The following is a 115096-nucleotide window of genomic DNA, read 5'->3' as shown; positions in this document are numbered from 1 at the left end:
GGCTCGATCGCGGCCTTGGTCACCATCGCGGCGCCGCCGGCCGTGAGGAAGTGGCCGTCGGCCTTGAGGCGGCCGCTCTGCAGCGCCTCGATCACCTCGGGGAGGATCACGTGCGCCTTGGTGATGGCGATGGTCGGGCGGATGTCGTAGCCTGCCGCGAGCTCGTTCTTGAAGGCATCGGCCACCAGCGCGCCCCAGGGGTCGAGCGAGACGATGCGCCCGGGCTCGCCCCACTGCGGATAGGGGCCGATGATGTCGGTGGGCGCGGTGTTCGTGAGGTCGGCCTTGTGCTCGCGCTTGAGCGCGCCCGCGGCCACCGCGAGGGCGCGGTAAACGCTGTACGAACCGCTGTGCGTGCCGATGACGTTGCGGTGCGCGCGCTTGGTGGTGGTGCCGACGATCGGCCCGCGCTCGGTGGCGGTGGCCGCACCCCAGCGGATCGGCAGCGCGCCGAAACCGCCGCTGTGCGAGGTCAGCCGGATGTGGCCGCTGGGCGTGGGGACGACGGTCTGGACCGGGAGCGCGGCGGCCGAGGGAACCGGTGGCACCGGCGCGGCGGGAGGAACGGGGGAGGCGGAGGACGAAGGGATCGCAGTGCTGTCGACGGACATGAATGGCCCTCAAAAAATGCAATGTACCGATCGACCGCATGGCTTGCAAGCCGGGGAACGACGGACAACGCCGCGTGCGCGGCGCGGCGGAGGGCGCGAGAAGAAACGCGGGAAGAAGCTCAGGCCGGCGAGGAGCGCAGCCCGTAGACCTTGCCGTCGACGAACAGGTACTCGGCGCGAAGCACCGCATCGCCTTTCTCGCCGGTGAAGGTGAAGCCCAGCACGCCGAGCTGCGTGCCGGTCTTGATCTCTTCCACGCCCCAGGCCGACAGCCGTGTGAGTGGCGCGAGTTCGACCAGCCACTTGCGGTCGCGCCGCGTCGGCAGTTGGGCCTTGGCGAGCAGCGCGGGGCCGTCGACCGAGGCGCTCTGCTTCGGCAGCGCGCGCTGCTTCAGGTCGGCCGGCAGCGCGGGTTGCTCGGGCAGCTCGAGTTCGAGCTCGCCATGCGGGTTGCGCCACATCACGCGGGTGGCGCGGCCCTCGAGGTAGAGCGGGCGCTCCTGGTCGAAGCTGCTCCAGCCATGGTGCGCGCGTGCCGGCAGCGCGAGGCCCAGGCCGAGGCCCAGCGAACTGGCAACGAAGGCGCGTCTTGGCAGCGGCATGGCGGTCTCCTCGGAGGAAGGGTGAGAGCGGGCCGAGGCCCGCTCAGGCATAGGCGATCCAGCGCCCGCAGATGATGACAGCGAGCCAGAAGGCCAGCGACAACAGGCACTGCAGCCGTCCGGTCTTTGCGGCGGGTCCGTCGAGCAGCGCGGAGCCCCCGCGCGCATGGAACAGCGCCGCGTTCGCGCCGGCCAGCGCGATCAGCAGCAGCTTGAGGCGGAAGGCCGGGTTGGCCAGCAGCTCGCCGGGCTGGCCCGCGAACATGGCCAGGCCGGTGGCGGCGCACAGGCCGAAGCCCGCCAGCGCGGGCGTCAGCGTGAGGCGCGCGAGCCTGGCCGCGGGCAGGTCGCGGCCCAGGCCCAGCGCGCGCAGCTCGAACACCAGCAGGCCACCGAACAGCATCGCGATGCCGACGATGTGCACCGCCTCCAGCGCCGGGTAGGCCCAGGGATGCGAGACGAGTCCTTTGAACACCGGGGCGATGCCGGACGACATGAGCGCTCCTTGCAGGGGTGCGGCGCAGCTTAGTCCAGCGAGCGGCGCGGCAGTGCCAAGGCCCGCGGCCGCGCGGGCTCTTGCGGCGGCGCGGCACAATCCGTCGGAACTTTTTCGACGAGGCTGTAACCAGCCGGTCCGATGGCACGAAACAACGAAGGCAGCAGGATGCAAACGAGCGACGCCGAGGCGACGCTGCGCGGCCTCTTCCTTCGCGGCCTCGACGGCGACGCGAAGGCGTACCGCGACTTCCTGCAGCGACTCAGCGCGCACCTGCGCGCTTTCCTGGGCCGGCGGCTGTTCGGCTGGCCCGATGATGTGGAAGACCTCGTCCAGGAATGCCTGCTCGCCATGCACAACCAGCGCCATACCTACCAGAGCGACCAGCCGTTGACGGCCTGGGTGCATGCGATCGCGCGCTACAAGATGATCGACCTGCTGCGCGCCAAGTCCTCGCGCGAGGCGCTGCAGGATCCGCTCGACGATGAACAGGGCCTGTTCGCGGCCTCCGACATCGAGGCCAGCGATGCGCGCCGCGACCTCGGCGGCCTGCTCGAGACCCTGCCCGAGCGCCAGCGCCTGCCGATCGTGCACGTGAAGATCGAGGGCCTGTCGGTGGCCGAGACCGCGAGCCTCACGGGCATGTCCGAATCGGCGGTCAAGGTGGGCATCCACCGCGGGCTCAAGGCGCTGGCCGCGCGCTTCGGGAGCGCCGCATGAAGACCGACGACCTGGTCGCCATGCTCGCCGCCGGCCCCGTGGCCGTGCCGCGCCAAGCGGCGAGCCGGCGGCTGGGGCTGGCGCTGGCCATCGGTGCGCCGCTGTCGCTCGCGATCCTGCTCGTCGAATACGGGCCGCGGCGCGACCTGCTGCAGGCCCTGTTCTGGCCGATGTTCTGGGTCAAGCTGCTATTTCCGCTGGCGATCGCGGGCGCGGCCTTCGTGATGGCGCAGCGGCTCGCACGGCCGGGCGTGCCGGTGCGCCGGGCCTGGATCGGTGCCGTGCTGCCGGTGCTGGCGGTCTGGGCGCTGGCCGTGGTGGCCTGGTTCGATACGCCGATGGAAGGGCGCATGCCCTCGCTGATGGGCCAGTCGTGGCGCGTCTGCGCCATGAGCATCGCGGTGATGGCGCTGCCGGTGTTCGTCGGCGCGATGGCCGCGCTGCGCAGCCTCGCGCCGACGCGGCCCGCGCTGGCCGGCGCGGCGGCCGGCGCGCTGGCCGGCGGGGTGGGCGCGGCCGTCTATGCGCTGCACTGCATGGAGCTCACGGCGCCGTTCCTCGCGGTCTGGTACGTGAGCGGGATCGCGGTGCCGGTGCTGGTGGGCGCCTTGCTGGGGCCGCGGCTGCTGCGCTGGTAGGGGCCGGCGCGGGCAGCGCCTGCGAGCGCTCGTACGTCTCACTGGGACAAACCCTGTCCGGTGGCGAAATGTCGTTCGCTGAACAGTTCGAAAAGAGCGAAAGGATTGCAATCGCGTCGCGTTTCTCTCACAACAACAGGAGACATCGATGCGAGACATCCTCAGAACGGGACTGCGGGTCCTGGGCCTGTGCGCGGTCGTCACCCTCGCGAGCTGCGGCGGCAGCGGTGGCGGCGGCGTGGCACTGCCGATTCTTCCGCCCTCCGGCTCGCAGCCGGAATCGCCACCACCGGCGGCGACGGGCGAGCTCAAGATCAGGACGCTGTCGAACCGCGCCGACATGATCAGCGACGGCGATGCCTATGTCGAGATCGTGCTGCCCGAGGGCAAGAGCGCGCTCGACCTCGCGGTGGACCTCGACGGCAAGGACATCTCCTCCGCCTTCGCGCTGCGCGCCAACGGCCGCGTGCTCGGCACCGTGACCGGGCTGCGCGTGGGCAGCAACACGCTCACGGCCACGCTCAAGTCGACGAAGACGGGCGCGAAGCTCGCGATCGAGAACTTCGCCCGTGGCGGCAACATCTTCGCGGGCACGCCGGTGCAGCCGTGGATCTGCGCCACGAAGGCCGGCTCGGTCACGACGGTGACGGTGCCCGGCACCGGCCTGTCGGCCAGCGCGACCACGCAGGTGAGCGGCCTGGACGCCGACCCGCTCGACGTCGACTGCAACGCGCCCACCATCTACACCTACTACTACCAGCCCAAGGCCAAGGAGGGCACCGACTGCGGCCAGCAGCCCTTCGGCCCCTACGCCTGCTTCCTGCAGTACGACCCGGCCAAGCGCCCGAAGGACGCCGAGATCGCGAACTTCACGACCGACCGCGGCGACACCGTGAAGGCGCTGCTGCGCGTGGAGCTGGGCACGATGGGCCGCAGCGAATACCAGGTGGCGGTGTACTTCGATCCCGCCAAGCCGTGGACGCCGTGGGAGCCGCAGAAGGGCTGGAACGGCAAGGTGCTCTGGAAGATGGGCGCCTCGGCCTCGGGCAACCGCTTCCAGCAGAACCCGGGCACGGCGCTGTTCGACGACAACGCGCTGCGCGCCGGCTTCATGACGGTCAATTCGCAGCTCACCAACCACAACGACAACAACAACGAGTTCCTCGCGACCGAGAACATCATGATGGTCAAGGAACACATCGTCGACACCTATGGCGAGATCCGCTACACCATGTCCGACGGTGGCTCGGGCGGCTCGATGATGCAGACCGTGCCGGCCTCGGTGATGCCCGGCCTGCTCGACGGCCTGCAGACCGGCTACAGCTATCCCGACGCGGTGACGACCTGGATCGAGACGCGCGACTGCGGCAACCTCTGGCGCTACTACGGCACCGGCCCGGGTGCCGGCCTGTCGCCGGCGGCGCGCGCGGCCATCGAAGGCCATCCGACGGCCGCGTATTGCACGCAATGGGTCTATTCGTTCCTCGCGCCGCAGAACCCGGTGCAGGCCACCAACTGCGGGCCGGGGTTTCCGGCGGCGCTGGTGTACGACCCGGCGCTGCGGCCCAACGGCGTGCGCTGCACGATCCACGACGTGATGACGGCGATCCTCGGCACCACCGAGCTCAACGGCAACACCGTGCCGAACCTGCCCTACGACAACGCGGGCGTGCAATACGGGCTCAAGGCCCTGCGCTCCGGCGCCATCACGCCCGAGGAGTTCGTCGCGCTCAACGAAGGCATCGGCAGCTGGGACGCGGACATGATCTGGTCGGGCGACAAGGCCGTCATTCCCGCGGCGCGCGCCCGGATGCAGACCAGCGCGATGACCGCGCTCTACCGCAGCGGGCTCGTCAGCTACGCGAAGAACCTCGCGAAGGTGCCGGTCATCGACCTGCGGCCCGAGCTCGGCGCCGACATCCACATGGCCTGGCGCACTTACCAGCAACGCGCGCGCCTGGACGCGGGCAACGGCGGGCACGACAACCACGTGGTGCTGGCGAGCGCGGCCGGCACCGGCGTCGCGCTGACCCGGCAGGCCTTCCTGATGATGGACCGCTGGCTCAGCGCCATGGAGGCCGACAGGTCCGCCGACACGAAAGAGAAGAAGGTCGTGAAGAACAAGCCCTCGGACGCGGTCGACCAGTGCATCGCGACCGCGGGCATGACCACCGCCGAGCTGGTCGACATCGGCTTCGGCAGCGCCGCCTGCCCGGTCAAGCCCTACGAGTCGGTGCGCATCGTGTCGGGTGGTCCGCTCGCGGAAGACGTGTTCAAGTGCCAGCTGAAGCCGATCGACTTCGCATCGGCCGACTACGCCGGCGCGGTCTTCACGGGCGGCCAGCAGGTGCGGCTGCAAGCGACCTTCCCCGATGGCGTGTGCGACTGGAGCAAGCCGGGCGTGGGGCAGGTGCCGTGGACGCCGACCACCTTCCGCGGCGGCCCGGGCGGGCAGGACCTGCCGGCCGCGCCGGTGTCGACGCCGCTCTGAACGGTCGATGCGCCGCGACGCCCGCCATGCGCGGGCGTTTCAGCCCGGCTGGTTGGTCGGATAGCGCGACAGGCGCTGCCGGTCGAGCACGTTGATGTAGCCGTAGCCGGTCTTGATGAGCTGCGCGGCCTCGAGCTCGTGCAGCGCCACGTTCACGCGCTGGCGCGACACGCCGACCATCCAGCCGATCTCCTCCTGGCTGATCTGCAGGGTGGCGTCGGTGTTGGGATAGAGCACCGGATGGAACAGGCTCGCGATGCCGCGCGCGACGCGGCCGGTGGGTTCTAGCAGGCGGTCGAACTTGACCGTGGCGATGAACTGGCTGAGTCGCTCGTTCAGGTGCGACAGCATGAAGTGGTTGAACGGCACGCTCCTGTCGAGCAGCCAGGTGAAGGTGTCGCGCGGCAGGTGCAAGGTGACGGTGGGGCGGGTGGCGGCGATCTCGTACTTGCGCTGCTCGACCTTCAGCAGCGAGCCTTCGCCGATCCAGCCGCCCGCGGCCACGCCCGTGAACATCACGGGCTTGCCGTCAGCCGAGGTGTCCTGCACGCGCAGGAAGCCCTCGATCACGCCGATCCAGCTGTCGGCGATCTCGTTGCGCTGGCAGACGAATTCGCCCTGGCCGTGTTCGCGCGTGTAGAGCGCCTTGTAGGCGGTCTCGCGTTCGCACTGGGTGAGCACGCGCGGCCAGATGCAGCGCTCCCAGAACGCCGCGATGTCCCTGGCCGGTGTCTTGCCCGAGGACATGGGGGGGCCGTCGCCGCCGCGGCTCAGCGCTTCTTCGAACCGAAGATGCCGCCGAGCACGCCGCGCAGGATCTCCTTGCCGACCGAGGTGCCCATGGTGCGCACCGCCGACTTGGCCATGGTCTGCACCAGACCATCGTGCTTGGCGCCGCGCGGGCCGGTGTGGCCGAACAGCAGGTCGTTGAGCATGCCGCCGGCGCCTGAGCCTTCCTCGGCCGGCTTGCCGGGCGCCGCCTTGCCCGCGGCAGGGGCACCGGGCGCGGTCTCGGCGCGGCCCTTGAGCTTCTCGTAGGCCGACTCGCGGTCGACCGCCTTCTCGTAGACGCCCGCCACCAGCGAGTTGGCCAGCAGCGCCTGGCGCTGCGCGGCGGTGATCGGGCCGATCTGGCTGCCGGGCGGCAGCACGTAGACGCGCTCGGTCACGCTCGGGCGGCCCTTCTCGTCGAGGAAGCTCACGAGCGCCTCGCCGACCGCGAGCTCGGTGATGGCCTTCTCGATGTCGAGGCCGGGCTTCTGCCGCATCGTGGTGGCCGTGGCCTTCACCGCCTTCTGGTCGCGCGGCGTGAAGGCGCGCAGCGCATGCTGCACGCGGTTGCCGAGCTGGGCCAGCACCGAATCGGGAATGTCGAGCGGGTTCTGGGTCACGAAATACACGCCCACGCCCTTGGAGCGCACCAGCCGCACCACCAGCTCGATGCGCTCGACCAGCGCCTTGGGCGCCTCGTTGAACAGCAGGTGGGCCTCGTCGAAGAAGAAGGCCAGCTTGGGCTGCTCGGGGTCGCCGATCTCGGGCAACTGCTCGAACAGCTCCGACAGCATCCACAGCAGGAAGGTGGCATAGAGGCGCGGCGAGTTCATGAGCTTGTCGGCCGCGAGGATGTTGACCACGCCGCGGCCGCCCTCGGTCTGCATGAAGTCGGCGATGTTGAGCATGGGCTCGCCGAAGAACTTGTCGCCGCCCTGGGTCTCGATCTGCAGCAGGCCGCGCTGGATCGCGCCCACGCTGGCGGCGCTGATGTTTCCGTACTCGGTGGTGAACTGGCTCGCGTTTTCGCCCACGTACTGCAGCATCGCGCGCAGGTCCTTGAGGTCGAGCAGCAGCAGGCCGTTGTCGTCGGCGATCTTGAACACCAGGTTCAGCACGCCGGCCTGGGTTTCGTTCACGTCGAGCATGCGGCCCAGCAGCAGCGGGCCCATGTCGGAGATGGTGGCGCGCACCGGGTGGCCCTGCTCGCCGAACACGTCCCACAGCGTGACGGGGCAGCCCAGCGGCTCGGGCAGGTCGATGCCGCGCTCCTTGAGCGTGGCGGCCATCTTCTCGCCGATGGCGCCTTTCTGGCTGATCCCGGTCAGGTCGCCCTTGACGTCGGCCATGAACACCGGCACGCCGATCGCCGACAGCTTTTCGGCCATGGTCTGCAGCGTGACCGTCTTGCCGGTGCCGGTGGCGCCGGTGATGAGGCCGTGGCGGTTGGCGAGGGCCGGGAGGAGGGCGCATTCCACGCTCTCGTGGCGGGCGATCAGAAGAGGGTCGGCCATGGACGGTTCCGGGTCGTGTCGAGGCGGCCAGTCTAATCAAGCTGCCCTCCTATAATCCACGGCCCACGCGCCCTTGCGGCAAAAGTTTCTGGAGGTTTTTCTTGTCTTCGACTGCTCAGCCCCCCATTCCCGCCGATGGCGATGCCGAACAGTCGCCGATCGAGCAGGAATTGGCCGTGCTGCTGGTGAACGCCCTCAACCTCGAGGTGGCGCCAGCCGACATCGTCCCGACCGAGCCGCTGTACGGCGATGGCCTCGGCCTCGACTCGATCGACATCCTCGAGGTCGCGCTCGAAGTCTCGCGCCGCTACGGCTTCCAGCTGCGTTCGGACGACGAACGCAACCAGCAGATCTTCCAGTCGTTGCGTACGCTCGCGGCCCACGTCGCCCAGAACCGCGCGGCCTGAACCCCATGTCACGATGGCGCCTGGCGCTCCTGCTGCTGGTGGGGGTGGCCTATGCCGGTGCTTCCCACTGGATGATGCTGTTCCACGCCACCGAGCCGTGGGCGGTGGTCGTGCTGCTCGGGCCGCTGTGGCTGGCCGCCATGGGCTTCGCCGCCAGCCGCTTCGGCCGCTGGGGCTTCGCCGCGGTGGTCGCGCTGGGCCTGGCCGGCTTCGCGCTGGTGCTCAGCGGCGAAGCGGGCGACACCAACCGGCTCTACGTGTTCCAGCACGTGGCCATCAATGCCTTGCTCTGCGGCTGGTTCGGCTCCACGCTGCGCGGCGACAGCGTGCCGCTGATCACCCAGTTCGCGCAGCGCGTGCATCCGCTGCGCGGCGCGATGCGCGCCTACACCACGCAGCTCACGCGCATCTGGACCGGCTATTTCGCGCTGGTGGTGCTGTCGTCGATCGTGGTCTACCTCACGCTGTCGTTCTCGGCCTGGTCGCTGCTGGCCAACGTGCTGACGCCCGCCAGCGTGGCGCTGCTGTTCGTCGGCGAACATCTGCTGCGCTACCGGCTGCACCCCGAGTTCGAGCGCACCCGCATGGTCGATGCGGTGCGCGCCTTCTACGGCAGTTCGTCGGCCGACAGCAGCGCCGGCGGCGGCCCGCGCTGAGCCTCGCCGGCCCGGCGGACCGACACGAGAGAGGAAAAGGCACCGCGTGACACCGAATCCTGGCCTGCTGCCGCTGCTCGCCGAGCGCGATCCCGATGCGCCGCTCGCCTGGCGCGCCGGCGTGCCGCTGAGCACGCGCCAATTCCTGGCCGACGTGGCCCGCCTCGCGCCGCAGCTGCCCGCGCAGGGCGCCGCGGTCAATCTCTGTTCCGACCGCTACGACTTCATCGTCGGCATGGCCGCGGCCCTGGTGCGCGGCCACGCCAGCCTGCTGCCGCCCGACGCGCGCGCCGACACGCTGTCGCGGCTGCGCGAATCGCATGGCGACGGGCTGTTCGCGCTGGTCGACGACCCGGCGCTGCAGACGCCCGGCATGGCGCGCCTGGTGATCGAGAAGGCGGCTGGCCCAGCGCCGGGCGATGCCGGCGGTGCTGCCGACACGGCCGCCGTGCCCATGATCGACGCCGAACGCCACGCGGCCAGCCTGCTGACCTCGGGCTCCACCGGCGCGCCCCAGCCGCATGCCAAGACCTGGCGCACGCTCACGGGCGACGTGGCGGTGGCGGTGGAGCGCCTGTGCCGCGTGCTCGATCTTCCTTCGCTCGCGGGCCTGACGCTGGTCGCCACGGTGCCGGTGCAGCACAGCTACGGGCTCGAATCCTCGGTGCTGCTGGCGATGCTCGGCGGCGCCGCCTTCGACAGCGGCCGGCCCTTCTTCCCGGCCGACGTGGCGCAGGCCCTGGCCTCGGTGCCGCGGCCGCGCGCGCTGGTGACCACGCCGTTCCACCTCAAAACGCTGCTGCTGTCGGGCATCGCGCTGCCCGAGGTCGACCTGATCCTCTCGGCCACCGCGCCGCTGTCGCCGCAGCTCGCCGCCCAGGCCGAGCAGGCGCTGCACGGCGTGCTGCTCGAGATCTACGGCAGCACCGAGTCGGGCCAGGTCGCGATGCGCCGCACCACCGAGACCGAGGTCTGGGAGACCTTCGGCGAGATCCGCGTGCATGCCGAGCCGGGTGGCGAGGACGGCAACGACCGCTTCATCTTCAGCGGCGACTTCCTGCCCGAGCCGACGCCGATGGCCGACGTGCTCGAACTGCTCGACGAACGCCGCTTCCGGCTGTTCGGACGCGCCAACGACCTGATCCACGTGGCCGGCCGGCGCAGCTCGCTGGCCCATCTCAACTACCACCTCAACAGCATTCCCGGCGTGGACGACGGCGCCTTCTGGCTGCCCGACGAGGTGGCCGACGGCGTGGTGCGGCCGATCGCCTTCGTGGTCGCGCCCGAGCTCACGGCGGCGGTCATCGTTGCTGCGCTGCGGCAACGGCTCGAGCCGGTCTTCGTGCCGCGGCGCGTGGTGCACGTGAAGAGTTTTCCGCGCGAGGGCACGGGCAAGCTCACGGTGCGCGCGCTGCGCGAGTTCGCGCTGGCGCAACTGGCCGAGGACGGCACGCCGGTGCGGCTTGTGCACACGGTGCCGGTCGACCATCCGGCGTTCGCCGGCCACTTTCCCGGCCAGCCGCTGCTGCCGGGCGCGCTGGTGCTGGCCGAGGTGCAGGAGGCGATCCGCCGCGTGCCGGCGCTGCTGGCCCGGCTCGGCGCCAATCCCACGCTGGCCGCGGCCAAGTTCCTGGCGCCGGTGCGCCCGGGCGCCGTGCTGGCGATCGAGCTGAACCCCGAGGCCAGCGGCGGCGGTGTGCGCTTCGACGTGCGCTGCGACGGCGTGGTGGCTGTCACCGGCCGCTGGACCCCCGTGGCAGAGTCGCCGCGATGAAGCACACGGAGGCCGAGACCCGCGCGGTGAACGCCGCGGCCCGGACGGAGGCCGAGGCGGCCGACTGGACCCGTGCCCCCGAGCGCAGCAACATGCTCGCGCTGCGCTTCATCTGCTTCATGGCGATCTTCTTCGGCCGCCGCATCACGCGGCTGCTGCTGCCGCCGATCGCGCTGTACTTCCTCTTGTTCGCGCCCACGCCGCGGCGCCACATCAAGCGCTACCTGTTCCGTGCCATCGGCCCGCAGGCCGGCTGGGTCGACGGCTTCAAGCTGCTGCATGCCTTCGCCTCGACGGTGCTCGACCGGGTGTATTTCCTGCGCGGGCGCATGGACCTTTTCGACTTCCGCATGGACGGCCAGGTCGAGCTCGAAAACGCGGCGGGCGAGGGGCGCGGTGCCTTCCTGCTCGGCGCGCACGTGGGCAGCTTCGAGGCCATGGGCGCCTGCAAGCGCCAGCAGCCCGACCAGGCGCGCATGCGCCTCGCGATGCTGATGTACCCCGACAACGCGCAGCGCATCACCGCCATCCTCAATGCGATCAGCCTGCCCGAAGCGCGGCCGCACGTGATCGCGCTGGGCCGGCCGCACTCGATGCTCGCGCTGCGCGACTGGCTCGACGGCGGCGGCATGGGCGGCATGCTGGCCGACCGCACGCTGCCCGGCAGCGAGGACCAGCCGGCGCAGCAGCGCGGCAACAACATCGTGCTGCCGTTCCTGGGCCGGCCCGCCAGCTTCAACGACGGGCCGTTCCGGCTCGCGGCGCTGCTGCGGCGGCCGGTGTTCTTCATGGCCGGGGTCTACCACGGCGGTGCGCGCTACGATGTCCGCTTCGAACGCCTGGCCGACTTCGGCCAGCGCCCGGCCGATGCCGCCGAGCGCGAACGGCTGATCCGCGCCGCGGTCGAAGCCTATGTGGCGCGCCTGGAGGCGCTGTGCCGCGCCTACCCCTACAACTGGTTCAATTTCCATGATTTCTGGCTCGAAGATGCAGATGCGCCCGCGGCGGCTTGAACGGTTCTTCCAGGCCCTGCTGCTCGTGCTGGCCTTCGGCGTCGCGCCGGCCTGGGCCTTCGACCTCAACGAACTGATGGGCCTGCTGGCCAAGCAGAAGAGCGGCGAGGCCCGCTTCACCGAGCAGCGCTTCGTGCACGGCCTCGAAGGCCCGCTCGATGCGCGCGGCACCTTGAGCTTCGATGCGCCCGACAAGCTGGTGCGCCGCACGCTGTCGCCGCGCGTCGAGACCATGGCGGTCGAGGGCAACACGCTGACCCTGTCGCGCGGCGGCCGCAACCGCACGCTCGCGCTCGACAGCATGCCCGAGCTGCTGGGCCTGGTCGAAGCCATGCGCGGCACGCTCAGCGGCGACGGCACCACGCTGCAGCGCTACTTCCGCAGCACCGTGACCGGTTCGGCCAACCAGTGGGCGCTCGACCTCACGCCGATCGACAGCCGGCTCGCGGCCCAGGTGCGCAGCATGCGCATCAGCGGGCGCGCGAGCGACGTGCTCGGGCTCGAGATGGAGTTCGTCGGCGGCGACCGCTCGGTGATGAACATCGTGCCCGACCGTCCCGCGGCTGCCCCCGCACCGGCGGCGGCGCCGGCCGGGCGCGGCACGCCGTGAGCGCGACCGCGCCGCAGGGGCCGCCGAGCTGGCAGCGCCGCGCGGTGGTGCTGCTGGTCTGGGTGGCGCTGCTGCTGGCCGGCGTGTTCGAGATCTCGCGCACCCATTTCAACGCCGACCTGTCGGCCTTCCTGCCCAAGAGCCCGGATGCGCGCCAGCGCGTGCTGATCGAGCAGCTGCAAAGCGGCGTGGCCTCGCGCACCCTGATGCTGGGCCTCGAGGGCGGCACGCCCGAGGCACGCGCGCAGGTGTCGCGCGCGATGGCGAAGAGCATGCGCGAGAGCCAGCTGTTCGACCTGATCCAGAACGGCGACACCGGCGACTGGACCGAGGCCGGCACCTGGGTGTTCCAGCACCGCTACCAGCTCTCGCCGGGCGTGGCGCCCGAGCGCTTCACGGTCGAGGGCTTGCGCGACGCGATCAACGAGACGCTGTCGATGCTCGGCACGCCGGCCGGCAACGTGATCAAGCCCTTCCTCGACCGCGATCCCACGGGCGAGACCACGCGCATCGCCGAGGAGCTGGTGCCGGCCAGCGCGCCGCGCAGCGAAGGCGGCGTGTGGATGTCGCGCACCGCGCCGCGCGCGCTGATGATCCTGACCACGCGTGCCGCCGGCAGCGACCTCGACGCGCAGGCGGTGGCGATCGCGCGCGTGCACGCGGCCCACGAGGCGGCCACGCGCGATCTGGGCGAAGCCAGGCCGCAACTGCTGCTGACCGGCCCGCCGGTGTTCTCGGTGCTCAGCCGCGACAAGATCAAGACCGAGGCGATCCATCTCGCGATCGTCGGCGGCATCGTCATGGGCGGGCTGCTGCTGCTGGCCTTCGCCTCGCCGCGCGCGCTGGTGATCGCCTTCCTGCCGGTGGCCACCGGCGTGGTGATCGGTACCGCGGCGGTCAGCTGGGTCTTCGGCTCGGTGCATGGCCTCACGCTGGGCTTCGGCAGCACGCTGATCGGCGAGACCGTCGACTACGCCATCTACTACCTGATCCAGGCGCGCGGCGCCGCCGTGCCCGGCACCGGCTGGCAGCGCTGGCGCACGGTGCACTGGCCCACGGTGCGCATCGGTCTGCTGACCTCGGTCTGCGGCTTCGCGGCGCTGGTGTTCTCGGGCTTCCCGGGCCTGGCCCAGCTCGGCGTGTTCTCGATCGCCGGCTTGGTCGCGGCCGCGGTCGCCACGCGCTACGCGCTGCCGATGCTCGCGCCCGACGGCGCCACCGGCATGGGCATGCGGCGCCAGATGGCGAGCTTCGCGGGCCTGCTGGTGCGCAACCTGCCGCGCCTGCGCTGGCCGCTGGCGGCGCTGGGCGTGGCCGCGGTGGCGCTGGTGCTGTGGCAGGGCGGCCACCTGTGGCGCGCCGACCTCAGCGCGATGAGCCCGGTGCCGCGCGCGCAGCAGCAGCTCGACGAGATGCTGCGCAACGACATCGGCACCAGCGACGGCGGCATCATCGTGATGGCCAACGGCGCCGATGCCCAGGCGGCGCTGCGCAACAACGAGGCCGCGAGCGCGAAGCTCGGCGCGCTGGTCGACCGCGGCGAGCTCGGCGGCTTCGAGACCGTGACGCGTGTGCTGCCGAGCATCGCGGCCCAGCAGGCGCGCCTGGCGAGCCTGCCCGATGCCGACACGCTGCGCACCCGCCTGGCCGAGGCCACGCAGGGCCTGCCGCTGCCGGCCAGCCGGCTCGCGCCCTTCATCGCCGACGTCGAGGCCGCGCGCCAGCTCAAGCCGGTGCAGCTCGACGAACTCCGCGAAGGCCCGCTGCGCGCGGTGGTCAGCTCGCTGATGTACGAGCGCCCGGGCGGCGGCTGGTCGACGCTGATCGCGCTGCATCCGGGACCGAAGTTCGAGCAGGCGAAGCTCGAGGCCGCGCTCGCCGGCGTGCCCGAGGTGCAGGTGGTCGACGTGGGCCGCGAGCTCGCCAGCCTCTACCAGCGCTACCTGCACGAGGCCTTCGTGCAGGTGCTGCTGGGCGCGCTGGCGGTGGTCGTGCTGCTGGGCATCTACCTGCGCTCGGGCCGGCGTCTGCTGGCGGTGTGTCAGCCGCTGCTGTTCGCCGTGATGCTCACGCTCGGCGGCATGGCCGTGATGCAGGCCGCGCTCGGCATCCTGCACCTGGTGGGGCTGCTGCTGATCGTGGCGGTGGGTTCGAACTACGCGCTGTTCTTCGACCAACTGCGCACGACGGGCCGGGCCGACGAGGACACGCTGGCCTCGCTGATGCTCGCCAACCTGACGACCGTGGTCTCCTTCGGCCTGATCGCGATCTCCGACATTCCCGCGCTGTCCTCGATCGGCCGCGTGGTGGCGCCGGGCGCGCTGCTGGCGCTGCTGCTGTCGGCCGCCTTCGCGCGCCGCGTGACTCCACCCGCGGCACCACCCGCGGGCGAGGCGGGGTCTTCGGACGGCGGCACGCGCGGCTGACGCACAATCCCGCGCCATGTCGACCGCACCCGCCGTCCCCGAATCCTGGCCCTGGCCGCCGGCCATCCGCGCCAGCGCTGCCTGGCACGCGGCCGCCGTCGGCGCGGGCGTGCTGGTGCCGGGCGCCTGGCCCTGGGCCCTCGGCGCGATCGTGCTCAACCATGCGTTGATCACCGCGGCCGGACTCACGCCGCGCAGCCGCCTGTTGGGCCCCAATGTCACGCGGCTGCCCGCGGCGGCCATCGCGCGCCGCGAGGTGGCGATCACCATCGACGACGGCCCCGAACCCGCGGTGACGCCGCGTGTGCTCGACCTGCTCGACGCCCATGGCCAGCACGCCACCTTCTTCTGCATCGCCGAGCGCGTGCAGGCCCAGCCGGCGTTGGCGCGCGAGATCGTGGCGCGCGGCCACAGCATCCAGAACCACACGGCGCGGCATCGCCACAACTTTTCCTTCCTCGGCCCGCGTGGCTTCGCCAGCGAGATCGCACGGGCGCAGCAGATCCTGAGCGAGGTCACGGGCCAGCGCCCGAGCTGCTTTCGCGCGCCGGCCGGGCTGCGCAATCCCTTCCTGGAGCCGGTGCTGCACCGGTTCGGCCTGTCGCTCGTGAGCTGGACCCGCCGCGGCTTCGACACCCGCGAGGGCGATGCGCAACGCGTGCTGTCGCGCCTCACGCGGGGCCTGGCGGCCGGCGACATCCTGCTGCTGCACGACGGCAATGCCGCGCGCACCGCCCGTGGAGAACCCGTATTGCTGGAGGTACTGCCCTTGCTGCTCGACCGCCTGCGCGCCGATGGACTGCGCGCTGTGACCCTGCCCGAGGGGCTTCGGGAATGAGCGCCGTGCTCTCGGCCGACAACGCCTGGCGCGAGCTGCACGAGGCCGCCACCGATCCCTACAGGAAGGGCGGCAGCTTCGCCTGGCACTTCGCGCGCGGCAAGCTCGGGCGCGATCCGGTGTTCCGCGGCCTGCTCGAACGCGGGCTGATCGATGCGCAGCATCGCCGCGTGGTCGACATCGGCTGTGGCCAGGGCTTGTTCGCGAGCCTGCTGGCCTCGATGAGCCGCATGCAGCAGCAGGGGCGCTGGCCCGCTGGCTGGGGCGCCACGCCGAGCGCCGCCGAATACACCGGCATCGAGCTGATGCCCAAGGACGTGGCGCGCGCCGAGGCCTCGATCGGCCACCTCGAGCCCGCGCCGCGGCTGCTCTGCGCCGACATGTGCGCAGCCGACCTGCCCGATTGCGACCTGGTCGTGATCCTCGACGTGCTGCACTACGTGGACCATGCCGCGCAGGAAGGCGTGCTGCGCCGCGTGCGCGATGCGTTGCGGCGCGGCGGCAGCCCCAAAGCGCGGCTGCTGCTGCGCGTGGGCGATGCCTCGAGCCGCCGCGGCTTCGCGATCAGTCAATGGGTCGACCGCACCGTGACGCGCGTGCGCGGCCACAAGGTGTCGCCGACCTGGGGGCGTCCGCTGGTCGAATGGAAGGCGCTGCTCGAGCGGCTGGGCTTCGGCGTGCAAAGCATTCCGATGAGCGAAGGCACGCCGTTCGCCAATGTGCTGCTGGTGGCCGACCTCGCACCGGAGGGCGCGCGATGACGATGAGCTTCCTGCCGCAGACGCTCGAGCGCGACGGCATCGCGCAGCGCATTCCGCACCGCGGCAGCATGTGCCTGCTCGAACGGCTCGAGGGCTGGGATGCCGAGACGATCCGCTGCAGCACCACCACCCACCGCCAGGCCGACAACCCGTTGCGCACGGCCAGCGGGCTGCTGGCGCCGAATGCCGTCGAGTACGCCGCGCAGGCGATGGCGCTGCATGGCGGGCTGCTGGCGAGCGCAGGCGACAGGCCCTCGGCCGGCTTCCTCGCGAGCACGCGCAGCGTGCGCACGACGGTGGCGCGGCTCGACGAGGTCGAGGGGCGCCTGCAGGTCGAGGTGCGGCGGCTGTCGGGCGACGCCCAGCAGGTGATGTACGAGTTCTGGCTCAGGGACGGCGAAGGCCGTGCGCTGGCCGACGGCCGCGCGGTGGTGGTGCTGAACACGCCGCTGGCCCTGGACACCCCGAAGGAATCATGAGCCTCCAAGGAAAACGCGCCCTGATCACGGGCGCCAGCGGCGCGCTCGGCGCCGCCATGGCCGAGCGCTTCGCGCGCGACGGCGCGACCGTGCTGCTGCATGCGAACTCGCGCCCCGAGGCGGTCGAGCAGCTGGCCGCGAAGATCGCCGCGGCCGGCGGCAAGGCCGAATGCCATGTCTTCGACCTGCGCAGTGACGAGGCCTGCGCCACCGCCTGCGCGCGCATGCTCGAAGCGGGGCCGGTGCAGGTGATCGTCAACAACGCGGGCGTGCACGACGACGCAGTGCTGCCCGGCATGCGCGCCGAGCAGTGGCACAAGGTGATCGACATCTCGCTCAACGGCTTCTTCCGCGTGACCCAGCCGCTCTTGCTGCCGATGCTGCGCACCCGCTGGGGGCGCGTGCTCAACATCTCGTCGGTAGCGGCGCTGGTGGGCAACAAGGGCCAGGTGAACTACGCGGCGGCCAAGGGCGCGCTCAACAGCGCGACCAAGGCGCTGTCGCTCGAGGTGGCCTCGCGCGGCGTGACGGTGAATGCGATCGCGCCCGGGATCATCGCCTCGCCGATGGCCGACGCGGCGTTCGACCCGGCGCTGATCCAGCAGATGGTGCCCGCCAAGCGTGCCGGCAAGCCCGAGGAGGTGGCGGCGCTGGCCGCCTTCCTCGCGAGCGACGAGGCGGCCTACATCACCGGGCAGGTGATTTCCGTCAACGGCGGAATGATCTAGCTGGCGCTCAGAGCGGCAGCGTGTCGAAGGCCGCGTAGGCGGTCGCGAGCCACGACTTCACGCGCTGGCGTTCGAGCAGCCCGAGCGCGTGCGGGCCTTCGCGGTCGTTCACGGCTTTCCAGAAGCTGGTGCTCTGCGCATCAATCTTGCGCATGCTGGCCTCGTGCAGGCGCGGCAGCGCGATCACGCGCGCGCCGTTCGCGGTGGCCTTGGACATCGACTGCGAACCGAGCAGGGTGCCGAAGTCGCTGCCGCGGCCGTAGTTCTGCACCACGATGTAGTTGGGCCGCTTGCCGAAGGTGTCGACCAGCGTGCCGAGCAGGTCGGAGGAGTCCTTGCCGTCGTCGAGCACGTGCCAGAAATTGACGGTGACGCCGATCTCGGCGAAGACGTCGAACAGGTCGGATTCCTTGATCCAGCGCGCCAGCGGCGCCAGCGTCTGCGCCGCGAGGTCGACGATCACGCTCTGCTGCGGATGGGTCTCGAAGCCGTTGACCACGGTGTCGAGCCCTTCGAAGCTGTCGACCACCACGGGCGAGGCGAAGCCTTCGTAGAAGCGAGTGAACGAGCTGTGCGAGCGGTCGGTGTCGAAGCCCGTGAAGGAGCGGCTGTGGTCGATGAAGTACTGGGCCAGGACCCGTGCCGTGACCGACTTGCCGACCCCGCCTTTTTCGCCGCCGATGAAATTGATGGAACTCATGGTGTCGCTGGTAGATGTGGAAGATTCAGGGAGCCGGCGACAGTTTGCCTCAGCTTCTGGTGGCGGACTCCCGACGCGAGGACGAATCGCCTGAATGGCCGTTGTCGACGTGGTCGTCGGGCTGGCCGTGCGGAGAGGGCGCCGCAAGGCTGCCGTCGCCGCCGATGTAGCGACGCCTCGCGGCCGAGAAGGCGGCGCTGCCGGCACCGAGCAGGCCCAGGGCGGCACAGGCCGCGCCCGCGTCGATCAACAACTCCAGAACCACGATACCGACTCGCATGCGCCAATTCCCGTCATGTTGCGTTGAACTATGTCACCTGGGCGGAAGCATCATCGCGGAAAGTTGTGCGCGTGTGTATCTCGTGCCTCGCGGCGATGCCGGCTCCGCCAGACCCGGGACCTATTGGCCGCGCCGGGCCATTCCCTGCAGCAAGGGGTGGGATTGCAGGCGCTGCTGCAGCCGTACCTTCCAGGGCGCGGGCAGGGGGGAGTCGTCGATCATCGCGGGCCACTGCTCGCGCGCGCGGCGCGCGGTGTCGCTGACCACGCGCCGCACCTGCGGCTCGTGCAGGCCGGCCGAGAAGCAGAAGGCGCGCACGTTGGCGGGGCTGAACAGGCCGCTGCGCCGTGGCGCGGCATGGCCCGTAGCGGGGAGCAGCGGGAGCGCATGACCCTCGACGCCTTGCAGCGCCGCATAGGCCACGATGTCGTAGGCCGGCGCGAAGCGCGGCGAGGCACCGTCGGGATAGAGCACGCCGAAGTTCTTCAGGTGCGCATCGGGGTTGCCGAGCAACTCGTTGACCGCGAGCCGGCGCACCAGCTCGAGCACCGCCTCCTCGCCGAGCGAGGGAAAGGCCCGCATCGCGAGCGCCATGTCGAGGTAGCTCCCGCCGTACTTGTGCAGCGGGTCGAAGCCCAGCACCTGCGCGAAGTCCTCGAAGTGGATGCGGCGCGCGCCTTCGCGGTCGAAGCGCGTGACCGCGAGGAATTCGGGCTCGTCGGGCAGGGCGTAGCTGTGCTCGGCCGAAATTGCGGACAGCGGCGCGAGCTCGGCATGGCAGACCTCGACACCCGCGGCGGCAGCCATCTGCAGCGAGAGCATCTCCAGCTGCGGCATGTGCGGCCGCCCGGCCACGGGCAGCTTGGCGATCACGCGCGTGCTGGCGCCGGCGCGGGTGCGCGCCACGTAGCGTCCGCCCTGGCGGCGCAGGCCCAGCTTGGGCTGCACGCCCGACACCGAAATGCCCTGCGGCATCGGCAGCTCGACCACCGACATCTCGAGCGCGTCCTGGTCCTGCGTGATGAGCCGCTGCAAGGTGGCGCGGTCCACCGACACCGGGCGCGCGCTCACCGCACCCGGCAGGTCGCCGCCGCAGGCCGCGAGCAGCTCGAAATGGTCGTTCTCGCGGCAACCGCGCAACTGCGCGATGTGGCTGCGCAGCACGCCTTCGGGCAGCAGGTTCTGGAAGAAGCGCGGCAACTGGCCGCCCTGCGCGTTGAACAGTGGATTCTTGATGTCGCTCCAGAGGGCCGCCTGCGAGGCGGCATCGTTCGCCACCATCGACAACGACAGCACCTCGGCCGGCGGCGTCGCGACGATCTCGGGCTCGGCCACGAAGCGACACAGGTCGGCGTACTGGAACAGCTTGCCGAAGCGGCGCGTGCCGAGCGCGATCTCGAGGATCTTGACGTTCATGGCGAGCGCTTGCGCGAGCCGCGGCGGGCCGGAGTTTCGCGTAGGTAGGGCGGCGGCTCGGGCGGCAGCGCCAAGGCGGCCACCGCGGTACCCACGCGCGTGGGTACGGGGCGATAGCCGGCATCGGTGTCGAGCGCGGCGCTGGCGCCGAAGCCCTTGGGCACCAGTTGCAGCTCGAGCCCCAGCGCATCGACCAGTGCGAGCAGCGAGGACATCTGCGGATTGCCCTGCGGGCCGAGCGCGTTGCGCACCGAACGCTCGGTCAGGCCCGAGCGCTGAGCGATCTCGGCCCCGGAGAGGCCGGAGGCCTCGCGGCGGGCGATCAGCGCGGCGATCAGTTCCTGCTTGGTCATGGAAAGATATTACCGCAAATGGCAAATTCGGAAATATGTTTCCCAAGTCCTCCTTGGGCCGCGGCGACGGCGGCGTGCCGCCCGCCCGGATTCAGCGCGGCACCAGTGTGAAGAAGGGCATCACCACGCCCATCACCCAGTTCTGCCCGAAATCGAGCGCCGCGCGGCGGTACTTCTCGTCGGCCTGGGCCGCCAGCAGGTCGAGCCGCGCGACCACCTTCGACAGCTCGCGGTCGGCCACGAGGTTGCGGCCGCGTTCGCTGATCTCGGTGGCCAGCAGCAGCGGCTGACCGTCGGGGCCGGTCTTGGAGGCGATCAGCCACAGCGAGATCTCGAAGTTGCGCGCGGCCCGGTAGCTGTTCTCGGCATTGATGCCGTCGATCATGCTTTGCTCCCAGGTGTCGCCATTGGCTTGCTTGAGCATCGAGGCCCAGCCCACCACCAGCGCCGCCACGCGGTCGCCCTGGTAGCCCTGCGGCCCGGTGTCGAAGGCCAGGCGGATCGCCTCGATGCCGGTGGCGCCGTGCAGCTCGGGCAGGTCGGGGCCCTGCGTCACGGCGGCCCAGGCGCGCTGGCTGGCGGCGTCCATGCTGGCGCCCGATTTGCGCCATTCGCGCGGATTGCGCCGGTAGAGCGTGGTCTGCACGCGCCGTATCGATTCGAGGTTGTCGCGCAGCGAGAGGTTGGCGATGCGGTTGGCGCTCGACTGCAGCCATTCCTGGTTGGCGTAGGGCTCGGCGCGCTGGGTGTTCTGGAACGCGCCGCAGCCGCCGAGCCCGAGCAGGGCACCGGCGCCCGCGAGCAGCCAGGCGCGGCGGTCTTTCAGGGGAGAAACCGAGGATTCGCTCATGCCCTGACGTTATCATCCACGGCTGGGGCGGCGGCCTGCTTCAAGCGGCGGGCCCGTGCAATTTTCCTTACAAATCAATACCTTGGCGTTAATTGTTGAGCCGCCTTCCAAGGCGGGGACGCACTGACCCAGGACAGGCCGACAAGTCGTGCGTCTCAATTCCATCAAGCTCTCGGGCTTCAAGTCGTTCGCCGAACCCACCAACTTCCTGCTGCCGGGCCAACTGGTCGGGGTGGTCGGGCCCAACGGTTGCGGCAAGTCGAACATCATGGATGCGGTGCGTTGGGTGCTGGGCGAGTCGCGCGCCTCGGAACTGCGCGGCGAGTCGATGCAGGACGTGATCTTCAACGGCACGACCACGCGCAAGCAGGCCAGCCGCTCGAGCGTGGAACTGGTGTTCGACAACGCCGACCACCGTGCCGGCGGCCAGTGGAACCAGTTCGGCGAAATCGCGGTGCGGCGCGTGCTCACGCGCGACGGCACCAGCAGCTACTTCATCAACAACCAGCCCGTGCGCCGGCGCGACGTGCAGGACGTGTTCCTCGGCACCGGCCTCGGCCCGCGCGCCTACGCCATCATCGGCCAGGGCACGATCAGCCGGATCATCGAATCGAAGCCCGAGGAACTGCGCCTGTTCCTCGAGGAAGCCGCGGGCGTCTCGAAGTACAAGGAACGCCGCCGCGAGACCGAGAACCGCCTGGGCGACACGCGCGAGAACCTGACCCGCGTCGAGGACATCCTGCGCGAGCTCAACGCCAACCTCGAGAAGCTCGAGAAACAGGCCGAGGTGGCCGCGCGCTACAACGCGCTGCAGGGCGACGCCACGAAGAAGCAGCACCAGCTGTGGTTCCTCAAGCGCGCCGAGAGCGAGAGCGACAAGGCGCGCATCAAGGCCGAATCCGAGAAGGCGATCAACGACCTCGAGTCGCGCACCGCCGACCTGCGCCACATCGAGAACGAACTCGAAACCGTGCGCCAGGCCCACTACGGCGCCGGCGACCTGGTCAATCAGGCCCAGGGCAAGCTCTACGAAGCCAGCGCCGAGGTCGGCCGGCTAGAGGGCGAGATCCGCTTCGTGGTCGAGGGCCGCCAGCGCGTGGAGCAGCGGCTGGTGCAGCTGCGCGAGCAGATCGCGCAATGGGACAACCGCCGCGTCGAGGCCGAGGCCGAGATCGAGACGCTGGCCGGCCAGGGCATCGACGCCGAGGAGCAGGCCGTGCTGCTGGCGGCCCAGCTCGAGGAGCACGACGCGCGCATGCCCGAGCTCGAGGAAGCGCAGCAGCGGGCGCAGGACCAGGCCAACGCGCAGCGCACGGCCGTCGTGCAGGTGCAGCAGCAGATCCAGGTGCTGGCCGCCGACCAGCGCAATATCGAGGAGCAGTCGCGCCAGCTCAACCAGCGCAGCGAGCGGCTGCGTTCCGACCAGAAGGCGCTGGCCGCGCCCGACGAGGCGAAGCTGGTGGCGATGCAGGAGCAGCTCGAGGCCGCGCAGGAAGCGGCCAGCGAGGCCGATGCGCGGCTGCAGGACCTGCAGGAAGCGGTGCCGCGGCTCGACGACGACCGCCGCGCGCGCCAGCAGGCGGTGAACAGCGAGGGCGCGCGCCATGCCGAGCTGTCGGCGCGGCTCGAGGCGCTGCGCGCGCTGCAGGAGAAGGTCAAGACCGACGGCAAGCTCGCGCCCTGGCTGGCCAAGCACGGGCTCGACGGCTTGCAGGGCCTGTGGAGCCGCATCCACATCGAACAGGGCTGGGAGAACGCGCTCGAGTCCGCGCTGCGCGAGCGCCTGGGCGCGCTCGAGGTCAGCCGCCTCGACATGGTCCGCGCCTTCGCCAACGACGCGCCGCCGGCCAAGCTGGCCTTCTACAACCCGCCGGTCGCCGGCGTGCCCGAAGGCGCCGCCAATCTGCCGCGGTTGTCGAGCCTGCTGCGTCTCAACGACGCGGGCCAGCAGGCGCTGCTGGCCGACTGGCTGCATGGCTGCTACACCGCCGCGAGCTTCGAGGAGGCGCTGGCCCAGCGCGGCACGCTGCAGCCCGGCGAGACGATCTACGTGCAGAGCGGCCATGCCGTGAGTTCGCACGGCGTCAACTTCTACGCCCCCGATTCCGAGCAGGCCGGCCTGCTGGCGCGCCAGCAGGAAATGGAGAACCTCGACCGCCAGCTGCGCGCCCAGGCGCTGATCAGCGAAGACGCGCGTGCCGCGCTGGTGCGTGCCGAAGCCGCCTACGCCGACGCCGCGCAGCGGCTGGTGTCGGCACGCCGCGAAGCCGCCGACACGCAGTCGCGCGCGCACGAGCTGCAGGTCGAAACCCTGCGCCTCACGCAGCTGGCCGAGCAGACCCGTGCGCGCAGCGAGCAGCTCGCGGCCGACCTCGGCGAGGTCGACGCCCAGCTCGAGGAGCTGCAGGAGCGCCGCATCGCCGCCGAGGGCCGCTTCGAGGAGCTCGACATGCAGCTGGCCGACAGCCAGGAGCGCCATGCCGAGCTCGACGAACGCGTGATCGAGGCCGGCCGCGCGCTGACCGCCAGCCGCGAGCAGCACCGCAGCCTGGAGCGCCAGGCGCAGGAAGCCACCTTCGCGCAGCGCACGCTCGACGCGCGCCGCGGTGAGCTCAACCGCTCGATCGAGACCGCGTCGCAGCAGACCGTGGCGCTGACCGACGAGGACGAGCGCGCCCGCGGCGAACTGAGCCGGCTGTCGGACGCCGCCGCCCAGGCCGGGTTGCAGGATGCGCTCGCGCTCAAGCTCGAACGCGAGACCGCGCTGGGCGCCGCGCGCAGCCAGTACGACGACCTCACGCTCAAGCTGCGCGCGAGCGACGAGCGCCGGCTGCAGCTTGAGCGTGAACTCGATCCGCTGCGCCAGCGCATCACCGAATTCCAGCTCAAGGAGCAGGCCTCGCGCCTGGGCTTCGAGCAGTACGAACAGCTGCTGGCCGATGCCGGCGCCGACCTCGAGGCCATCGCGCTCTCGATCGAGACCGACAAGGTGCGGCTGACCGGCCTGCAGGGCGAGATCGACCGCCTGAACCGCGAGGTGGTGGCGCTCGGCGCGGTCAACCTCGCGGCGCTCGACGAGCTCGCGGTGGCGAGCGAGCGCAAGGTCTTCCTCGACGCCCAGTCGGCCGACCTCAACGAGGCGATCACCACGCTCGAGGACGCCATCCGCAAGATCGACGCCGAAACGCGCGACCTGCTCGGCGGCACCTTCAAGACCGTGAACGAGCACTTCAGCCGCATGTTCCCCGAGCTGTTCGGCGGCGGCAACGCCAAGCTGATGATGACCGGCGACGAGATCCTCGACTCCGGCGTGCAGGTGATGGCGCAGCCGCCGGGCAAGAAGAACCAGACCATCCACCTGCTGTCGGGCGGCGAGAAGGCGCTGACCGCGATCGCGCTGGTGTTCGCGATCTTCCAGCTCAATCCCGCGCCTTTCTGCCTGCTGGACGAAGTGGATGCGCCGCTGGACGACGCCAACACCGAGCGCTACGCCAAACTCGTGACCGCCATGAGCCGCGAAACCCAGTTCCTCTTCATCAGCCACAACAAGATCGCCATGGAAATGGCCGAGCAACTGATCGGCGTGACGATGCAGGAGCAGGGCGTGTCGCGCATCGTCGCGGTCGACATGGAAGCGGCGGCCTCGATGGTCGAGGCAGCCTGAGGCGCGCGCACCCATGAGCAATCTCACGCTTGCCCTGGCCATCCTCGGTGGCCTCGTCCTCGCGGCCGTGATCGGCTACGACGCCCTGCGCTCGCGCCGCAACGCACCGCGCCAGCCCGATGCGGCCGACGGCGAACCGGCCGATGCGCAGCGCGCACCGTCCGAAGACGGCTACGAGCCGGTGATGCACATCGATCCGCGCCAGGTGCCGACGCACGACCGGCACGAACCGCTGTTCGATCCCGACCTGCCGGCGCCCGGCACGCTGCCGGTGCCCACGGGCGAACGGCGCGGCGGGCTCGATCCGCTGATCGACGTGATCGCGCCGATCTCGCTCGACGGCCTAGCCTCGGGCGATGCCGCGATCGCCGCCATGCCGCCGACGCGCCGCGCGGGCAGCAAGCCGGTCGCCATCGAGGGCCTGAACGAGCACTCGCGGCAATGGGAGCCGCCCGTGCCGGGACAGCGCTACGGCGCGTTCCAGGTCGGCGTGCAGCTGGCCAACCGCACCGGTGCGCTCAACGAGATCGAGTATTCCGAGTTCGTGGTGAAGGCCCAGGCCTTCGCCGACACGGTGAACGGCGCGCCCGAATTTCCCGAGATGCTCGACGAGGTGGCGCGCGCCCGTGAGCTCGACCAGTTCGCCAGCGCGCACGATGCGCAGCTGGGCTTCGTGCTGCGCGCGCTGCATGCGGCCTGGAGCCCCGGCTACGTGCAGCAGAACGCCGCGCGGCTGGGCTTCGTGGCCGGCATCATCCCGGGCCGCATGGTGCTGCCGACCAGCGAGCTGGGCCTGCCGCCGATCCTCGGGCTGGCTTTCGACACCCAGGCCGCGCTGGCCGACGACCCGGCGCAGTCGGCGATCCGCGAACTGAGCCTGAGCCTCGACGTGCCCCAGGTCGACCGCGGCGAGCAGCCCTTCACGCGTATGCGCGAGATCGCCGCTACGCTGGCGCGCGAAATGGACGGCGTGGTGACCGACAGCGACGGCCAGCTGCTGCGCGACGAGACCATGGACGCCATCGGCGCCGACCTCGAGCAGCTCTACGACACGCTCGACGCGCGCGACCTCGCGGCGGGCTCGCCGCTGGCGCGCCGGCTGTTCAGCTAAGCCGTTCCCGCCATGCACAAGGCCGCCCAGCCCGCCACGAAGCGGTCCGGCGGCCGCATCGTTTTTTCGGAAGACACCCCATGACCACGCGCGACGAAGCGGCCCGCGAAGCCGCCGACCTGAGCGAGAAGCTCCATCACAACGCCTACCTCTACTACGTGCTCGATGCGCCCGCGCTGCCCGATGCCGAGTACGACCGGATGTTCCAGCGGCTGCAGGCGATCGAGGCCGAGTTCCCCGAGCTGCGCACGCCCGACTCGCCGACGCAGCGCGTGGGCGGCAAGGTGCTCGACGGCTTCGTCAAGGTGCGCCACAAGGTGCCGATGCTGTCGATCCGGACCGAGACCGACATCACGCCCGGTGGTGCCAGCAGCTTCGACGCGCGCGTGCGGCGCGAGCTCGGCCTGGCCGAGGACGGTCCGCAGATCGCCTACGTCTGCGAGCTCAAGTTCGACGGGCTCGCGATGAACCTGCGCTACGAGCACGGCGTGCTGGTGCAGGCCGCCACGCGCGGCGACGGCGAAGTCGGCGAGGAGGTCACGCAGAACATCCGCACCGTGCGCGAGATCCCGCTGCGGCTCAAGGGCAACGCCCCGCCGGTGGTCGAGGTGCGCGGCGAGGTCTACATGAAGCGCGCCGACTTCGAGGCGCTCAACGAACGCCAGCGGCAGAGGATCGCGGCCGGCCAGAAGAACGAGAAGGTGTTCGTGAACCCGCGCAACGCGGCCGCGGGCGCGGTGCGGCAGCTCGACCCGGCGATTGCCGCCGAGCGACCGCTGAGCTTCTTCGCCTACGGCCTCGGCGAGGTCACGCCGCCGGCCGAGGGCGGGCCCGACTGCCCGACCCAGTTCGACTGGCTCCAGCAGTTCCATGCCTGGGGCTTTCCGGTGGCGATACAGACCGCGCGCGCGACCGGCGCGATCGAGCTGATCGCGTTTCACGAGAACATCGGGCGCCAGCGCGACAGCCTGCCCTACGACATCGACGGCGTGGTCTACAAGGTCGACAGCGTCGAGCTGCAGCGCCAGCTCGGCTTCGTCTCGCGCGAGCCGCGCTGGGCGGTGGCGCACAAGTACCCCGCGCAGGAGCAGATCACCGAGGTGCTCGGCATCGAGGTGCAGGTCGGGCGCACCGGCAAGCTGACGCCGGTGGCCAAGCTGGCGCCGGTGTTCGTCGGCGGCGTGACCGTGACCAATGCCACGCTGCACAACGAGGACGAGGCGCGCCGCAAGGACGTGCGCGTGGGCGACTGCGTGATCGTGCGGCGCGCGGGCGACGTGATCCCCGAAGTCGTGGGCGTCACGCCAGAGAGCCTGGCGCGGCCCGAGGGCGAGCGCGGCGCCATCTTCACCATGCCTCACAAGTGCCCGGTCTGCGGCTCGGATGCCGTGCGCGAGGAGGGCGAGGCCGACTACCGCTGCACCGGCGGGCTGTTCTGCGGTGCCCAGCGCAAGGAGGCGATCCTGCATTTCGCGGCGCGCCGCGCGGTCTACGTCGACGGGCTCGGCGACAAGCTGGTCGAGCAGATGGTCGATGCCAACCTGATCCGCACCTTGCCCGATCTCTACAAGCTGGGCTTCACCACGCTGGCGGGGCTGGAGCGCATGGCCGACAAGTCGGCGCAGAACCTGGTCGACGCGCTCGAGGCCTCGAAGAAGACCACGCTGCCGCGCTTCCTGTTCGGCCTGGGCATCCGCCATGTGGGCGAGAGCACCGCGAAGGACCTGGCCAAGCACTTCGGCAAGCTCGACGCGATCATGGATGCGAGCGAGGAGCTGCTGCTCGAGGTCAACGACGTCGGCCCGGTGGTGGCGCAGAGCCTGCGCACCTTCTTCGATCAGCCGCACAACCGCGAGGTGGTCGAGCAACTGCGCGCCTGCGGCCTGAGCTGGGAGGAGGGCGAGCCCGCGGCGCGCGTGCCCAAGCCGCTGGCGGGACTGACCTTCGTCATCACCGGTACCCTTCCTACGCTAAGCCGCGACGATGCGAAGGACAAACTGGAATCGGCCGGTGCCAAGGTGGCCGGCTCGGTCAGCAAGAAGACCCACTACCTGGTGGCCGGCGAGGAAGCCGGCAGCAAGCTCGACAAGGCGCGCGAGATCGGCGTCGAGGTGATCGACGAGGCGCGTATGCTGGACATACTCGCCAACGGCGTGCCTCCGGCTGCGGAGTGAGGGGACGGCCTCTCGACTTACCGGCCGTTACGCGACTTCACACCAGCGCAGTCAACAGGGCCTACAAGCTGGTACGTTGAATGAACGCAGAAGGCTGACAAGGAGACCCTCATGCAGAAAACTCGTGTTCTCGGTTTATGCCTCGCGGCCGGCGGCCTCGCGCTGCTCACGGGCTGCGTCGCGGTGCCCGGCGACCCGTACTACAACGGGGGCTACAGCGGGGGGTATTCGGATCCCTACTATTCCGATCCCGTCGTGGTGCAGCCCGCGCCCGTGTACATCAACGGCGGCGGCACCTACTACGACCGCCGTCCCTATTACCGCGACCGGCCGTACTACGGACGTCCCGCCTATCCGTACCCGTCCCGTCCGGGCTGGAACGGCAATGGCGGCGGACGTCCCGGCTGGGGCGGACGCCCGCCCGCGGTCGTGCCGCCGGTGGCGCTGCCGCGCCCGCAGCCGCAGCGCACCGTGCCGGTCACGCCCGGCACCGGCCGTGGCGTTCCGGGGGCCTTGCCGGGCATGCCCGGCTATGTGCCGCAGAACATCGCGCCGTCTCTCCCGGGCCATTAAGCCGACAGCGCCGGGTGGGCGCGACGCGCCCGCCTGCGCGGCCCGCGGGCCCTCGCGATAATCCGCGCCATGGCCATCCACGAAATCCTCAAGATGGGCGACCCGCGCCTGCTGCGCATCGCACAGCCGGTCACCGCCTTCGACACCGATGAACTGCACCTGCTGGTGCGCGACATGTTCGAGACCATGCATGCCGTCAACGGTGCCGGCCTCGCGGCACCGCAGATTGGTGTGGACCTGCAGCTGGTGATCTTCGGCACCGATGTCGTGAACCCACGCTACCCCGACGCCCCGCCAGTGCCGCGCACCGTGCTGTTGAACCCGGTCATCACGCCGATCGGCGAGGCCGAGGAAGAGGGCTGGGAAGGCTGCCTGTCGGTGCCCGGACTGCGCGGCGTGGTGCCGCGCTTCTCGAACATCCGCTACACGGGCTTCGATCCCTATGGCGATCCGATCGACCGCACGGCCAGCGGCTTCCATGCGCGCGTGGTGCAGCACGAGGTCGACCATCTGCTGGGCAAGCTCTATCCGATGCGGGTGCGCGACTTCTCGCGCTTCGGCTACACCGAGGTGCTGTTCCCGGGCCTCGACGCGGCCGACGACGATTGAGCGGCGGACCGGGCCCGCGGCCCGGTTGCGTGGCCCGAACTACTTGCTGTTGAGCCCGAAGCGGCCGCCGCCCGTGAACGCGAGCGCGATGGCCGAGAACAGGAACATGCCCTGCAGTTCGAGCGCCCAGCCGCCCTGGCCGTTGAGGGCGCCGAGGTCCTTGCGGTGCACCAGCCAGATCGCCACCAGCATGTTGATTGCCACGATCGCCGCCGCGGGCCGCGTGTAGAGGCCGATGATCAGCAGCACCGGCGCGACGATCTCGCCCACGTAGACCAGGTAGGCCAGCACGCCCGGCAGGCCATGCGAGGCCAGCATGCCGCCGATGCCGTCGACACCCTTGGTCACCTTGGCGATGCCGTGCAGAAGGATGAAGATGCCCAGGGCGACGCGAAGAATGAGCTTGCCGGTGTCGTCGGACTTGAACATGGTCGGGGTTCCTCGGTGATGGTTCGAAATGTTGCGAGGGCCGTATGGTAGTGAAGAAACGGCATGCATCCGTGCATGCGCCCACGACGCATGCACGGGCTTCGCATATGCATCCAACCGGCTGTTCTTTGGCGGCCCGGCGCGCCGCCTCGTACACTGCCTTTTTGCCTTTGCGCAGACACCCCCACCGCAGACCGCGACCCTTGAGGAGAACCCACCCATGACGCCCCGATTCCGATCCGCCTTCGCCCTGGCCGCGGCCGCCGCCACGCTGATCGCCGCCGCGCCCGCCTTCGCCGGCAAGACCCTCGATGCGGTCAAGCAGCGCGGCAGCGTTAAGTGCGGCGTGACCAATGGCGTGGCCGGCTTCTCGGCGCCCGACACGCAGGGCAACTGGTCGGGCCTCGACGTCGACACCTGCCGCGCGATCGCCGCGGCCGTGCTCGGCGATGCGAAGAAGGTCGAGTTCGTGCCGCTCAATTCGCAGCAGCGCTTCTCGGCGCTGCAGGCCGGCGAGATCGACATCCTCGCGCGCAACACCACCTGGACCCTGACGCGCGATGCCTCGCTGGGCTTCAACTTCACGACCATCACCTACTACGATGGCCAGGGCTTCCTGGTGCCGAAGAAGCTCAAGGTCACGAGCGCCAAGCAACTGAAGAACGCGACCATCTGCACCCAGTCGGGCACCACCAACGAGAAGAACGTCTCCGACTACTTCCGGGCTCAGAACATCCCCGTCAAGACCGTGGTGTTCGAGAGCTTCGAGGCCTCGTTCAAGGCCTTCTTCTCGGGCCGCTGCCAGGCCTTCACCACCGATGCCTCGGCGCTCGCCGGCCTGCGCAATAAGGAGGCGCAGAACCCCGACGACTACCTGATCCTGCCCGAGCTGATCTCCAAGGAGCCGCTGGCGCCGCTGGTGCGCCGCGGCGACGACGAATGGTTCGCGATCGCCAAGTGGGTGCCCAATGCGCTGATCGAGGCGGAAGAGGCCGGCATCACCGAGGCCAACGCCGAACAGCTCAAGGCCTCGAGCAAGGACCCCGCGCAGCAGCGCCTGCTGGGCGCCGGTGAAGACCTCGGCAAGCTGCTGGGCCTCGACAAGGACTGGTCCTATCGCGCGATCAAGGCCGTGGGCAACTACGGCGAGATCTTCGAGCGCAACGTCGGGCCGAAGTCGGTGCTGAAGCTGCCGCGCGGCTCCAACAACCTCTGGAGCAAGGGCGGCCTGATCTACGCACCGCCGGTGCGATGAGCCTGCGGGCCGCGGGCGGCGCGCGCCGCTCGGCCTGGCTGGCCTGGGCCGTGCAGGTGCTGCTGGTGCTGGCCGTGGTGGCCGGCGCCTTCTGGGTCGTGCATCACGCGCTCGAGGTGCTGCGCGCGCGCGGCGTGCGCTCGGGCTTCGACTTCCTCACCGAGCCCGCGGGCTTCGCGATCAGCGAGGGCTGGCTCGACTTCGAGGCCAGCCAGCCGTCGTGGCGAGCCTTCCTCGCCGGCCTCGTCAACACCGTGCGCGCCGCGGTGCCGGCGGTCGTCTTCTCGGTGCTGCTCGGCACCCTGATTGGCATCGGTCGGCTCGCGCCGCACGTGCTGGTGCGCGGCATCTGCACCGCCTATGTCGAGCTGCTGCGCAACGTGCCGCTGCTGGTGCAGCTGCTGATGCTGGCCTTCGTGATGGCGAACCTGCTGCCCGACCCGACCGAGCCGGTGCGGCTGCTGCCGGGCGTGTGGCTCAGCAAGGGCGGCCTCAGCGTGCCGTGGCCGGTGGCGGGCGAGGGCGGATGGTGGCCCACGCACCTCGAATGGCCAGAGCGCGGCGACTTCGGCGTGAACGGCGGCGCGGCGCTGAGCCCCGAATACGTGACCATCGTCGCGGGCCTGTCGCTCTACTCGGCCGCCTTCGTGGCCGAGATCGTGCGCGCGGGCATCCTGTCGGTGTCGCAGGGGCAGGTGCTCGCGGGGCAGGCGATGGGCTTCTCGCCGGTGCAGCAACTGCGCATCGTGATCCTGCCGCAGGCGCTGCGCGTGATCGTGCCGGCGCTCACCAACCAGGTGCTGAGCCTGGTCAAGAACTCCTCGCTCGCGGTGGCGGTCGGCTATCCCGAGCTGGTCTCGGTGGCCAACACCACCATCGGCGCGAACGGCCGCGCCTTCGAGTGCATCGCGATCATCATGGCGGTCTACCTGCTGCTGTCGCTCGTGATCTCGCTGGGCATGAACCGCTACAACGCGCGCGTCGCGCTGCGGGGCTGGCGATGAGGGCCGTGCGAGGCCCGATCGCCTGGCGGCACGAACTCTGGGGTTCGCCGCTGCGCACGCTCGCCACGCTGCTGCTCGCGGCGCTGCTGGCCTGGGCCGGCTGGCACCTGGTCGAGTGGGCCGTGGTGCACGCGGTGTTCCGCCCGGATGCCGAGGCCTGCCGGGCGGTGCAGCACGGCGCCTGCTGGGGCGTGGTGGCCGAGAAATGGCGGCCGATGCTGTTCGGCCGCTTCCCTTACGAAGACCAGTGGCGCCCCGCGATCGCGGTCGCGCTGCTGTCGGCGGTCACGGTGCTCAGCGCCTGGCCGCGCAGCTGGCGCTGGTGGCTGCCGGCGTTGTGGCTGCTGGCGCTCGCGGCCTTCGTGCTGCTGATGCGCGGCGGCGTGTTCGGCTGGAGCCACGTGCCGACCAACCGCTGGGGTGGCCTGCCGCTGACCATCGGGCTCGCCGTGGTCGGACTGGCGCTGGCCTTTCCGCTCGCGCTGCTGCTGGCGCTCGGGCGCCGCTCGGGCTGGCCGGTGGTGCGCACGCTCTGCGCGAGCTACATCGAGCTGGTGCGCGGCGTGCCGCTGATCTCGGTGCTGTTCATGGCCTCGTTCCTGCTGCCGCTGCTGTGGCCCGCGGGCTGGCAGCCCGACGTGCTGGTGCGCGTGCTGGCCGGGCTGTCGCTGTTCGTGGCCGCCTACCTGGCGGAGATCATCCGTGGCGGCCTGCAGGCCGTGCCGCGCGGCCAGACCGAGGTCGCGATGGCGCTGGGCTTCGGCCGCTGGCCGGTGCAGCGCAACATCGTGCTGCCGCAGGCGCTGCGGCTGGTCGTGCCGGCGCTGACCAACAACGTGGTCGGCACGCTCAAGGACACCTCGCTGGTCACGGTGGTGGGCCTGTTCGAGCTCACGGGCGCGCTCGGCCTGTCGCTCGGCGGCGATCCGACCTGGCGGCCGTTCTACCTCGAGGGCTACCTGTTCATCGCGGCGATCTACTGGCTGCTGTGCTTCGGGCTCTCGCGCTACAGCGTGTGGCTCGAGGGGCGCCTGTCGGCCGTGCCGCGCGTGGTCCAGGCCGAGCCGGCCTGAGGCGTCCTGTACACTCCGGCCCCATGTCGTGTTTCCACCCCGCCTTCGCATCGAGCGCCGCCCGCATGGGCCGCATGATGCCGTCCGCTTTCGCGCGGACCGGATGGGCAATGGATGCACGAATGATTACCACCATTACCACCGCGGCCACCTGAGCACGCGCAGGTGGCCGTTCCGGCAGCCACCTGGTGATCGCTCTTCCCCCGAACGAATGAAACCCAGCTCTGGCAGCTGGGTTTTTGTTTTTGTCGTTTGGAGAAGCCCATGTACCGCGATCCCGTCCAGTCCCTCGAAACCGTCGTGCCCAGCCAGGCCATGCGCCCGCTGCGCGTGGGCATGATCGGCATCGGCACCGTCGGCTCGGGCACCTTCCGCGTGCTGGCGCGCAACCACGACCAGATCGCCGCGCGCGCCGGCCGCGGCATCGAGCTCGTCATCGTGGCCGCGCGCAACCTCGCGGGCGCCGCGGGCATCGTGGGCGAGGGCGTGGCGCTCACCGACGACGCGATGCGCGTCGCGACCCATCCCGAACTCGACGTGGTGGTCGAGGTGGCTGGCGGCACCGGCGCGGCGCGCGACTGGGTGCTGGCGGCGATCGCCCACGGCAAGCACGTGGTGACGGCCAACAAGGCGCTGCTGGCCGAGCATGGCGGCGAGATCTTCGAGGCCGCGCGCCGCCACGGCGTGGCGGTGGCCTACGAGGGCGCGGTGGCGGTCAGCATCCCGATCGTGAAGGCGCTGCGCGAAGGCCTCGTGGCCAACCGCATCGAATGGGTGGCGGGCATCGTCAACGGCACCACCAACTTCATCCTCAGCAAGATGCGCGACGAGGGACTGGACTTCGGCGCGGCGCTCGCGCAGGCCCAGGCGCTCGGCTATGCCGAGGCCGATCCGACCTTCGACATCGAGGGCATCGACGCGGCCCACAAGCTCACGCTGCTCGCGGCCAATGCCTTCGGCATGCCGCTGCGCTTCGCCGACGTGCAGGCCGAGGGCATCACGGCGCTGCAGGGGCTGGACGTGGCCTGTGCTGAGCAGCTGGGCTTTCGCGTCAAGCTGCTGGGCGTGGCGCGCCGTCGCGAAGCCGGTGTCGAACTGCGCGTGCAGCCCGCGCTGGTGCCCGCGGAGCACCTGATGGCGCATGTGAACGGTTCGATGAACGCGGTGATGGTCAAGGGCGATGCCTCGGGCGTGACGATGTACTACGGCGCCGGTGCCGGCTCGGAACAGACCGCCTCGGCCGTGATCGCCGACCTGGTGGACGTGGCGCGGCTGGCCGGCACCCCGGCCGCGCAGCGCGTGCCGCACCTGGGCTTCCATGCGCATGCGATGAATGCGCTCGAGGTGCTGCCGCGCGCGGCGGTGCGCAGCGCGCACTACCTGCGCGTGCCGGTGCACGCGGCCGGCGGCATCGAGGCCGTGACGGCCTGGCTCGCGGGCCAGCAGGTGCCGGTGCGGCAGGTGACGCTGGCCGCGCCCTGTGCGGCCGGTGCACAGGTGCTGGTGCTGACCGAGCCGATGGCACAGGGCGCGCTCGATCTCGCGGTGCATGCGCTGCAGTCGCACCCGGCCGTGGCCGGCGCGGTCGCGACGCTGCGCGTGGAAACGCTGGAAGGCTGAAGCTCGCTCAGGCGGCGCGCGCGGGCAGGCCACCGGGTGCGGCCCGCGGTGTCTCGTCGTCGAGCTGCCCCAGTGCCAGCGCGGCGGCGCGCGGCCGCTGCGTGACCAGGCTCACGGCCACCACCACCGCCGCGTTGATCGCCATCGCGATCAGCCCGGCCTCCCATTGCGGCAGCGCGGCCGCCCAGAACTTGGCGGCCGGCGGCGCGAGCAGGGCCGCGAAGCCCGCGAGCAGCCCGGCCAGCACGCCGAGCGCGCTGGTGCGCTTCCAGAGGAAGCCGAGGAACACGCCGGGCGCCAGCATGCCGATGGCCGAATAGGCGTCGAGCAGGATCTTCACCAGCGAGCCCTTCTGGCTGATCGACAGCCACACGGCGATCGCCGCGAAGCACACCAGCGAGCCGCGCGACAGCGCGAGCGCCGCGCCCTCGCCGAGCGCGGGCCTGAAGGGCCGCACCACGTTGCGCGTGAAGATCGAGCCGGCCGTCAGCAGCAGCAGCGAGCCCGGCGCCAGCGCCAGCAGGAAGCCGGTGCCCGCGAGCAGGCCCACGGTCCAGGCCGGATAGCGGTCGGACACGAACTGCAGCAGCGCCGCGTTGAGGTTGCCGCCCGGCGGCTGCGTGCCCGCGATCAGCGCCGCGAAGCCCAGCAGGATGATGAAGAAATAGGCCAGCGAGTAGATCGGCTGCCAGATCGCGTTGCGCCGGATCGCGGTGGCGCTGTGCGCCGTGTACGACATCTGGAACAGGTGCGGGAACACCCAGTTGCCCAGCGCGATGTTGATGGCCGAGGTCATGAGCCAGATCGCGGTGGTCGGCGAGCTCGCATCGAGGCCCGGGAAGCTGCCGATGCCCGGATGCTTGGCCTCGGCCAGCGCGAACAGGTCGAGCAGCGAGGCCGCGCCCACCTTGCTCGCCACCGTCACGCTCAGCAGCACCACGACCAGCACTATCAGCACGTCCTTCACGCCGGCCGCGAAGGCCGCCGAGCGCACGCCGGCCACGAACACGAAGGCGATCATCAACAGGCCCGCGCCGATGGTCGCGGCCTCGCTCGACACCGCGCCGTCGAGCGTGAGCTGCACGATCAGGCCCAGGCTCACGAGCTGGATCTGCACGTAGACCACCAGCGAGGCGATGCCGACCACGCCGGTGAGCACGCCGAGCCAGGGCGCCTCGTAGCGCGCGGCGAAGAAGTCGGACTGCGTGAGCAGGCGCCCGATGCGCCCCGCGCGCCAGATCTTCGGCATCAGCCAGTAGCCGACCGCATAGCTCATCGACACCGAGCAGAAGGCCAGGTAGGCCGGCGCGCCCAGCGCCCAGGCATAGCCCGAGATGCCAAGCACCGCGAAGGTGGTGTAGACCTCGCCCGCGTTCATGAACCAGAACAGCAGGGTGCCGAGGCTGCGGCCGCCCACGGCCCATTCGGCCAAGGTGGCGGCGCGCCGGGTGCGGCGGCCATAGGCGATGGCGCCCGCGACCGTGGCGAGCAGGATGGCCAGGACGATCGCGAGCTTCATCGCGCGCTCCCGTGGCCGTCGGTGCCGGCGTCCTGGTGCCGCGCGAGGAAGTCGGCTTCATCGTCCTCCACGCCATGGCGCGCGTCGAGCCGGAACACCAGCGCGATCGCCACGCTCGTGAGCACGATGCCCGCCATCTGCCAGGCCATCGGGAACGGCAGGCCGAAGGGCCGCAGCGCGATGTCGTTGACCACGGGCGCGAGACCGGCCTGCCAGACGAAGGGGAAGGCCAGCAGCCATCGGTAGGCGCGGCGGCGGGGAGGCGATGCGATGGAGCAGGGAGACGGGCCGGCCATTCGAAACTCCTGTGAAGTGCTGCTGCACGAGATGGGAGCGGAGTGTGCAGCGAAAGTGCACGAAGCACAAGCGGGTCGAGTTCGGGTTTTCCTTGTGAATAACGCGTCAATTCTGGGCGTCCAGCCATCTTGACGTGCACCGTCATGGCACATAGCATTGCCTCATTCGTGCTGTCAGACTGCACAAAAGGAAATCCCCACCCATGATCGGCGAACGGCTCAAGGAACTGCGCACCGCACGCGGCCTCTCGTTGCGCGAGCTCGCGGCCCAGGCCGGCGTGTCGGCCACCTTGCTGAGCCAGATCGAGCGCGCGGTCACCGACCCCAGCCTCGAAACCCTGCGCCGACTGGCCGGCGTGTTCGGCGAATCGGTGTCCTCGCTGTTCTCCGACCCCGCGCCGCCCACCGTCTGGGTCAGCCGGCCGGGACGGCGCGCGATGCTCACGGCGCCGCAGGGCCAGGTCGCGTACGAGCGGCTGACCGCCGGCGTGGGCCAGCTCGAGGTGCTGCGCGCGGTGCTGCAGCCGGGCCAGATGTCGGCTGACGAGCCGCGCGGCCATGCCTCGGCCGAGTGCGTCTACGTGGTGGCCGGCGCGCTGGTGGCGCAGGTCGCGGGCGTCGACTACCCGGTGCAGGCCGGCGAGAGCATCTCCTTCGACGCGCGGCTGCCGCACCGCTACATGAACGCCTCGCAGGCGCCGACCGAAATCATCCTGTCGGTGACGCCGCCCAATCCCTGAGCAGGAGCCTCCCATGAGCACACCGACCGATTCCGCCGCCGAGCGCAGCTTCACGCTGCACGACCTGCGCGTCGAGGTGGTCGCGCCCGAGGGCGCGCGCATCTACTGCGGCCAGCCCGGCGACCACTTCGAGTTGCGCGGCGAAATGCTGCACCTGCCGCCGGGGCAGGGCTTCTCGATCTATTCGCTGGGCGCGGTGCTGCCGCTGCTGGCCGCCAAGCAGCGCGCCACCGACGGCAACGACTGGATGAGCACCGACGCGGAGATCGCCTGTCCAGACCCGAACTGCCCCTCGCGCCTGCGCATCACGCGCATCGGCACGCGCGTCTTCCGCCACGCCGACACCACGGCCGTGGTCCACCCTTCCGACCTTCGACCATGAGCACCGTCCCCCGCACCGAACTCGCCCCCGGCTATTCCATCTCGCGCATGCTCAAGGGCGGCTGGCAGCTCGCCGGCGGCCATGGCGGCATCGACCGCACCGCGGCCATCGCCGACATGTCGGCCTACTACCAGGCCGGCATCACCACCTTCGACTGCGCCGACATCTACACCGGCGTCGAGGAACTGATCGGCGAGTTCCGCCGCGAGCACCGCGCGCGCCACGGCGCCGACAGCCTCGCGCAGCTGCGCGTGCACACCAAGTTCGTGCCCGACCTCGCGCTGCTGCCGAGCATCGACAAGCAGCAGGTCGAACAGACCATCGATCGCTCGCTGCGCCGCCTCGGCGTGGAACGGCTCGACCTGGTGCAGTTCCACTGGTGGGACTACCGCGTGCCGCGCTACGTCGAGGTCGCGCACTGGCTGGCCGAGCTGCAGCACGCCGGCAAGATCGAACTGCTGGGCGGCACCAACTTCGACACGCAGCGCGCGCGCGAACTGGGCGACGCGGGCCTGCCGCTGCGCAGCATGCAGGTGCAGTACTCGCTGCTCGACCAGCGGCCGCGCACGCGGCTCGCGGCCTGGTGCGCGCAGGCCGGCGTGAAGCTGTTGTGCTATGGCAGCGTGGCCGGCGGCTTTCTCTCGGAGCGCTGGCTCGGCGTGAGCGAACCGGCCGAGCCGCTGGAGAACCGCTCGCTGGTCAAGTACAAGCTGATCATCGACGACTTCGGCGGCTGGGATCTGTTCCAGGCACTGCTGCAAGCCTTGCAGAAGATCGCGCAGCGGCACGGTACCTCGCTGTCGGCGGTCGCGATGCGCTGGGTGCTCGCGCAGCCCGAGGTGGCGGCCGTGATCGTCGGCGTGCGCCGCGGCGACCATCTGCCCGACCACCTGCGCATGCTCGCGTTGCAGCTCGACGCGGCCGACCTCGCGGCGCTCGACGCGGTGCTCGCGCAGCGCCGCCCGGACAGCGGCGACGTCTACGAGGTCGAGCGCGACATCGAGGGGCGGCATGGCCGCGTCATGAAGTACGACCTCAACGACAAGCCGCACTGAGGCCCTGTCCGGCTCAGTCGCGCTCCAGCGCTTTCCCGTACATCCTCAGTTCGGCATAGCCCGTGGCCTCGTCGTGCTCGCGCGAGAAGCGCCATTCGGGCAGCAGCGCCAGCAACACTTCAGCGGTGGTGCGCACCACGCAGCCCGGCGCCGCATGGCCGCCCCAGACGCGGCCCTGCGCGTCCGCCACGCTGATGTGCAGGTGCGAGCCCGTGGGCGAGAGCGAGCCCGCGAGCGTGAGGATCTCCAGATCGCCCTCGAGTGCCGTGGGCTCGGGCGCGCCCGCGAAGCGGATCCGCGCACCGCGCAGGCTGCCGATGCCCGAGAGCACGAAGGCCGCGTCCACCGCCTGCTGCGCGAGCACGCGGTCGAGCGTCGCGCGCAAATCGTCGCCGGGCGAGAGGCGCAGGGGCAGCGTGCGCATCGCGCGACCGGTGTCAGGGCGCCGCGAGCGCGCCGTCCACCACCTGCTGCGCTTCCTCGAGGATGCGCGCGAGGTGCTCCTGGCCCTGGAAGCTCTCGCCGTAGATCTTGTAGATGTTCTCGGTGCCCGAGGGACGCGCCGCGAACCAGCCGTTCTCGGTGACCACCTTCACGCCGCCGATGGCCGCGCCGTTGCCGGGCGCATGACTCAGCACCTCGACGATCTTCTCGCCCGCGAGTTCGGTCGAGCGGATCTGCGCGGGCGACAGGCTCGACAGCCGCTTCTTCTGCTCGACCGTGGCCGCCGCGTCGACGCGGTCGGACACCGGCCGGCCCAGCGCCTGCGTGAGCTCGGCATAGCGCTCGCCCGGATCGCGCCCGGTGCGCGCGGCGATCTCGGCCGACAGCAGCGCCGGCACGATGCCGTCCTTGTCGGTGGTCCAGGCCGTGCCGTCGCGGCGCAGGAAGGTCGCGCCCGCGCTCTCCTCGCCGCCGAAGGCCAGCGAGCCGTCGACCAGCCCGTCGACGAACCACTTGAAGCCCACCGGCACCTCGTAGAGACGGCGGCCCAGGCGCTGGGCCACGCGGTCGATCATGCGGCTGCTCACCACGGTCTTGCCGACGGCCGCGGCGGCGGGCCAGTCGGGGCGGTGCGTGTAGAGGTAGTCGATCATCACCGCGAGGTAGCTGTTGGGCTGCATCAGGCCGCTGCTGCCTGCTACCACGCCGTGGCGGTCGTGGTCGGTGTCGCAGGCGAAGGCGATGCCGAAGCGGTCCTTGAGTGCGATCAACTGGTGCATCGCATCGGGCGAGGACGGGTCCATGCGGATGCGGCCGTCCCAGTCGAGCGACATGAAGCGGAAGGTCGGGTCGACCTCCTGGCTCAGCACCGTCAGGCGCGAGAGCTTGTAGCGCTCGGCGATCGCGGGCCAGTAGTGCACGCCCGCGCCGCCCAGCGGATCGACGCCCAGTTCGATCCGAACGTCGCGGATCGCGTCCATGTCGAGCACCTGCGCCAGGTCCTCCACATAGGTGTTCAGGTAGTCGTGCCGGTGCGTGGTCGAGGCCTTGAGCGCCTGCGCCAGCGGCAGCCGCTTCACGCCCTGCAGGCCGTTGGCGAGGAAGCCGTTGGCGGCGGCCTCGACCGCCGAGGTGATGTCGGTGCCGGCCGGTCCGCCGTTGGGCGGGTTGTACTTGAAGCCGCCGCTCTCGGGCGGGTTGTGCGAGGGCGTGATCACGATGCCGTCGGCCAACCCGGTGGTGCGGCCGCGGTTGTAGACCAGGATCGCGTGCGACACCGCGGGCGTGGGCGTGTATTCGTCGTCCTGCGAGAGCATCAGCTCGACGCCGTTGGCCGCCAGCACCTCGACCGCGCTGTTGAAGGCCGGCGTGGAAAGCGCATGGGTGTCGATGCCGAGGAACAGCGGCCCGTCGATGCCTTTCTGGCGCCGGTAGTCGCAGATCGCCTGGCTGATCGCGAGCACATGCCATTCGTTGAAGCCGTTGTCGAAGGACGAGCCGCGGTGGCCCGAGGTGCCGAAGGCCACGCGCTGCGCGGCCACCGAGGGATCGGGCCGGCCGCTGTAGTAGGCCGAGATCAGCCGCGGCACGTTCACCAGCAGGTCGTGCGGCGCGGGCTGGCCGGGGAGGGCGGCGGGGGCCGAGGTCTTGGAGGCAGGGCTCATCGGTGTGTGTCCAGGGTTCTGAAGGCGGCGCCGGGCCGGGTGTTCCGAGGATACGGTGGCTGGCGCCGATGGCACAGTCGGAGATCGGCGCATCATCTTCACTGGACCGGTCGCCGGATCGCATGCCAAGATTGCGCAAACGTTTCCCCTCCCGAATCCAGTAGGGAGATCGTGAATTTTGTCGATACTTTTGTTCTCGTTTCGCCCAGATCGCCCAAATTCGCGTCCGCGCCCGACTAAGCTACGCCCCGTTCAAGGAACCCCGAATGCGCATCCACGGCCGACACTGGCTTTCTCTCACGGCGCCGCTCCTGCTGGCCGCCGGCTGCCAGGCGCCGCCCAAGGACCGTCCCCTCACCTCCGAGGTGCCGGAGCCGCCGGCCTTCGCGCCGCCGCCCGAAAGCTGTCTGGCCGAGGGCGTGCGCTTCGCGCTGGGCCTGCGCGTCACCGCGCCGCTGCTCGAGGAAATGCGCCAGCGCAGCGGCGCGAAGTTCGCGCGCACCCTGCTGGTCACCGACCCGTCCGACCCCGTGCTCGATCCGACCCGGCTCAACGTGAGGGTCGAACCCTCGGGCCGCATCGTGGGAGCGAGCTGCCAATAGAAGAGAGCCCGACCCGCCACTTCGATCCCGCTTCCCCGTTCCAGGCGCCGCATCCGCGAACGCTTGGGTGCCACGGTGTTGCGCGAAGACCGCGAACCTCACAATTCGCCCCGCACGGATCGCTCCACGGTCAGTTTTGAGAGAACAATAGATTGCGATTTTCCGGACTCAGCCCTTTGTCGACCAAGCAACCTCCCGCCATGGCCCTGCCGGATTCCGGACTCAACCGCCTTCCGCCCGATGAGGTGCTGCGCCCGCTGCTGGCCGACTGGGCCCGCGAGGGCAAGCGGCTGGCCATCGTCTGCTTCATCGACCTCGATCGTTTCGCCGACGTGAACCAGCGCCTGGGCATGGCCGGCGGCAACGCCGCGCTCGAGGAAGCGCGCCGCCGCCTCAAGGCCCAACTGCCGCGCGAGGGCCTGCTGGCCCATGTCGGTGGCGACGAGTTCGCGGCCGTGTTCGCGGGCATTGGCAATTCGCAATGCCACCAGGTGCTCGAACGCATGCTGGCCGCGCTGTCCGAACCCTGGGAATGGCGCGGCCATGCCGTCAGCCTCGAGGCCAGCCTCGGTGCGCGGCTGCTCGACGCCAGCGGCCCGCCGCCCGAGCTCGCGCTGCGCCAGGCCAGCCATGCGGCCTTCTTCGCCAAGCGCGCGGGCGACGGCCGGGTGCATTACTTCGACGCGCCGCAGGCCCATGCCGACGAGCAGATGGTGCGCGCGCGCCAGCGCATCCAGGAAGGCCTGGAGCGCGACGAATTCTTCCTCTGCTACCAGCCCAAGGTCGACATGCAGCGCGGCGTGATGGTGGGCGTCGAGGCGCTGATCCGCTGGCAGCATCCCGAGCGCGGCCTGCTGCAGCCCGGGCAGTTCGTGCCGCTCACCGAGGGCGACGAGCTCGCCGAGCGCATGGGCGACTGGGTGATCGGCGCGGCGCTGCGCCAGGCGCACGAATGGCGTTCGGCCGGCCTGCGCACCGCGATCAGCGTCAACGTGAGTCCGCGCCACATGATGCGCTGGGACTTCGTCGACCGGCTCGCGCAGCACCTGGCGCAGTTCCCCAAGCTGGGCGCCGGCACGCTCGAGCTCGAGATCCTCGAGACCACCGCCATCAGCAAGTTCTCCACCGTGGCCCGTTTCGTCGAGGCCTGCAAGGGCCTGGGCGTGCCGGTCGCCATCGACGACTTCGGCACCGGCTATTCCTCGCTGACCTACCTGCGCCAGCTGCCCGTGTCCTCGGTCAAGATCGACCAGTCCTTCATCCGCGGCATGCTCGAGAGCGAGCAGGACCGCGCGATCGTGCAGGGCATCCTCGCGCTGCTCAAGGCGCTGGGCCGCACGCCCGTGGCCGAGGGCGTCGAGACGCTCGAGCTCGGCGAGGCGCTGCTCGAGATGGGCTGCACGCTGGCCCAGGGCTACGGCATCTCGATGCCGCTGTCGGCCTGCGACATCCCGCAATGGGTGCAGGACTTCGAGCGCGTCCCGCTGTGGGGTCCGCAGCAACACCGCGCGCAGGCGGTGCCCGTCGCGGGGCCGTCGGTCTCGGGCGGCTGAGCCCTCTCCAAAGACGAAAGCCGCGCGAGCCCCTCGGGGCCGCGCGGCTTTTTCATGGGCCGTCGCCGTTCAGAGCAGCGGCGTGTACGGCGACACCAGCGGCCGCAGCGTCGTGCCCGTGGGCACGCCCAGCGTGCTCGAGCCGTCGAACACGTAGCGCAGGTAGAGGCTGCCGGTGAACTGCCGGTAGTCCTGCGCGTTGTTCAGGCCGACCGAGCCGCCCAGGTACATCTTCGGCGCGAGCTGGTATTCGAGCACCGCGGCGAGGTTGTAGGCCAGGCCGGTCTTCGAGGTCTTCGGATAGCGGCCGTTGTAGATCGTGCTGGTGAGGCCGAGCGACGCCGCGCCGGCGGCCGCGCGGCCGGCATCGCCGTTGCGGTTGCTGTCGGTCGGGAAGTAGGGCGTTTCCTTCTGGTTGAAGGCCTGCACGCCCAGCGAGGCATTGACGCGCCACGACAGCCGGTTGTTGCGACCGCTCCAGTCCACCGGCAGCGCGAGGCTCACGAAGCTCTGCGGGCTGAAGTAGCCGCCATGGCCGAAGGTGTAGTAGCTGAGGTTCTTGTCATAGCCCATGATGCCGAGGTTGAGCCCCAGCGTGAGCTTGTTGCCGGGTTCGCTCAGCAGGTGGATGTAGCTGCCGCCGCCGATCTCGAAGCGCGAGTTGCTCGCCACGTTCTTGCCCGTGAGGCCGTGCAGCGCGCCGTAGCCGTAGAAGCCGTAGGTGCCGTCGTCGTAGCCGATGTCGCCGCGCGCGCCGGTCGCGACCACGCCGCCCCAGCGCTCGCCGGTGCGCTCGTCCTTCGCGCCCGCGAAGGACAGCAGGCTGTCGGTGACCGGCCGGCGCGACAGGTCGGCCTTGTACGACCAGGCATCGCCGAAGGCGCCCTTGAAGGTGGCATTGCCGATCAGGTTGACCTGCTGGAAGCCCAGCGGCGTGGTGCCGATGCTGGCGCCGAAGTTCTTGCCTTCGTAGCCCACGCTCAGGCCCAGGCCCGAGGCGTTCTGCTGGCCCGCCGTGGTGCCGTTCAGCAGGCCCGTGAAGGCCGAGCCCGGCCCGCCGCCGAAGCGGCTGGCGGTGGCCCAGTCGCCCGCGGGCGAGCCGGCATCGAGGAAGGTGGGCGTGACACCCACGACGATCTTGCCGTCGCCGACCGGGAAGCGGGCCTCGAACGGAATCTCGAAGTCGGTCAGCCGGCTCAGGCCGGCCTCGCCCGCGCGGTTGCGGAACACGGTGCCCGCGGTGATGGAGACCGAGCGCGCGGCCTCGAGCTCGCGCAGTTCCGCCGCGGCCGAATCGGCCGGCGGCTGGGCGCGCGGCGCCGCGTTCCAGCCGAGGTCGGCCGGCGCCGAACCCGGGCGCGGCAGCGGCAGCAGGCCGCCGCCCTGCACGTAGGCCGGCGGATAGCCGGCCTGCGGCGCCTGCGCGTAGACCGGCGCCACCGGCTGCGCGCCGGCCACCGGGTACTGCTGCAGCGGCGGCGCGATGTAGGCCGTGGCCTGGGGCGTGTTGGCCGTGCGCGCGGCGGTGCGCGTGTTCGCGGCGGGTGCGGCGGTGCTCGTCGTGCGGCGGCCCTTGGCATTGGCCGCGGGCTGCGAGCCCGCGGGCCACGGCGTTGCGCCCGGATAGCCCGCGTTCGCGGGCGCGGCGGGATAGGCCGGGTACTGCACGGGATAGGCGGCCGGGTACGCGCCCGCGGGGGCCGCCGCCGCATAGGCCACCGGTTGCATCCGCGCCTGGGCGAAGGGATTGCCGCCGGCGCCCGCGGGCACGGGCAGGGCCGTGCTCGCGGCGCCGCCGGTCATGCCGGCGAAGGGGTTCGCGGGCGGCAGGCCGCCCGGCACACCGGGCGCGCCGGGCGAACCGCCGGCCGCGAGCCGGCTGTCGGCCTCGACCGCGGCGCGCAGGTACTGCTCGGCCTTGCGGCTGTCGCCGGCATTGCGGTAGACGCGGCCGGCCGCGGTCAGCACGCGCGACTCGTCGGGCGCCTGCTTGAGCGCGGCCATCACGTAGCTCTCGGCGTCGCTGTGGTTGCGCTGCGCGCTCGCGCTCGCGGCGGCGGCCAGCAGGGTGTCGAGGTCGGTCGGGCTGCGCTGCAGCACGCGCTGGTAAAGCGCCAACGCCTGGCTCTCGTCGCGCGCGGCCGAGTACAGCCGCGCGAGCGCGGCCAACGCCTTGGGATCGTCGGGCTGCTCGGCCAGCACCGGCGCCATCGCGTTGTAGGCGGCCTCGAGGTTGCCGGCCTCGCGCAGCGCATCGGTCTGGCGCAGCGCGTAGGCGATGCGCAGCGCGTCGAAGTCGGCGCGCTGGGACGAGGTCATGCTGGTGCTCGCGAGCTGGCGCAGCACGGCCGACAGCTCGATGTCCTGGCGCGTCTTGAGCAGCACTGAGGCATAGAGCAGGCGGTTGGCCACGGTCGGCGTCGGCGTGCGCGCGAGCAGCTGGCGGCTCATCGCGAGCGCGCGCGGCGCGTCGCCGATGTCGGCATAGGCGCCCGCGAGCTGGCCGAAGATTTCGCTCGGCATGTCGCTGCTCAGCGAGGCCTCGGCCTGGCCCAGCAGCTGGCGCGCGGCGTCGACCTGGCCCTGGCGTGCCAGCGCCTGCGCACGCTGCGCCTGCGACTGCGCCCAGAGCCGGCGCTGCAGCGCGGCCATCTCGCGGGTGCGCGAGCCGGCCGGGATGCGTTCGAGGTACTGGATGCCGGCGGCGGCGTCGCCGGTCTCGGAAGCCAGCAGGGCGCTCGCGAACAGCGCGTCGGGCATGTCGGGCTGCGACATCAGCAGGCCCTCCATCACGCCGCGCGCCTCGGCCACCAGGCCCTGGCGGCGGTAGATGTTGGCGAGATCCAGCCGCACCCACGGGCTGTCGGGCGCGGCGAGCATCGCGTCCTCGAGCGTGCGCTGCGCGCCGGCGGCGTCGCCGGCATCGGCCTGCTGCTTGGCCTTGGCGCGCGCCTGCTCGACCTGGATGTCGCGCAGGCCGCCGAGCTGGGCGGCCTGCTCGGGCGTGAGGCGGCGCGAGAGTTCGAGCGCCTCGTCGGCGCGGCCCTGGCGGCCCAGCACCGCGATCAGGCCGCGCAGCGCCTGGCCGTCCGAGGGCTTGCTCTCGAGCACGCGGCGGTAGCCCTGCTCGGCCTGCGGCAGTTCGCCGGCGGCGGCGCGCAGGTCGGCCAGCGCGACCTGGCCCACGGGTTCGCGCCCGTCGATGCGCACCGCGCGCTCGAGCAGCGCCTGCGCATTGCGCAGGTCGTTGCGGCCCTGCGCGGCGCGGGCCTGGTTCACGAGGTTCCAGTAGGTGGCGCTCTGCAGCGCCGAATTCCACTTGGTGTTGCCGCCGCGCGCGGCCTGCTCGAGGTACTGCTGCGCCTCGGCGAAACGCTCCTGGCGCAGCCGCACCAGGCCCAGGCCGCCGAGCGCCTCGCTGTCGTCGGCCTTGGCGCGCAGCGCCTGCTGGAAGCGCTGCTCGGCGGTCGCCGGATCGCCGCGCTCGAGCGCGCGGTAGCCCTCGCCGAGCGGCACGCCCGGGCCCGAGGCCGTGGTGGTGCGGCCGCTCTCGAGCGCTTCGAGGCGCGCGGCCACGGCGGTGTCGTTCTGGTTGTTGGCGAGGAACTCGCGGTACAGCGGGATGTCGGGCGCGCGTGCGTCGAGCCAGATGAGCGCCTGGCGCCAGCTCGCGCGCGCGGCCGCGCCCACGGTGGGCTGCTTCGAGAGCTCGACCAGCGCGCGGATGCCTTCGCGCCGCGTGCTCTCGCTGTAGGTGCGCAACTGCGCGAGCGCGAGCTTGTAGCTGGCGTTCTCGGGGTATTCGCGCGCCAGCTGCTCGATGCCGCGGCGGCCTTCGTCGGCGCCCTGCGGCGTGCTGCTCAGCGTCTGGTAGTACTCGAGCGCCAGCGCCTCGGGCGGCGGCCGGTTGTCGAACTGGTCGCGGTACAGCTGCACGGCCTCGGCCGCGCGGCCGGCGCGCGCCGCCGCGCGGGCGCGCTGCAGCAGGCTGCCCTGGCCGGGGTTCTGCGCCTGCTGCTGCAGGCGTGAGAGGCGCGGGTCGTTGGGCGCGGCCGCGCGCAGCCGCGCGATCCAGCTGCGCGCCGGCTCGGCATTGCCGCGCGAGAGCTCGACCTGCGCCATGCCGTACATCGCGTCGGCCGATTGCGGGTTGACGCTCAGCAGCTTGCGCCAGCTCTCCTCGGCGAGGTCGACGCGGCCCTGCGACTGCCAGTAGTTGCCCTGTTCGATCAGGGCCGTGGCGGCGTCGGCCTGGGCGTGCGCCGGGTTGGCGGCGCCGAGGGTGGCGAACAGGCCCAGGCAGGCCAGCCAGCGCGCGGAGGGCAGGCCTCCCGGAGCGCGGCGCAACCGGGTCGGGCGCGGCGATGTCATGCCGTGCGGGTGGGTCGACATAGCAGTCTCCATGAGGTTTGCAGCTGGCCGTTCCGAAGGAACTGATAGCGCCCGTCGAGCCAGGCCTGGCCGAAGAGCAGCAGCATCTGTTCGTAGTAGGGAAGCAGCGCGGTCGACGGCTGGCCGTCGGCGCGCGAATTGGGCAGGCGCGCCAGCTCGGTGGCCAGCGCCTCGGGCATGTCCTGCGCCTTCAGGTAGGGCAGCAGCGCGCCGGCGAAACCCAGCGGGCCCATGCCGCGCACGGTGCCGGTGGCGGTGTCGACCAGCTCGGGGATCGGCTGGCGGTCGGCCAGCAGGCGCTTCGGGCCGGCCAGCGCCTGCAGCAGCGGCCGGCGGTCGGGCGAGGACTCGGCCAGCATGCCGGCCCAGAGGTAGACGCGGATCGCATCGTAGCTGCCGACCGTGCCCTTCTCGGGATCGGCGACGAAGGCGCGCGCGTCCTCCGACCAGGCGCACCAGTCGGGCGAGAAGCCGCGCGGTGCCGTGGCCGCGAGCAGGCGCACCGTGTTGTCGGCCACCGCGGCCCAGGGGCCCTGCGGATCGGTCTGCTGGAAATAGCGCAGCAGCTGCAGCGGCATGTAGCTCGGGTTGAGCCGCCACACCGAGCCGGTGGCCACCGACTTGGGCCAGGGCAGCAGCATGCGGCCGAAGCCCGGCAGCAGCACCACTTCCTCGCGCGCCACCATGGCCAGCAGGCTGCGCCCCATGCTCGCGTAGCGCGGCTCGTTCCAGAGCCGGCCGGCCTCCATCAGCGCATAGGCGATCCAGAGGTCGGCGTCGGAGGCGGGATTCGGATCGAGCACGCCCCAGCCGCCGCCGGGCTTGCGGCCCCACTGCCAGGCCGGCAGGTTCTTCGCGATGCTGCCGTTGGCGAGGTTGGTCTCGGCCCAGCCCAGCACGCGCGCGAACAGCTCGCGGTCGTTGTGCACCAGCGCCAGGAACATGCAGTAGGACTGGCCCTCGGAGGTCGAGTGCTGCTGCGGCGTGTTGAAGTCGATCACGCGGCCATCGCGCTGGATGTGGCGCGCGACGAAGGCGTTCCAGTCGGCGGCGGGATGGCAGGTGGCGGGCATCGGCGCGGCGGGCGGGGTGGAAGCGGCGGGCGGCGTGGCCTGCGCGGCCGCGCGCGTGCCGGTCCAGGCCAGCGCGGAGGCGGCCGCCGCCGCGAACAGCGAGCGGCGCCGCCGGTCGGGAACGGAAGAGGGAAGCGTGGGCTTCGAACCTGGCATCGTGGGGTCGGTCTCCGGGGCGAGGGTCGTCACTTGAGGCGGCGGCGCGCGCGAATCTGCAGGCTGGCATAGGCCACCGCGGCGCCGATCACGGCCAGCAGCACCACCAGTGCCGCCAGCAGCAGCGGGCTGCGCGAGAGGTTCCATTGCAGCCAGGCGATCGGCGGCAGGCGGCCGACGTAGTAGGTCTCGCTGCCGAGCACGCTGTGCACCTGCGCGTCGCGCACGATGGCCATGCTGCCCTGCACGCGCTTGAGCAGGTCGGGTGTCATCAGCGCGTTGAGCAGCGCGTCCTTCGAGGTGCTGTTGGAGATCGCGGCGACCACGCTGCGGCCGCTGCGCAGCGGCGACTCGAAGCCCGCGAGCACCGCGTCGCGGCCGTCGTCGCTGACCGCGATCTGCATCGAACCCGGCAAGTCCTCGCGGGTGCGGGCGCCGATCACGAAGTCGATCGCGGTGTCGATCCAGCTCGAGAGCTTGAACTGCGGCGAGCCGTCGCCGCTGCCGTTGGCGGCCGCGGCGCGCTTGAGCGGCATGCGTTCGGCCCACTGCGTGAACAGCGGCTGGTTCTGCAGGTTGCCGATCACCAGCAGGTCCTTGTCGGCCCACTGCGAGACCTCGGCCGAGCGGCCCACCTTCACGCGCAGCACCGGGTAGCCGGTGGCGCGGCCGATCTGGCCCATCAGGCCGAGGTAGGTCTCGGTGTCGGAGGTGTCGGCCTGGTCGGGCAGGATCACCGCGGTGTCCGACAGGTCGGCCATGCGCGAGAACGGGAAGCCGCCGTTGGCGTAGGCCGCCAGCTCGGGCATGGCGATGAAGTGCGGGAAGCCCGAGACGTCGATCTTCGAGGTCGGGTCGATCGAGCCGCGCACGTTGTCGAGCTGCGGGATGCAGCGGCCGGCCACCGGCTCGAAGTAGTAGTGCAGGCGCAGCTGGCTGCGCGGGCCCAGCGCCAGCGGCGGCAGGATCACTTCCTTGCGCTCGGCCAGCGTGCCGTCGGGCATCAGCTTGACGGCCAGCGGGTTGTACCAGCGGTCGCCGGCCGGGTTGGCCGAGCGCAGCGGGATCGCGCCGATGAAGTTCTCGTTGACGTTGACGTTGAGCGTCGACTGGTCGGGCCGCACGCGCGGCGTGTAGCGGTAGAGCAGGTCGAGCGGGATGCCGCGGCTGCGCCAGGTGAACAGGTCGGGCGGCAGCTGCAGGTTGACCCGCACCACGTCGGGGTTGTAGCCGGTCACCGAGAGGTCGGCCGCGGTCGTGAGCTCGCCGAACTGCAGCGCGCGGTCGCTGGGCACCCAGCGCGGCGCGTCGTAGGGCTTGCGCGCGGGCGGCTCCTGGAACGCGGCGATCGCGCTGGTCGCGCCCGACAGCGCGCGGCTGTTGAGCGCCAGCGAGGCGGCGGCGGTGCGCAGCTCGTTGGCGTCGCGGCCCATCACCAGCAGCAGCTTGGCGGTCGGGTCCTGCGGATGGTCGACCACGGCCAGTGCCGGCCCCTGGATCGCGGGCAGCACCAGGCCCGGCAGGCTGGTCTCGGGCGTGGCGAACACCACCGAATGGCCGCTGGGCAGCTGGCCGCGCGAGACCGGGAACACGGCGCCGCGGTAGTCGGCGAGCGCGCCGAACCACGACGAGACCACGCCCGCCGCCTCGAGCAGCGGGCCCGATTCGGCGCTGCCGAAGACGAAGGGAATGCGCGCGCGGCGCACGTCGCGGCGGTCGAAGAAGGGCTGCGGCAGCGTCGCGAGGTCGTTGCTCAGCTTGAGCGGCGACACGTTCAGGCGCAAGGTGCTCGAGGCATCGATGCGCGCCCACAGGCTGGTGTGGGCCGGGTCCTCGCAGTCGCGCGTGTAGTGGCCGATCAGCTCGACGTTGATGCGGTTGAATTCGGTGATCAGGCGCCGGTCGATCGGGATGTCGGCGGTCTGCGGCTTGCCGCCGTCGGCGCGGTTCACCGGCAGCGTGGCGACCAGCACGTCGTTGACCGTCACCTTCAGGTGCGACAGCTCGGGGATCAGCGAGGGCGAGTAGGCGTAGTTGAGGCGGAACGAGGCCGAGGTCACCAGCTCGTCGGCGCGGATGTTGAACGGGATGCCGATGGTGCCGCTGATGCCGCGCAGCTGGATCGCGTAGTCGATGCCCAGCTGCGTGAGGTTGAGTTCGCGCACCGTGCCGCCGGCGGCAGCCGTGCTGGCGACGGGCACCGGCACGCCGGCCGCGCCGGGCAGTTGCTGGGGCGGCAGCGCGAGCGTGGGCACGGCGGCCGGCGCGATCGAGGGCACGGTCGCCGGCGTGAAGGCCGGCGCGGCGGCGGCGGGTGCGCCCGGGCGCTGCTGCTGCGTCGAGGCCGTGCCGGCCGCGGTCAGCGCCAGCAGGGCCAGCATGGCGCGGGCGGCCGGACGGAAGGAGGGGGCGGCGCCGCGGCGCGGCGCTTTCGGAGTGATCGTCACGCGGTTTCCTTCTTCGTTCCGACGGAGCGCTTGGGCAGCCGCAGCCGCGAGAGGCCGGCCCGGTAGTAATGGGAGAACATGTCCTTGAAGCCGACCAGGCTGATGCTCGTCAGGTGGGCCAGCACGCGGTGCACGCCCACGCGCGGATGGTTGCCCCAGCGCGCGGCCCAGATGTCGGCGCGCGCGGTCGTGCACTGCACCAGCGCGCGCTCCTGCGCGAAGCTCATCGGCGCGAAGCGGATGCCCAGGCGCTTGCCGTTGCTGAAGCGCACGGTGGCGGGGAAGCGCGACTCCGCGTCGCCGCGGAACAGCGCCACCTCGATCGGTTCGTCGGGCGCCAGCTTGACCTCGGTCGGCAGCTCCAGGCCCAGGCCGCCGGTCGAGAAGTCGAAGGTGTTGCAGCGCATCGAGTGGCCGTTGGCGAAGTACAGCGCCGCCGGCACGTCGAGCGTCACGCGGTGCGCGGCGCGCACCTGGCGCGACTCGTTGGCCGCCGCCACGCAGGCGCCGAGGATCATCAGGTTGTAGATGGTCCAGGCCAGGTTCAGCCACACGGTGGCGATGTTCTGCGGATCGACCCAGGTCAGGCGCCAGATGCCCAGCGCCACGCCGATGAAGTTCAGCGCCAGCAGCACCAGGCTGGCCTTGGCGATCGAGGTGTCGAAGTACTGCTCCTGGATCAGGCCGCCCTTGGCCGTCACGTTGAAGCTGCCGAGCTTGGGATTGATCAGCGCCACCAGCGTGGGCCGGAAGATGTACCAGGCCAGCACCGCCTCGTAGACCTCGTTCCACAGCAGGTAGCGAAAGCGCCCCTGGATCCGGCTGTTGGTCAGGTTGGCGTGCAGGATGTGCGGCAGCGCGAACGCGAAGATCATCGAGGCCGAGGCATGGATCACGCTCGCGCCGAAGTACAGGTAGGCCAGCGGCGCCGTCAGGTAGATCAGGCGCGGCAAGCCGTACAAGAAGTGCAGCATCGCGTTCAGGTAGCACAGCCGCTGCGCCCAGTGCAGCCCGCGGCCGAACAGCGGGTTGTCGACGCGGAAGATCTGCGCCATGCCGCGCGCCCAGCGGATGCGCTGGCCCACGTGGCCCGAGAGGCTTTCGGTCGCGAGACCCGCGGCCTGCGGCAGCGCGAGGTAGGCGGTGTTCCAGCCGCGGCGGTGCATCTTCAGCGCGGTGTGGGCGTCCTCGGTCACGGTCTCGACCGCGATGCCGCCGACCTCCTCGACCGCCGTGCGGCGCAGCACCGCGCAGGAGCCGCAAAAGAAGCTCGCGTTCCACAGGTCGTTGCCGTCCTGGATCAGGCCGTAGAACAGCTCGCCCTCGTTGGGCACCGTGCCGAAGGTGTCGAGGTTGCGCTCGAACGGGTCGGCCGAGAAGAAATAGTGGGGCAGCTGGACCATGGCCAGCTTCGCGTCGCGGTTGAACCAGCCCATCGCGATCTGCATGAACGAGCGCGTGGGGATGTGGTCGCAGTCGAAGATCGCGACGAACTCGGCGCTGGTGTTCTTGAGCGCGGCATTGATGTTGCCGGCCTTGGCATGGCGGTTGTTGTCGCGCGTGACGTGGGTCACGCCCACGGCATCGCAGAACTCGCGGAACTCGGGGCGCCGGCCGTCGTCGAGCACGTAGATCTTGATCTTGTCGCGCGGCCAGTCGATGGCCTGGGCGGCCAGCACCGTCGGGCGCACCACCGACATCGGCTCGTTGTAGGTCGGGATGAACAGGTCGATGCTCGGCCACTCGGCCGGGTCGGCGGGCAGCGGCGAGGGCTTGCGGCCCAGCGGCCAGGCGGTCTGGATGTAGCCCAGCAGCAGCACGACGAAGGCGTAGAGCTCGGCCATGAGCAGGCCCACGCCCAGCACCAGGTCGACGATGTTGTCCATGTACATCGTCTCGGTGATGCGCCAGTAGGTGTAGCGCGAGGAGACGATCACCGACAGCAGCATCAGCACCAGGCCCGCGAAGTGGCCGCGGAAGCGGTTCACGAACAGGGCCGCGAGGAAGATGCCGATCGACAGCACCAGCTGCTGCTCGAAGGTCATGGGCGCGATGATCAGCGCCGGTGCCGTCGTGAGCAGGATCAGCCAGCCCAGCAGCCGCACCGGCCACAGGCGCAGGAAGGCCGGCGCGGGCCGCGGCGGGCGGTCGGCGCCCAGCGGGGTATCGGGCGAGGGAGGCGGCGCGGAGCCCGCCTCGGATGCCGGCTGCGCCTTGCTGCTGCTCATCGGGACTCCATCTGCCAGGCCGGATCGGCCGCGGGCTGTGCGTGGGCGGCGCGGTTCGCTGCGACCGCGGCGATGCGCGCCAGCAGCCGGTCGGCGCACACCGAGAGGTCCTGCGCCGCCTGGCTCAGGGGCGCGTAGCGGTGCACCGGCAGCGCCGAGGCCAGCGCCTCGGACACCGATTCGTCCTGGTGCAGCACGCCCAGCAGTTCCGACTGCAGGCGCGCGCGCAGCATCTCGAACACGTCGTGGTTGAGCCGGCGGCTCGGCGCCACCTGGTTCACCACGTAGGCGCTGCCGCCGTAGTCGGCGCGCGGGCGGCAGTACTTGTCGACCATGCGCTCGATGATCGGCAGGGTGGCGAAGGAGCCGGCATCGGCCAGCACCGTGACCACGCAGAAGTTCGCCGTGCGCAGCGCCTGCTGCATGTAGACCGTGGGGCCGGGCGGCGTGTCGAGCACCACCAGCGTGTCGTCGGGCAGCGCGAAGCGCGCGAGCGTGTCGCCGAGCCAGCCCGGGTAGCGCGCGAGCTGCTGCTCGAGCTCGATCTGCTGTTCGTCGTCGACCGTGCCGAAGGGCAGCACCACGGTGCCGCCATGGCCGGGGCGCATCGCCTGGGTCCAGGTCAACTGGCCGGCCGCGACCTCGGCCAGGCCTTCGACGCACTGGTGCGGATCGTTGGCGAGGTGGAAGCGCAGCGCGTTCTGCGGATCGAGGTCGATCGCCAGCACGTGGTGGCCGCGCTCGGCGAGCACGGTGCTCAGGTTGGCGGCGACGGTGGTCTTGCCAACACCGCCCTTGGATGAAATGACGGGGATGACGACCATGGTCACGTCGGCCGGCGCCAGCGTGACATGGGGCCCGGCGGGGGCTCGGGGCGCTGCGGTCCCGCCAGGCGCGCGAACAGCGCGTCCAGCTCGGTCGGGCTCCGTGCGTCCGAGGCGGGAGGTGTCGGCGTGGCGGTGGAGGGAAGGGCCGGGGCGGGCCCCGGGGCGAAAGCGGGAGCGGGCCGGGCGGCCGCCCAGGCGGGCACGGGCTGGGCCGGCGGCGGCACGGTCGGCGCCGGGCCGAATGGGCTCGCGAGCGGGGCGGCCGGCCGGGCGGGCGCGATGGCCGGCGCGGGGCGCACCGCCACGGGCGGTGGGGCCATGACCGGAGCCGGCGGCGGCACGGGCGCGGCCTGCACCACCGGCTTCACGGGTACAACGGGCGGCGGCGGTACCGGGGCTGGCGGCGGTTCGGGCGCGCGCTCGATCGGCGCGCCCGACAGCAGCGGCCAGCCGGCGCGGCCTTCGCCGTCGGTGGGCTCGGGCGGTGCGAATTCCTTGTAGACATGCGAGTCGCCGCCGAACTTGCGGAACAGTCCGGCCACGTCCTCGGCGGATGGATCGTCGTTGTTCATGGGGAAGACCTCGCCAATCGGAGTTCGATCACCGCGCCGGGCTGCGGATGGGACGGCAGCGCCTGCACCCGCAGCGCGGCGGGCAGGCGCTGGCTGCCGAACCAGGTCTGATAGACGCCTTCGAAGAAGCCGCTGCTCCAGCCAGTCGATTCGGGCCCGAAAGCCATGGCCAGCGGGCTGCAGGCATGGCGGATGCGCAGGCCGTCGGCTTCCTCGCGCAGGGTGCTGTAGCCCCAGTCGATGCCGTCCCAGCGGGCGTTGAATTCGGCTTCCAGTTCGGCCAGGCTCGCGCAGGGAGGCACCGGAAAGGTGCGCGCCACGTTCTCGCCGATGCGGAAGAAAAGCTGATGCAGATCCTCGGGCGGGAGCCCGGCGGCAAGCTCGGCTGCCATGCCGCGATTGAATGCGAGCCACTGCGCGCTGCAGGCTCGGCGTTCAAAGTGATCGAGGTCCCCGTTTGTTTCTTCCATGCTGGGGCATTCTCTGGGAATGGTTAACGATTGACAACAATCGTTTACTGAGTTGGTATTAGTTCACGGCTGATTGTCGGGAATTCGTGACGAACCAGTCGCATTCCGGCCTGTTCCGTTCAGTGCGATCCGTGGCCCCGACTTTCGCGTGGGGCCCGTGGCATCGAACTGGTAACTTAGGTGTTACGTATTCGTCAGCCAAATGGATTCACTGGATCCGGGGTTTCCCCAGGAAGTGTGAACTAGTGGGATTTTGGTGGGCCTTGTGGCTCCGGCCAGCGATGGCTGATTGGCGATGAAGTCCGAGGGATGTCGATAGTCGGCCGCTCAGCCCGGCACGCGCTCGGCCGGCGCCGAGCCCGCCCGGACCACGCCGCGGCCCGCGGTCTTGGCCGCATAGCAGGCCTCGTCGGCCGCGTGCAGCCAGGCGTCGACGCTCAGCGTCTGCGGCGTGAGGCTGGCCACGCCGATGCTCGCGCCGATGCGCAGGTCCTCGGGCAGCGAGGGCATGGCGATCTCGGCGATCGAGGTCACGATGGCCTCGGCCACGCGCACCGCGTCGGCATGGCGGCAGCGTTCGAGCAGCAGCACGAATTCGTCGCCGCCCAGCCGCGCCGCGAGGTCGCCCGCGCGCACCCGCGAGGCGATGGCGCCGGCGGCCGCGCGCAGCATGGCGTCGCCGGTCAGGTGGCCGCCGGTGTCGTTCACGCGCTTGAAGTTGTCGAGGTCGATGAAGACCATCGCCGCCGGCATGGTGCCCGGCAGGCCCGCGATCAGCCGTTGCGCATGGGCCTCGAAGCGCTGGCGGTTGGCCAGCCCGGTCAGGCTGTCGTGCGCGGCCGACCACTCGAGCGCCGCGCGGGTGCGGCGCTGCTGGTCGATGTCGGTCAGGATCCAGATCGTGCCGAGCTCCATGCGCGCCGCGTCCACCGGCTTGCTGCGCAGCCGGGCCCAGAAGCGGCTGCCGTCGGCGCGCTGCACCTGGCATTCGCCCACGTAGGCCTGGTCGGCGCCGAAGGCCAGCGCCTCGAGCGCGGCCAGCGGGGTTTCGCCGGGCTCGGGCGGCACCAGCACCTTGCTGGTCAGCCGGCCGAGCAGGTCTTCGCGCGCGCAGTCCAGCAGCCGGCAGAGCTCATCGCTCGCGAGGTCGAAGCGGCCATCGCGCACCAGCGCGATGCCGACCGGCGCCGCGCGCATCACCGAGCCGAGCTTGGCGATGCTTTCGCCGTTGAGCCGCTCGAGCTCGGCGCGCTGGATGCCCACGCGCCGCAGCACGTTGCCGAGCTGGCCGATCTCGCCGCCCGCGCGCGGCCAGCCGTCGGCCGCGCCCAGGCTGCCGTCGAACAGGTGCTGGGCGCGCCGCTCCAGCAGGCGCAGCGGTCGCAGCCCCCACCACAGCAGCGCGAACAGCGCGAGCGCCAGCGGCGCGACGATCAGGCCGGCCCAGCGCAGCGACTGGGCGCGCGCGGTGGCGAAGGGCGCGGTCAGTTCGGACTGGGGCCGGGTGCGCCACACCATCCAGTCGGGCCCGGCCACGCCGGCGGCGCTGGCGATCTCGCCGGGCTGCGGCAGCGCCACGCCCGCGGGCTCCGCCGGGCTGTGCTCGGCGGTCCAGGCCTTGAAGGCCTGCCCCAGGCGCGGTTCGTCGGCGAGCGAGCTCATGATGCGGCGGCGGTCGGGATGCGCGAGCACGCGGCCGTCGAGCGTGGTGACGACCAGCAGCGCGTTGTCGTCGCCGGCCTGCGGGTCGACCAGGCCGTCGAGCAGGTCGCGGCTGGACAGCCGCAGCACGCCGCCGAACACCGCGTAGATGCCCGAGGCATTGCGTGCCGGCTGCGTGAACACCACGATCGGCTCGCCCGACAGCGGGCCGTTCAGCGGCTCCGAGACGATCGCCCGGCCCTCGGCCAGGGTGCGGCGGAAATAGCTGCGCTGGGTCAGCGGCAGCGCGGGCCGCGAGACGCCGTTCTCGGCATCGACCAGGATGCGCACCTCGCCGTCGGGTCGCGCGATGTACAGCACGGTGAAGAGCCCGCGCAGGATCGGCTTGCTGTCCATGAAGCGCGCGAGCGCCACGGGGTCGTCGAGCGTGGCCTCGTCGAGCGATTCGGCGACCGACAGCAGCGCGCGCTGCAACTGGACCACGCTGCGCGAGAGCAGGGCGGCGGTGCGGGCCGATTCGCCGAGTTCGCGCTGCTGCTGCGCGGCGAGCAGGTCGCGCTCGGCGATGCTCAGCAGCACGCTGGTGCTGAGCGCGATGCCCAGGGCCAGCGCCACGATGCCGCCCAGCGTGAGGCGGACCTTGAGCGATCCGAACACGCGCTCGAGGCGCCCGCGTGGCCGGCCGATCATCAGATCATCCGTGCGGTCGGCCGCTGCGCCCGCGCTTTTCGAGGTACATCGCGGCATCGGCCAGGCGCAGTGCTTCCTCGGCCGTGGTGAAGCGCGGATCGACCGCCACCGTGCCCACGCTGGCGCCGCCGTAGCCGATCTCGACCGTGCCGAGGTGGAAGGCGCCGACCGTGGCCGCCGCCACGCGCTGGCCGAGCGCCTCGGCCGCGGCCGGCGATTCGCCGCCCGCGAGCGCGGGGCCCGGGCCGACCACCACGAATTCGTCGCCGCCGAGGCGGGCCAGCAGGTCGCCGGCGCGCAGCGTGTCGTGCAGCCGGCGCGCGATCTCCACCAGGAAGTCGTCGCCGGTCTCGTGGCCGTGCAGGTCGTTGATCTTCTTGAAGCCGTCGAGGTCGACGAAGGCCACCAGCACGCCGGTGCCGTCGCGCTGGCCCTGGGCCAGCATGCGGCGCAGGCCCTCGAGGAAGGCGCGCCGGTTCGGCAGGCCGGTCAGCGCGTCGGTCGCGGCATGGGTGGCGAGCTCGGCATTGGCGGCCGAGAGGCGCTGGAACAGCTGCTCGCGCTCGACCTGGTGGCCGATCAGCCGCGCGAACAGGCCCAGCACGTTGGTGGCGTTGGCCGGCAGCGGCTGGCGCTCGGCGCTGGCCGCGCACAGCGTGCCGTAGAGGCCGCCGCTGTCGGTGCGCACCGGGGTGCTCACATAGGTCTGGATGCCGAGCTCGCGCGCGGCATCGGAATCACCCCAGCATTCGGCGACGTTGTCGGTGTAGACACGGCCTTCGTCGAGGGCGCGCTTGCACAGGGTGTCGCCCCAGGGCACGGCGAGGCCCTCGGGAATCTGCAGCCGCCGCACGTTGCGCGCATACAGGATGTGCTGGAGCCCCTGCTCCAGGTCGATGCGCGTGAGGTAGGTCGACTCCAGGCCGGTCACGGCCTCGAGCATCTCGAGCATGGGACGGGTCAGGTCCTCGAGGGTCCTGGCCGACGATACGGAACTCGAAAGCTGGGTCAGCAATGTGTCCATGGGGTCCATTCTGCCGTTCAGACAGAAAAAAGAAACATTTGGTATTCAATTCACAAGAATCTGTGAACTTTTGTCGCGAAACTGGCCCGGCGGAGCGGGCCGCCGGGCGGGCCATTCAGGCCTCCAGGGCTTCCATCAGCTCGGTTTCGATCGCGGCCTGGGTGCGCTGGCCTTGCAATTCGGGACCGCTGATGAGGAAGCTGTCTTCCACGCGCTCGCCCAGGGTCGTGACCTTGGCGAGCTGCAGGTTCAGGTGATGCCGTGCCAGCACGCGCGCCACCGAATAGAGCAGGCCGGCGCGGTCGCTGGCCGAGATGCTGAGCACCCAGCGCTGTGCCTTTTCGTCGGGCACCAGGCTGATGCGCGGCTTGATCGGGAAGCTGCGCACCCGGCGCGACACCCGGCCCATGCTCGGCAGCGGCAGGGCGCCGGCCTCGGTCAGGGTCTGCGCGAGCCCGGTCTCGACCATGTTGATCAGGTCGCGGTAGTGGTCGGGCAGGAAGGTGGTCACCACCTGGAAGGTGTCGAGCGCGTAGCCGTTGCTCGTGGTGTGGACCTTGGCGTCGAGGATGCTGAACGAGGCCTGGTCGAAGTAGCCGCAGATGCGCGCGAACAGGTCGGGCTGGTCGGGCGTGTAGACCACCACCTGCAGCCCTTCGCCCACCGGCGACAGGTGCGCGCGCACCACCGGCGGCGCGGCCGGGTCGATCGGCACGTTCTTCGGCGGCACGAAGCGCGACAGCTGCATCGCGTGCCAGGCGATCTCGCTGGCGTCGTGGCGCATGAAGTAGCCCACGTCGAGCGTGTCCCACAGCGCCTTGTGCGCCTCGAAGCGCTGGGCATGCAGCGCGAGCTGCACCAGCGCCTCGCGCTTGCGCGACTCGACCTCGGTGTCGGGATCGGGCATGCGCCCGCCGAGCGCGCGCAGGGTGTAGCGGTACAGGTCCTCGAGCAGCTTGCCCTTCCAGGCATTCCACACGCGCGGCGAGGTGCCGCGGATGTCGGCCACCGTCAGCAGGTAGAGCGCCGTGAGGTAGCGCTCGTTGCCCACGCGGCGCGCGAAGGCGCCGATCACCTCGGGGTCGCTCAGGTCCTGCTTCTGTGCCACCTGGCTCATCACCAGGTGCTCGGAGACCAGGAACTCGATCAGCTTCGAGTCTTCGCGCGAGATGCCGTGCTGCTTGCAGAAGCGCGCCACGTCGCGCGCGCCCAGCGTGGAGTGGTCGCCGCCGCGGCCCTTGGCGATGTCGTGGAACAGCGCGGCCACGTACAGCAGCCAGGGCTTGTCCCAGCCGGCCGCGAGTTGCGAGCAGAACGGGTACTCGTGGGCATGTTCAGCGATGAAGAAGCGCCGCACGTTGCGCAGCACCATCAGGATGTGCTGGTCGACCGTGTAGACGTGGAACAGGTCGTGCTGCATCTGCCCCACGATGCTGCGGAACACGCGCAGGTAGCGCCCCAGCACCGAGGTCTGGTTCATCAGCCGGAAGGCATGCGTGATGCCGTAGGGCTGCTGCAGCATCCGCATGAAGGTCTCGTGGTTCGCCGGATCGTTGCGAAACTTGCTGTCCATCACGTGGCGCGCGTTGTAGAGCGCGCGCAGCGTGCGCGCCGACAGGCCCTTCACGCCGATGGTCTTCTGGTAGAGCAGGAAGGTCTCGAGGATCGCGTGCGGCTCGCTCTCGTAGAGGTCGTCGCGCGCGATCTCGATCAGGCCGGCGCGCTCGAAGAAGCGCTCGTTGATCGGCGTCGGCAGCTCGTCGATCGGCTGCAGCCGCTCGGAGATGTTGAGCAGCAGGATCTGGTTGAGCTGCGAGACCGCCTTGGCGGCCCAGTAGTAGCGCCGCATCAGCGCCTCGCTCGACTTGCGCTGCGATTCGCTCACGTAGCCGAAGCTCGCGGCCACGGCGGTCTGCAGGTCGAACACCAGCCGGTCCTCGCGCCGGTTGGCGATCACGTGCAGCCGCGCGCGGATCAGCGACAGCAGCGCCTCGTTGCGCTTGATCTGCTGCGCCTCGAAGGGCGTGGCCAGGCCGTTGCGCGCCAGGTCGTCCCAGCGGCTGCCGAAGCCCGCGGCCTTGGCGACCCAGAGGATGGTCTGCAGGTCGCGCAGGCCGCCCGGCGATTCCTTGCAGTTGGGCTCGAGCGCGTAGGGCGTGTTGTCGAACTTCTGGTGCCGGTGCCGCATCTCCTGCGACTTGGCGATGAAGAAGGCCTGCGGATCGATCACCGTGCCGAAGCGCTTGCGGAAGGTGGCGAACAGCTTCTTGTCGCCCACGATCAGCCGCGCCTCGAGCAGCGAGGTCTGGACCGTGACGTCTTTCTCGGCCTCGGCCAGGCATTCCTCGATGGTGCGCACGCTCGAGCCGATCTCCAGGCCGGCATCCCAGCACTGGCCGATGAAGGCCTCGAGACGCGCCGGCTCGACCGCCTGCTCGCCGCCCTCGGGCGGCAACAGCAGCAGCACGTCGACGTCGGAATAGGGGAACAGCTCGCCGCGCCCGTAGCCGCCGACCGCCACCAGCGCCAGGCCGTCGCCGAACTCGGCGTCCTGCCACAGCGTCTGCAGGCTCTCGTCGGCCAGCGCCGCGAGCTGGCGCAGCACCGTGTGCACGCTGCGCGTGGGCGCGCGCGCGAAGCGCAGGGTTTCGAAAAGGGCGAGCTTCTTCGCGCGGTAGGCTTCGCGCAGCGTCGCGACGTCGTGTCGGGCGGCTTCGATCATGGCGGTGGGGTGGCGCGGCCGGCCGCGCGGCTCATGTCTTGATGGCGCTCACGAAGGAAGGCAGCGGCGGGCTGCCCTCGGACAGGGTCAGCACCTCGTAGCCCGTTTCGGTGACCAGCACCGTGTGTTCCCACTGGGCCGAGAGCGAATGGTCGCGCGTGACGATGGTCCAGCCGTCGTACTGGCCGCCCTTGAAGTCTTCCTTCACCTCGCGCTTGCCGGCGTTGATCATCGGCTCGATGGTGAAGATCATGCCGGGCTTGAGCTCTTCCATGGTGCCCGGGCGGCCGTAGTGCAGCACCTGCGGTTCTTCATGGAAACGCTGGCCCACGCCGTGGCCGCAGAACTCGCGCACCACCGAGAAGCCCTGGCCCTCGGCGAACTTCTGGATCGCGTGGCCCACGTCGCCCAGGTGGGCGCCGGGACGCACCTGCAGGATGCCGTGCCACATGGCCTCGAAGGTGATGTGGCACAGGCGCTTGGCCGCGATCGAGGCATCGCCCACGACGTACATGCGGGAGTTGTCGCCGAACCAGCCGTCCTTGATGACGGTGACGTCGACATTCATGATGTCGCCCTTCTTCAGGGGCTTGTCGTTCGGGATGCCGTGGCACACCACGTGGTTGACCGAGGTGCACAGCGACTTGGGGAAGGGGACGCTGCTGGCGCCCATGTAGCCCACCGTGGCCGAGGTGGTGCCCTGCTTGACCATGTACTCGGCGGCCAGGCGGTCGACATCGTTGGTCGTGATGCCGGGCTTGATGAAGGGCGTGAGGTAGTCCAGCACCTCGGACGCGAGGCGGCAGGCGACGCGCATGGCGGCGATGCCCGCGGCGTCTTTGTAGGTAATGCTCATGCATGGAATTATCCCATCCGGGCGAAGAAATCAGCGCCCGAACGGGCTCTGGCCGGCCGCCCGGGCGAGGCTTTCGCCATGACCTAAAATTCGCGTCCTGCGCGGACGGCCCCAGTCAGCGGCCGCCCGCCCACGGATTTCCAGACCTCTCCAAAGCCCAACGCGGCCCCAAGGCCCCACCCATCGTGACGCAGTCCGCTTCCGTTTCCACAGCCCTTCCCGTCGTAACCATCTTCGAGGGCGGCAGCGCACTCAGCGAATTCCGCGCGCGGCAGCTCCTGCCGAAGCTCCAGGCCGTCGATCCGCGCATCGAGGGCATCGCCGCGCGCTTCGTGCACCTGGTGGTGACCGACGGCGCGCTCGACGCCGCGGGCCGCGAGCGCTTCGAGGCGCTGCTGAGCTACGGCGAGCCCTTCGAGGCGCCGGCGGCCAAGGCCTCGGCGGCGGTGGTCGTCACGCCGCGCCTGGGCACCGTGTCGCCCTGGGCCTCCAAGGCCACCGACATCGCCCACAACTGCGGCCTGGCGCTGCGCCGGGTCGAGCGCGTCACCCAATACCACCTGAAGCTCAAGGCGCCGCTGCTGGGCAAGGCGCCGGTGCTCGAGGGCGAGGCGCTGGCCGCCGCGGCCGGCCCGCTGCACGACCGCATGACCGAATCGGTGCTCGCCACGGTCGACCAGGCCGCCAGCCTGTTCAGCGAACTGCCGGCCCAGCCGATGGCCACGGTCGACGTGCTGGCCCAGGGCCGCGCGGCGCTGGAAGCCGCCAACACCGGCTTCGGCCTGGCGCTGGCCGAGGACGAGATCGACTACCTGGTCGATGCCTTCACCAAGCTGGGCCGCAACCCCAGCGACGTCGAGCTGATGATGTTCGCCCAGGCCAACAGCGAGCACTGCCGCCACAAGATCTTCAACGCCGACTTCACCATCGACGGCGCGGCGCAGCCGCAGAGCCTGTTCTCGATGATCCGCCACACCGAGCGCCAGAACCCCCAGCACACGGTGATCGCCTATGCCGACAACGCCTCGGTGATGGAAGGCGGCGAGGTCGAGCGCTTCATCCCGCGCGGCGCCGATGCCGCGGGCACACCGGCCTACACCAAGGACACGGCGCTGACCCACGTGCTGATGAAGGTGGAGACCCACAACCACCCGACGGCGATCTCGCCGTTCCCGGGCGCCTCGACCGGCGCCGGCGGCGAGATCCGCGACGAGGGCGCGACCGGCCGCGGCTCCAAGCCCAAGGCCGGCCTGACCGGCTTCACGGTCTCGAAGCTCTGGCCCGAGGACGGCCACTACGGCAAGCCCGAGCACATCGCGAGCCCGCTGCAGATCATGACCGAGGGCCCGCTGGGCGGCGCCGCCTTCAACAACGAGTTCGGCCGGCCCAACCTGCTGGGCTACTTCCGCGAGTACGAGCAGGCCCTGGCGAGCGACCTCGACACGGTGCAGCGCGGCTACCACAAGCCGATCATGATCGCCGGCGGCCTCGGCAGCATCGACGCCACGCAGACCAAGAAGATCCGCTTCCCGGCCGGCTCGCTGCTGATCCAGCTCGGCGGCCCCGGCATGCGGATCGGCATGGGCGGCAGCGCCGCCAGCTCGATGGCCACCGGCGCCAACGCGGCCGAGCTCGACTTCGACTCGGTGCAGCGCGGCAACCCCGAGATCGAGCGCCGCGCGCAGGAGGTCATCAACCACTGCTGGCAGCAGGGCGCGGCCAACCCGATCCTCGCGATCCACGACGTGGGCGCGGGCGGCTTGAGCAATGCCTTCCCCGAACTGACCAACGACGCCGGCCGCGGCGCGCGCTTCGACCTGCGCGCGGTGCCGCTCGAGGAATCGGGCATGGCGCCGAAGGAGATCTGGTGCAACGAGAGCCAGGAGCGCTACGTGCTGGCGATCGCGCCCGAGTCGCTCGAACAGTTCAAGGCCTTCTGCGAACGCGAGCGCTGCCCCTTCGCGGTGGTCGGCGTGGCGACCGAGGAGCGCCAGCTGCTGGTGGCCGACGAGGGCGCCGCGCTGCAGCCGGTCGACATGCCGATGGACGTGCTGCTCGGCAAGCCGCCCAAGATGCACCGCGACGTGCAGTCGGTGGCGCGCAGCTTCCGGCCGCTCGACCTCACGGGCGTCGACCTGCAGAAGGCCGCGATCGACGTGCTGTCGCACCCGACCGTCGCCTCCAAACGCTTCCTGATCACCATCGGCGACCGTACCGTGGGCGGCCTGAGCCACCGCGACCAGATGGTCGGCCCGTGGCAGGTGCCGGTGGCCGACTGCGCCGTGACGCTGGCCGACTACCGGGGCTTCGCGGGCGAGGCGATGAGCATGGGCGAGCGCACGCCGCTGGCCGCCTACGACGCGCCCGCTTCGGGCCGCATGGCGGTGGCCGAGGCCATCACCAACCTGCTGTCGGCGCCGATCGAGCTGTCGCGCGTCAAGCTGTCGGCCAACTGGATGGCCGCCTGCGGCGAGCCCGGCGAGGATGCCGCGCTCTACGCCACGGTCAAGGCCGTCGGCCTCGAGCTCTGCCCGGCGCTGGGCATCTCGATTCCGGTTGGCAAGGATTCGCTGTCGATGCGCACGCAGTGGAAGGAGGGCGACGAGACGAAGAAGGTGACCTCGCCCGTCAGCCTGATCGTGAGCGCCTTCGCCTCGCTCGACGACGTGCGCGGCACGCTCACGCCGCAGCTCGACGCCAATGAGGAGGACAGCACGCTGGTGCTGGTCGACCTCGGCCGCGGCCAGCACCGCATGGCCGGCAGCATCCTGGCGCAGACGCTGGGCCAGAGCGGCGACATCGTGCCCGATCTCGACGATCCGGCGCAGCTGGTGGCGCTGGTGAATGCCGTCAACGCGCTGCGCGCCGATGGCAAGCTGCTCGCCATGCACGACCGCAGCGACGGCGGCCTGTTCGCCGCGGCCTGCGAGATGGCCTTCGCGGGCCATGTGGGCGTGGCGCTCAACGTCGACATGCTGGTCACCGAAGGCGACGGCATCTCCGACAGCCGCATGGAGACCGGCGACGCCAAGAACTGGGCGCAGCAGGTCAGCGCGCGGCGCGAGGAGCTCACGCTCAAGGCGCTGTTCAATGAGGAGCTCGGCATGCTGCTGCAGGTGCGCACCGCCGAGCGCAACGAGGTCATGCAGGTGCTGCGCGCCCATGGCCTGAGCACCCACAGCCATTTCGTTGGCAAGACCCGGCCCGCGAGCTCGGCCATCGAGGCCGGCAAGGGCAAGCTCGAGGTGTGGCGCGATGCCAAGTCGGTGTTCAGCGCCAGCCTGCACGACCTGCACCAGGTCTGGGACTCGGTGAGCTGGAAGATCGCGCGCGAGCGCGACAACCCGGCCTGTGCCGATGCCGAGCACGCGGCGGCCGGCGAGCCTGCCGACCCGGGCCTGCACTGGCATCTGCCGGCCGGCGCCGAGCCCGCCGCACCCGCGGTGCTGGCTTCGCGGCCCAAGGTCGCGATCCTGCGCGAGCAGGGCGTGAACTCGCACGTCGAGATGGCCTATGCCTTCAACGAGGCCGGCTTCGAGGCCTTCGATGTCCACATGACCGACCTGCAGTCGGGCCGCGCGCGGCTCGCCGACTTCAAGGGCGTGGTGGCCTGCGGCGGCTTCAGCTACGGCGACACGCTGGGCGCCGGCATCGGCTGGGCCCGCAGCATCACCTTCAACCCGCGCCTGGCCGACGAGTTCAAGCGCTTCTTCGGCCGCGCCGACACCTTCGGCCTCGGCGTGTGCAACGGCTGCCAGATGTTCGCCGAGTTGGCCGACATCATCCCGGGCGCCGAGGCCTGGCCGCGCTTCACCACCAACCAGAGCGAGCGCTTCGAGGCCCGTCTGTCGATGGTCGAGGTGCTCGATTCGCCGAGCCTGTTCTTCGCGGGCATGGCCGGCACGCGGCTGCCGATCGCGGTCGCGCACGGCGAGGGCTATGCCAACTTCAAGCACCGTGGCGATGCCTCGAAGGCCATCGCGGCCATGCGCTTCGTCGACAACCACGGCCAGCCCACCGAGCAGTACCCGTTCAACCCGAACGGCAGCGCGGGCGGCCTGACCTCGGTGACCACGGCCGACGGTCGCTTCACCGCCGTGATGCCGCACCCCGAGCGCGTGTTCCGCAACATCCAGATGAGCTGGACCGGCGGCGACGCGAACGCGCACAGCCCCTGGATGCGCATCTGGCGCAACGCCCGCCGCTGGGTGGGCTGATCGCCGACGGCAAGGGGCCCAATCCGGCAAGACCGGTGGGGCCTTTGATGGCCGCCGGCGCGACGGGACCGGTAGACTCGGCCGCATGCTGCGCACTTCCGCTTCCACGCTGACCGCACCGGCCCTGCCGGGCGTGCTCGCGCGTGGCCGGCGCCGCGCGGCGCGGATGACGGCGCTCAAGCGCCGATCGCCCTGGCATTCCTGAGCCCGGCGATCCTTCCTCCTCCCTTTCTTCTTTCGCGCACCTCCTGATCGCCGGGCCTCCTCCAAGCCCGCGCGCCGGCGCGTCCGTTCTGTCCCGCTCCCTCGATGGAGCCCGCGACACGCCTTCACTTCATCAGGAGCCATCCATGCAAGCCACCGCCTCGTTCACGCGACTCGAACGAACCCTCACCCAGCTCGACCACGCACGCCTGCACAAGCTCGCCGCGCATGCGCTGCAGACGCGCGGCGCGACCGATCCGATCGCGCAGGCCCTCGAGGAGATGCTCGACTGCAGCGAGATCGTGGCGCCGCAGGACGTGTCGCCGGACCTAGTCACGATGAACTCGCGCGTCGAGCTCGAGGACCCCGCGAACGGCGAGCGCTACACGATCACGCTGTGCTATCCGCGCGATGCCAAACCTTCCGAGGGCGAGGTCTCGGTGATGTCGCCGGTGGGCGCGAGCCTGCTGGGCGCGCGCGTGGGGCAGCTGGTGGAATGGACCACGCCGGCCGGCGTGCACGGTTCGGCGCGCGTGGCCGCGCTGCAGTTCCAGCCCGAAGCGGCGGGCGAATACCTGCGCTGAAGCGCTCGCTGCGGCGTCAGCCGGCGGCCGCGTTCAGCAGGCTGCCGGGCGTGGTGCCGTAGGCGCTCTTGAAGGCGCGCGAGAAATGCGAGAGGTCGCTGAAGCCGCACTGGTAGGCGGCCTGCGTGACCTGCTGCACGCGGCCCTCGGACAGGATGTGGAAGCTCTGCTCGAGCCGGCGCTTCCACAGGTGGTGCATCACGGTCGTGCCATGGGCCGCGAACACGCGCGTGAGCGTGCGCGGCGAGACATGCGCGGCCTCGGCCACGCCGGCCATCGACAGGCCGGTGTCGTCCAGGTGGGCGTCGATGTAGCGCACGGCCTTCTCGTAGATCGAGCCGTGGCGCGTGGCCGCGGCGGCGCCCTCGGCCACGTCCTGCAGTTCCATCGCGGCGCTCAGCGTGTCGAGGAAGGCGGCGGCGAAGCGCGCCTGCGCGGCCAGCGCCGAGTCGCGCGCCTCGAAGCGCAGCGCCTCCTCGGCCATGCCGTGCAGCAGCCCGGCCAGCGAGCTGCCGTCGGCGATCTTGAGCGCCATCATGTGCTCGGCCTTCGGGAAGCGCGACAGCAGCTGCTGGCGCGGAAAGCGCACCAGCAGCAGCGATTCGGGCGCGAGCTCGTGCACGAAGGGCCGTGCCGCGTCGTACAGCACGATGTCGCCGGCCGACGCACGCAGCGTGCGGCCCTGCTGCGCCATGTTGGCCTGGCCGCGCTGGAAGAAGGCGGCCACGATGTCGTCGTCGGGCGCGACGCGCGCGAGCTGGTCGGTGCGGATGAAGGTGTGCGGCTTCGACTGCATGCGGCACACCGTGAGGCTGCCGAGCTGCTGGCCCGAGAGGCAGCCGTCGAAGTCGCGTGCGAATTCGCCGCGCGCCGGTATCAGGCGCCGGCACACCGATTCGCGCCAGAACTCGGTCTTGTGCCGCGGCGCGAGCGCCTCGGTCGAGTGGTAGAAGCCCATGGTCGACACCCTCCGCGCCGATGGCGCGCCGCGAATTCTTGCAAGAAACAAGCCCAAAGAAAAACGGCCCGAAGGCCGTTTTGCATGGGTGAGGGCGGGCAGGGCGCGCCGCTTACTCGATCTTCGCCTTGGCGCGCAGGTCTTCCTGGTACTTCTGCAGGCGCTGCTGCTGCAGCTGCTGCGTGATCTGCGGCTTGATGTCCTCGATCTTCGGCAGTTGGGCCTGGCGGATGTCGTCGACGCGGATGATGTGCCAGCCGAACTGGGTCTTGATCGGCGCCGGCGTGGTCTCGCCCTTCTTGAGCTTGATCATCGCTTCCGAGAACTCGGGCACGAAGTTGGCGGGGTTGGCCCAGTCGAGGTCGCCGCCGTTGGCGCCCGATCCGGGGTCCTTGCTCTGCTTCTTGGCGATGTCCTCGAATTTGCCGCCCTTCTTCAGGTCGGCCATGATCTTCTTGGCCTGGTCCTCGGTCTCGACGAGGATGTGGCGCGCCTTGTATTCCTTGCCGCCGTTGGCCGCGACGAACTTGTCGTACTCGGCCTTCACGTCGGCGTCCGAGACCGGGTTGGTCTTGCGGTAGTTCTCGAACAGGGCGCGGATCAGGATCGCCTGGCGTGCGAGCTCGAGCTGGTTCTTGTAGTCCTCGGTGGCGTCGAGGCCGTGCTTCTGCGCTTCCTGCATGAACACTTCGCGCGCCACGATTTCCTCGCGCAGCTGGCCTTGCATCTCGGGCGTGACCGGGCGGCCGGCCGCGGCCAGCTGCTGGGCCAGCGCGTCCATGCGTGCCTTGGGCACCGCCTTGCCGTTGACGATGGCTGCGTTCTGCGCCAGGGCAGCCATGGGAACGGCACCAAGCAGCGCTGCGGCCGCGACGGCCTGCAAGATTTGTTTTTTCATGGATTGAATGTCAGGCTGAGAAATGCGCGTTGGATGAAAGTGCGCGTGGAGGAAACCGGAGCAAAGACACAGGGGAGGGAGCGCCGCCGCGGAGAACCGGGCCCGGCAGCCGGAGGCTGGCGGTGGATGGACGACTCAGAGCACCTCGATGGCGATGGCGTGCAGACCCTGTGCGATGAAAAGTTGGAGGGCATCATACACAAGCCGATGACGCGCCACGCGTGGCTTTCCCTCGAACAGCGGGGAGGCGATGCGCACGCGGAAATGGGTGCCGAATCCCTCGGCATTGGCCCCCGCGTGGCCTGCGTGCGCGGCGCTCTCGTCGATGACTTCGAGCGCCGTCGGCTGCAGTGCGGCGCGCAGCGCGGCCTCGAGGGCGGCCACGGTCGGCAGCGGATGCGAAGCGGTGGTGCTGCTCATGCTCAGGCGGCCGGCTTGTCGTCGCCGCTCTTGAGGTGCGGCGAGATGTACAGGCCCTGCGCCACCAGGAACACGATCGGGAACACGTAGCCCCAGAGCTTGAAGTTGACCCAAGCCTCGGTCGTGAAATAGGCCGCGACGTAGCCGTTGATGGCGGCCATGAACAGGCAGTACCCGATCCACGCGATGTTCAGCCGCATCCAGATGCGGTCGGGCAGCTCGAGCTGCGAGCCCAGCAGCATCTTCAGGAAGTTCTTGCGGAAGGCCCACAGCGCCACGGCCAGCGCCACCGCCATCGCGCCGTAGAGCACGGTCGGCTTCCACTTGATGAAGCGGTCGTCGTGCAGCACCAGCGTGAGTGTGCCGAACAGCAGGATCAGCACCAGCGTGGCCTTCTGCATCGCCTGCAGCTTGCGTTCCATCGCATAGATGATCGCCATCTGCACCACCGTGGCGGCCATCAGCACGCCGGTGGCGGTGTAGATGTCGGCGAGCTTGTAGGCCCCGAAGAACAGCAGGATCGGGAAGAAGTCGAGGATCAGTTTCATGCAGTCGGATGGTGGCGGGGCCGGAAGAAAAAGGAGAAGGCGCCGCTCAGGGCTTCTTCTGGAAGTCGAGCGAGGCCGAGTTCATGCAGTAGCGCAGGCCGGTCTCGGTCGGTCCGTCGGGGAAGACGTGGCCCAGGTGCGCGCCGCAATTGGCGCAGACATTCTCGGTGCGCACCATGCCATGCGAGCGGTCGACGATGTTGCGGATCGCGCCCGGCACGGCTTCCTCCGAGAAGCTGGGCCAGCCGCAGCCGGCGTCGAACTTGGTGGCGGACTCGAACAGCTTGGCGCCGCAGCAGACGCAGTGGTAGGTGCCGTCGTCCCAGTGGGCTTCGTACTTGCCGGTGAAGGGGCGCTCGGTCGCCGCATGGCGGGTCACCTCGAAGGCGGCCGGCTCGGCGCCCTTTTCGGCGAGCAGCGCTTTCCATTCGGCATCGGTTTTCTGGACGGGTGTGTTCATGATGAGCAGCTGATTTCGATCGTGGAAGCCCAGTCGGGCGGGAACCCGGCATACGCCTGCGCGCCGGGATGTTCTTCAAATGGGGATTCCAGCAGGGCCAGCAAGGTCGCCACGCCCGAGAAGTCCTTGCGGCCAGCCGCTTCGATGGCCTGCTGGCCCAGGTGGTTCCGCAGCACGTATTCCGGATTGCTGCGCAGCATCAGCTCGGCCGCCTGCTCGCGCGGGGTGTGGGTATGGCGCTCCAGAAACAATAGCAGCCAGGCGTCGAAACCGGCGCGGTCGATGAACAGTTCGCGCACCGGCTCGATGTTGCCGTCGGCCCGGTAGCGGGCCAGGCGGCGCCAGAAGATCGTGTAGTCGGTCTTCTCGGCCGCCAGCAGCTTGAGCACGCCCTCGATCAGCGCGCGGTCGCCGTCGGCCGCGTCGGCGAGGCCGAGCTTGGCGCGCATGCGGTTCTCGAAGGCGTTCGGGAACGCGGCCTTGTACGACTCGAGCGCGGCCAGCGCGAGCTCCTGGTCCTCGATCAGCGGCAGCAGCGCCTGGCCAAGGCAGAACAGGTTCCAGTAGGCCACGTTGGGCTGCTGGTTGAAGGCATAGCGTCCGCCGGTGTCGCTGTGGTTGCAGATGTGGCGCGGATCGAAGCCGTCGAGGAACTGGAACGGGCCGTAGTCGATGGTGAGCCCGAGGATGCTCATGTTGTCGGTGTTCATCACGCCGTGGCAGAAGCCCACGGCCTGCCAGTGCGCCAGCAGGGTGGCGGTGCGTTCGCTCACGGCCTCGAGCAGCGCCGCATAGGGGTTGCCGCCGAAGCGCTCGTTGTGGCGGCAGGCCGGGTAGTAGCGGTCGATCACGTAGTCGGCCAGCGCGCGCAGTTCCTCGTGCTGCTGGTTCGCCGCGAAATGCTCGAAATGGCCGAAGCGGATGAAGCTCGGTGCCACCCGCGTCACCACCGCGGCGGTCTCGATCTCCTCGCGGCGCACGCGCGCGTCCGAGCCGGTCACGCACAGCGCGCGCGTGGTCGGGATGCCCAGGCCGTGCATGGCTTCGCTGCAGAGGAACTCGCGAATGCTCGAGCGCAGCACGGCGCGGCCGTCGCCCATGCGCGAATAGGGCGTGCGGCCCGCGCCCTTGAGCTGGATCTCGAGGCCGTCCGCGGTCTCTCCGAGCAGGATCGCGCGCCCGTCGCCGAGCTGGCCGGCCCAGACGCCGAACTGGTGGCCGCTGTAGACGCTGGCCAGCGGCCGCGCGCCCTCGAGCGGGATGTTGCCGCTCAGCGCCTCGAGCAACGCGTCGCTGCGCCAGCCTTCGGGCAGGCCCAGCTCGCGCGCGACCCGTTCGCTGTGGCCGACCCAGTAGGGCGGCGTGGGCGAACTCAGCGGGGTGGGGCGCAGCTCGGTGTAGAAGCGCGGTCCGAGCGTGGAGAAGCCGGTGGTGGCCCAGCCCAGGCCCAGATCGGCGCTCCCGGGCCGGGTTTCGGTCGACGTGGGGCGGTTCTCTTCGGCAAGCAGGCTCGTGGGCGTCATGCCCCCGATTGTCCGGCAGAGCGCTAGACCCCTGGCCAAGGGGGGCCTCGGAGGCCAGAAACTAGGCGGCGGCGCGCAGCATCGAGCCGGCCGTGTCGCCGTGCCACAGCCGCGTGCGGTACTGCGCCGGCGGCAGGCCGAACCAGCGCTTGCAGGCGCGGAAGAAGTTGCTGCTGTCGACGAAGCCCAGCAGGTCGGCCACATCGGTCAGCGTGTGGCGCTCCTGCGCCAGGTACTGCTGCGCCAGCTCGCGCCGGGTGCGGTCGAGCAGCGCCTGGAACGACACCGACTCCTCCTGCAGCCGGCGCTGCAGCGTGCGCTCGGCCAGGCCCAGGCCCGAGGCCACGTCCTGGCGGCGCGGCTCGCCGTGCGGCAGGCGGCGCGCGATCTCGGCGCAGACCAGGGTGCTGGTGGTGGTCTGGCCCAGCTGGTCGAGCTGGTCGTCGAGCAGGTGTTCCTGCATCTCGCCGAGCTCGGGGTGGCTGGTGGGCAGCGTCATCGCCAGGTTGGCGGCCGACAGCAGCATGCGGTTGGCCGGCGCGCCGAACCGCACCTCGCAGCCGAAGGCCTCGCGGTGCGGCCGGTCGTCGTCGGGGGGCGGATAGGCGAACTCGATCGCCAGCGGCTCCATCTCGCGCCGGATCAGCCAGCGGCACTGCATCAGCATGGTGAGCAGGGCGTATTCGACGCGCTGGCGCGGGATCGGCAGGCTGCCGCCCGTGTGCTGCATCACCATCCAGCTGCCGCGCGCCTCGGGCTGCACCGAGAAGGCGGTGGCATCGGAGATCACGGGCATGTAGCGCGCGAGCCGGTCCATCGCCTCGCCGAGATCGACGCAGCAGGCCATGACGTGGGCGACGGTGCCCAACTTGCTGTGGGTGGCGGCCAGGCCGCGGTGCAGGCCCAGCGTGGGCCGGCCCGCGCGCGCCACGGCCAGTTGCCACAGCACGGTGATCTCGTCGACCGGGATGCGCGCGTTCTGCCGCAGCAGCGACTCGGGGTCGAAGCCGGCGTCGCGCAGCAGCGAGGGCACGTCCAGGCCCTCGGCCTCGAACATCCTCAGCACCCCCTCGAGCCATGCCGACGAGCTGGTGCGCAACTCGGGCTGCGGCATGCAGCCCGGACGGCGCGCAGGCCGGCGCGCGTGGCGCGGGTTGGAGGCTCCTGAAGTCATTCGATTGGCTCGCTTGCGATAGCGGTGGAAACGGCACCCGTTCCTAGAATTTTTTTCGGGTTCGGCGGGCCGGAGTATGGCCGCGGGGCACCGATGCAGGAATTCCGATTAACCCGGTGTGGAGACAAACACATGCAAGAAATGGCAACGGCACGAAAAAGCCAGGGTGCGGCAGGACAGAAGACAAGGGTGGCTTCGGCCATCGCCATGGCCGCGATCGCGGCCGCCAGTATGGCCCTCGTGGCCTGCGGCGGCGGCGGCTCGGGGTCGAGCGGATTCTTCCCGGTGGCACCGCCACCCCCGCCGCCGCCCGCGCCGCCACCGGCCGCGGACGGCCCGATGGTGCGCCAGACCACCGCCGGCAAGATCGAGGGCGTGGACGACAGCGCCGGCACCGGCACCTTGTCGTGGAAGGGCGTTCCGTTCGCCCAGGCCCCCGTCGGCGCGCTGCGCTGGGCGCCGCCGGCCGATCCCAAGGCCTGGGAGGGCGTGCGCTCCGCCGCCAAGTTCGGCCGCAGCTGTGCCCAAGGCGGGCGCTACTTCAGCCCGGCACCGGACGACGCACCCTTCGGCCTGGGCAATCGCGAAGGTTTCGACAAGCCGGTGGGTGTCGAGGACTGCCTCACGCTCAACATCTGGCGCCCGAGCGGCGACGCCGCCAAGCTGCCCGTGATCGTGTACATCTACGGCGGCAGCAATATTTCGGGTTACACGGCCGATCCCGGCTACGACGGCGCCCAGCTCGCCAAGCGCGGCAATGCCGTCGTCGTGACGATCAACTACCGGCTGGGCGTGCTGGGTTGGCTCGACCTGCCGCAACTCAAGACCGGCGAGGCGAAGAACGACTCGGGCAACTTCGCGCTGCTCGACCAGATGCAGGCGCTGAAGTTCATCCAGGCCAACATCGGCGCCTTCGGCGGCGATGCGGGCAACGTGACGGTGATGGGGCAGTCGGCGGGCGCGGTCAACACCTGGGGCCTGGTGGTCTCGCCGGCGTCGACCGGCCTGCTGCACAAGGCGGTGCCGTTGAGCGGCGGGATCGCGTTCTCGCCGCGCGCCACCGCGCAGACCTATTCGAAGAAGCTGCTCAACGCGATCGCGATCGCCGACGGAAAGGCCGCCGACCCCGTTGCGGCCGATGCCTGGATCGCCTCGCAGACCAATGCGCAGATCGCGACCTACCTGCGCGGCCTGTCGGCCGACAAGCTGCTGACCATCGTGCTCGCGAACCCGCTGTTGGGCAACGCGCCCGCGCCGATCGAGGACGGCACCATCCTGCCCGTGAACTCGGCCGCCGAGGTGGCCGCCGGCCGCTTCAACAAGGTGCCGATGCTGATCGGCAACACGCGCGACGAGGGCACGCTGTTCGGTAACACCTTTGGTACCTTCACGGGACTGGGGCGGGGCTTCAAGCCCACCGACTACGAACGCTTCGGGCTGCAGTACAACTTCAACCCCGACGTACCGACCACGCTCACCGAGGCCGACCTGATCAACGCACCCTACCTGCCGGTAGGTAAGCCGCTGACCGGCTGGAAGGCCGCCTCGGATTTCGCGACCAACGTGGTCTTCCTCAGCGCCTTGCCGCCGCAGATCGACTCGGTCGCCAAGTACCTGCCGACTAAGACCTGGTACTACCGCTTCGACTGGAGCCAGCAGGTGGCGCCGTTCAATACCGTCTACGGCGCGACGCACGGCCTCGACACGGTGTTCATGTTCCACAACTTCGGCACCAACATCTTCTCCTTTGCCTATGGCGAGGCGAACCGGCCGGGCCGCGAGGCGCTGTCGGACGCGATGGTCGGCAGCCTGTCCGCGTTCGCGCGCACCGGCGATCCGAACCATGCGGGCCTGGGCGTGACCTGGCCCAACTGGCCACGCAAGATCGTGCTCGACGCCAGCAAGACCCAGCTGCAGAACAGCGCGCCTTGAGCACTGCGCGCACCGGCAAGGCACGCCACCGCGACGGCCATGGCCGTCGCGGTGGTGGCGAAGGTCGCGCGAGGGGCGAGGCGTCTGCATGCTCCGGCGGACGCCAGCTGTCATCCGGACGACAGATCGGTCCTCGCAGACTGCGGGTTTCTGTCATTGTGCGAACGCACATAAATTGCGTGAATCGCCGTAATCTTTGAAACCGCTGAATTTTGTTGAAAGAAGGAGCCTGTAGATGCTGGGTTTGATGCAAGACCGACCGCTTTTGATCTCGTCGCTGATCGAGTTCGTCGAGCGCCACAACGGTGACGGCGAGATCGTCTCGCGGCGGGTCGAGGGCGACATCCACCGCTGTACCTGGAGCGACATCGCATCGCGTTCCCGGCAGGTGGCCAATGCGCTGGACGGCGAGCAACTGCTGTTCAGCGACCGCATCGCGACCCTGGCCTGGAACGGCTACCGCCACCTGGAGCTCTACTACGGCGTCAGCGGCAGCGGCCGCGTGCTGCACACCATCAACCCGCGCCTGCATCCCGACCAGATCGCGTGGATCGCCAACCACGCCGAAGACCAGATCCTGTGCTTCGACCTCACCTTCCTGCCGCTGGTGCAGGCCGTGCATGCCAAGTGCCCGACCATCCGCAAGTGGGTCGCGCTGTGCGGGCCCGACAAGCTGCCGGTCGACAGCGGCATCCCCAACCTCGTGAGCTACGAGGACTGGGTCGGCGGCCAGTCCACCGACTACCAATGGCCGGTGTTCGACGAGAACTCGGCCTCGAGCATGTGCTACACGAGCGGCACCACGGGCAACCCCAAGGCCGCGCTCTACAGCCACCGCTCGACCATGCTGCATGCCTATGCGGCGGCGCTGCCCGACGTGATGCGCATCTCGGCGCGCGACTCGGTGCTGCCCGTGGTGCCGATGTTCCACGTCAACGCCTGGGGCATTCCGTACTCGGCCGCGCTGGTCGGCTGCAAGCTGGTGTTCCCGGGCCCGGCGCTCGACGGCAAGTCGGTCTACGACCTGATCGAAGGCGAGGGCGTGACCTTCGCGGCCGGCGTGCCCACCGTGTGGCAGATGATGCTGGGCCACATGCAGACCAACGGCCTGAAGTTCAGCGCCCTGAACCGCACCGTGATCGGCGGCTCCGCCTGCCCGCCGGCCATGATCAAGGCCTTCCAGGACCTGTACGACGTCGAGGTGCTGCATGCCTGGGGCATGACCGAGATGAGCCCGCTGGGCACGCTGTGCACGCTCAAGAACAAGCACCTGAAGCAGTCGCCCGAGGAGCAGCTCGCGGTGCGCCTCAAGCAGGGCCGCGCGATCTTCGGCGTCGACATGAAGATCGTCGACGGCGAGAACAACGAGCTGCCCTGGGACGGCAAGGCCTACGGCGACCTGCTGGTCAAGGGGCCGTGGATCGTCAAGGAGTACTTCAAGGGCGAGGGCGGCGATCCGCTGATCGACGGCTGGTTCCCCACCGGCGACGTCGCCACCATCGATGCCGACGGCTACCTGCAGATCACCGACCGCAGCAAGGACGTGATCAAGTCCGGCGGCGAATGGATCAGCTCGATCGACATCGAGAACATCGCGGTCTCGCATCCGGCCATCGCCATGGCGGCCTGCATCGGCGTCTACCACCCCAAGTGGGACGAGCGCCCGATCGTCGCGGTGGTGAAGAAGCCCGGTGCCGAGGTCACGCGCGAGGAACTGCTGAAGTTCTACGAAGGCAAGACCGCCAAGTGGCAGATCCCCGACGACGTGGTCTTCGTCGAGGCGATTCCGCTGGGCGCCACCGGAAAGATCCTCAAGACCCGGCTGCGCGAGCAGCTCAAGGACTACAAGCTGCCCGGCCTGTAAAGCGGGTGGGGCGGTGGCCGTGTCGCCTAGGCGATAGCACGGCCACCTCCGCGGCCCGGCTTGCGGGCAATCCCTGTGCGGACGAAAAAAGTGCGCTTGTACGCTGCGGATGCAGCCAATCGGGCAGCCCTTCAACCTGGAGACTCTTCATGCGTTTTGCCCTCAAGTCCATCGCCGTGTGCGCCCTGCTGGCCGGTGCCGGCGCGTCCTTCGCCCAGAAGGGCGAGACCGTCAAGATCGCCTGGCTCGATCCGCTCTCGGGCCTGATGGCCGCGGTGGGCACGAACCAGCTCAAGACCACGCAGTTCCTGGCGGAGGAGTTCAACAAGAAGAACGCCTCGGGCGTGAAGTTCGAGATCATCGGCATCGACAACAAGCTCAGCCCGCAGGAGACCACCGCCGCGCTGCGCTCGGCGCAGGACCAGGGCGCGCGCTACATCATGCAGGGCAACGGCTCGGGCCCGGCGCTCGCCATCATCGATGCCGTCGAGAAGAACAACGCGCGCAATCCGGGCAAGGAACTGCTCTTCATGAACTACGCGGCGGTCGACCCCGACCTGACCAACAGCAAGTGCAGCTACTGGCACTTCCGCGTGGACGCCGACACCTCGATGAAGATGGAGGCGCTGACCACCTGGATGAAGGACCAGACGGACATCAAGAAGGTCTACATCCTCGGCCAGAACTACGCGCACGGCGTGCAGGTCAGCAAGTACGCCAAGGAAAACCTCAAGACCAAGCGCCCCGACATCCAGATCGTGGGCGACGACCTGCATCCGCTGGCCCAGGTGCGCGACTTCGCGCCCTACATCGCCAAGATCAAGGCCTCGGGTGCCGACACCGTGATCACCGGCAACTGGGGTTCCGACCTGTCGCTGCTGATCAAGGCGGCCAACGACTCGGGCCTCAACGTCAAGTTCCTGACCTACTACGCGCCCGGCGCCGGCACGCCCACCGCCATGGGCGCCACCTCCGACGGCAAGGTCTACACGGTGGCCTATGCCCACTACAACATGGGCGGCGACATCCAGCGCCTGCTCGGCGGCTACAAGAAGAAGATGAACGACGACCTCACGCAGGCGTCGATCTACCACGTGTTCGCGCTGCTCGACGCCGCTTTCGCGCAGACCAAGTCGACCGACCCGGTCAAGGTCGCGGCCGCGCTCGAGGGCATGAAGATCAAGAGCTTCAACGGCGAGGTCGAGATGCGCAAGACCGACCACCAGTTGCAGCAGGGCCTGTACATCTCGCGCTGGGAGAAGGCCAGCGCCAAGTACCCCTATGACGCCGAGAACACCGGCTACACCAATGTTCCCGTGAAGTATTACGAGTCGTACGTGGCGAGCACCCCGACGACCTGCCAGATGAAGCGCCCCTGAGGCTATTCGTGCGCGCATTTCCTACCCGTCGGTAGCAACAGCCTACCGGTGGGTAGAAATTGGAGAAATGCGCTGTCGCCTGCGCGATAGAAACGGGCCTCGCGGCATCTCCCTTACGGGCATTCCCTGAGGGGAGGGGCTGCGAAGGCTTGTACGCTCGTGCAAGGTTTTTTGAATCGGTTTGACCAGGAGATATAGATCGTGAAGTTCGCTCTGAAAATCGCTACCGCAGCCATCCTTGCCGCCAGCGCCGCCGGCGCCCTGGCCCAGAAGGGTGAAACCGTCAAGATCGCATGGCTCGACCCGCTGTCGGGCCTGATGGCCGCGGTCGGCACCAACCAGCTCAAGACCTTCCAGTTCCTGGCCGAAGAATTCAACAAGAAGAACGTGGCCGGCGTGAAGTTCGAGATCATCGGCATCGACAACAAGCTCAGCCCCCAGGAAACCACCGCCGCGCTGCGCTCGGCCATGGACCAGGGCGCGCGCTACGTGGTGCAGGGCAACGGCTCGGGCCCGGCTCTGGCCATCATCGACGCGCTCGAGAAGCACAACGCCCGCAACCCGGGCAAGGAAGTGCTCTACGTCAACTACGCGGCCGTCGATCCCGACCTGACCAACAGCAAGTGCAGCTACTGGCACTTCCGCCTCGATGCCGACACCTCGATGAAGATGGAAGCGCTGACCACCTTCATGAAGGACCAGCCCGAGATCAAGAAGGTCTACCTGATCAACCAGAACTACTCGCACGGCCAGCAGGTCTCGAAGTTCGCGAAGGAAAACCTCAAGACCAAGCGCCCCGACGTCGAAGTCGTCGGCGACGACCTGCATCCGCTGGCCCAGGTGCGCGACTTCGCGCCCTACATCGCCAAGATCAAGGCCTCGGGCGCCGACTCGGTGATCACCGGCAACTGGGGCTCCGACCTCGCGCTGTTGATCAAGGCGGCCAACGATGCCGGCCTCAACGTCAAGTTCTACACCTACTACGCCGTCACCAACGGCACGCCGACCGCCATGGGCGCGGCCTCGGACGGCAAGGTCTACCAGGTCGGCTACAGCCACTACAACGCGCCGGGCCCGGTCCAGCCGCTGATGGGCGAGTTCAAGAAGCGCTTCAACGACGACCTCTACACCACCGACGTCTACACGGTCTACGCGATGCTCAGCGAAGCCTTCGTGCGCGCCAAGTCGACCGAGCCGGTGAAGGTGGCCGCCACGCTCGAGGGCATGAAGTTCAAGAGCTTCAACGGCGACGTCGAGATGCGCAAGGCCGACCACCAGCTGCAGCAGGGCCTGTGGATCACGCGCTGGCAGAAGGCCGACGCCAAGAACCCGTACAGCCCGGAGAACACCGGCTACACGCTGGCCCCGGTCAAGTACTACGAAGCCTACGTGGCGAGCACGCCCACCACGTGCCAGATGAAGCGGCCCTCCTGAACGCGGGACGCCCCTGAACGGTCGAGGCCCGACTTCAACACTCGGGCCTTTTTCTTTTTCATGTGATCCGAAAGACCGATGAACGTCGAATTCTTCGTCATCTCGCTGCTCAACGGCGTGAGCTACGGCCTGCTGTTGTTCATGCTGAGCTCCGGCCTCACGCTGATCTTCAGCATGATGGGCGTGCTCAACTTCGCGCACGCCAGCTTCTACATGCTGGGCGCGTACATCGCCTACACGCTGTCGAACATCGTCGGCTTCTGGCCGGCGCTGTTCCTTGCGCCGCTGCTGGTGGGCGCCCTGGGCGCCGGCTTCGAGCGCTACTGCCTGCGGCGCGTGCACAAGTTCGGCCACGTGCCCGAGCTGCTCGTGACCTTCGGTCTTTCCTACCTGATCCTCGAGCTGGTGCAGCTGGTGTGGGGCCGCTCGACCGTGCCCTACGGCCTGCCGGCGCAGCTCCAGGGCCCGCTGTTCACGCTCTACGGCACCCAGTTCCCCAAGTCGCGCTCCTTCATCATGCTGGTGGCGGTGCTGATGCTGGTGTCGGTGTGGCTGCTGCTCACGCGCACGCGCATCGGCCTCGTGATCCAGGCCGCGCTCAAGCACCCCGACATGGTCGAGGCGCTGGGCCACAACGTGCCGCGCGTGTTCATGCTGGTGTTCGGCGGCGGCGCCGCGCTCGCGGGCCTCGCGGGCGTGGTCGGCGGCAACACCTACGTCACCGAGCCCGCGATGGCGGGCTCGGTCGGCTCCATCATCTTCGTGGTGGTGGTGGTCGGCGGCATGGGCTCGCTGGCCGGGGCCTTCCTGGCCTCGCTGCTGATCGGCGTGATCCAGACCTTCGCGGTCGCCATGGACCAGTCGCTGGCCGGCGGACTGCAGGCGCTGGGCATGGCGGTCAACGACCAGACCTTCGGCTACGAGCTGCTCAAGCTCACCATCTCGCAGGTCGCACCGATCCTGCCGTACCTGTTCCTGGTCCTCATCCTGATCTTCAGGCCCAAGGGTCTGCTGGGCACCCGGGAGGACTGACGCCATGACATCGACCACGCAAGCTTCGCGCTACTACCGCTTCAAGCCCTGGAACATCGGCCGCTACCTGATCTGGGCGCTGTTCGCCATCGCCCTGATCGTCGCGCCGCACCTGTTCAAGAGCAGCCTGGCGCTGACCATGCTCTCGCAGATGGGCTACCTCATCGTCATCTGCCTGAGCTACAACATCCTGCTGGGGCAGGGCGGCATGCTGAGCTTCGGCCATGCCGTCTACGTCGGGCTGGGCTCGTTCATCGCGATCCACACGATGAACCTCGCGAGCAAGGGCTCGTTGCCGGTGCCGCTGGTGCTGATCCCGCTCGTGGGCGGGCTCGCGGGCATGTTCTTCGCGATCCTGCTCGGCTTCGTCACCACGAAGAAGTCGGGCACCACCTTCGCGATGATCACGCTGGGCATCGGCGAACTGGTGGCCGCCATGGCGCTGATGTTCCCGAGCTTCTTCGGCGGCGAGGGCGGCATCACCACCGACCGCGTCTACGGCACGCCCTTCCTCGGCATGACCTTCGGGCCGCAGATCCAGGTCTACTACCTGATCGCGTTCTACTGCTTCGTGTGCACCGCGCTGATGTTCGCCTTCACCGGCACGCCGCTGGGCCGCATGCTCAACGCGGTGCGCGACAACCCCGAGCGCGTGGAATTCATCGGCTACAACACGCAGCGCGTGCGCTACTTCGCGTTCATCATCGCGGGCTTCTTCGCCGGCATCGGAGGCGGCCTGGCCTCGATCAACTTCGAGATCGTGAACGCGGCCGACAGCCTCAACGCGGTGCGCTCGGGCGGCTACCTGCTGTTCACCTTCCTCGGCGGCGCGGTGTTCTTCTTCGGCCCGATGATCGGCGCCGTGCTGCTGGTGTTCGCCTCGATCCTGCTGTCGGAGCTCTCGAAGGCCTGGCAGCTGTACTTCGGGCTGGTGTTCGTGTTCATGGTGATGTTCGCCCCGGGCGGCATCGCGAGCCTGATCATGATGAACCTGCGCGTGGCCAAGTTCGGCAAGTTCGACCGCTTCTGGTGGCTCTACCTCGCGCTCGCCGCGGCACTGGTGCCGGTGGTGATCGGCGCGGCCGCGCTGATCGAGATGATCTACCACATCCAGCTCAACGCGGCGATGGGCTCGCGGCTGAACTTCTTCGGCGTCTCGCTCGACACCGCGGGCATGGGCAGCTGGCTCGGCGCGGTCGCGATCCTGGCCATCGGCCTGGGCGCGCTCGAGGTCGCGCGGCGCCGCTTCGTGCGGGTCTGGGGCCAGGCCCAGGAAGAGATCGAAACGGAAATCAAGCGTCGGGAGGCGGCGTAACACATGAGCGCTGAATACGCACTGGAACTCAAGGCGCTGCGAAAGAACTTCGGCAAGACCGAGATCATTCGCGGCGTGGACCTCGCGGTGAAGGCCGGCGAGCGCGTGGCCGTCATCGGGCCGAACGGCGCGGGCAAGTCCACGCTATTCAACCTGATCAGCGGGCGGCTCGCGCCCACCAGCGGCGAGGTGCTGCTCAACGGGCAACGCATCGACGGCAAGAAGCCCTACGAGATCAACCGGCTGGGCCTCTCGCGCAGCTTCCAGATCACGAACATCTTCCCCAAGCTCAGCGTGTTCGAGAACCTGCGCTGCGGCGTGCTCTGGAGCCTCGGCTACAAGTACACCTTCCTGCGCTTCCTCTCGAACCTCGACGACGCCAATGCGCGCACCGAGGAACTGATCCGCCAGATCGGCCTGGAACGCAAGCGCGACGTGCATGCGGTGAACCTCACCTATGCCGAGCAGCGCGCGCTCGAGATCGGCGTGACCATCGCCGGCGGCGCCAACGTGATCCTGCTGGACGAACCCACGGCCGGCATGAGCAAGACCGAGACCTCGCACTTCATCGCGCTGATCAAGCACGTGACCACCGGCAAGACCCTGCTCACGGTGGAGCACGACATGGGCGTGGTGTTCGGCCTGGCCGACAAGATCGCGGTGGTGGTGTATGGCGAGGTGATCGCCTTCGACACGCCCGCGGAGGTGCGCGCCAATGCGCGCGTGCAGGAGGCGTACCTGGGTTCGTCGGTGGCGGACGCGCAAGGGGCGGGACACTGACATGCTGAAGCTTCACGACATCCACGCCTACTACGGCAAGAGCCATGTGCTGCATGGCGTTTCCTTCGACGTGCAGCCCGGCGAGATCGTCGCGCTGCTGGGCCGCAACGGCTCGGGCCGCTCGACCACCGCCAAGGCCATCATGGGCCTGGTGCATGCCGAGGGCACGCTGCGCTGGAAGGAGCAGGACATCCTGCGCCGCAAGGCCTACGAGATCGCCCACCTGGGCATCGGCTACGTGCCCGAGAACCGCGACATCTTCCCCAAGCTCACGGTGCACCAGAACCTGCTCTTGGGGCAGAAGGGCTCGGGCAAGGGCAGCCGCTGGCAGTTCGACGACATGTACGGCATGTTCCCGCGCCTCAAGGAGCGCCAGCACACCGAGGCCGGCGTGCTCTCGGGCGGCGAGCAGCAGATGCTCACGCTGTGCCGCACGCTGATGGGCGACCCCGACCTGATCATCATCGACGAGCCCACCGAGGGCCTGGCGCCGAAGATCGTCGAGCTGGTGGGACAGTACCTGCGCACGCTCAAGGACAAGGGCATCTCGGTGCTGCTGATCGAGCAGAAGCTCACCATCGCGATGGCCATCTCCGACCGCGCGCTCGTCATGGGCCACGGCAGCATCGTGTTCGACGGCACGCCCGCCAGCCTGCGCGCCGACGGCGCGACGCGCAAGGAATGGCTCGAGGTCTGAGGTAGGCTGTGGAAGGCGGATGGCCGGAGGCGAAGGGCGCGAAGTCCTGGGCGTCCGGCGTCCGCCTTTGCTCCTTGTCCCTCCAGCGACTGCGTGCCATTGTTGCGCCGCGCCAAAGGCCTAAAATCCCCGGAAAAAGAACACTCGTGCTTTTTCTTTTTTCTCTTCACACACCAAGGAACGCAGCATGACGGCTGAATACAAAGTGCTCGGCGATGTCGCCGTGATCACCCTGACCAATCCCCCGGTCAACGGTCTCGGTTTCTCGACCCGCATCGGCATCACCGACGGCCTGTCGAAGGCCCATGCCGACGATGCCGTCAAGGCCATCGTCATCACCGGCGCCGGCAAGGCGTTCTCGGGCGGCGCCGACATCAAGGAGTTCGGCACGCCCAAGGCGCTGCAGGAGCCCAACCTGCTGAGCGTGATCCTCGCGCTCGAAGCCGCCACCAAGCCCATCGTCGCGGCCATCCACTCGGTGTGCATGGGCGGCGGCCTCGAGCTCGCGCTCGGCTGCCACTACCGCGTCGCGGCCCCGGGCACCAACGTCGCGCTGCCCGAAGTCAAGCTGGGCCTGCTGCCCGGCGCCGGCGGCACGCAGCGCCTGCCGCGCGTGCTGGGCGTGGAAACCGCCCTCAACATGATCGTGAGCGGCGAGGCCGTGAAGTCCGAAGTGCTCGCCAGCCTGCCGGGCCAGAAGCTGTTCGACAAGCTCGCCGCCTCGCCCGAGACCGTGTTCGACGAAGCCGTCGAGTTCGCGAAGTCGGTCGCGGCCAAGGGCGGCGACCTGCCGCTGGTGCGCAGCCTGCCGTGCCGCCATCCGCAGGGCGATGCCTACTTCCAGTTCACCAAGAACATGGTCGGCGGCATGTCGAAGAACTACCCGGCGCCGCTCAAGTGCATCGATGCCGTGCAGGCAGCCACCAAGCTCAAGTTCGACGAGGGCATGGCCGAGGAACGTCGCCTGTTCACCGCGCTGATGTTCACGCCCGAGTCGCTGTCGCTGCGCCACCTGTTCATGGCCGAGCGCGCCGCCTCGAAGATTCCCGACGTGCCCGAGGACACGCCCAAGCGCGAGATCAAGACGGTCGGCGTGATCGGCGCCGGCACCATGGGCGGCGGCATCTCGATGAACTTCCTCAACGCGGGCATCCCCGTGAAGATCCTCGAGATGAAGCAGGAAGCGCTCGACCGCGGCATCGCCACCATCAAGAAGAACTACGAGGCCCAGGTCAAGAAGGGCAAGCTCAAGCAGGACAAGTACGAGCAGCGCATGGCGCTGCTGAGCACCACGCTGAGCTACGACGACCTGAAGGACGCCGACCTGATCATCGAAGCGGTGTTCGAGGAGATCGGCGTCAAGGAGAAGGTCTTCAAGGAACTCGACCGCGTCGCCAAGAAGGGCGCGATCCTGGCCTCGAACACCTCGACGCTCGACGTCGACAAGATCGCATCGTTCACCGAGCGTCCGCAGGACGTGGTCGGCATGCACTTCTTCAGCCCGGCCAACGTGATGAAGCTGCTCGAGGTGGTGCGCGGCAAGCAGACCGCCAAGGACGTGCTCGCCACGGTGATGGCCATCGGCAAGAAGATCAAGAAGACCTCGGTGGTCTCGGGCGTGTGCGACGGCTTCATCGGCAACCGCATGATCGAGCAGTACAGCCGCCAGGCCGGCTTCCTGCTCGACGAGGGCGCGACGCCGCAGCAGGTCGACAAGGCGATCGAGAAGTTCGGCTTCGCGATGGGCCCGTTCCGCATGGGCGACCTGGCCGGCAACGACATCGGCTGGGCGATCCGCAAGCGCCGCGCCGTCGAGCGCGCCGACATGAAGTACAGCCGCACGGCCGACAAGCTCTGCGAACTGGGCCGCTTCGGCCAGAAGACCGGGGCAGGGTGGTACGACTACCAGGCCGGCAAGCGCGACGCGATCCCCTCGGAACTCGTCAACAAGATGATCGAGGACCACCGCAAGGAACTGGGCATCACGCCGCGCAAGATCTCCGACGAGGAAATCGTGCAGCGCCTGGTCTATGCGCTGGTCAACGAAGGCGCGCACATCCTCGAGGACGGCATCGCCTCGAAGTCGGGCGACATCGACATGGTCTACCTCACGGGCTACGGTTTCCCGATCTGGCGCGGCGGTCCGATGCACTACGCCTCGCAGGTCGGCCTGTACAACGTGGCCGAGACCATGAAGCGCTTCGCGAAGAACCCGCGCGACGACGCCGAGTTCTGGCAGCCCGCGGCGCTGATCCAGAAGCTGGTGGCCGAAGGCAAGTCCTTCGGCTGATCGTCCGGGACCGCGACCGCCCATGTTGAAACGCATCCTCCTGGGACTGCTGCTGGCGCTCGTCGCGCTGGCGGCGGTCGTGGCGGTCAAGACCTGGACCACGCCTTCGCGCCAGCTCGCGGTGGCGCCCGCGCCCAAGCTCGACATCGACCTGCAGGCCGCCGCCAAGCGGCTCGCGGGCGCGATCCCCATTCGCACGGTGTCCAGCCTCGACGACCCGGCCGCCAACCTGGCCGAGTTCGACAAGCTGCACGCCTACCTCGCGCAGAACTTTCCCAAGGTCCACGCCACCCTCAAGAAGGAAGTGGTGGGCCAGAAGGCGCTGCTCTACACCTGGACCGGCAGCGATGCCGCGGCCAAACCCATCGCGCTGATGGCGCACCAGGACATGGTGCCGATCGCTCCCGGCACCGAGAAGGCCTGGAGCGTCGACCCCTTCGGCGGCGAGATCAAGGACGGCTTCGTCTGGGGCCGCGGCACGCTCGACAACAAGGGCAACCTGTTCGCGCAGATGGAGGCCATCGAGCTGCTGATCGCCAGCGGCTTCCAGCCGAAGCAGACCGTCTACCTCGTGATGGGCGACGACGAGGAGGTCAGCGGCCTGCGCGGCGCGCTGCCGATCGCCGAGCTGCTCAAGTCGCGCGGCGTGAAGCTCGACTGGGTGCTCGACGAGGGCCTGCTGGTGCTCGACGGCGTGCTGCCGGGCCTGAGCAAGCCGGCGGCGCTGATCGGCCTGGCCGAGAAGGGCTACGCCACCTTCTTCCTCTCGCTCGACACGGCGCCCGGCCACTCGTCGATGCCGCCCGCGCATAGCGCGATCGGTAGCATGAGCGCCGCGCTCGCGCGGCTCGAGGCCCACCCGATGCCCGGTGGCATCCAGGGCGTGGCGGGCCAGATGTTCGGCACGCTCGCGCCCGAGATGAGCGGCATCAATCGCGTGATGCTGTCGAACCTCTGGCTCACGGCGCCGCTGGTCGAAGGCCAGCTGCAGAAGAGCCCGAGCAGCAACGCGATGCTGCGCACCACCACCGCGCTGACCATCGTGCGCGCCGGCAACAAGGACAACGTGCTGCCCGGCCGCGCCGAGGCCGCCGTCAACTTCCGCGTGCTGCCCGGCGACACCATCGACAGCGTCGAGGCCCACCTGCGCAAGCAGCTCGGCAACGACGAGATCAAGATCAAGCGCTACCCCGGCAACTCCGAGGCCTCGCCGGTCTCGCCGACCGACAGCACGGGCTACCGCGCGATCGAGCAGGCGGTGCGGCAGTCCTTCCCCGACGCCATCGTGGCGCCGGGCCTCATGACGGCGGCCACCGATTCGCGCCACTTCTCGATCGTGAGCGACGCGGTGTTCCGCTTCTCGCCGTTCCGCATGAAGAACGAGGACCTCGCGCGCTTCCACGGCACCAACGAACGCCTCGCGATCTCGAACTACGGCGAGATGATCGGCTTCTATCACCAGCTCCTGCGCAACACCTCGGCTGCGCAGCCCCAGTAAACCGGCTTCCCCTTCCATCTTCGAAAAGGACCTCACCATGACCAGCGCCGTCATCGTTTCCACCGCCCGCACGCCGCTCGCCAAGAGCTGGAAGGGTGCTTTCAACATGACGCACGGCGCCACGCTCGGCGGCCATGCGGTGCAGCATGCGATCGCCCGCGCCGGCATCGAGGCCGCCGAGGTCGACGACGTGATCATGGGTTGCGCCACGCCCGAAGGCGCGACCGGCTCGAACATCGCGCGCCAGATCGCGCTGCGCGCCGGCTGCCCGATCACCACCTCGGGCATGACCATCAACCGCTTCTGCTCCTCGGGCCTGCAGACCATCGCCACCGCCGCCCAGCGCGTCATCGCGGGCGAGGGCGACGTCTACGTGGCCGGCGGCGTCGAGAGCATCTCGTGCGTGCAGAACGAAGCCAACAAGCACATGCTGGCCGACCCCTGGCTGGTGAAGCACAAGCCCGAGATCTACTGGAACATGCTGCAGACGGCCGAGCAGGTCGCCAAGCGCTACAACATCGGCCGCGATGCCATGGACGAGTACGGCGCCGCGAGCCAGCAGAAGGCCACCGCCGCGCTGGAAGCCGGCCGCTTCAAGGACGAGATCGCGCCGATCACCGTGCTGGCCGGCGTGGCCGATCCCGTGATGGGCCTGCGCACCAAGGAAGTCACGATCGAGAACGACGAAGGCATCCGCCCCGGCACCACCAAGGAAGGCATCAGCGGCATCCGCTCGGCCATTCCGGGCGGCCTGATCTCGGCCGGCAATGCCAGCCAGTTCTCGGACGGCGGCGGCGCCTGCGTGGTGGTCGACGAGAAGTACGCCGAGCGCAAGGGCCTGAAGCCGCTGGGCCGCTTCCTGGGCTTCGCGGTGGCGGGCTGCGAGCCCGACGAGATGGGCATCGGCCCCGTCTTCGCGATCCCCAAGGTGCTCAAGCGCCTGGGCCTGACGGTCAACGACATCGACCTGTGGGAACTCAACGAAGCCTTCGCGGTGCAGGTGATCTACTGCCGCGACAAGCTCGGCATCCCGGCCGACCGCCTCAACGTGGACGGCGGCGCCATCGCCGTGGGCCACCCCTACGGCGTGAGCGGCCAGCGCCTCACGGGCCATGCGCTGATCGAAGGCAAGCGCCGCGGCGCGAAGAAGGTCGTGGTCACGATGTGCATCGGCGGCGGCATGGGTGCCGCGGGCGTGTTCGAGGTGATCTGAGCTTCGTCCTGAACCGCTGAATTCGGACTTCCGGACGCAGAAGTCGCGAAGGTTACGCAGAAGTCGCAGAAGAGAAACCAGAATTTTCATTGGTTTTTCTCTGCGACTTTTTCTTGGCCTTCCGCGCCTTCCGCGTTCGCTGTCCGATCCCGATCCCGCTTTCCTGGAACACACCATGAGCCTGCGTCCCACCCTCGATTTCCTGCTCTACGACTGGCTGCATGCCGAAACGCTGGCCTCGCGCGAACGCTTCGCCGACCACTCGCGCGAGACCTTCGACGCGGTGCTCGACACCTGCGAGCGCATCGCGCGCGAGAAGTACGCGCCGTTCAACCGCACCGTCGACACGCAGGAGCCGCACTTCGACGGCGAGAAGGTGATCCTGCCGCAGGCCACGCACGACGCGCACAAGGCTTTCGTCGAATCGGGAATGATGAGCGCGGCGCAGGACTACGACATCGGCGGCATGCAGCTGCCCTACACGGTGCAGGCCGCGGCCAACAGCTTCTTCGCGATGGCCTCGGTGAGCATCGGCTCGAACATGCTGACCAGCGGCAACGCCAATCTGCTGATGGTGCATGGCACCGACATGCAGAAGGAGGTGTTCGCCAAGAACGAGTTCTCCGGCCGCTGGGCCGGCACCATGTGCCTGTCGGAGCCGCAGGCCGGCTCCTCGCTGAGCGACGTGGCCACGCGCGCGGTGCCCGATGGCGAGGGCTTCCAGGACGATCCGCTGGGCCCGCGCTACCGGCTCACGGGCAACAAGATGTGGATCTCCTCGGGCGACCACGAGCTGACCGAGAACATCGTGCACATCGTGCTCGCCAAGATCCCCGACGAGAACGGCAAGCTGGTGCCGGGCACGCGCGGCATCTCGCTGTTCATCGTGCCCAAGCGCATGGTGAACACGCAAGGCGAACTGACGGGCGAGCGCAACGACGTGGCGCTCGCGGGCCTCAACCACAAGCTGGGTTGGCGCGGCACCACCAACACGCTGCTGAACTTCGGCGAGGGCAAGTACCCGGTCGGCGGCAAGGCCGGCGCGGTGGGCTACCTGGTCGGCGCGCCCGGCAAGGGCCTGCACTGCATGTTCCACATGATGAACGAGGCGCGCATCGGCGTCGGCACCGCCGCCACCATGCTCGGCATGGCCGGTTATTACGCCTCGCTCGACTACGCGAAGAGCCGGCCGCAGGGCCGCCTCGTGAAGAAGCCCGAGGGCGGCGAGGCCAAGGTGGTCAAGGACTCGGCCGGCCCGCAGGTGCGCATCATCGAGCACGCCGACGTGCGCCGCATGCTGCTGGCGCAGAAGGCCTATTGCGAGGGCGCGCTGGCGCTCGAGCTCTACTGCGCGCGGCTGGTCGACGAGCAGAAGACCGGCAACGAGCAGGCCGCCGACGAGGCGCGGCTGCTGCTCGAAGTGCTGACCCCGATCGCCAAGAGCTGGCCCAGCGAATGGTGCCTCGAGGCCAACTCGCTCGCGATCCAGGTCCATGGTGGCTACGGCTACACGCGCGACTTCCCGGTCGAACAGTACTGGCGCGACAACCGCCTCAACATGATCCACGAGGGCACGCACGGCATCCAGGCGGCCGACCTGCTGGGCCGCAAGGTGCTGATGGAGAAGGGCCGCGGCCTGCAGCTGCTGGCGGGCCGCATCACCGAGACCATCGGCCGCGCCGCCAAGGCACCCGCGCTGGCCGCCCATGCCAAGGCGCTGGGCGAGGCGCTGCAACGCGTGGGCAGCGCCACCGAGGCCGCCTGGTCCACCGGCGACCCGGCCGAGGCGCTGGTGAACGCGGTGCCGTACATGCAGGCCTTCGGCCACACGGTGCTGGCCTGGCTGTGGCTCGACGTGGCGCAGCGCGCGCTCGAACTCGACCCGGCGCAGGCCGCGCCCGCGACTGCTGGCAAGATGGCGGCCGCGCGCTATTTCTTCCACTACGAGCTGCCCAAGAACGGCGCCTGGCTCAACGTGGTCGAGAGCCGCGATCCGACCTGTACCGCCTTGCCCGAAGAGGCATTCTGATGCCCGCCATTGCCATGACCCCTCCCACACCCGCCAAGCCACCGAAACCGCATGCCACGCTCGAGAAGTGGATCTGGATCCTGATCTACGGCGGCCTGTTCCTCGTCATCCTCGGCATCGCCACCGGCCGCACCGAGCCGGCCACCGGCTGGGCCATGGCCGTGCCCGGCGGCATCGCGACCGCCGTGGGCTTCGTGCTGATCTACGTGCGCTCGCGCATGAACGACAAGTAAGGAGCGAGGCCATGCTCAGGCACATCGTGATGTGGAAGTTCAAGGCGCACGCCGAAGGCGCCGACAAGGCCGCCAACCTCGCCAAGGCCAAGGCGCTGCTCGAGGCCTGCGCGACGCTGTCGCCGGGCACCGTGCGCTTCGAGGTCGCGCTGGCCCAGCCGGGCCTGGAAGCCACCTACGACCTGATCCTCAACTCGGAATTCACCGACGCCGCCGCGCTCGCGGCCTATGCCGAGCATCCGCAGCACGTCGCGCTCAAGCCCTTCATCGGCGCCGTGCGCGAAGCGCGCCAGTGCATGGACTATGAGCTCTGACGCCCCCCGAACATCACCGACACCCGGAGACATTCCCATGACCGCACGCACCACCCAGCAACTGTTCGACCTCCGCGGCAAGACCGCGCTCATCACCGGCGGCTCGCGCGGCCTGGGCCTGCAGATGGCCCACGCGCTCGGCGAGGCCGGCGCGAAGATCATGCTGAGCTCGCGCAAGGCCGACGACCTCGAGCAGGCCGCGGCCGAGCTGCAGGCCGCCGGCATCGATGCGCGCTGGATCGCCGCCGACTGCGCGAAGGAAGAGGACACCCGCCGCCTGGCCGAGGAAACCCTGCAGCGCCTGGGCGCGATCGACATCCTCGTGAACAACGCCGGCGCGAGCTGGGGTTCGCCGGCCGAGAGCCACCCGGTCGAGGCCTGGGACAAGGTGATGAACCTCAACGTGCGCGGCTATTTCATCCTGTCGCAGCACGTGGCCAACCAGTACATGATCCCGAAGAAGAGCGGCCGCATCATCAACATCGCCTCGATCGCGGGCCTCAACGGGAACCCGCCCGAGATGCAGACCCTGGCCTACAACACCTCCAAGACCGCGGTGATCGGCTTCACGCGCACGCTGGCGGCCGAATGGGGCAAGTACAACATCACCGTCAACGCGATCTGCCCGGGCTTCTTCATGACCAAGATGGCGGCCGGCCTGATCAAGTCGCTGGGCGAGGAGAAGATGGCCGCGCAGGCGCCGCTGGGCCGCCTGGGCGACGACGAAGACCTCAAGGGCCTGACGCTGCTGTACGCGAGCGATGCCGGCAAGCACATCACCGGCCAGTGGCTGGCGGTCGACGGCGGCGTGAGCGTGGTCCTGGGCGCGGCCTGAAGCAATGACCCAAGACTCCGACGACATCAACATCCGCTCGTACACGAGCCAGATCCCGTTCGCGCGCCACCTGGGCTTCGAGCTCGTGAAGTTCGAGAACGGCGAATCCGAGATCCGCTACACGGCCAAGCCGGAGCATCTCAACACCTTCGACGTGACGCACGGCGGCGCCTGCATGACCTTGCTCGACATCACGATGGCCGCGGCCGCGCGCAGCGTGACGCCCGAGACCGGCGTGGTCACGATCGAGATGAAGACCAGCTTCATGCAGCCCTCGGTCGGCCCGCTGCACGCGCGTGGCACGCTGATCCACCGCACCGCCACGCTGGCCTTCACCGAGGCCAAGATCTACGACGAGCAGGAGCGCGTGTGCGCCCATGCCACCGGCACCTTCAAGTACGTGAAGCGCCGGTTGCCGACCGGCCCGGCGAGCGCCAACGCGATGCGCCCGCCGTCGACCGACTGACCGCGAACAGTCCAGGGGCGGTGGACCCCGTTCCGCCGCCGCAGTCCCAAGGCGCCTCGCGCGCCGCCATCCAGTTTCCAGGAGACACGACCATGCCGACCAACAAGCAGCAGATCCTCGACAACCGCCCCGAGGGCGAAGCCGTCGCGAGCAACTTCAGGCTCGTGACCGCGCAAACCCCGGCGCTCCAGGACAACCAGGTGCTGGTGCGCCACCACTACATGAGCCTCGACCCCTACATGCGCGGGCGTATGAACGACGCCAAGAGCTACGCCCAGCCGCAGCCGCTGGGCCAGGTGATGCAGGGCGGCACCGTGGGCGAGGTGGTCGAGAGCAAGCATCCGAAGTACGCCGTGGGCGACAAGGTGGTGGGCTTCGGCGGCTGGCAGGAGTACAGCGTGGTCGATGCCTCGCAGCCCGGCGCGCTCAAGAAGGTGGACACCACCCACGTGCCGCTGTCGCACTACCTGGGCGCGGTCGGCATGCCGGGCGTGACCGCCTGGTACGGCCTGGTCAAGATCATCGCGCCCAAGGCCGGCGAGACCGTGGTCATCACGGCCGCCAGCGGTGCCGTGGGCAGTGCCTTCGGTGCGCTGGCCAAGGCGCGCGGCTGCCGCGTGGTGGGCATCGCGGGCGGCCCGGACAAGTGCAAGTACGTGACCGACGAACTGGGCTTCGACGCCTGCATCGACTACCGCCAGCATCCCGACGTCAAGACCATGAGCGCTGCGCTCAAGGAAGCCTGCCCGAACGGCATCGACGGCTACTTCGAGAACGTCGGCGGCTACATCTTCGACGCCGTGCTGCTGCGCACCAACGCCTTCGCGCGCGTGGCGCTGTGCGGAATGATCGCGGGCTACGACGGCCAGCCGCTGCCGCTCGCGAACCCCGCGCTGATCCTGATCAACCGGCTCAAGGTCGAGGGCTTCATCGTCAGCGAGCACATGGAGGTGTGGCCCGAGGCGCTGGCCGAGCTCGGCGCGCTGGTGGGCAGCGGCAAGCTCAAGCCGCGCGAGTCGATCGCGCAGGGCATCGAGGCCGCGCCCGAGGCCTTCCTGGGCCTGCTCAAGGGCCGCAACTTCGGCAAGCAGCTGGTCAAGCTGATCTGAGGCCCCAAACGCGAAGGAGCCGGCCATGGACGCGACCCACGAGGTATTCAACCAGCCGGCGCCACTGGCCGGCTACAACCTCTTCGACACCAACCGGCCCCTGCGCGATGCGTTGAATTTCAATGCGCCGCAACTGCCGACGGAGTCGCTGCGGCAACTGGGCGAAACGCTGGGTTCGGCCGACATGCAGACGCATGCGCGGCTGGCCAACGTGCACACGCCCGAGCTGCACACGCACGACCGCTTCGGGCGGCGCATCGACGAGGTCGAGTTCCATCCGAGCTACAACCTGCTGATGACCGCGGCGGTGGGCGCGGGCCTGCACGGCACGCCGTGGCGCGCCGAGCCCGGCGCGGCGGCGTCGCCCCATGTGCTGCGCGCCGCGGGTTTCATGCTCTTCACCGAGCTCGAGCCCTCGATGCTGTGCCCGATCTCGATGACCTACGCGGCCACGCCCGCGCTGCGCGACAACGCGGCCGTGCATGCCGACTGGGGCGCGAAGCTCGGCAGCCTCGTGTACGACCCGGCGCTCAAGCCGGTGGCCGACAAGGCCGGCGTGACCATGGGCATGGGCATGACCGAGAAGCAGGGCGGCTCCGACGTGCGGGCCAACACCACGAAGGCCGTGCGCGCGGACAGCGATGGCTGGGGCGAGCGCTACGAGATCACGGGCCACAAGTGGTTCTTCTCGGCCCCGATGTGCGATGCCTTCCTGGTGCTGGCGCAGGCGCCGGCCGGGCTCAGCTGCTTCTTCCTGCCGCGCGTGCTGCCCGACGGCACGCGCAACGCGATCCGCATCCAGCGCCTGAAGGACAAGCTCGGCAACAAGGCCAACGCCAGTTCCGAGGTCGAGTTCCACGGCGCCAGCGCCTGGCTGGTGGGCGAGGAGGGCCGCGGCATTCCGCAAATCCTCGAGATGGGCACGATGACGCGGCTGGACTGCGCGCTCGGCACCAGCGGCTTGATGCGCCAGGCCCTCGCGCTCGCGCTCAACCACACGGCGCAGCGCAGCGCCTTCGGCAAGCCGCTGATCGCGCAGCCGCTGATGCAGAACGTGCTGGCCGACATGGCGCTCGAGAGCGAGGCCGCCACCGCGCTCGCGATCCGCCTGGCGCGCGCCTTCGACCGGCCCGCCGACGAGCACGAGCGCCTGATGGCGCGGCTGTTGACGCCGGTCGCCAAGTTCTGGATCTGCAAGCGCGGCAGCCTGCTGGGCCAGGAGGCGATGGAATGCCTGGGCGGCAACGGCTACGTGGAGGAGGGCGGCGAGGGCGTGATGGCGCGCGTCTACCGCGAGATGCCGCTCAACTCGATCTGGGAGGGCGCGGGCAACATCATGGCGCTCGACCTGCTGCGCGGCCTGCGCAAGGGCGACGCGGTGGCGGCGCTGGCGCACGAACTGGCGCCCGCGCGCGGCCAGCATGCGGCGCTCGACCGCCTGGCCGACGCGCTGCCCGCGCGCATCGAGGCGATGGCCTCCGAGGTCGAGGCGCGTCGTCTGGCACAGGACGTGGCGCTGGCCGTGCAGGCTTCGCTGCTCGCGCAGACCGCGCCGCCGGCGGTGGTGGGCGCGTTCTGCGCCTCGCGCCTCGGCGGCGACTGGGGCCATGCCTTCGGCACGCTGGGCGCCGGCACCGATTTCGATGCGATCGTGCGGCGCGCGCAGCCGGTCTAGAAGAACACTGTCTCCCTCTCACAAGGAAAAACCACGATGGCCGATCTGATCCTGCACCACTACGCGACCTCGCCCTTCTCGGAGAAGGTGCGCCTGATCCTCGGCGCCAAGCAGCTGCCGTGGAAGTCGGTCTTCATCCCGCCGATCATGCCCAAGCCCGACGTGGAGGTGCTCACGGGCGGCTACCGCAAGACGCCGTTCCTGCAGATCGGTGCCGACATCTACTGCGACAGCGCGCTGATCGCCGACGTGCTCGAGCACCTGCAGCCCGCGCCCACGCTGTACCCCGAGCCCGAGAAGGGCATGTCGCGCATCCTCGCGCAGTGGGCCGACACCACCCTGTTCTGGGCCGCGATGGCCTGGAACCTGCAGCCCAAGGGCGCGGCCGAGGTGTTCGCCAAGGCGCCGCCCGAGGCCGCCAAGGCCTTCGGCGAGGACCGCGCGAAGATGAGCGCCGGCAACATGACGCGGCTGCGCCCGGGCGATGCCACCAGCGCCTACAAGTCCTACCTGCGCCGGCTGTCCGACATGCTCGACGACAAGCCCTTCCTGCTCGGCGAGGTGCCCAGCATCGCCGACTTCGCGGCCTACCACCCGCTGTGGTACACGCGCCGCATCGAGGCGGTGAAGGGCATCCTCGACCTCACGCCCGCGGTGGTCGACTGGATGAACCGCATGGCGGCCATCGGCCACGGCACGCCCGACAAGTTCGGCGCCGACGAAGCCATCGCCGTGGCCAAGGCCGCGACCCCGCATTCGCTGCTGACCGACAGCACCTTCCAGGACGACCACGGCATCCCGCTGGGCAGCGCCGTCACCCTGCGCGCCGAGAGCTTCGGGCTCGAGGAAACGCCGGGCACCCTGGTGGCGGCCACGCGCACCCACTACACGCTGGAGCGCAACGGCGAGCGCACGGGACGGGTGCATGTGCACTTTCCGCGCATCGGCTATGTGCTGAAGAAGGCCGAGGCCTGAAGAAACCGCCGGGCCGGTGATCGCCGACCCGGCGATCCCGCTCAGTTCACCGTGTGCGAGCCCAGGCCGTCCGAGGTGTCGATGGGCAGGGGGACGGCGGGGCCCCATTGCTTCGCGGGATCGAAGGGCAACAGCGGATTCCGGTCGCCGGCCTTGACCTCGGGCTTGCGGCGCAAGGTCTGGTTCAGCGTGCTGATGGCGCCGCTCTTCCACTCGTTGCCGGGGTCCACGCCGACCTGGCCGATGCGGTCGATGACCGTGCCCGACTTCTCGATCGTCAGCGCATCGTCGCCGTTGTAGTTGACCACGCTGCTGACGATCGAGCCCGCGGGCTTGAAGGGGGCCGTGGCGCCGCTGTTCGAGAGCACCAGCGTCGCGCCCGCGGCCAGCGTGCCGCTGAGCACCTGCGTGTTGGTCGCCGTGCTCGCGCCGTTCGAGTACAGCTTGACGGTGTAGAGGCTCAGGTCCAGCGCCGCCGCGGTCGGGTTGTAGAGCTCGATCGCCTTGTTGTTCGAGCTGCCCTCGATGTACTCGCTGAAGAACAGGTCGGGCGGGCCGGGCGGAACCACCACGATCTTGCTGACGGCGACGCTGCCGGAGCGCGTGGCGGTCTGGCCCGCCGAGTTGGTCAGCGTGATCACGACCTCGAAGCTGCCCGCGGCCGCGTAGGTGTGCGTCACCGTGCCCGCGCCCGGCGCGGTCGTCGCGGCGCTGCCGTCGCCCCAGTCGACCGAGAGCGAGGTCAAGGTGGCGGTGCCGCCGGGCAGGGCTTCCGTGATCGTCACGCCGTAGCTTTCGCCGGCCTTGGCGGTCGCGGGGATCGTGCCGCCGAGGATCGGCAGCGTCACGGCCGCATCGGCCGCGAGGTTCAGCCCCACCAGCACCGGGTCATGGTCCGAGGCGCGGAACGGCGTGGGCGCGTAGCGGTCGTCGGTCGTGAAGTCGGTGTTGTAGTCGAGGGCCGTCGGCTCGTCGGCATTGATGTGCCACACGCCCACGCCCGCGACCTGCGCGGCGAGCGAGCCCGAGGCATAGGCATGGTCGAGCGCGCCGGTTTCGCCGGCGAACACGTAGGTGTAGCGGTCGTTGGCGGGCATGCGCTTGAGCAGGCTCTCGTTGCCGGCCGACTCGAGCACCTTCGTCGGGTCCTCGAGCTGGTAGCTGTTGAAGTCGCCCATCATCAGCACGTCGGCTTCGCCCTGCGCCTTGAGCTTGGCGACGAAGCTGTTGAGCGCCGTCGCCTGCTTGGTGCGCGCGAGGTTGAAGCAGCCCTGGCCCAGGTCGATGTCGCCCGTGCCCGGGCAGCTGCCCTTGCTCTTCAGGTGGTTGACCACGAACCAGAAGCCGCCGTGGTTGCCCACCGCGCTGAAGCGCTGTGCCAGCGGCGGCCGGCCGCTGGGCGCGACGTACTCCGTGAGGTCGGTGCCGGTGGGGAACACCAGACCGCCGACGCGCTGCACCTTCGCGGGCTTGTAGAGGATGTCGACCTTGATCGCGTCGGTGCCGAAGCTGCCGCTGCGCACCGAGGCGTAGGTGCCCGCGCCCAGTTTGGCGTTGAGCGCGGCCACGAGGTTGTCGGTCGCCACGTCGGTGTTCTGGATCTCCATCAGCCCGATCACGTCGGCATCGAGGCCCGCGATGGCGGCCACGATCTTGGCCTGCTGGCGGTCGAACTCGGCGCGGTTGTTGGCGCCGCGGCAGTTGCCCGCGCTCGGGGCCTCGCTGCCGAGCGTGCAGCCCTGGCCGGTCTGGCCCGCGGCGTTCTCGCCGTTCTGGAAGGTGGTGAAGTAGTTCAGCACGTTGAGGCTCGCGACCTTCAGCGCACCGCCGACCGCGGGCGCGGTGGCCGGGCGCGGATTGGCCTGCGCGAAGCTGGTCGCCTCGGTCGGCTGGATCCGGTAGGCCGCGAAGTTGTGGCTCAGGATGCCCGTGACCTTCTGCGTCGTGTCGCCCATGCGGCGCGTGCCGTCGGTGCCCGCGGCGCTGAGGTAGGGGATGGGGTTCGGGTTCTGGCGCGAGCCGCCGTCGTCGAGCACGATGCGCGCGAGCAGGTTCTGCTCGTGCGTGGCCGACGCGTTGCCGTTGGTGGGATTGAACTGGCGTCCGTTGAGCGCCAGCACCAGCTGGCCGTAGCGGCCCAGCTCGAACAGCTCCGACACGGCCAGCGGCTGCGCGATCTCGACCAGCATGCCTTCGTAGCGCTCGAGCGTGGATTCGTCGGCCACGGGCAGCGTGATCGGCGTCGGCGCGATCGCGAGGCCCGAGCCGCAGATGGAGACGGCCACGGGCTTGTCGCTGCTGCCCGCGATCTGCGTGATGCTGTCGGGCTTGGCACCGGCGCCCGCGGTCTGGCCGAACTCGGTGACCGTGCCCGAGACCTGCACGTAGTCGCCGACCGCCACGCGCGTGGCGTTGGCCGGTGCGTAGACGAAGAGGCCCTCGGAGGTCAGCGGATCGGCATCGGGCACCAGCGACTGCACGAAGAAGCCGTTGAGCCGGGGATCGCCGGTGCCGGTGGCCTGGAAGTCGCCGACCACCACGCCGCGCACGGTCACGGCCTGCTCGGCCATCGGGCTCAGGTGGCCCGTGCCCTGCACGGCGGGAATGGCCGCGAGCGGCGCATCGGCCGGAATCGCGGCGGCGCAGGTCGGTGCCGGCGGCGGTGGCTGCACGGGCGGCGGCGCGGTGTCGGTGGGCGGCGGGGGAACGAAGGGGAAGACGGCACCGCCGCCGCCTCCGCCACCGCATGCCGTCAATGCGACGACCGCCGCGAGTACCAAAGTTCTGAGTTGCCAGGTCGGCCTCGGCGCTGCATGGATCATGGGAAATTTCCTGGATGGATGAAGGTCCGGCGAGCGGGCTGCGGCGGGTTATAGGCAGCTTGTATGTAGCTTCGGAGACATCCTTCGGCCCTGTCGGCCCATGCGTAAACCAAAGGCTTCGCGCTGCGTCGCACGAACGACAGCCACGTGCGCGCCGACGCGCTCTAATGCTCGGCGCAGAGCCATTCCAAAGGAACGTATCCAATGATTCAGGACTTCAAGGGCAAGACCGCCGTGCTCACCGGCGCGGGCTCGGGCTTCGGACTCGAATGCGCGCGCATCGGCGCGGCGCGCGGCATGAACCTCGTGCTGGTCGACGTGCAGCAGGACGCACTCGACAAGGCGAAGGCCGAGATGGAAGCGGCCGGCGCGCAGGTGCTGGCGCGCAAGGTCGACGTGTCGGACGCGGCGCAGATGGAAGCGCTGGCCGCCGCCGTCAAGGAGCGTTTCGGCGCGCCGCATTTCGTCTTCAACAACGCCGGCGTGGGCGCGGGCGGCCTGGTGTGGGAGAACACCGTGGCCGACTGGGACTGGGTGCTCGGCGTCGACCTCTGGGGCGTGATCCACGGCGTGCGCCTGTTCGTGCCGATGATGCTCGAGGCGGCAGCGAAGGACCCCTCGTACCGCGGCCACGTGACCAACACCGCGAGCATGGCCGGCCTGCTGACGCCGCCGAACATGGGCATCTACAACGCCGCCAAGGCCGCGGTCGTGAGCCTCACCGAGACCATGTACCAGGACCTGAACCTGGTCACCGACCAGATCGGCGCCAGCCTGCTGTGCCCGTACTTCGTGCCTACCGGCATCACCAGCAGCGAACGCAACCGGCCCGATGCGCCCAAGCAGAGCGAGCTCACCAAGAGCCAGCTGATCGGCCAGGCCATGAGCAACAAGGCGGTGAGCAGCGGCAAGATCACGGCGGCCGAGGTCGCGGCCAAGGTCTTCGAGGCGATCAGCGACAACCAGTTCTACGTCTTCAGCCATCCGAAGGCGCTGGGCAACGTGCGCAGCCGCATGGAGAACATCGTCTCGATCACCAACCCCGCGGATCCCTTCCTCGAGCGGCCCGAGATCGGCGCCAAGCTGCGCGAGCAGTTGCGCGCGCCCTGACGCTCAGGCCGCGGCCTGCCGCAGCGCCACCGCCACCAGCACCGCCGACGACAGCGTGGCCGCGGCGGTGCGCACGCTGTTCCACAGGGTCCAGGTCCGCAGGTAGCTGTTCCACAGCGCCTCGGTGGGCGCGGCGGCCAACTGGTCGTTGAGCGGCACGTTGAAGACCATGGTCACGCCGAAGCAGCCGAGCAGGTAGAGCAGGGCGCCCAGCAGCACCAGCTGCGAGTCGGTCTGCGCGATCGAGAACAGCGACCAGATGACAAGCCCGATGCCGAGCACGGCCGTGCCCATGAACAGCACCATGAAGCTCGGCGTGATCACGGTCACGTTGATCGCGTTCATCGCGCGCATGCCCTCGGCCCCCGGCACGCGCGCCAGCGCCGCCATGATGAAGGACGAGAACGCGTAGAACATGCCGGCGACGAGCGCGCTCGACAGCGCGCCGGCCAGCACCAGCACGGTCAGCAGCTTGCCGCTCACGATGCGGCTCCCCAGACGCCGGTGGGCGCGGTGCGCGCGAGGTAGTCGGCGAAGTTGCGCGGCGGCCGGCCCAGCGCGCGCTGCACGCCGTCGGCCACCGGCGTGTTGCGGCCGTCGAGCACGGTCTTGAACAGGTAGATCACGAGCCACGCGAGATCGGGCGGCAGGCCGGCCTGGCCCAGCGCGGCCGCGTAGTCGTCCATGGTCACGATGCGGCAGCCGATGCCGCGCTGCGCGGCCTGGCCGATGCGGCGGATCGCCTCGGGGAAGTCCAGCGCCTCGGGGCCGGTCAGTTCGTAGAGCTGGCCGCCATGGCGCCCGCCCTCGGGATCGAGCAGCGCGGCGACCGCGATCTCCGCGATGTCGTCGGCATCGACGAAGGGCTCGGGCGCGAGGCCGTCGGGCAGCGTGATCTCGCCGGCGACGATCTCCTCGAGAAAGTAGTTTTCGCTGAAGTTCTGAAAGAACCAGCTGGCGCGCACGATGGTCCAGTCGAGCGCGGTGGCGCGCAGCGCGTTCTCGGCGTCCTCCGCCTCGGGTTCGCCGCGGCCCGACAGCAGCACGGTCTTGCGCACGCCGGCCTTGGCGACCGCTTGGTAGAAGTCGCTCACGGTCTCGACCGCGCCGGGCACGCAGAGGTCGGGCTGGTAGGCGATGTAGACGGCGCTCACGCCCTCGAGCGCCGGCCCCCAGGTGGCGCGGTCGTTCCAGTCGAAGGCGGGGCGGGCGTTGCGCGAGCCGGCGCGCACCGCATGGCCGGCGGCCTGCAGGAGCGCCATGACGCGCGCGCCGGTCTTGCCATGGGCGCCCAGGACGAGGATGGGACGTGCATCGTCCCGCGTCTGCACTGTGGTCTGATCGATTGCCATCTCGGACTCCTTGGGTTAATGTGAGGACTGCTCACGTAAAAAATGATATTCCCTCACATTTCGAGCGTCAACCGTTTTTTCGAGTCCGATCCGCCATGAATTCCATCGCCACCGCCTCGGCCGCCCGCAAGAACCCCACGCAGGAGCGCAGCAAGGCGCGGGTCGAGCTGATCCTCGAATGCACCTCGGCGCTGATCGAGCGCGGCGGCAGCGACTCGCTGAAGATGAGCGAGGTGGCCGCGCGCGCCGGCATCTCGATCGGCTCGCTCTACCAGTACTTCCCCGACAAGAGCGCGCTGATCCGCGTGCTGGCCGAGCGCATCAACCTGCACAGCCGCGGCTGCATCGAGGAGGGCCTGCGCGAGGTGCACGACCTCGCGAGCCTGCGGCTGGCCTTCTCGGCGCTGGTCGACCGCTATTTCGAGATCGTCGGCGCGCGGCCCGTGATGCGCGACATCTGGAGCGGCATGCAGGCCGACCGGCAACTGCTCGGGCTGCAGATCGCCGAGAGCCGCATCGCCGGCGGCATGCTGGCCGAGGCCATGCGCAAGGTGCACGGCGATGCCGATCCGCAGCGCGGCGCGCAGATCGAGCAGTCGGCCTTCCTGATCTGGGAGCTGGGCGAGGCCACGATCCGCCTCGCGATCGGCGTGGCGAGCGAGGAGGGCGCGGCGCTGGTCGCGGCCTACAAGCGCATGGCGCTGCGCGAGATCGCCGAGCCCTTCGAGGACTGATCAGCCAGCCGGCTGTGCTTGCGACGCGATCCAGTCCCAGACCGCGCGCACCGCCGGCTCGTGCTCGCGCCCGTTCGCGGTGGCCAGGAAGTAGCGCCCGGTATCGAGCGCCGGCCCGAAGGGCTGGACCAGCGCGCCGCTGCGCAGCTCCTCGGCCGCGAGCGTGAGGCTCAGCAGCGCCACGCCATGGCCGCCGAGCGCGGCCAGGATCGCATGGGTCTCGTCGGAGAACGAGAGCTCGGCCTCCGGCGCCTCCTTGGCCGCCTGCTTCGCGGAGCGCCCGCGCGGCGGCGCCATGCCCGCTTCCTCGAACCAGCGCGGCCACAGCGCCGGCGCATGGGCCTGCGGCTGCCAGTCGCAATGGATCAGCCGGTGCCGCGGCAGATCCTCCACGCGCGCCAGCCCCAGCATCGGGCTGCACAGCGGCGCGTAGCGCTCGGGCATCAGCGCGCGCGCCGCCAGGCCCGGCCAGCGGCCGCTGCCCAGGCGCACCGCGATGTCGGCCTCGCCGCGCGCCAGGTCGACCACCGTGTCGCTCGCATGCAGCCTGAGCTCGATGCCCGGGCAGGCCGCGCGGAAGGCCGCCATGCGCGGGATCACCCAGCGCGCGGCGAAGGCGGTGTTGGTGCTCAGCGTCACGGCCTGGGTGGCGGCCGGCCGGCGCAGCCGCTCGACGCCGGCCTCGAGCGCGTCGAAGCCCTGGCGCAGGTCCTCGAACAGCCGCTCGCCCGCGGGCGTGAGCGCCAGTTGCCGCGTGAGGCGGCGAAACAGCGGCTGGCCCAGCGTGTCCTCGAGCGCGCGCACCTGGTGGCTGATGGCCGAGGGCGTGACTGACAGCTCGCGCGCCGCGCGCAGGAAGCTGCCATGCGCCGCCGCGGCCTCGAAGGCGCGCAGCGCGAGCAGCGGCGGCAATCTCCTGGGCGCTCTGACAGATGAGTCTGGCTCGTTCATTGGAGGAAAAACGATCGTTTGTGAGGCGGTGTCGAGGCCCATAGATTCTCTCTACGCCTCGGCCGATCGCCATTCTGGCATCGCGAGACGAAAGACATCCATTCACTCATCTCAAGGACCACCGACCATGTCCCTCCGACTGCTCCACATCGACACCAGCGCCCGAGCGGGCCGTTCCGGCACCGATCCCCATGGCTCCCACTCGCGCCGGCTGTCGGCCCGCTTCGTCGAGCGCTGGCACGCGCTGCGGCCCGGCGACGCGGTCGAGCACCTCGACGTCGGCCAGCAGCCGCCGGGCTTCGTCGATGGGCGCTGGATCCATGCCGCCTTCACCGCGCCCGAGCAGCGCGAGCCGTGGATGACCGAGCGCCTGGCCGAGAGCGACCGCCTGGTCGACCAGCTGCTGGCGGCCGACCTCGTGGTGGTCGGCCTGCCCATGTACAACTTCGGCGTGCCGGCGCAGTTCAAGGCCTGGATCGACAACGTGGTGCGCGTGGGCCGCACCTTCGGCTTCGATCGCGCGCGCGGCGCCGTGCCGTACTGGCCGATGCTGCCGCCCGGCAAGCGGCTGGTGCTGCTGGGCGCGCGCGGCGACCACGGCTATGGCCCGGGCGGCCGCATCGCGCACATGAACCATGCCGAGGCGATGGTGCGCACGGCCTTCTCGTACATCGGCCTGACCGAGGTGCACGAGGCCGCGGCCGAGGGCGACGAGTTCGGCGGCGCGCTGCTGGCCGACTCGCTGGCCCGGGCCGAGGCCGAGGTCGATGCGCTGGTGGACGCGCTGGCCGGCGCGGTGACGGCGCCGGCGGCCGGGCAGCCGCTCGTTGCCGTTTGACGGGAGGACGCGGCGGCTGCATCCGTTCGGGCCGCCGCCGCGTATGGGGAAGCGGAGGTGTATGACGTTTCTCACCTTCCGCTGACCGACGAACGCACCGATACTCGCCCCAGGTCGCATGAGCCGGCACGGAACCCCGGCGCGCCACTGGCCTTCCCATCTCATTCATGACCCCTTCGCGACCGTTCCATCGCCGCTTCGGACTCCATACCCGCGTCAGCCTCGGCGTCGCCGCCGTGGTGCTGGCCGCGACCGTCGCGATCGCGATGGTCGCGCTGCAACTGGTGCGCGGCAGCCTGCGGGCCTCGATCACCGGCGAGCAGTTCGCGCGTGTTTCCTCGATCGCCACCGGCGTCGACCAGAAATTCGGCAGCCGCCGCATCCTGCTGCAGACCTTCGTCGACAGCGTCGAGGCGCAGAACTTCCAGGACGGCCGGCCGCTGCAGGCCTTCCTCGAGCGCCACAAGTCGCTGCGCCTGGCCTTCGACAACGTGGCCTTCCTCGACCTCGACGGCAACCTGGTGGCCAACCTCAGCAACGCCAGCCAGGTCGGCACCATCAACATCCGCGACCGCGCCTACTTCCAGCAGACGGTGCAGTCGGGGCTGGGCCTGATCTCGCGGCCCTACCGCAACCGGTTGAACGGGCTGGCGCAGATCGCCATCACCGAGCCGGTGCTCGATGCGCAGGGCAAGGTGCGCTTCGTGATCTCGGGCGCCATCAACCTCAAGGACCGCAACATCCTCGGCGACCTGGCCGACGTGCGCTTCGGCAAGACCGGCTACCTGTTCATCCTCACGGCCGACGGCGTGGTGGTCGACCATCCCGACGCGGCGCGCATCCTGAACCGGCTGCCGACCGAGAACGGCGCCAACCCCGAGATCCGGCGCGCGATCGCGGGCTTCGAGGGCACCAGCGAGGGCATCGACGAATCGGGCGTGCGGGGCCTGTTCGCGTTCCAGCGCACCGACCAGACCAACTGGATCGTCGGCGCCATGTACCCGAGCGACGAGGCCTTCGCGCGCATCGATGCGATCGAGCGCGTGGCGCTGGGCGGCGGCCTGGTGGCGGCGCTGCTCGCGGGCGCGCTCGCGCTGGGCTTCGTGCGGCGGCGCCTGACGCCGCTGGCCGCGCTGCACGGCCGCATGCAGTCGGCGCAGGATCCGGCCGCCGGCGTGCCCGAGCCGCCGGCCAGCTATGCGCAGGACGAGATCGGCGAACTCGCGCGCAGCTTCGACCAGCTGATGGCGCAGCAGCGCGCGAGCGAGCAGCTGCTGGCGCGTTCCGAGGCCCAGGTGCGCACCATCGCCGACAACATCCCGGCGCTGGTCTCGCACGTCGATGCGGCGCTGCGCTACACCTTCGTCAATGCGCACGTGAAGGCGATGCACGACGACGGCGAGCTCGTCGGCCGCCCGATGCCCGAGGCGCGCGGCGCCGAGGACTTCGCGGTCGTCGCGCCGTACTACGAGCGCGCGCTGCGCGGCGAGACCGTGATCATCGAGAAGGCCGGCAACCCGGCGCGCGGCGTCGGCGACCGCACCTACAAGGCCCACTACATCCCCGACCGCGATACCGAGGGCGTGGTGCGCGGCGTGTTCGCGATGACCTTCGACATCACCGACGAGGTCAACGTGCGCAAGGCGCTGACCGAGCAGGAGCGCCGGCTGCGCGACGTGACCAACAGCATCCCGGCGCTGGTCGGCTACTTCGACCGCGAGGAGAACTGCCTGTTCGCCAACAGCCGCGCGCGGCGCCTGGCCGACCTGTTCGACGGTCCGCTCGCGGGCGTGAGCCTGCGCTCCTCGCTCGGCGATGCGGTGTACGCGCAGATCCGGCCGCACCTGCCCTCGGTGCTGGCCGGCAAGAACGCGCACTTCCCGGTCGACGCGCCGATCCAGGGCAGCGACGGCCATTTCCAGACCCACCTGATCTCCGACATCAACCTCGAGGGCGAGGTGCTGGGCTTCTACCTGATGGCCTTCAACATCACGGCGCTGAAGGAAGCCGAGCTGCGCGCCGCCGAGAGCGAGCTGCGGCTGCGCGCCATCACCAACAGCATGCCGGCGCTGATCACCTACATCGACCGCGAGGAGCGCATCACCTTCGCCAACGCCACCAGCCACGAATGGCTGGGTCTCGGGCCCGCGCAGGTGGAAGGGCGCCATCTCGAGGAGGTGGCGGGCCGCGAGGTCTACCTGTCGCGCCGCCCGATGCTGGCGCGCGCGCTGGCCGGCGAGAAGGTGGAGTTCGAGGCGCGCACGCAGCGCGCGGGCTACGACCGCGTGACGCAGGTGATCTACGTGCCCGACACGCGCAGCGACGGCAGCACGCACGGCATCTTCTCGCTGGCGCTCGACATCACGGCGCTCAAGCTGGTCGAGCGCCAACTGATCGAGCTCGCGCGCATCGACACCCTGACTGGCCTGCCGAACCGGCTGGCCTTCAACGAGTTCCTGCCCGACGCGGTGCTGCGCGGGCGCATCACCGGCCATTCGCTGGCCGTGATGTTCCTCGACATCGACCGCTTCAAGGCCATCAACGACACGCTGGGCCACGCGGTGGGCGACGCGGTGCTGGCCGAGTACGCGCGCCGGCTCAAGGCCTGCGTGCGCGCCAGCGACATGGCGGCGCGGCTGGCCGGCGACGAGTTCGTGCTGGTGATCGAGAACCTCAAGCAGCGCGAGGCGGTCGCGGCCGTGGCCTCGAAGATCGTGGCGCAGATCAACCATCCGGCCTTCCGCGTCGACGGCCAGCGCATCGAGGTCGCGACCAGCATCGGCATCGCCTTCCACGGCCCGGCCGAGTCGGCGGTCACGGCGGCCGAGCTGCTGGCGCGCGCCGATGCCGCGCTCTACGCCGCCAAGGCCGCGGGCCGCAACCGCTATGCCTTCTTCGTGCCGGGCGAGGGCAGCCAGGGCAAGGCGGCCTTCCCGCAGTCGCCGCCGTCCTTCCTCGAACCGCCCGAAGGCGAAGGCTGACGAGGCGAGGGCGCGGGCAGGGCGCCCGCCGACTTGCCTGATCCTGCGAAGAGTCCGAGCAGCGGACAGGGGCTCGTGATGGCTATAGCATGCAGCCCTTCGCAATCCGTGCCCGTGCCCCGTGCGCTTCCCGCGCCCCGATGTGCCCCGACGCACCGCGCTCCCCTGGAAGTCCCGCGTGACACCCGAAGCCCCTCCCACCAAGACCACCCACCGCCCGCTGGTCATCGCGTCGATCATGGCGTCGATGGCCATGGTCGCGATCGAAGCGACCATCGTCTCCACCGTCATGCCGCAGATCGCCTCCGAGCTCGGCGGGCTGCATCTCTACAGCTGGGTCTTCGCCTCGTTCCTGCTCGCGCAGACCGCGATGACCGTGGTGTTCGGCAAGCTCTCCGACCTCTATGGGCGCAAGCCCGTGATGTTCGTGGGCATCGCCATCTTCCTCGTCGGCTCGCTGCTCGCGGGCTTCTCGTGGTCGATGCCCGCCATGATCTGCTTCCGGCTGATCCAGGGCATCGGCGCCGGTGCCATCCAGCCGGTGGCGCTGACCATCGTGGGCGACCTCTATCCGGTGCGCGAGCGCGGCAAGGTGCAGGGCTACCTCGCGAGCGTCTGGGCCGTGTCGGCCGTGCTCGGGCCGATGCTCGGCGCGTTGATCGTGCAGAAGCTCTCGTGGGCCTGGATCTTCTGGATCAACGTGCCGATCGGCATCGCGGCCGCGCTGGGCTTCTGGGCCTTCCTGCACGAGACCCCGGCCACGCGCCGCGCCTCGATCGACATCGTGGGCGCGGTGCTGTTCGCCGCCGGCATCGCGGCGCTGATGATCGCGCTCACCGAGTTCGGCATCGGCAACGACGCCTCCGCCTGGGGCTGGACCGCGGCCTTCGCGCTCACGGTGGTGCTGTTCGTGTGGCAGGAGCGCCGCGCGGCCGACCCGATGGTGTCGTTCAAGCTCTGGGGCGCGCGCGTCATCGCCACCGTCAACGGCGCGGCCCTGCTCGCGGGCATGGTGCTGATCGGCATCACCACCTTCCTGCCGATGTACGTGCAGGTGGTGCTCGAGCGCTCGTCGGTCACGGCGGGTCTCACTTTGACCATGGTGATGCTGGGCTGGCCGATCGGCGCCACATTGACCTCGCGCATCTTCCAGCGCGTGGGCCTGTGGCGCATCCTCGTGGCCGGCGCGGCCCTGATCCCCGTGGGCTGCGCGAGCTTCGTGCTGCTCGCCGCGGGCAGCACGCCGGTGCTCGCGGGCGTGGGCTCGTTCGTCATCGGCCTGGGCATGGGCCTGCTGAGCCTGAGCTCGCTGATCCTGATCCAGGAGTCGGTCGACGTCGCGCAGCGCGGCAGCGCCACCGCCTCCAACGTGTTCTCGCGCAACCTCGGCAGCGCGCTGGGCGCGGCCTTCTTCGGCGCGGTCTTCAACTTCGGCCTCACGCGCGCCGACGGCCGCCTCGCCTTCACCGACGAGCAGCTGCGCCTGCTGCTGCAGGGCCCGGCCTCGCCCGCGGCCGGCGACGCGGCGCTGCGGCTCGCGCTCGGCGGCTCGCTGCACCTCACCTTCGTGATGATGCTGGTGGTGGGCCTCGCGGTGTTCGCGCTCTCGCTGTGGCTGCCGCGCGAAGCCACGCAGATGCATGCGCTGGCGCGGCGCGAGGCCGCGCCGAAGTAGCGCCGAAGTAGCGGCCAGGTCGGCAGCCTCGGGCTCGCTGACCGCACCCTGACCGCGCCCCGATCGCAGGCGCGAAATTGCAAGTCCGTTGCTTTTGCGGCGTGCCGCGCACGCCGCGTGCGCTCGTGCGCGCGGCATTCTCGAGGGCGGAAGAAAGCGCTAACGCGCGCCTAAGTCTGCTGCCTTCGGACTGACATTTGGCAAAACCACCATCGACCGGTCCTTGAATCAAGGGCCGCCGGATTCGGCGAATCCGTGCGTCCGTTCGCATTCCCCAACGATCGAGAGTCGACTTTGAAACCCATCCACAAGATCAAGACCGGCCTGCTGTGCCCCGCGCTCACGGTGCTCGCAGCCTCCGTGCTCAGCGCCTGCGGCGGCGGCGGTGACGGCGGCGTGTCCTTCCTGCCGCCCACGGGCACCACCCTCAGCGGCGTCGTGGCCGCCAGCGGCTACGTGCCCGGCAGCAACACGGGCAACCCGACGCTCAAGGCCGGCTACTACGCGAAGGCCACGGTCTTCGTCGATGCCAACGGCAATGGCGTGCTCGACAGCGGCGAAGCCTCGACCACCACCGATGCCAGCGGCAAGTTCACGCTGACCACCACCCAGGGCGGCCAGCTGGTGGCCGACATCGGCACCTCCGCGACCAACACGGCCACCGGCGCCAAGGTCGCGAGCCACCTGATCCTGCGCGCCTCGGCCGACCAGATCGCCGACCAGGGCGCGGCCAAGATCGTCATCAGCCCGCTGTCGAGCGAAGCGCAGCGCCTGGTGGAAGCCAACGGCAGCAGCTACAAGGCCGAGAAGGCCAACCTGCTCGCGCGCCTGAACGTGCCCACCTTCAACCTCGGCACGGCCGCGCTCACCGATCCGCTGGCCGACGTCAACGGCCTGAAGGGCACCGACCAGTACGCGGCCCTGTACCAGGACAACGAGCTGACCAACCGCTACACCTACGCCACGGCCAAGCTCGATCGCAAGGACCCGTTCCCCGACAACCTGGCGGTGGCCGGCGGCGACCCGCGGCTGAAGAACGCGTCGGTGACCATCAGCAACAAGGACGGCAGCAGCGTCACGCGCTCGCAGCCGACGCAGACCCAGAGCGACATCACCTTCGCGCAGGCGCAGCAGGCAGCCTTCAACGTCGAAGGCGTGCCGGCCTACGACAACATCTTCGTGATCATCGAGGAGAACAAGTCGACCGACGTGATCGTGGACAACCCGCGCGCCGTCAACATCAACTACATCCTCAAGAAGTACAACCAGCTCAGCACCTACTACTCGACCGGCAATCCGTCCGAGCCCAACTACACCGCGCTGGGCGGCGGCGACGACTTCGGCATCACCGACGACAACTGGTTCGGCTGCGGCGCCGTCGCGGGCACGCCCTACGTGGTCACCGACGTCGCGTTCAAGGGCGGTACGGCGTCCGACGGCCAGCCCCTGCCCGCGCAGGCCAACCTGCCGCCGGCGAACAGCACCACCCGTGCCGGCTACAGCACGACCGCCGGCGCGGCCTGCAGCGATACGCCGACCACCGGCACCGTGCACAACATCCCCGGCGACAACCTGTTCACGCTGATGTCGAAGACCGGCCGCACGATCCGCACCTACAGCGAGTCGATGAACCCCGGCCAGGACGTGCGCGCCGACAGCATCGCCGATGCGCAGGTGGCCGCCACCTACGACGCGAGCCGCCTGGGCGTCACCAACCTCGACGGTTCCACGCCCAGCCTCGTGGGCACGGCCAACTACGCGGTGGGGAACGGTCTCTACAAGGTCAAGCACGGCCCGTCGATCGCCTTCCAGGATGCGCGCAACCTGCCCGAGTTCGTGGCCACCAACCGCACGATCTTCGGCACCCAGTACCAGGAAGCCGACTGGCTCAAGACCTCGGTCTACGGCACGCCCAGCGGCTGGATCTACGACCAGTTCAGCAAGGACCTGGAAACCGGCGACGTGGGCAACATCAACTTCGTGGTGCCCGACCAGTGCGACGACATGCACGGCGTCGGCACCGACACCAGCTGCGTGAGCAACAACAACGGCCAGGCCAATGGCGTGCAGCGCGCCGACATCTACCTCGGCATGGTGGTCAAGAAGATCCAGAACTCGGCGCTGTGGAAGAACCCGAACAAGCGCGTGGCGATCGTCGTGATGTACGACGAAGGCGAAGGCGGCAACAACGGTTCGTGCTGCGGCTGGAATGCCGGCGGCTCGAATTCGAAGACCACGCCGCTGACCGTGGATGCGAGCGGCAAGGGTCTGCCGACCGCGCCGCCGCTCAACTACAGCAACGGCAACTTCGGCCACGGCAACTCGATCTTCGGGATCATCAGCAACCAGCAGGACGTGGGCGGCGCGAAGAAGCAGGTGGTGGACAGCGATGCCTACAGCCACTTCTCGTTCGTGCGCACGCTGCAGGACATGTTCCAGATCGCCGACCCGGCCGTGGATGCGAGCTACCTGAATCGCGCCAAGTACACCGAAGCCTTCATCCTGGCCAACATCCAGGCATTGCCTGAGTACTCGGGCAGCGCGGACACGCACTTCGACTCGGTGCGGCCGATCAACCATGCCTACGTGATTCCGGCGGGCTACGCGCAGAAGCTCTATCCGGCCGATATCGTCGGCGTGAAGAATCCGGACAAGGGCAACGAGCTCGAAGGCCAGATCACGCCGCAGGTGGGACCCGACGCGAGCCAGGTCAACGTCTGGGCGACGAAGTAAGCCGAAGGACGATCCGCGGGGCGAGGTGGATCGCTTCGCCCCGCGGCTCCGTTCCCCCATGCCATTCCAGACGGGATCCGTTGCGGACCGCCTGGAATCTGGCGTTTCAGGTTTCCGAATCCCGCAAGGCGGCCCGGCCGCCTTCGCGGGATGCAACGTTGAATGATGAACTTGGCAATGGAAAAGACGGTCGCGCTCGGCATGGTGCTCGCGGCCGCGCTGTGGGCCCTGGTGGCCTGCAACGGTACCGATCCGGCAGCGGCCAAAGGGACAGCCGTTGCGCGCGCCCCGGTGCTGAGCCTGCCGGCCCAGGTCGGCCAGCTGGCCTTCTTCGACAAGAGGCTCTCGGGCGGCGGCAACATGTCGTGCGCGAGCTGCCACGATCCGCAGTACGCCTATGGCCCGCCCAACAGCATCTCGGTGCAGCTCGGTTCCGACATCGCGCAGACCGGCGCGCGCGCCGTGCCTTCGCTGCGCTACCGCGAATCGACGCCGGCCTACGACGACAACGCACCCAACCCCGACGGTGTGACCTCCGAGTCGCCGGGCGGCGGCTTCATGTGGGACGGTCGCGCGGCCACGATGGCGGCGCAGGCCGCGCTGCCGCTGCTCAACCCGGTCGAGATGAATGCCGCGTCGAAGGAGGCGGTGGTGAAGGCGGTGCGCGAGGGCAGCTATGCGGCGCTGTTCAAGCAGGCCTTCGGTGCCCAGGTCTTCGACGACACCGACCTGGCCTTCGACGACCTCGGCAAGGCGATCCAGGCGCTCGAGACCGAGGACCTGAGCTTCCACCCGTACAGCAGCAAGTACGACCTCTATGTCTTCAACAAGATCGGCGGCGTGCTGACACCCGCGGAGCGGCGCGGCGAGGTGCTGTTCCACAGCAGCGGCGTCGCCAACTGCTCGGGCTGCCACTACACGGGCGCCAACTTCAATGGCAACACCGGATTGATGACCGACTTCACCTACCAGGCGCTGGCCGCGCCGCGCAACGACCGCTCGATTCCGAACAATCCCGATCCGATCCCGGCCAACGACGATCCGAAGTACTTCGACATGGGGCTGTGCGGTCCTTTCCGCACCGACCACATGCCCGCCACGCCGGACACGGCGAACCCGTACTGCGGCATGTTCAAGGTGCCGGTGCTGCGCAACGTGGCGACGCGCGGCAGCTTCTTCCACAATGGCGTGTTCCATTCGATGGAGCAGGTGCTCAACTTCTACAACACGCGCGACACCCATCCCGAATACTGGTATCCGGCCGACAAGGACGGCAACGGCGCGGCGCAGGCGAATCCGGCCTGGGCGCTGCAGCCCACGGCCGTGCCGGGCGCGACGGTGCGCAAGTACAACGACCTGCCGCGCGCGCAGCAGGGCAATGTCGACGAGGAAATGCCGCTGGGCACGGGCGAGGGCGGCGACAAGACGGCCGCCAGCGGCACCAGGCCGCGCGCACCGGGATCGGCACCGGCCATGACGGCCGAGCAGATCGCCGACCTGACCTGCTTCCTCGGCACGCTGAGCGACGGCTACCAGCCGTCCGCCACGTCGTCGGCTTCCGACCGGTGCGCGAAATGACGGGCCCGCGCTCCAGCCTCTGGCGGCGCTTCGGCATCGCCGCGTGCCTGGCGTTGCCGATGGTCGTGCTGACCGCCTGCGGCAACGAAGAGGCGCGCTTTCCGAACCGCGACAACTTCACCGCGACCGCCAACGACTACCTCGCGCAGCGCGGCCATGTGTGCCTGGCCAAGTACGACTGGCCGATCACGGTGCCGGCCGGCTCGCAGGCGCCCGATGCGCAGCAGATGCCGCTGCTCGAGAAGCTCGGCTTCGTGGCCGGCAAGGACGTCGCGGCCGCGCGCGAATACGCGCTGACCGACGCCGGGCGCCAGCACTACCTGCAGCTACCCGTGGTGGTGCGCACCACCACGCAGACCGTCGTGCACCCGGCCGATCTTTGCGCAGCCACCTTGAGCCTCGATCGCCTGGTCGGCTGGGATCCGCCGCAGACCCGCGACGACCGCACCACGACTTCGCTGCTCTTCACCTACCGCATCGCCCTCGATCCCTGGGCCACCGCGCCCGAGGTGCAGCAGGCGTTTCCGCTGCTCGCGCGCGCGATCCAGCGCGAGGGAACGATGCAGATGCGCCTCGGCGTCCACCTCACGCGGCGCGGCTGGGTCGCGGACGAACTCGACCTGCATTGAGTCCGCAACCACCCGCGCCATGGCTACCCGATACATCCACCAGAACCCCATGACTCTCCGTTCCTCGTTCCAGACCCTGACGACCCTCACCGCGATGGGTGCGCTCTGCGCGCTCGCCGCCTGCAGCGCCGGCCCCGACGCCAACGCACCCACGGCCGAGAACCTCGCGGCCCCGCTCGATGCCTACCTGGCGGAGCGCGGCGACATCTGCCTCGCGATGTTCGACTGGCCGATCGACCTGACCGAAGCCGAGGCCGGTTCCGGCGCGCGCCATGCGGTGCAGTTCCCGGTGATGGAGAAGCTGGGCCTGGTGCGCAGCACCATCGTCGCCGCGCCCAAGAGCGCCGAGAACCCCGACGGCGCGGTCAAGCGCTTCGAGCTGACCGACGAGGGCCGCAAGTTCTACAAGCCGCATTCGCATGCGACCCGCGATGCCGAACATGCCAACGACTTCTGCGTGGCGCACCTGCAGCGCGAGAAGATCGTCGACGTGAAGCTGGCCGGCGCCGACGCCAGCCATCCGATGGCCGTGGTGAGCTACACCTACCGCATCGAGCCGGCGCCGTGGATGCAGGACCCCGACGCGCAGCGCGTGTTCCCGATGGTCGCGCGCATCATGAATGGCGCCAACGGCCCGCTGCAGCTGCGCCAGGGCTTCACGCGCGGCGACAAGGGCTGGGTGCCGCACCTGGGTCCCGTCTGAGCCGCGGCTGGCCATGAGCACCGTCGTGCGCTTCTCCCCCGAGCTGGGGCGCTGGCTCAAGGGCATGCTCGATGCCGGCCAGATGCCGCAGGCGCTGGTCGCCACCATGCGAGGCAAGGGCATGAACGAACGCGCCGCGCAGGCCATCGTCGCGGCCCATGTGGATGCGCGGCAGCGCGGCGCGCCGATGCCGGCCGATGCCGTCGAGCTGTCGGACGCGGCCGCCGCCAAGCCCGCGATGCGGCTCGCGCAGGGCACGCGGATCCAGGCAATCGACCGCGAGATCGTCGTGCATGCGCGCGGCGAGGACCCGGTCCATGCCTCGCTGGGCAACGTGATGGATGCCGAGGAATGCCGAGCCTTGATCGAGATGGCACGGCCGCGTCTCGCGCCTTCCACCTTGGTCGATCCGATGAGCGGGCGCGACGTGGTCAGCGACCGGCGCGCGAGCTGGGGCATGTTCTTTCGCCTGGCCGAGAACGAGCTGGTGGCCCGCCTCGACCGGCGGCTGTCGGCACTGATGAACCTGCCGCTGGAGAATGGCGAGGGCCTGCAGCTGCTGCACTATCCCGAGGGCGCGGGCAGCGAGCCCCACCACGACTACCTGGCGCCGAGCAACCTGGCCAACCGCGAATCGATCGCGCGCAGCGGCCAGCGCGTGAGCACGCTCGTGACCTACCTCAACGACGTGCCAGAGGGCGGCCAGACCGTCTTTCCGCAACTGGGCCTGGCGATGTCGCCGATCCGCGGCAATGCCTGCTACTTCGAGTACGGCGACGACGAGGGCCGCGTCGACGCGCGCTCGCTGCATGCGAGCGCGCCCGTGACGCGCGGCGAGAAGTGGGTCGTGACCAAGTGGATGCGCGCGCGGCGCTTCGTGTCGGCCGGCGAAGTCAGGCCGGCGCGTTGAGCGG

Annotated in this window: 95 protein-coding genes and 1 pseudogene (2 of these 96 running past the window's edge); 58 read left to right on the top strand and 38 right to left on the bottom strand. The window is 69.8% G+C overall.

Features of this window, described 5'->3' with window-relative positions; translation table 11 throughout:
- The 3 genes from BM109_RS08920 to BM109_RS08910 form a co-directional block, all read right to left on the bottom strand.
- On the bottom strand, positions 1 to 611 hold the start of the coding sequence (locus BM109_RS08920) for a GTP cyclohydrolase II (RefSeq protein WP_093342181.1). Its footprint begins 742 nt before the window's first position; the window shows 611 of its 1353 coding nt (coding positions 1-611); the start codon lies at positions 609 to 611; its stop codon lies off the left edge, out of view.
- Positions 612 to 730: 119 nt separating this feature from the next.
- Entirely contained in the window at positions 731 to 1213 is a 483-nt protein-coding gene (locus tag BM109_RS08915) for a DUF6152 family protein (RefSeq protein ID WP_093342179.1), read from the bottom strand.
- A gap of 43 nt (positions 1214 to 1256) precedes the next feature.
- A complete protein-coding gene (locus tag BM109_RS08910) occupies positions 1257 to 1688 on the bottom strand; it encodes a hypothetical protein (RefSeq protein ID WP_093342478.1) in 432 nt (143 codons plus the stop codon).
- Positions 1689 to 1850: 162 nt separating this feature from the next.
- Between BM109_RS08910 and BM109_RS08905 the strand changes: the two genes are divergently transcribed.
- From BM109_RS08905 to BM109_RS08895, 3 genes are all read left to right on the top strand, one after another.
- A complete protein-coding gene (locus BM109_RS08905; protein ID WP_093342178.1) occupies positions 1851 to 2429 on the top strand; it encodes a sigma-70 family RNA polymerase sigma factor in 579 nt (192 codons plus the stop codon).
- Positions 2426 to 3067, top strand: coding sequence for a DUF1109 domain-containing protein (locus tag BM109_RS08900; protein WP_093342176.1), 642 nt, complete (start codon positions 2426 to 2428; stop codon positions 3065 to 3067). The genes BM109_RS08905 and BM109_RS08900 overlap by 4 nt, the downstream gene beginning before the upstream one ends.
- A 148-nt stretch (positions 3068 to 3215) precedes the next feature.
- Entirely contained in the window at positions 3216 to 5558 is a 2343-nt protein-coding gene (locus BM109_RS08895; RefSeq protein WP_093342174.1) for a DUF6351 family protein, read from the top strand.
- A gap of 39 nt (positions 5559 to 5597) precedes the next feature.
- On the opposite strand, the gene BM109_RS08890 is transcribed toward BM109_RS08895, so the two are convergent.
- Together BM109_RS08890 and BM109_RS08885 are read right to left on the bottom strand one after the other, a co-directional pair.
- Entirely contained in the window at positions 5598 to 6305 is a 708-nt protein-coding gene (locus BM109_RS08890; RefSeq protein ID WP_093342173.1) for a Crp/Fnr family transcriptional regulator, read from the bottom strand.
- A gap of 23 nt (positions 6306 to 6328) precedes the next feature.
- Complete coding sequence (locus tag BM109_RS08885; RefSeq protein ID WP_093342171.1) at positions 6329 to 7843, bottom strand: helicase HerA-like domain-containing protein; 1515 nt, start codon at positions 7841 to 7843, stop codon at positions 6329 to 6331.
- A gap of 101 nt (positions 7844 to 7944) precedes the next feature.
- On the opposite strand from BM109_RS08885, the gene BM109_RS08880 reads away from it, so the two are divergent.
- Genes BM109_RS08880 through fabG form a run of 10 tightly spaced genes read left to right on the top strand, consistent with a single transcriptional unit; the run spans position 7945 to position 17535 of the window.
- Entirely contained in the window at positions 7945 to 8250 is a 306-nt protein-coding gene (locus BM109_RS08880; RefSeq protein WP_093342170.1) for a phosphopantetheine-binding protein, read from the top strand.
- Between the two features lie 5 nt (positions 8251 to 8255).
- A complete protein-coding gene (locus BM109_RS08875) occupies positions 8256 to 8906 on the top strand; it encodes a COG4648 family protein (protein WP_093342169.1) in 651 nt (216 codons plus the stop codon).
- 46 nt (positions 8907 to 8952) lie between these two features.
- Positions 8953 to 10680 (top strand): AMP-binding protein, encoded by a 1728-nt coding sequence (locus BM109_RS08870; protein WP_093342167.1) that lies wholly within the window; start codon positions 8953 to 8955, stop codon positions 10678 to 10680.
- Positions 10677 to 11693, top strand: a complete 1017-nt coding sequence (locus tag BM109_RS08865; protein WP_093342166.1) for an acyl-CoA synthetase — start codon at positions 10677 to 10679, stop codon at positions 11691 to 11693. The genes BM109_RS08870 and BM109_RS08865 overlap by 4 nt, the downstream gene beginning before the upstream one ends.
- On the top strand, positions 11650 to 12303 hold the full coding sequence (locus BM109_RS08860) for a LolA-related protein (RefSeq protein ID WP_093342164.1): 654 nt from the start codon (positions 11650 to 11652) through the stop codon (positions 12301 to 12303). The genes BM109_RS08865 and BM109_RS08860 overlap by 44 nt, the downstream gene beginning before the upstream one ends.
- Positions 12300 to 14729 carry an MMPL family transporter gene (locus BM109_RS08855; RefSeq protein WP_093342163.1) on the top strand — a complete coding sequence of 810 codons (2430 nt, stop codon included), beginning with the start codon at positions 12300 to 12302 and terminating at the stop codon, positions 14727 to 14729. The genes BM109_RS08860 and BM109_RS08855 overlap by 4 nt, the downstream gene beginning before the upstream one ends.
- Positions 14730 to 14745: 16 nt before the next feature.
- Positions 14746 to 15567 carry a polysaccharide deacetylase family protein gene (locus tag BM109_RS08850; RefSeq protein WP_093342161.1) on the top strand — a complete coding sequence of 274 codons (822 nt, stop codon included), beginning with the start codon at positions 14746 to 14748 and terminating at the stop codon, positions 15565 to 15567.
- Entirely contained in the window at positions 15564 to 16328 is a 765-nt protein-coding gene (locus tag BM109_RS08845; RefSeq protein ID WP_093342160.1) for a class I SAM-dependent methyltransferase, read from the top strand. The genes BM109_RS08850 and BM109_RS08845 overlap by 4 nt, the downstream gene beginning before the upstream one ends.
- Positions 16329 to 16330: 2 nt before the next feature.
- On the top strand, positions 16331 to 16807 hold the full coding sequence (locus BM109_RS08840; RefSeq protein WP_093342158.1) for a hotdog family protein: 477 nt from the start codon (positions 16331 to 16333) through the stop codon (positions 16805 to 16807).
- On the top strand, positions 16804 to 17535 hold the full coding sequence (gene fabG, locus BM109_RS08835) for a 3-oxoacyl-ACP reductase FabG (protein ID WP_093342157.1): 732 nt from the start codon (positions 16804 to 16806) through the stop codon (positions 17533 to 17535). The genes BM109_RS08840 and fabG overlap by 4 nt, the downstream gene beginning before the upstream one ends.
- 7 nt (positions 17536 to 17542) lie before the next feature.
- Here fabG and BM109_RS08830 read toward each other — a convergent pair whose 3' ends face one another.
- From BM109_RS08830 to BM109_RS08810, 5 genes are all read right to left on the bottom strand, one after another.
- Positions 17543 to 18235, bottom strand: coding sequence for a P-loop NTPase family protein (locus BM109_RS08830; protein ID WP_093342156.1), 693 nt, complete (start codon positions 18233 to 18235; stop codon positions 17543 to 17545).
- 49 nt (positions 18236 to 18284) lie between these two features.
- Positions 18285 to 18515: a hypothetical protein gene (locus tag BM109_RS08825; RefSeq protein ID WP_093342154.1), complete on the bottom strand. Its 231-nt coding sequence runs from the start codon at positions 18513 to 18515 to the stop codon at positions 18285 to 18287.
- A 120-nt stretch (positions 18516 to 18635) separates the two neighbouring features.
- Positions 18636 to 19931: a type II toxin-antitoxin system HipA family toxin gene (locus tag BM109_RS08820; RefSeq protein ID WP_093342153.1), complete on the bottom strand. Its 1296-nt coding sequence runs from the start codon at positions 19929 to 19931 to the stop codon at positions 18636 to 18638.
- The gene (locus BM109_RS08815) at positions 19928 to 20284 is read right to left on the bottom strand and encodes a helix-turn-helix domain-containing protein (RefSeq protein ID WP_093342151.1); all 357 of its coding nucleotides are present in this window, start codon (positions 20282 to 20284) and stop codon (positions 19928 to 19930) included. Before BM109_RS08815 ends, BM109_RS08820 begins: the two co-directional genes overlap by 4 nt.
- A 91-nt stretch (positions 20285 to 20375) precedes the next feature.
- Positions 20376 to 21134 (bottom strand): hypothetical protein, encoded by a 759-nt coding sequence (locus BM109_RS08810; RefSeq protein WP_093342150.1) that lies wholly within the window; start codon positions 21132 to 21134, stop codon positions 20376 to 20378.
- A 148-nt stretch (positions 21135 to 21282) separates the two neighbouring features.
- Here BM109_RS08810 and smc point away from each other — a divergent pair, with 148 nt between their 5' ends.
- From smc to def, 5 genes are all read left to right on the top strand, one after another.
- Entirely contained in the window at positions 21283 to 24798 is a 3516-nt protein-coding gene (smc, locus tag BM109_RS08805) for a chromosome segregation protein SMC (RefSeq protein ID WP_093342149.1), read from the top strand.
- A gap of 13 nt (positions 24799 to 24811) precedes the next feature.
- Positions 24812 to 25909, top strand: a complete 1098-nt coding sequence (locus BM109_RS08800; protein WP_093342147.1) for a cell division protein ZipA C-terminal FtsZ-binding domain-containing protein — start codon at positions 24812 to 24814, stop codon at positions 25907 to 25909.
- 80 nt (positions 25910 to 25989) lie between these two features.
- Entirely contained in the window at positions 25990 to 28083 is a 2094-nt protein-coding gene (ligA, locus tag BM109_RS08795) for an NAD-dependent DNA ligase LigA (protein WP_093342146.1), read from the top strand.
- A gap of 111 nt (positions 28084 to 28194) precedes the next feature.
- On the top strand, positions 28195 to 28656 hold the full coding sequence (locus tag BM109_RS41600; protein WP_256222437.1) for a hypothetical protein: 462 nt from the start codon (positions 28195 to 28197) through the stop codon (positions 28654 to 28656).
- A 69-nt stretch (positions 28657 to 28725) separates the two neighbouring features.
- Positions 28726 to 29265: a peptide deformylase gene (def, locus tag BM109_RS08785; protein ID WP_057596930.1), complete on the top strand. Its 540-nt coding sequence runs from the start codon at positions 28726 to 28728 to the stop codon at positions 29263 to 29265.
- Positions 29266 to 29304: 39 nt separating this feature from the next.
- Here def and BM109_RS08780 read toward each other — a convergent pair whose 3' ends face one another.
- Positions 29305 to 29694, bottom strand: a complete 390-nt coding sequence (locus BM109_RS08780; RefSeq protein ID WP_093342144.1) for a DoxX family protein — start codon at positions 29692 to 29694, stop codon at positions 29305 to 29307.
- A 220-nt stretch (positions 29695 to 29914) separates the two neighbouring features.
- Between BM109_RS08780 and BM109_RS08775 the strand changes: the two genes are divergently transcribed.
- The 4 genes from BM109_RS08775 to BM109_RS08760 all read left to right on the top strand — a co-directional run bounded on the left by BM109_RS08775 (position 29915) and on the right by BM109_RS08760 (position 34646).
- Positions 29915 to 30949: an amino acid ABC transporter substrate-binding protein gene (locus BM109_RS08775; protein WP_093342143.1), complete on the top strand. Its 1035-nt coding sequence runs from the start codon at positions 29915 to 29917 to the stop codon at positions 30947 to 30949.
- Positions 30946 to 31953, top strand: a complete 1008-nt coding sequence (locus tag BM109_RS08770; protein WP_093342141.1) for an amino acid ABC transporter permease — start codon at positions 30946 to 30948, stop codon at positions 31951 to 31953. The genes BM109_RS08775 and BM109_RS08770 overlap by 4 nt, the downstream gene beginning before the upstream one ends.
- Entirely contained in the window at positions 31950 to 33026 is a 1077-nt protein-coding gene (locus BM109_RS08765; RefSeq protein WP_093342139.1) for an amino acid ABC transporter permease, read from the top strand. The genes BM109_RS08770 and BM109_RS08765 overlap by 4 nt, the downstream gene beginning before the upstream one ends.
- Positions 33027 to 33290: 264 nt before the next feature.
- A complete protein-coding gene (locus tag BM109_RS08760) occupies positions 33291 to 34646 on the top strand; it encodes a homoserine dehydrogenase (RefSeq protein ID WP_093342138.1) in 1356 nt (451 codons plus the stop codon).
- A gap of 7 nt (positions 34647 to 34653) precedes the next feature.
- On the opposite strand, the gene BM109_RS08755 is transcribed toward BM109_RS08760, so the two are convergent.
- Together BM109_RS08755 and BM109_RS08750 are read right to left on the bottom strand one after the other, a co-directional pair.
- Positions 34654 to 36165, bottom strand: a complete 1512-nt coding sequence (locus BM109_RS08755) for a sodium:solute symporter family protein (RefSeq protein ID WP_093342136.1) — start codon at positions 36163 to 36165, stop codon at positions 34654 to 34656.
- A complete protein-coding gene (locus tag BM109_RS08750) occupies positions 36162 to 36461 on the bottom strand; it encodes a DUF3311 domain-containing protein (protein ID WP_093342135.1) in 300 nt (99 codons plus the stop codon). Before BM109_RS08750 ends, BM109_RS08755 begins: the two co-directional genes overlap by 4 nt.
- A gap of 203 nt (positions 36462 to 36664) precedes the next feature.
- Between BM109_RS08750 and BM109_RS08745 the strand changes: the two genes are divergently transcribed.
- The 3 genes from BM109_RS08745 to BM109_RS08735 are packed head-to-tail and all read left to right on the top strand — an operon-like array spanning position 36665 to position 38638.
- A complete protein-coding gene (locus tag BM109_RS08745) occupies positions 36665 to 37201 on the top strand; it encodes a helix-turn-helix domain-containing protein (RefSeq protein ID WP_093342133.1) in 537 nt (178 codons plus the stop codon).
- 13 nt (positions 37202 to 37214) lie between these two features.
- Positions 37215 to 37583 (top strand): TIGR04076 family protein, encoded by a 369-nt coding sequence (locus BM109_RS08740; RefSeq protein WP_093342132.1) that lies wholly within the window; start codon positions 37215 to 37217, stop codon positions 37581 to 37583.
- Complete coding sequence (locus BM109_RS08735) at positions 37580 to 38638, top strand: aldo/keto reductase (protein ID WP_093342130.1); 1059 nt, start codon at positions 37580 to 37582, stop codon at positions 38636 to 38638. The genes BM109_RS08740 and BM109_RS08735 overlap by 4 nt, the downstream gene beginning before the upstream one ends.
- 13 nt (positions 38639 to 38651) lie before the next feature.
- On the opposite strand, the gene BM109_RS08730 is transcribed toward BM109_RS08735, so the two are convergent.
- Both BM109_RS08730 and pgm read right to left on the bottom strand, forming a co-directional pair.
- Positions 38652 to 39062, bottom strand: a complete 411-nt coding sequence (locus tag BM109_RS08730) for a PPC domain-containing DNA-binding protein (RefSeq protein ID WP_093342129.1) — start codon at positions 39060 to 39062, stop codon at positions 38652 to 38654.
- A gap of 13 nt (positions 39063 to 39075) precedes the next feature.
- Complete coding sequence (gene pgm, locus BM109_RS08725; RefSeq protein ID WP_093342128.1) at positions 39076 to 40746, bottom strand: phosphoglucomutase (alpha-D-glucose-1,6-bisphosphate-dependent); 1671 nt, start codon at positions 40744 to 40746, stop codon at positions 39076 to 39078.
- Positions 40747 to 41012: 266 nt separating this feature from the next.
- On the opposite strand from pgm, the gene BM109_RS08720 reads away from it, so the two are divergent.
- A complete protein-coding gene (locus tag BM109_RS08720) occupies positions 41013 to 41348 on the top strand; it encodes a hypothetical protein (RefSeq protein ID WP_093342126.1) in 336 nt (111 codons plus the stop codon).
- A gap of 200 nt (positions 41349 to 41548) precedes the next feature.
- Complete coding sequence (locus BM109_RS08715) at positions 41549 to 42901, top strand: putative bifunctional diguanylate cyclase/phosphodiesterase (protein ID WP_093342124.1); 1353 nt, start codon at positions 41549 to 41551, stop codon at positions 42899 to 42901.
- A 69-nt stretch (positions 42902 to 42970) separates the two neighbouring features.
- Here BM109_RS08715 and BM109_RS08710 read toward each other — a convergent pair whose 3' ends face one another.
- The 11 genes from BM109_RS08710 to map all read right to left on the bottom strand — a co-directional run bounded on the left by BM109_RS08710 (position 42971) and on the right by map (position 62020).
- The gene (locus tag BM109_RS08710; RefSeq protein ID WP_093342123.1) at positions 42971 to 47293 is read right to left on the bottom strand and encodes a cellulose biosynthesis protein BcsC; all 4323 of its coding nucleotides are present in this window, start codon (positions 47291 to 47293) and stop codon (positions 42971 to 42973) included.
- Positions 47269 to 48522: a cellulose synthase complex periplasmic endoglucanase BcsZ gene (bcsZ, locus tag BM109_RS08705; protein WP_093342476.1), complete on the bottom strand. Its 1254-nt coding sequence runs from the start codon at positions 48520 to 48522 to the stop codon at positions 47269 to 47271. The genes BM109_RS08710 and bcsZ overlap by 25 nt, the downstream gene beginning before the upstream one ends.
- 29 nt (positions 48523 to 48551) lie before the next feature.
- Positions 48552 to 50969: a cellulose biosynthesis cyclic di-GMP-binding regulatory protein BcsB gene (gene bcsB / locus BM109_RS08700; RefSeq protein WP_256222436.1), complete on the bottom strand. Its 2418-nt coding sequence runs from the start codon at positions 50967 to 50969 to the stop codon at positions 48552 to 48554.
- Positions 50966 to 53197, bottom strand: coding sequence for a UDP-forming cellulose synthase catalytic subunit (gene bcsA, locus BM109_RS08695; protein ID WP_218159365.1), 2232 nt, complete (start codon positions 53195 to 53197; stop codon positions 50966 to 50968). The genes bcsB and bcsA overlap by 4 nt, the downstream gene beginning before the upstream one ends.
- Positions 53194 to 54021 carry a cellulose biosynthesis protein BcsQ gene (gene bcsQ, locus BM109_RS08690; RefSeq protein ID WP_093342121.1) on the bottom strand — a complete coding sequence of 276 codons (828 nt, stop codon included), beginning with the start codon at positions 54019 to 54021 and terminating at the stop codon, positions 53194 to 53196. The genes bcsA and bcsQ overlap by 4 nt, the downstream gene beginning before the upstream one ends.
- 2 nt (positions 54022 to 54023) lie before the next feature.
- Complete coding sequence (locus tag BM109_RS08685; protein ID WP_093342120.1) at positions 54024 to 54596, bottom strand: hypothetical protein; 573 nt, start codon at positions 54594 to 54596, stop codon at positions 54024 to 54026.
- Entirely contained in the window at positions 54593 to 55066 is a 474-nt protein-coding gene (bcsD, locus tag BM109_RS08680; RefSeq protein WP_093342118.1) for a cellulose biosynthesis protein BcsD, read from the bottom strand. The genes BM109_RS08685 and bcsD overlap by 4 nt, the downstream gene beginning before the upstream one ends.
- Before the next feature lie 327 nt (positions 55067 to 55393).
- Positions 55394 to 57418, bottom strand: a complete 2025-nt coding sequence (locus tag BM109_RS08675) for a sensor domain-containing diguanylate cyclase (RefSeq protein WP_093342116.1) — start codon at positions 57416 to 57418, stop codon at positions 55394 to 55396.
- Positions 57419 to 57422: 4 nt separating this feature from the next.
- The gene (locus BM109_RS08670) at positions 57423 to 58442 is read right to left on the bottom strand and encodes a GGDEF domain-containing protein (RefSeq protein ID WP_093342115.1); all 1020 of its coding nucleotides are present in this window, start codon (positions 58440 to 58442) and stop codon (positions 57423 to 57425) included.
- Between the two features lie 115 nt (positions 58443 to 58557).
- Positions 58558 to 61164: a [protein-PII] uridylyltransferase gene (locus BM109_RS08665; protein ID WP_093342114.1), complete on the bottom strand. Its 2607-nt coding sequence runs from the start codon at positions 61162 to 61164 to the stop codon at positions 58558 to 58560.
- Positions 61165 to 61195: 31 nt separating this feature from the next.
- A complete protein-coding gene (gene map, locus BM109_RS08660; RefSeq protein ID WP_093342112.1) occupies positions 61196 to 62020 on the bottom strand; it encodes a type I methionyl aminopeptidase in 825 nt (274 codons plus the stop codon).
- A gap of 185 nt (positions 62021 to 62205) precedes the next feature.
- Here map and purL point away from each other — a divergent pair, with 185 nt between their 5' ends.
- A complete protein-coding gene (purL, locus tag BM109_RS08655; RefSeq protein WP_093342111.1) occupies positions 62206 to 66237 on the top strand; it encodes a phosphoribosylformylglycinamidine synthase in 4032 nt (1343 codons plus the stop codon).
- Positions 66238 to 66587: 350 nt separating this feature from the next.
- On the top strand, positions 66588 to 67025 hold the full coding sequence (rnk, locus tag BM109_RS08650; RefSeq protein WP_093342109.1) for a nucleoside diphosphate kinase regulator: 438 nt from the start codon (positions 66588 to 66590) through the stop codon (positions 67023 to 67025).
- Positions 67026 to 67041: 16 nt separating this feature from the next.
- On the opposite strand, the gene BM109_RS08645 is transcribed toward rnk, so the two are convergent.
- The 7 genes from BM109_RS08645 to BM109_RS08615 all read right to left on the bottom strand — a co-directional run bounded on the left by BM109_RS08645 (position 67042) and on the right by BM109_RS08615 (position 73006).
- Entirely contained in the window at positions 67042 to 67983 is a 942-nt protein-coding gene (locus tag BM109_RS08645) for a helix-turn-helix domain-containing protein (RefSeq protein ID WP_093342108.1), read from the bottom strand.
- 112 nt (positions 67984 to 68095) lie between these two features.
- Positions 68096 to 68881: a peptidylprolyl isomerase gene (locus BM109_RS08640; RefSeq protein ID WP_093342106.1), complete on the bottom strand. Its 786-nt coding sequence runs from the start codon at positions 68879 to 68881 to the stop codon at positions 68096 to 68098.
- Between the two features lie 135 nt (positions 68882 to 69016).
- A complete protein-coding gene (locus BM109_RS08635; RefSeq protein WP_093342105.1) occupies positions 69017 to 69301 on the bottom strand; it encodes a BolA family protein in 285 nt (94 codons plus the stop codon).
- Between the two features lie 2 nt (positions 69302 to 69303).
- The gene (locus BM109_RS08630; RefSeq protein WP_093342103.1) at positions 69304 to 69849 is read right to left on the bottom strand and encodes a septation protein A; all 546 of its coding nucleotides are present in this window, start codon (positions 69847 to 69849) and stop codon (positions 69304 to 69306) included.
- Positions 69850 to 69895: 46 nt separating this feature from the next.
- Positions 69896 to 70309, bottom strand: coding sequence for a peptide-methionine (R)-S-oxide reductase MsrB (msrB, locus tag BM109_RS08625; RefSeq protein WP_057597047.1), 414 nt, complete (start codon positions 70307 to 70309; stop codon positions 69896 to 69898).
- The gene (locus BM109_RS08620) at positions 70306 to 71832 is read right to left on the bottom strand and encodes a protein adenylyltransferase SelO (protein ID WP_093342102.1); all 1527 of its coding nucleotides are present in this window, start codon (positions 71830 to 71832) and stop codon (positions 70306 to 70308) included. Before BM109_RS08620 ends, msrB begins: the two co-directional genes overlap by 4 nt.
- A gap of 61 nt (positions 71833 to 71893) precedes the next feature.
- Complete coding sequence (locus tag BM109_RS08615) at positions 71894 to 73006, bottom strand: AraC family transcriptional regulator (protein WP_093342100.1); 1113 nt, start codon at positions 73004 to 73006, stop codon at positions 71894 to 71896.
- A gap of 189 nt (positions 73007 to 73195) precedes the next feature.
- On the opposite strand from BM109_RS08615, the gene BM109_RS08610 reads away from it, so the two are divergent.
- The 19 genes and pseudogenes from BM109_RS08610 to BM109_RS08520 all read left to right on the top strand — a co-directional run bounded on the left by BM109_RS08610 (position 73196) and on the right by BM109_RS08520 (position 96076).
- Positions 73196 to 74938: a carboxylesterase/lipase family protein gene (locus BM109_RS08610; protein WP_256222435.1), complete on the top strand. Its 1743-nt coding sequence runs from the start codon at positions 73196 to 73198 to the stop codon at positions 74936 to 74938.
- 235 nt (positions 74939 to 75173) lie between these two features.
- A complete protein-coding gene (locus tag BM109_RS08605; RefSeq protein ID WP_093342097.1) occupies positions 75174 to 76802 on the top strand; it encodes a 3-(methylthio)propionyl-CoA ligase in 1629 nt (542 codons plus the stop codon).
- A gap of 149 nt (positions 76803 to 76951) precedes the next feature.
- Positions 76952 to 78181 carry a branched-chain amino acid ABC transporter substrate-binding protein gene (locus tag BM109_RS08600; protein ID WP_093342095.1) on the top strand — a complete coding sequence of 410 codons (1230 nt, stop codon included), beginning with the start codon at positions 76952 to 76954 and terminating at the stop codon, positions 78179 to 78181.
- A gap of 201 nt (positions 78182 to 78382) precedes the next feature.
- Positions 78383 to 79615 carry a branched-chain amino acid ABC transporter substrate-binding protein gene (locus tag BM109_RS08595; RefSeq protein ID WP_093342094.1) on the top strand — a complete coding sequence of 411 codons (1233 nt, stop codon included), beginning with the start codon at positions 78383 to 78385 and terminating at the stop codon, positions 79613 to 79615.
- A 78-nt stretch (positions 79616 to 79693) separates the two neighbouring features.
- Positions 79694 to 80647 (top strand): branched-chain amino acid ABC transporter permease, encoded by a 954-nt coding sequence (locus BM109_RS08590; protein ID WP_093342092.1) that lies wholly within the window; start codon positions 79694 to 79696, stop codon positions 80645 to 80647.
- Between the two features lie 4 nt (positions 80648 to 80651).
- Entirely contained in the window at positions 80652 to 81962 is a 1311-nt protein-coding gene (locus BM109_RS08585; RefSeq protein ID WP_093342090.1) for a branched-chain amino acid ABC transporter permease, read from the top strand.
- A 3-nt stretch (positions 81963 to 81965) separates the two neighbouring features.
- Positions 81966 to 82742: an ABC transporter ATP-binding protein gene (locus tag BM109_RS08580; RefSeq protein ID WP_093342089.1), complete on the top strand. Its 777-nt coding sequence runs from the start codon at positions 81966 to 81968 to the stop codon at positions 82740 to 82742.
- Position 82743: 1 nt separating this feature from the next.
- Positions 82744 to 83439, top strand: a complete 696-nt coding sequence (locus tag BM109_RS08575; RefSeq protein WP_093342087.1) for an ABC transporter ATP-binding protein — start codon at positions 82744 to 82746, stop codon at positions 83437 to 83439.
- 187 nt (positions 83440 to 83626) lie between these two features.
- Positions 83627 to 85729, top strand: coding sequence for a 3-hydroxyacyl-CoA dehydrogenase NAD-binding domain-containing protein (locus BM109_RS08570; protein ID WP_093342086.1), 2103 nt, complete (start codon positions 83627 to 83629; stop codon positions 85727 to 85729).
- 1 nt (position 85730) lies between these two features.
- Positions 85731 to 87227: pseudogene (locus tag BM109_RS08565) on the top strand (M20 family peptidase); the annotation flags it as partial.
- Between the two features lie 37 nt (positions 87228 to 87264).
- Positions 87265 to 88440, top strand: coding sequence for an acetyl-CoA C-acyltransferase (locus BM109_RS08560; RefSeq protein ID WP_093342083.1), 1176 nt, complete (start codon positions 87265 to 87267; stop codon positions 88438 to 88440).
- Positions 88441 to 88615: 175 nt separating this feature from the next.
- Positions 88616 to 90469, top strand: a complete 1854-nt coding sequence (locus tag BM109_RS08555; protein ID WP_093342081.1) for an acyl-CoA dehydrogenase — start codon at positions 88616 to 88618, stop codon at positions 90467 to 90469.
- Positions 90469 to 90702 carry a hypothetical protein gene (locus BM109_RS08550; protein WP_093342080.1) on the top strand — a complete coding sequence of 78 codons (234 nt, stop codon included), beginning with the start codon at positions 90469 to 90471 and terminating at the stop codon, positions 90700 to 90702. The genes BM109_RS08555 and BM109_RS08550 overlap by 1 nt, the downstream gene beginning before the upstream one ends.
- An 11-nt stretch (positions 90703 to 90713) precedes the next feature.
- A complete protein-coding gene (locus tag BM109_RS08545) occupies positions 90714 to 91016 on the top strand; it encodes a Dabb family protein (protein ID WP_093342078.1) in 303 nt (100 codons plus the stop codon).
- 37 nt (positions 91017 to 91053) lie between these two features.
- Positions 91054 to 91851 carry an SDR family oxidoreductase gene (locus BM109_RS08540; RefSeq protein WP_093342076.1) on the top strand — a complete coding sequence of 266 codons (798 nt, stop codon included), beginning with the start codon at positions 91054 to 91056 and terminating at the stop codon, positions 91849 to 91851.
- Positions 91852 to 91855: 4 nt separating this feature from the next.
- The gene (locus BM109_RS08535; RefSeq protein ID WP_093342075.1) at positions 91856 to 92317 is read left to right on the top strand and encodes a PaaI family thioesterase; all 462 of its coding nucleotides are present in this window, start codon (positions 91856 to 91858) and stop codon (positions 92315 to 92317) included.
- A 92-nt stretch (positions 92318 to 92409) separates the two neighbouring features.
- Entirely contained in the window at positions 92410 to 93426 is a 1017-nt protein-coding gene (locus tag BM109_RS08530; RefSeq protein ID WP_093342073.1) for an NADP-dependent oxidoreductase, read from the top strand.
- Between the two features lie 25 nt (positions 93427 to 93451).
- Positions 93452 to 95101, top strand: a complete 1650-nt coding sequence (locus BM109_RS08525; protein ID WP_093342072.1) for an isovaleryl-CoA dehydrogenase — start codon at positions 93452 to 93454, stop codon at positions 95099 to 95101.
- Positions 95102 to 95137: 36 nt separating this feature from the next.
- Positions 95138 to 96076, top strand: a complete 939-nt coding sequence (locus tag BM109_RS08520; protein WP_093342070.1) for a glutathione S-transferase family protein — start codon at positions 95138 to 95140, stop codon at positions 96074 to 96076.
- A gap of 41 nt (positions 96077 to 96117) precedes the next feature.
- On the opposite strand, the gene BM109_RS08515 is transcribed toward BM109_RS08520, so the two are convergent.
- Positions 96118 to 98898, bottom strand: coding sequence for an ExeM/NucH family extracellular endonuclease (locus BM109_RS08515; RefSeq protein ID WP_093342068.1), 2781 nt, complete (start codon positions 98896 to 98898; stop codon positions 96118 to 96120).
- 204 nt (positions 98899 to 99102) lie between these two features.
- Between BM109_RS08515 and BM109_RS08510 the strand changes: the two genes are divergently transcribed.
- On the top strand, positions 99103 to 100008 hold the full coding sequence (locus tag BM109_RS08510; RefSeq protein WP_093342066.1) for an SDR family oxidoreductase: 906 nt from the start codon (positions 99103 to 99105) through the stop codon (positions 100006 to 100008).
- A gap of 3 nt (positions 100009 to 100011) precedes the next feature.
- Here the strand turns inward: BM109_RS08510 and BM109_RS08505 are convergent, their stop codons facing one another.
- The gene (locus BM109_RS08505; protein WP_218159364.1) at positions 100012 to 100491 is read right to left on the bottom strand and encodes an anthrone oxygenase family protein; all 480 of its coding nucleotides are present in this window, start codon (positions 100489 to 100491) and stop codon (positions 100012 to 100014) included.
- Positions 100488 to 101360, bottom strand: coding sequence for an NAD(P)H-binding protein (locus BM109_RS08500; RefSeq protein WP_093342064.1), 873 nt, complete (start codon positions 101358 to 101360; stop codon positions 100488 to 100490). Before BM109_RS08500 ends, BM109_RS08505 begins: the two co-directional genes overlap by 4 nt.
- A 95-nt stretch (positions 101361 to 101455) precedes the next feature.
- Between BM109_RS08500 and BM109_RS08495 the strand changes: the two genes are divergently transcribed.
- A complete protein-coding gene (locus BM109_RS08495; protein ID WP_093342063.1) occupies positions 101456 to 102094 on the top strand; it encodes a TetR/AcrR family transcriptional regulator in 639 nt (212 codons plus the stop codon).
- Here BM109_RS08495 and BM109_RS08490 read toward each other — a convergent pair whose 3' ends face one another.
- Complete coding sequence (locus tag BM109_RS08490; protein WP_093342061.1) at positions 102095 to 103045, bottom strand: LysR substrate-binding domain-containing protein; 951 nt, start codon at positions 103043 to 103045, stop codon at positions 102095 to 102097. It lies immediately after the preceding gene.
- 127 nt (positions 103046 to 103172) lie between these two features.
- On the opposite strand from BM109_RS08490, the gene BM109_RS08485 reads away from it, so the two are divergent.
- From BM109_RS08485 to BM109_RS08450, 8 genes are all read left to right on the top strand, one after another.
- Positions 103173 to 103883 carry an FMN-dependent NADH-azoreductase gene (locus BM109_RS08485; protein ID WP_093342060.1) on the top strand — a complete coding sequence of 237 codons (711 nt, stop codon included), beginning with the start codon at positions 103173 to 103175 and terminating at the stop codon, positions 103881 to 103883.
- A 167-nt stretch (positions 103884 to 104050) separates the two neighbouring features.
- Positions 104051 to 106864, top strand: a complete 2814-nt coding sequence (locus BM109_RS08480) for a sensor domain-containing diguanylate cyclase (RefSeq protein WP_093342058.1) — start codon at positions 104051 to 104053, stop codon at positions 106862 to 106864.
- A 238-nt stretch (positions 106865 to 107102) separates the two neighbouring features.
- Positions 107103 to 108539 (top strand): MFS transporter, encoded by a 1437-nt coding sequence (locus tag BM109_RS08475; protein WP_093342056.1) that lies wholly within the window; start codon positions 107103 to 107105, stop codon positions 108537 to 108539.
- Positions 108540 to 108833: 294 nt separating this feature from the next.
- Positions 108834 to 111272 carry an alkaline phosphatase family protein gene (locus BM109_RS08470; RefSeq protein ID WP_093342054.1) on the top strand — a complete coding sequence of 813 codons (2439 nt, stop codon included), beginning with the start codon at positions 108834 to 108836 and terminating at the stop codon, positions 111270 to 111272.
- A 177-nt stretch (positions 111273 to 111449) separates the two neighbouring features.
- Complete coding sequence (locus BM109_RS08465) at positions 111450 to 112850, top strand: cytochrome-c peroxidase (protein ID WP_256222433.1); 1401 nt, start codon at positions 111450 to 111452, stop codon at positions 112848 to 112850.
- Positions 112847 to 113479, top strand: coding sequence for a hypothetical protein (locus BM109_RS08460; protein ID WP_256222431.1), 633 nt, complete (start codon positions 112847 to 112849; stop codon positions 113477 to 113479). Before BM109_RS08465 ends, BM109_RS08460 begins: the two co-directional genes overlap by 4 nt.
- Positions 113480 to 113528: 49 nt before the next feature.
- Positions 113529 to 114182 carry a hypothetical protein gene (locus BM109_RS08455; protein WP_143129121.1) on the top strand — a complete coding sequence of 218 codons (654 nt, stop codon included), beginning with the start codon at positions 113529 to 113531 and terminating at the stop codon, positions 114180 to 114182.
- A 13-nt stretch (positions 114183 to 114195) separates the two neighbouring features.
- Positions 114196 to 115092 carry a 2OG-Fe(II) oxygenase gene (locus BM109_RS08450; protein WP_093342051.1) on the top strand — a complete coding sequence of 299 codons (897 nt, stop codon included), beginning with the start codon at positions 114196 to 114198 and terminating at the stop codon, positions 115090 to 115092.
- Here the strand turns inward: BM109_RS08450 and BM109_RS08445 are convergent.
- Positions 115076 to 115096, bottom strand: the 3' portion of a protein-coding gene (locus tag BM109_RS08445; RefSeq protein ID WP_093342049.1) for an aldo/keto reductase. It continues 1029 nt past the right edge of the window; the window shows 21 of its 1050 coding nt (coding positions 1030-1050); the start codon falls outside the window, past its right edge — the gene reads right to left on this strand; it ends in the stop codon at positions 115076 to 115078. The genes BM109_RS08450 and BM109_RS08445 overlap by 17 nt on opposite strands.

This window comes from Variovorax sp. PDC80 (genome assembly GCF_900115375.1).
GTDB lineage: Bacteria > Pseudomonadota > Gammaproteobacteria > Burkholderiales > Burkholderiaceae_C > Variovorax.
This window is presented reverse-complemented; position numbering and strand designations above follow the sequence as displayed.

What these genes read in the sequence shown, in the direction of transcription:
- BM109_RS08915 (WP_093342179.1), bottom strand. Translation starts at nt 1,213, where the DNA reads ATGCCGCTGCCAAGACGCGCCTTCGTTGCCAGTTCGCTGGGCCTCGGC.
- BM109_RS08905 (WP_093342178.1), top strand. Translation starts at nt 1,851, where the DNA reads ATGGCACGAAACAACGAAGGCAGCAGGATGCAAACGAGCGACGCCGAG.
- BM109_RS08900 (WP_093342176.1), top strand. Translation starts at nt 2,426, where the DNA reads ATGAAGACCGACGACCTGGTCGCCATGCTCGCCGCCGGCCCCGTGGCC.
- BM109_RS08895 (WP_093342174.1), top strand. Translation starts at nt 3,216, where the DNA reads ATGCGAGACATCCTCAGAACGGGACTGCGGGTCCTGGGCCTGTGCGCG.
- BM109_RS08890 (WP_093342173.1), bottom strand. Translation starts at nt 6,305, where the DNA reads ATGTCCTCGGGCAAGACACCGGCCAGGGACATCGCGGCGTTCTGGGAG.
- BM109_RS08885 (WP_093342171.1), bottom strand. Translation starts at nt 7,843, where the DNA reads ATGGCCGACCCTCTTCTGATCGCCCGCCACGAGAGCGTGGAATGCGCC.
- BM109_RS08875 (WP_093342169.1), top strand. Translation starts at nt 8,256, where the DNA reads ATGTCACGATGGCGCCTGGCGCTCCTGCTGCTGGTGGGGGTGGCCTAT.
- BM109_RS08865 (WP_093342166.1), top strand. Translation starts at nt 10,677, where the DNA reads ATGAAGCACACGGAGGCCGAGACCCGCGCGGTGAACGCCGCGGCCCGG.
- BM109_RS08860 (WP_093342164.1), top strand. Translation starts at nt 11,650, where the DNA reads ATGATTTCTGGCTCGAAGATGCAGATGCGCCCGCGGCGGCTTGAACGG.
- BM109_RS08850 (WP_093342161.1), top strand. Translation starts at nt 14,746, where the DNA reads ATGTCGACCGCACCCGCCGTCCCCGAATCCTGGCCCTGGCCGCCGGCC.
- BM109_RS08845 (WP_093342160.1), top strand. Translation starts at nt 15,564, where the DNA reads ATGAGCGCCGTGCTCTCGGCCGACAACGCCTGGCGCGAGCTGCACGAG.
- BM109_RS08840 (WP_093342158.1), top strand. Translation starts at nt 16,331, where the DNA reads ATGAGCTTCCTGCCGCAGACGCTCGAGCGCGACGGCATCGCGCAGCGC.
- fabG (WP_093342157.1), top strand. Translation starts at nt 16,804, where the DNA reads ATGAGCCTCCAAGGAAAACGCGCCCTGATCACGGGCGCCAGCGGCGCG.
- BM109_RS08830 (WP_093342156.1), bottom strand. Translation starts at nt 18,235, where the DNA reads ATGAGTTCCATCAATTTCATCGGCGGCGAAAAAGGCGGGGTCGGCAAG.
- BM109_RS08825 (WP_093342154.1), bottom strand. Translation starts at nt 18,515, where the DNA reads ATGCGAGTCGGTATCGTGGTTCTGGAGTTGTTGATCGACGCGGGCGCG.
- BM109_RS08820 (WP_093342153.1), bottom strand. Translation starts at nt 19,931, where the DNA reads ATGAACGTCAAGATCCTCGAGATCGCGCTCGGCACGCGCCGCTTCGGC.
- BM109_RS08815 (WP_093342151.1), bottom strand. Translation starts at nt 20,284, where the DNA reads ATGACCAAGCAGGAACTGATCGCCGCGCTGATCGCCCGCCGCGAGGCC.
- BM109_RS08810 (WP_093342150.1), bottom strand. Translation starts at nt 21,134, where the DNA reads ATGAGCGAATCCTCGGTTTCTCCCCTGAAAGACCGCCGCGCCTGGCTG.
- BM109_RS08800 (WP_093342147.1), top strand. Translation starts at nt 24,812, where the DNA reads ATGAGCAATCTCACGCTTGCCCTGGCCATCCTCGGTGGCCTCGTCCTC.
- ligA (WP_093342146.1), top strand. Translation starts at nt 25,990, where the DNA reads ATGACCACGCGCGACGAAGCGGCCCGCGAAGCCGCCGACCTGAGCGAG.
- BM109_RS41600 (WP_256222437.1), top strand. Translation starts at nt 28,195, where the DNA reads ATGCAGAAAACTCGTGTTCTCGGTTTATGCCTCGCGGCCGGCGGCCTC.
- def (WP_057596930.1), top strand. Translation starts at nt 28,726, where the DNA reads ATGGCCATCCACGAAATCCTCAAGATGGGCGACCCGCGCCTGCTGCGC.
- BM109_RS08780 (WP_093342144.1), bottom strand. Translation starts at nt 29,694, where the DNA reads ATGTTCAAGTCCGACGACACCGGCAAGCTCATTCTTCGCGTCGCCCTG.
- BM109_RS08775 (WP_093342143.1), top strand. Translation starts at nt 29,915, where the DNA reads ATGACGCCCCGATTCCGATCCGCCTTCGCCCTGGCCGCGGCCGCCGCC.
- BM109_RS08770 (WP_093342141.1), top strand. Translation starts at nt 30,946, where the DNA reads ATGAGCCTGCGGGCCGCGGGCGGCGCGCGCCGCTCGGCCTGGCTGGCC.
- BM109_RS08765 (WP_093342139.1), top strand. Translation starts at nt 31,950, where the DNA reads ATGAGGGCCGTGCGAGGCCCGATCGCCTGGCGGCACGAACTCTGGGGT.
- BM109_RS08760 (WP_093342138.1), top strand. Translation starts at nt 33,291, where the DNA reads ATGTACCGCGATCCCGTCCAGTCCCTCGAAACCGTCGTGCCCAGCCAG.
- BM109_RS08755 (WP_093342136.1), bottom strand. Translation starts at nt 36,165, where the DNA reads ATGAAGCTCGCGATCGTCCTGGCCATCCTGCTCGCCACGGTCGCGGGC.
- BM109_RS08750 (WP_093342135.1), bottom strand. Translation starts at nt 36,461, where the DNA reads ATGGCCGGCCCGTCTCCCTGCTCCATCGCATCGCCTCCCCGCCGCCGC.
- BM109_RS08745 (WP_093342133.1), top strand. Translation starts at nt 36,665, where the DNA reads ATGATCGGCGAACGGCTCAAGGAACTGCGCACCGCACGCGGCCTCTCG.
- BM109_RS08740 (WP_093342132.1), top strand. Translation starts at nt 37,215, where the DNA reads ATGAGCACACCGACCGATTCCGCCGCCGAGCGCAGCTTCACGCTGCAC.
- BM109_RS08735 (WP_093342130.1), top strand. Translation starts at nt 37,580, where the DNA reads ATGAGCACCGTCCCCCGCACCGAACTCGCCCCCGGCTATTCCATCTCG.
- BM109_RS08730 (WP_093342129.1), bottom strand. Translation starts at nt 39,062, where the DNA reads ATGCGCACGCTGCCCCTGCGCCTCTCGCCCGGCGACGATTTGCGCGCG.
- pgm (WP_093342128.1), bottom strand. Translation starts at nt 40,746, where the DNA reads ATGAGCCCTGCCTCCAAGACCTCGGCCCCCGCCGCCCTCCCCGGCCAG.
- BM109_RS08720 (WP_093342126.1), top strand. Translation starts at nt 41,013, where the DNA reads ATGCGCATCCACGGCCGACACTGGCTTTCTCTCACGGCGCCGCTCCTG.
- BM109_RS08715 (WP_093342124.1), top strand. Translation starts at nt 41,549, where the DNA reads ATGGCCCTGCCGGATTCCGGACTCAACCGCCTTCCGCCCGATGAGGTG.
- BM109_RS08710 (WP_093342123.1), bottom strand. Translation starts at nt 47,293, where the DNA reads ATGTCGACCCACCCGCACGGCATGACATCGCCGCGCCCGACCCGGTTG.
- bcsZ (WP_093342476.1), bottom strand. Translation starts at nt 48,522, where the DNA reads ATGCCAGGTTCGAAGCCCACGCTTCCCTCTTCCGTTCCCGACCGGCGG.
- bcsA (WP_218159365.1), bottom strand. Translation starts at nt 53,197, where the DNA reads ATGAGCAGCAGCAAGGCGCAGCCGGCATCCGAGGCGGGCTCCGCGCCG.
- bcsQ (WP_093342121.1), bottom strand. Translation starts at nt 54,021, where the DNA reads ATGGTCGTCATCCCCGTCATTTCATCCAAGGGCGGTGTTGGCAAGACC.
- BM109_RS08685 (WP_093342120.1), bottom strand. Translation starts at nt 54,596, where the DNA reads ATGAACAACGACGATCCATCCGCCGAGGACGTGGCCGGACTGTTCCGC.
- bcsD (WP_093342118.1), bottom strand. Translation starts at nt 55,066, where the DNA reads ATGGAAGAAACAAACGGGGACCTCGATCACTTTGAACGCCGAGCCTGC.
- BM109_RS08675 (WP_093342116.1), bottom strand. Translation starts at nt 57,418, where the DNA reads ATGATCGGCCGGCCACGCGGGCGCCTCGAGCGCGTGTTCGGATCGCTC.
- BM109_RS08670 (WP_093342115.1), bottom strand. Translation starts at nt 58,442, where the DNA reads ATGGACACATTGCTGACCCAGCTTTCGAGTTCCGTATCGTCGGCCAGG.
- BM109_RS08665 (WP_093342114.1), bottom strand. Translation starts at nt 61,164, where the DNA reads ATGATCGAAGCCGCCCGACACGACGTCGCGACGCTGCGCGAAGCCTAC.
- map (WP_093342112.1), bottom strand. Translation starts at nt 62,020, where the DNA reads ATGAGCATTACCTACAAAGACGCCGCGGGCATCGCCGCCATGCGCGTC.
- rnk (WP_093342109.1), top strand. Translation starts at nt 66,588, where the DNA reads ATGCAAGCCACCGCCTCGTTCACGCGACTCGAACGAACCCTCACCCAG.
- BM109_RS08645 (WP_093342108.1), bottom strand. Translation starts at nt 67,983, where the DNA reads ATGGGCTTCTACCACTCGACCGAGGCGCTCGCGCCGCGGCACAAGACC.
- BM109_RS08640 (WP_093342106.1), bottom strand. Translation starts at nt 68,881, where the DNA reads ATGAAAAAACAAATCTTGCAGGCCGTCGCGGCCGCAGCGCTGCTTGGT.
- BM109_RS08635 (WP_093342105.1), bottom strand. Translation starts at nt 69,301, where the DNA reads ATGAGCAGCACCACCGCTTCGCATCCGCTGCCGACCGTGGCCGCCCTC.
- BM109_RS08630 (WP_093342103.1), bottom strand. Translation starts at nt 69,849, where the DNA reads ATGAAACTGATCCTCGACTTCTTCCCGATCCTGCTGTTCTTCGGGGCC.
- msrB (WP_057597047.1), bottom strand. Translation starts at nt 70,309, where the DNA reads ATGAACACACCCGTCCAGAAAACCGATGCCGAATGGAAAGCGCTGCTC.
- BM109_RS08620 (WP_093342102.1), bottom strand. Translation starts at nt 71,832, where the DNA reads ATGACGCCCACGAGCCTGCTTGCCGAAGAGAACCGCCCCACGTCGACC.
- BM109_RS08615 (WP_093342100.1), bottom strand. Translation starts at nt 73,006, where the DNA reads ATGACTTCAGGAGCCTCCAACCCGCGCCACGCGCGCCGGCCTGCGCGC.
- BM109_RS08605 (WP_093342097.1), top strand. Translation starts at nt 75,174, where the DNA reads ATGCTGGGTTTGATGCAAGACCGACCGCTTTTGATCTCGTCGCTGATC.
- BM109_RS08600 (WP_093342095.1), top strand. Translation starts at nt 76,952, where the DNA reads ATGCGTTTTGCCCTCAAGTCCATCGCCGTGTGCGCCCTGCTGGCCGGT.
- BM109_RS08590 (WP_093342092.1), top strand. Translation starts at nt 79,694, where the DNA reads ATGAACGTCGAATTCTTCGTCATCTCGCTGCTCAACGGCGTGAGCTAC.
- BM109_RS08585 (WP_093342090.1), top strand. Translation starts at nt 80,652, where the DNA reads ATGACATCGACCACGCAAGCTTCGCGCTACTACCGCTTCAAGCCCTGG.
- BM109_RS08580 (WP_093342089.1), top strand. Translation starts at nt 81,966, where the DNA reads ATGAGCGCTGAATACGCACTGGAACTCAAGGCGCTGCGAAAGAACTTC.
- BM109_RS08575 (WP_093342087.1), top strand. Translation starts at nt 82,744, where the DNA reads ATGCTGAAGCTTCACGACATCCACGCCTACTACGGCAAGAGCCATGTG.
- BM109_RS08570 (WP_093342086.1), top strand. Translation starts at nt 83,627, where the DNA reads ATGACGGCTGAATACAAAGTGCTCGGCGATGTCGCCGTGATCACCCTG.
- BM109_RS08560 (WP_093342083.1), top strand. Translation starts at nt 87,265, where the DNA reads ATGACCAGCGCCGTCATCGTTTCCACCGCCCGCACGCCGCTCGCCAAG.
- BM109_RS08555 (WP_093342081.1), top strand. Translation starts at nt 88,616, where the DNA reads ATGAGCCTGCGTCCCACCCTCGATTTCCTGCTCTACGACTGGCTGCAT.
- BM109_RS08550 (WP_093342080.1), top strand. Translation starts at nt 90,469, where the DNA reads ATGCCCGCCATTGCCATGACCCCTCCCACACCCGCCAAGCCACCGAAA.
- BM109_RS08545 (WP_093342078.1), top strand. Translation starts at nt 90,714, where the DNA reads ATGCTCAGGCACATCGTGATGTGGAAGTTCAAGGCGCACGCCGAAGGC.
- BM109_RS08540 (WP_093342076.1), top strand. Translation starts at nt 91,054, where the DNA reads ATGACCGCACGCACCACCCAGCAACTGTTCGACCTCCGCGGCAAGACC.
- BM109_RS08535 (WP_093342075.1), top strand. Translation starts at nt 91,856, where the DNA reads ATGACCCAAGACTCCGACGACATCAACATCCGCTCGTACACGAGCCAG.
- BM109_RS08530 (WP_093342073.1), top strand. Translation starts at nt 92,410, where the DNA reads ATGCCGACCAACAAGCAGCAGATCCTCGACAACCGCCCCGAGGGCGAA.
- BM109_RS08525 (WP_093342072.1), top strand. Translation starts at nt 93,452, where the DNA reads ATGGACGCGACCCACGAGGTATTCAACCAGCCGGCGCCACTGGCCGGC.
- BM109_RS08520 (WP_093342070.1), top strand. Translation starts at nt 95,138, where the DNA reads ATGGCCGATCTGATCCTGCACCACTACGCGACCTCGCCCTTCTCGGAG.
- BM109_RS08515 (WP_093342068.1), bottom strand. Translation starts at nt 98,898, where the DNA reads ATGATCCATGCAGCGCCGAGGCCGACCTGGCAACTCAGAACTTTGGTA.
- BM109_RS08510 (WP_093342066.1), top strand. Translation starts at nt 99,103, where the DNA reads ATGATTCAGGACTTCAAGGGCAAGACCGCCGTGCTCACCGGCGCGGGC.
- BM109_RS08500 (WP_093342064.1), bottom strand. Translation starts at nt 101,360, where the DNA reads ATGGCAATCGATCAGACCACAGTGCAGACGCGGGACGATGCACGTCCC.
- BM109_RS08495 (WP_093342063.1), top strand. Translation starts at nt 101,456, where the DNA reads ATGAATTCCATCGCCACCGCCTCGGCCGCCCGCAAGAACCCCACGCAG.
- BM109_RS08490 (WP_093342061.1), bottom strand. Translation starts at nt 103,045, where the DNA reads ATGAACGAGCCAGACTCATCTGTCAGAGCGCCCAGGAGATTGCCGCCG.
- BM109_RS08485 (WP_093342060.1), top strand. Translation starts at nt 103,173, where the DNA reads ATGTCCCTCCGACTGCTCCACATCGACACCAGCGCCCGAGCGGGCCGT.
- BM109_RS08480 (WP_093342058.1), top strand. Translation starts at nt 104,051, where the DNA reads ATGACCCCTTCGCGACCGTTCCATCGCCGCTTCGGACTCCATACCCGC.
- BM109_RS08475 (WP_093342056.1), top strand. Translation starts at nt 107,103, where the DNA reads ATGGCGTCGATGGCCATGGTCGCGATCGAAGCGACCATCGTCTCCACC.
- BM109_RS08465 (WP_256222433.1), top strand. Translation starts at nt 111,450, where the DNA reads ATGGAAAAGACGGTCGCGCTCGGCATGGTGCTCGCGGCCGCGCTGTGG.
- BM109_RS08460 (WP_256222431.1), top strand. Translation starts at nt 112,847, where the DNA reads ATGACGGGCCCGCGCTCCAGCCTCTGGCGGCGCTTCGGCATCGCCGCG.
- BM109_RS08455 (WP_143129121.1), top strand. Translation starts at nt 113,529, where the DNA reads ATGACTCTCCGTTCCTCGTTCCAGACCCTGACGACCCTCACCGCGATG.
- BM109_RS08450 (WP_093342051.1), top strand. Translation starts at nt 114,196, where the DNA reads ATGAGCACCGTCGTGCGCTTCTCCCCCGAGCTGGGGCGCTGGCTCAAG.